Annotated in this window: 108 protein-coding genes, 1 other RNA gene and 1 pseudogene (1 of these 110 only partly in view); 46 read left to right on the plus strand and 64 right to left on the minus strand. The window is 57.2% G+C overall.

The annotated features are described in order from the left end of the window. Positions 1-4: 4 nt before the first annotated feature. From lpxC to rsmI, 18 genes are all read right to left on the minus strand, one after another. Positions 5-916 (minus strand): UDP-3-O-acyl-N-acetylglucosamine deacetylase, encoded by a 912-nt coding sequence (lpxC, locus tag AO726_RS04700; RefSeq protein ID WP_058066876.1) that lies wholly within the window; start codon positions 914-916, stop codon positions 5-7. A gap of 112 nt (positions 917-1,028) precedes the next feature. Continuing rightward, complete coding sequence (gene ftsZ / locus AO726_RS04705) at positions 1,029-2,216, minus strand: cell division protein FtsZ (protein ID WP_058066877.1); 1,188 nt, start codon at positions 2,214-2,216, stop codon at positions 1,029-1,031. Between the two features lie 46 nt (positions 2,217-2,262). Beyond that, positions 2,263-3,507 (minus strand): cell division protein FtsA, encoded by a 1,245-nt coding sequence (gene ftsA, locus AO726_RS04710; protein ID WP_058066878.1) that lies wholly within the window; start codon positions 3,505-3,507, stop codon positions 2,263-2,265. Positions 3,508-3,527: 20 nt separating this feature from the next. Further along, entirely contained in the window at positions 3,528-4,391 is an 864-nt protein-coding gene (locus AO726_RS04715) for a cell division protein FtsQ/DivIB (RefSeq protein ID WP_058066879.1), read from the minus strand. Between the two features lie 6 nt (positions 4,392-4,397). Next, positions 4,398-5,348, minus strand: coding sequence for a D-alanine--D-alanine ligase (locus AO726_RS04720; protein WP_058066880.1), 951 nt, complete (start codon positions 5,346-5,348; stop codon positions 4,398-4,400). After that, positions 5,345-6,754, minus strand: coding sequence for a UDP-N-acetylmuramate--L-alanine ligase (gene murC / locus AO726_RS04725; RefSeq protein WP_241492071.1), 1,410 nt, complete (start codon positions 6,752-6,754; stop codon positions 5,345-5,347). Before murC ends, AO726_RS04720 begins: the two co-directional genes overlap by 4 nt. Positions 6,755-6,788: 34 nt before the next feature. After that, positions 6,789-7,859, minus strand: a complete 1,071-nt coding sequence (murG, locus tag AO726_RS04730; protein ID WP_058066882.1) for an undecaprenyldiphospho-muramoylpentapeptide beta-N-acetylglucosaminyltransferase — start codon at positions 7,857-7,859, stop codon at positions 6,789-6,791. Beyond that, positions 7,849-9,075: a putative lipid II flippase FtsW gene (ftsW, locus tag AO726_RS04735; protein ID WP_058066883.1), complete on the minus strand. Its 1,227-nt coding sequence runs from the start codon at positions 9,073-9,075 to the stop codon at positions 7,849-7,851. The genes murG and ftsW overlap by 11 nt, the downstream gene beginning before the upstream one ends. Next, positions 9,075-10,421, minus strand: coding sequence for a UDP-N-acetylmuramoyl-L-alanine--D-glutamate ligase (gene murD, locus AO726_RS04740; RefSeq protein WP_058066884.1), 1,347 nt, complete (start codon positions 10,419-10,421; stop codon positions 9,075-9,077). The genes ftsW and murD overlap by 1 nt, the downstream gene beginning before the upstream one ends. A gap of 7 nt (positions 10,422-10,428) precedes the next feature. Beyond that, a complete protein-coding gene (gene mraY / locus AO726_RS04745) occupies positions 10,429-11,511 on the minus strand; it encodes a phospho-N-acetylmuramoyl-pentapeptide-transferase (RefSeq protein WP_058066885.1) in 1,083 nt (360 codons plus the stop codon). Next, complete coding sequence (locus tag AO726_RS04750; protein ID WP_058066886.1) at positions 11,511-12,884, minus strand: UDP-N-acetylmuramoyl-tripeptide--D-alanyl-D-alanine ligase; 1,374 nt, start codon at positions 12,882-12,884, stop codon at positions 11,511-11,513. The genes mraY and AO726_RS04750 overlap by 1 nt, the downstream gene beginning before the upstream one ends. Next, positions 12,877-14,340, minus strand: a complete 1,464-nt coding sequence (locus AO726_RS04755) for a UDP-N-acetylmuramoyl-L-alanyl-D-glutamate--2,6-diaminopimelate ligase (RefSeq protein ID WP_058066887.1) — start codon at positions 14,338-14,340, stop codon at positions 12,877-12,879. Before AO726_RS04755 ends, AO726_RS04750 begins: the two co-directional genes overlap by 8 nt. Continuing rightward, complete coding sequence (locus tag AO726_RS04760) at positions 14,340-16,061, minus strand: peptidoglycan D,D-transpeptidase FtsI family protein (protein ID WP_058066888.1); 1,722 nt, start codon at positions 16,059-16,061, stop codon at positions 14,340-14,342. The genes AO726_RS04755 and AO726_RS04760 overlap by 1 nt, the downstream gene beginning before the upstream one ends. Next, positions 16,061-16,354, minus strand: coding sequence for a cell division protein FtsL (ftsL, locus tag AO726_RS04765; protein ID WP_058066889.1), 294 nt, complete (start codon positions 16,352-16,354; stop codon positions 16,061-16,063). The genes AO726_RS04760 and ftsL overlap by 1 nt, the downstream gene beginning before the upstream one ends. Then, a complete protein-coding gene (gene rsmH / locus AO726_RS04770) occupies positions 16,351-17,292 on the minus strand; it encodes a 16S rRNA (cytosine(1402)-N(4))-methyltransferase RsmH (RefSeq protein ID WP_162491577.1) in 942 nt (313 codons plus the stop codon). Before rsmH ends, ftsL begins: the two co-directional genes overlap by 4 nt. A 2-nt stretch (positions 17,293-17,294) precedes the next feature. Further along, positions 17,295-17,750 carry a division/cell wall cluster transcriptional repressor MraZ gene (gene mraZ, locus AO726_RS04775; protein ID WP_058066891.1) on the minus strand — a complete coding sequence of 152 codons (456 nt, stop codon included), beginning with the start codon at positions 17,748-17,750 and terminating at the stop codon, positions 17,295-17,297. A gap of 290 nt (positions 17,751-18,040) precedes the next feature. Next, positions 18,041-18,399, minus strand: an RNA gene (gene rnpB, locus AO726_RS05600) — RNase P RNA component class A. A 41-nt stretch (positions 18,400-18,440) separates the two neighbouring features. Beyond that, complete coding sequence (gene rsmI, locus AO726_RS04780; protein WP_162491578.1) at positions 18,441-19,292, minus strand: 16S rRNA (cytidine(1402)-2'-O)-methyltransferase; 852 nt, start codon at positions 19,290-19,292, stop codon at positions 18,441-18,443. 141 nt (positions 19,293-19,433) lie between these two features. Here rsmI and AO726_RS04785 point away from each other — a divergent pair, with 141 nt between their 5' ends. The 4 genes from AO726_RS04785 to AO726_RS04800 are packed head-to-tail and all read left to right on the plus strand — an operon-like array spanning position 19,434 to position 22,768. Further along, the gene (locus AO726_RS04785; RefSeq protein ID WP_058066893.1) at positions 19,434-21,245 is read left to right on the plus strand and encodes a penicillin-binding protein activator; all 1,812 of its coding nucleotides are present in this window, start codon (positions 19,434-19,436) and stop codon (positions 21,243-21,245) included. After that, complete coding sequence (locus AO726_RS20880) at positions 21,245-21,616, plus strand: YraN family protein (RefSeq protein WP_082629050.1); 372 nt, start codon at positions 21,245-21,247, stop codon at positions 21,614-21,616. The genes AO726_RS04785 and AO726_RS20880 overlap by 1 nt, the downstream gene beginning before the upstream one ends. Positions 21,617-21,644: 28 nt before the next feature. Continuing rightward, entirely contained in the window at positions 21,645-22,238 is a 594-nt protein-coding gene (locus AO726_RS04795) for a phosphoheptose isomerase (RefSeq protein WP_058066895.1), read from the plus strand. Next, positions 22,235-22,768 (plus strand): BON domain-containing protein, encoded by a 534-nt coding sequence (locus AO726_RS04800; RefSeq protein WP_058066896.1) that lies wholly within the window; start codon positions 22,235-22,237, stop codon positions 22,766-22,768. The genes AO726_RS04795 and AO726_RS04800 overlap by 4 nt, the downstream gene beginning before the upstream one ends. Positions 22,769-22,816: 48 nt before the next feature. Here the strand turns inward: AO726_RS04800 and AO726_RS04805 are convergent, their stop codons facing one another. The 7 genes from AO726_RS04805 to rplM all read right to left on the minus strand — a co-directional run bounded on the left by AO726_RS04805 (position 22,817) and on the right by rplM (position 27,615). After that, complete coding sequence (locus tag AO726_RS04805; RefSeq protein ID WP_058066897.1) at positions 22,817-23,218, minus strand: ClpXP protease specificity-enhancing factor; 402 nt, start codon at positions 23,216-23,218, stop codon at positions 22,817-22,819. 15 nt (positions 23,219-23,233) lie between these two features. Beyond that, on the minus strand, positions 23,234-23,851 hold the full coding sequence (locus AO726_RS04810) for a glutathione S-transferase N-terminal domain-containing protein (protein WP_058066898.1): 618 nt from the start codon (positions 23,849-23,851) through the stop codon (positions 23,234-23,236). Positions 23,852-23,939: 88 nt separating this feature from the next. Continuing rightward, positions 23,940-24,719 carry a cytochrome c1 gene (locus tag AO726_RS04815; protein WP_058066899.1) on the minus strand — a complete coding sequence of 260 codons (780 nt, stop codon included), beginning with the start codon at positions 24,717-24,719 and terminating at the stop codon, positions 23,940-23,942. Continuing rightward, on the minus strand, positions 24,719-25,930 hold the full coding sequence (locus AO726_RS04820) for a cytochrome b (RefSeq protein ID WP_058066900.1): 1,212 nt from the start codon (positions 25,928-25,930) through the stop codon (positions 24,719-24,721). The genes AO726_RS04815 and AO726_RS04820 overlap by 1 nt, the downstream gene beginning before the upstream one ends. Continuing rightward, positions 25,930-26,523 (minus strand): ubiquinol-cytochrome c reductase iron-sulfur subunit, encoded by a 594-nt coding sequence (petA, locus tag AO726_RS04825; protein ID WP_058066901.1) that lies wholly within the window; start codon positions 26,521-26,523, stop codon positions 25,930-25,932. The genes AO726_RS04820 and petA overlap by 1 nt, the downstream gene beginning before the upstream one ends. Positions 26,524-26,779: 256 nt before the next feature. Beyond that, on the minus strand, positions 26,780-27,172 hold the full coding sequence (gene rpsI / locus AO726_RS04830) for a 30S ribosomal protein S9 (RefSeq protein WP_058066902.1): 393 nt from the start codon (positions 27,170-27,172) through the stop codon (positions 26,780-26,782). A gap of 14 nt (positions 27,173-27,186) precedes the next feature. Then, positions 27,187-27,615 (minus strand): 50S ribosomal protein L13, encoded by a 429-nt coding sequence (gene rplM, locus AO726_RS04835; protein ID WP_058066903.1) that lies wholly within the window; start codon positions 27,613-27,615, stop codon positions 27,187-27,189. Positions 27,616-27,861: 246 nt separating this feature from the next. Between rplM and AO726_RS04840 the strand changes: the two genes are divergently transcribed. Continuing rightward, positions 27,862-28,899 (plus strand): NADP(H)-dependent aldo-keto reductase, encoded by a 1,038-nt coding sequence (locus AO726_RS04840; protein WP_058066904.1) that lies wholly within the window; start codon positions 27,862-27,864, stop codon positions 28,897-28,899. A 53-nt stretch (positions 28,900-28,952) separates the two neighbouring features. Here the strand turns inward: AO726_RS04840 and AO726_RS04845 are convergent, their stop codons facing one another. Next, positions 28,953-30,089 (minus strand): acyl-CoA dehydrogenase family protein, encoded by a 1,137-nt coding sequence (locus AO726_RS04845; protein ID WP_058066905.1) that lies wholly within the window; start codon positions 30,087-30,089, stop codon positions 28,953-28,955. 218 nt (positions 30,090-30,307) lie between these two features. On the opposite strand from AO726_RS04845, the gene AO726_RS04850 reads away from it, so the two are divergent. Beyond that, a complete protein-coding gene (locus AO726_RS04850) occupies positions 30,308-31,237 on the plus strand; it encodes a GlxA family transcriptional regulator (RefSeq protein ID WP_177330540.1) in 930 nt (309 codons plus the stop codon). A 168-nt stretch (positions 31,238-31,405) separates the two neighbouring features. Then, positions 31,406-32,356 carry a hypothetical protein gene (locus AO726_RS04855; RefSeq protein WP_058066907.1) on the plus strand — a complete coding sequence of 317 codons (951 nt, stop codon included), beginning with the start codon at positions 31,406-31,408 and terminating at the stop codon, positions 32,354-32,356. Positions 32,357-32,416: 60 nt separating this feature from the next. Here the strand turns inward: AO726_RS04855 and AO726_RS04860 are convergent, their stop codons facing one another. Beyond that, complete coding sequence (locus tag AO726_RS04860) at positions 32,417-33,034, minus strand: 3'-5' exonuclease (RefSeq protein WP_082629059.1); 618 nt, start codon at positions 33,032-33,034, stop codon at positions 32,417-32,419. A gap of 5 nt (positions 33,035-33,039) precedes the next feature. Next, positions 33,040-33,543 (minus strand): LabA-like NYN domain-containing protein, encoded by a 504-nt coding sequence (locus AO726_RS04865; protein ID WP_177330533.1) that lies wholly within the window; start codon positions 33,541-33,543, stop codon positions 33,040-33,042. Positions 33,544-33,658: 115 nt separating this feature from the next. Here AO726_RS04865 and AO726_RS04870 point away from each other — a divergent pair, with 115 nt between their 5' ends. After that, on the plus strand, positions 33,659-34,324 hold the full coding sequence (locus AO726_RS04870; RefSeq protein WP_058066909.1) for a YciC family protein: 666 nt from the start codon (positions 33,659-33,661) through the stop codon (positions 34,322-34,324). 26 nt (positions 34,325-34,350) lie between these two features. Continuing rightward, positions 34,351-34,785: a VOC family protein gene (locus AO726_RS04875; RefSeq protein WP_058066910.1), complete on the plus strand. Its 435-nt coding sequence runs from the start codon at positions 34,351-34,353 to the stop codon at positions 34,783-34,785. 26 nt (positions 34,786-34,811) lie between these two features. Here AO726_RS04875 and AO726_RS04880 read toward each other — a convergent pair whose 3' ends face one another. Then, positions 34,812-35,657 carry an SDR family oxidoreductase gene (locus AO726_RS04880; protein WP_058066911.1) on the minus strand — a complete coding sequence of 282 codons (846 nt, stop codon included), beginning with the start codon at positions 35,655-35,657 and terminating at the stop codon, positions 34,812-34,814. 273 nt (positions 35,658-35,930) lie between these two features. Here AO726_RS04880 and AO726_RS04885 point away from each other — a divergent pair, with 273 nt between their 5' ends. Then, entirely contained in the window at positions 35,931-36,638 is a 708-nt protein-coding gene (locus AO726_RS04885; RefSeq protein ID WP_241492048.1) for a substrate-binding periplasmic protein, read from the plus strand. 1 nt (position 36,639) lies between these two features. On the opposite strand, the gene hrpB is transcribed toward AO726_RS04885, so the two are convergent. Next, positions 36,640-39,174, minus strand: a complete 2,535-nt coding sequence (hrpB, locus tag AO726_RS04890; RefSeq protein WP_058066913.1) for an ATP-dependent helicase HrpB — start codon at positions 39,172-39,174, stop codon at positions 36,640-36,642. A 142-nt stretch (positions 39,175-39,316) separates the two neighbouring features. Here hrpB and AO726_RS04895 point away from each other — a divergent pair, with 142 nt between their 5' ends. The 6 genes from AO726_RS04895 (at position 39,317) to AO726_RS04920 (ending at position 42,893) form a co-directional block, all read left to right on the plus strand. Continuing rightward, positions 39,317-39,736: a hypothetical protein gene (locus AO726_RS04895; RefSeq protein ID WP_058066914.1), complete on the plus strand. Its 420-nt coding sequence runs from the start codon at positions 39,317-39,319 to the stop codon at positions 39,734-39,736. Between the two features lie 101 nt (positions 39,737-39,837). Then, positions 39,838-40,698 (plus strand): cation diffusion facilitator family transporter, encoded by an 861-nt coding sequence (locus AO726_RS04900; RefSeq protein WP_152987242.1) that lies wholly within the window; start codon positions 39,838-39,840, stop codon positions 40,696-40,698. An 83-nt stretch (positions 40,699-40,781) separates the two neighbouring features. Then, on the plus strand, positions 40,782-41,198 hold the full coding sequence (locus AO726_RS04905) for an MAPEG family protein (RefSeq protein ID WP_058066916.1): 417 nt from the start codon (positions 40,782-40,784) through the stop codon (positions 41,196-41,198). Positions 41,199-41,521: 323 nt separating this feature from the next. Then, positions 41,522-42,001, plus strand: coding sequence for an Lrp/AsnC family transcriptional regulator (locus AO726_RS04910; protein WP_058066917.1), 480 nt, complete (start codon positions 41,522-41,524; stop codon positions 41,999-42,001). A gap of 222 nt (positions 42,002-42,223) precedes the next feature. Beyond that, on the plus strand, positions 42,224-42,427 hold the full coding sequence (locus AO726_RS04915) for a DUF2788 domain-containing protein (RefSeq protein ID WP_058066918.1): 204 nt from the start codon (positions 42,224-42,226) through the stop codon (positions 42,425-42,427). 73 nt (positions 42,428-42,500) lie between these two features. Further along, on the plus strand, positions 42,501-42,893 hold the full coding sequence (locus AO726_RS04920; protein ID WP_058066919.1) for a globin: 393 nt from the start codon (positions 42,501-42,503) through the stop codon (positions 42,891-42,893). Here the strand turns inward: AO726_RS04920 and AO726_RS04925 are convergent, their stop codons facing one another. Next, on the minus strand, positions 42,894-43,529 hold the full coding sequence (locus tag AO726_RS04925) for a pseudouridine synthase (protein WP_058066920.1): 636 nt from the start codon (positions 43,527-43,529) through the stop codon (positions 42,894-42,896). Positions 43,530-43,604: 75 nt separating this feature from the next. Between AO726_RS04925 and AO726_RS04930 the strand changes: the two genes are divergently transcribed. Next, positions 43,605-44,051, plus strand: a complete 447-nt coding sequence (locus tag AO726_RS04930) for a GNAT family N-acetyltransferase (protein WP_177330534.1) — start codon at positions 43,605-43,607, stop codon at positions 44,049-44,051. Here the strand turns inward: AO726_RS04930 and amn are convergent. Further along, on the minus strand, positions 44,048-45,577 hold the full coding sequence (gene amn / locus AO726_RS04935) for an AMP nucleosidase (RefSeq protein ID WP_241492049.1): 1,530 nt from the start codon (positions 45,575-45,577) through the stop codon (positions 44,048-44,050). The two genes, AO726_RS04930 and amn, sit on opposite strands and share 4 nt — an antisense overlap. A 296-nt stretch (positions 45,578-45,873) precedes the next feature. Between amn and AO726_RS04940 the strand changes: the two genes are divergently transcribed. Next, positions 45,874-47,034 carry an MFS transporter gene (locus tag AO726_RS04940; protein WP_058066923.1) on the plus strand — a complete coding sequence of 387 codons (1,161 nt, stop codon included), beginning with the start codon at positions 45,874-45,876 and terminating at the stop codon, positions 47,032-47,034. A gap of 35 nt (positions 47,035-47,069) precedes the next feature. On the opposite strand, the gene AO726_RS04945 is transcribed toward AO726_RS04940, so the two are convergent. The 3 genes from AO726_RS04945 to AO726_RS04955 form a co-directional block, all read right to left on the minus strand. After that, a complete protein-coding gene (locus tag AO726_RS04945) occupies positions 47,070-48,719 on the minus strand; it encodes an acyl-CoA dehydrogenase family protein (protein ID WP_058066924.1) in 1,650 nt (549 codons plus the stop codon). Continuing rightward, the gene (locus tag AO726_RS04950; protein WP_058066925.1) at positions 48,719-49,357 is read right to left on the minus strand and encodes a TetR/AcrR family transcriptional regulator; all 639 of its coding nucleotides are present in this window, start codon (positions 49,355-49,357) and stop codon (positions 48,719-48,721) included. Before AO726_RS04950 ends, AO726_RS04945 begins: the two co-directional genes overlap by 1 nt. A 112-nt stretch (positions 49,358-49,469) precedes the next feature. After that, positions 49,470-51,848, minus strand: a complete 2,379-nt coding sequence (locus AO726_RS04955; protein ID WP_058066926.1) for a hybrid sensor histidine kinase/response regulator — start codon at positions 51,846-51,848, stop codon at positions 49,470-49,472. 218 nt (positions 51,849-52,066) lie between these two features. On the opposite strand from AO726_RS04955, the gene AO726_RS04960 reads away from it, so the two are divergent. The 5 genes from AO726_RS04960 (at position 52,067) to AO726_RS04980 (ending at position 56,126) form a co-directional block, all read left to right on the plus strand. Further along, the gene (locus AO726_RS04960) at positions 52,067-52,861 is read left to right on the plus strand and encodes a bifunctional hydroxymethylpyrimidine kinase/phosphomethylpyrimidine kinase (RefSeq protein WP_058066927.1); all 795 of its coding nucleotides are present in this window, start codon (positions 52,067-52,069) and stop codon (positions 52,859-52,861) included. A gap of 14 nt (positions 52,862-52,875) precedes the next feature. Next, positions 52,876-53,502, plus strand: coding sequence for a thiamine phosphate synthase (gene thiE / locus AO726_RS04965; protein WP_058066928.1), 627 nt, complete (start codon positions 52,876-52,878; stop codon positions 53,500-53,502). A 44-nt stretch (positions 53,503-53,546) separates the two neighbouring features. Then, a complete protein-coding gene (hemL, locus tag AO726_RS04970) occupies positions 53,547-54,836 on the plus strand; it encodes a glutamate-1-semialdehyde 2,1-aminomutase (protein WP_058066929.1) in 1,290 nt (429 codons plus the stop codon). After that, positions 54,836-55,480: a DUF6962 family protein gene (locus AO726_RS04975; RefSeq protein ID WP_058066930.1), complete on the plus strand. Its 645-nt coding sequence runs from the start codon at positions 54,836-54,838 to the stop codon at positions 55,478-55,480. Before hemL ends, AO726_RS04975 begins: the two co-directional genes overlap by 1 nt. 94 nt (positions 55,481-55,574) lie before the next feature. Then, positions 55,575-56,126 (plus strand): tetratricopeptide repeat protein, encoded by a 552-nt coding sequence (locus AO726_RS04980; RefSeq protein WP_058066931.1) that lies wholly within the window; start codon positions 55,575-55,577, stop codon positions 56,124-56,126. Positions 56,127-56,147: 21 nt separating this feature from the next. Here AO726_RS04980 and AO726_RS04985 read toward each other — a convergent pair whose 3' ends face one another. Further along, positions 56,148-56,471: a DUF1820 family protein gene (locus AO726_RS04985; protein WP_058066932.1), complete on the minus strand. Its 324-nt coding sequence runs from the start codon at positions 56,469-56,471 to the stop codon at positions 56,148-56,150. A gap of 135 nt (positions 56,472-56,606) precedes the next feature. Between AO726_RS04985 and miaB the strand changes: the two genes are divergently transcribed. From miaB to lnt, 5 genes are all read left to right on the plus strand, one after another. Then, positions 56,607-57,950, plus strand: coding sequence for a tRNA (N6-isopentenyl adenosine(37)-C2)-methylthiotransferase MiaB (gene miaB, locus AO726_RS04990; RefSeq protein WP_058066933.1), 1,344 nt, complete (start codon positions 56,607-56,609; stop codon positions 57,948-57,950). A 125-nt stretch (positions 57,951-58,075) separates the two neighbouring features. Beyond that, the gene (locus AO726_RS04995; RefSeq protein WP_058066934.1) at positions 58,076-59,080 is read left to right on the plus strand and encodes a PhoH family protein; all 1,005 of its coding nucleotides are present in this window, start codon (positions 58,076-58,078) and stop codon (positions 59,078-59,080) included. Continuing rightward, positions 59,073-59,525: an rRNA maturation RNase YbeY gene (ybeY, locus tag AO726_RS05000; RefSeq protein ID WP_058066935.1), complete on the plus strand. Its 453-nt coding sequence runs from the start codon at positions 59,073-59,075 to the stop codon at positions 59,523-59,525. The genes AO726_RS04995 and ybeY overlap by 8 nt, the downstream gene beginning before the upstream one ends. A gap of 34 nt (positions 59,526-59,559) precedes the next feature. After that, on the plus strand, positions 59,560-60,399 hold the full coding sequence (locus AO726_RS05005; RefSeq protein ID WP_058066936.1) for an HlyC/CorC family transporter: 840 nt from the start codon (positions 59,560-59,562) through the stop codon (positions 60,397-60,399). Between the two features lie 105 nt (positions 60,400-60,504). Then, complete coding sequence (gene lnt, locus AO726_RS05010) at positions 60,505-62,025, plus strand: apolipoprotein N-acyltransferase (RefSeq protein ID WP_058066937.1); 1,521 nt, start codon at positions 60,505-60,507, stop codon at positions 62,023-62,025. Here the strand turns inward: lnt and AO726_RS05015 are convergent, their stop codons facing one another. The 3 genes from AO726_RS05015 to AO726_RS05025 are packed head-to-tail and all read right to left on the minus strand — an operon-like array spanning position 62,026 to position 64,360. Beyond that, a complete protein-coding gene (locus tag AO726_RS05015; protein ID WP_152987230.1) occupies positions 62,026-62,946 on the minus strand; it encodes a 5-oxoprolinase subunit C family protein in 921 nt (306 codons plus the stop codon). It abuts the gene before it with no gap. Then, on the minus strand, positions 62,943-63,620 hold the full coding sequence (gene pxpB / locus AO726_RS05020; RefSeq protein ID WP_058066938.1) for a 5-oxoprolinase subunit PxpB: 678 nt from the start codon (positions 63,618-63,620) through the stop codon (positions 62,943-62,945). The genes AO726_RS05015 and pxpB overlap by 4 nt, the downstream gene beginning before the upstream one ends. Beyond that, positions 63,617-64,360, minus strand: coding sequence for a 5-oxoprolinase subunit PxpA (locus AO726_RS05025; protein ID WP_058066939.1), 744 nt, complete (start codon positions 64,358-64,360; stop codon positions 63,617-63,619). Before AO726_RS05025 ends, pxpB begins: the two co-directional genes overlap by 4 nt. 249 nt (positions 64,361-64,609) lie before the next feature. Here AO726_RS05025 and AO726_RS05030 point away from each other — a divergent pair, with 249 nt between their 5' ends. From AO726_RS05030 to AO726_RS05050, 5 genes are all read left to right on the plus strand, one after another. Beyond that, positions 64,610-66,829, plus strand: coding sequence for a TonB-dependent receptor domain-containing protein (locus AO726_RS05030; RefSeq protein WP_058066940.1), 2,220 nt, complete (start codon positions 64,610-64,612; stop codon positions 66,827-66,829). A 154-nt stretch (positions 66,830-66,983) separates the two neighbouring features. Next, the gene (locus tag AO726_RS05035; RefSeq protein ID WP_058066941.1) at positions 66,984-67,583 is read left to right on the plus strand and encodes a PepSY-associated TM helix domain-containing protein; all 600 of its coding nucleotides are present in this window, start codon (positions 66,984-66,986) and stop codon (positions 67,581-67,583) included. A 9-nt stretch (positions 67,584-67,592) separates the two neighbouring features. Next, complete coding sequence (locus AO726_RS05040) at positions 67,593-68,102, plus strand: DUF2271 domain-containing protein (RefSeq protein WP_058066942.1); 510 nt, start codon at positions 67,593-67,595, stop codon at positions 68,100-68,102. 15 nt (positions 68,103-68,117) lie between these two features. After that, the gene (locus AO726_RS05045) at positions 68,118-68,993 is read left to right on the plus strand and encodes a DUF4198 domain-containing protein (protein WP_058066943.1); all 876 of its coding nucleotides are present in this window, start codon (positions 68,118-68,120) and stop codon (positions 68,991-68,993) included. 51 nt (positions 68,994-69,044) lie between these two features. Continuing rightward, a complete protein-coding gene (locus tag AO726_RS05050) occupies positions 69,045-70,580 on the plus strand; it encodes a sulfite reductase subunit alpha (RefSeq protein WP_152987231.1) in 1,536 nt (511 codons plus the stop codon). Positions 70,581-70,720: 140 nt separating this feature from the next. Here the strand turns inward: AO726_RS05050 and AO726_RS05055 are convergent, their stop codons facing one another. Further along, complete coding sequence (locus AO726_RS05055; protein WP_058066944.1) at positions 70,721-73,033, minus strand: TonB-dependent receptor; 2,313 nt, start codon at positions 73,031-73,033, stop codon at positions 70,721-70,723. A gap of 141 nt (positions 73,034-73,174) precedes the next feature. Here AO726_RS05055 and AO726_RS05060 point away from each other — a divergent pair, with 141 nt between their 5' ends. Next, positions 73,175-73,855, plus strand: a complete 681-nt coding sequence (locus AO726_RS05060) for a Fe2+-dependent dioxygenase (protein ID WP_058066945.1) — start codon at positions 73,175-73,177, stop codon at positions 73,853-73,855. 3 nt (positions 73,856-73,858) lie between these two features. Beyond that, entirely contained in the window at positions 73,859-74,656 is a 798-nt protein-coding gene (locus AO726_RS05065; RefSeq protein WP_058066946.1) for a tetratricopeptide repeat protein, read from the plus strand. Position 74,657: 1 nt separating this feature from the next. Here the strand turns inward: AO726_RS05065 and AO726_RS05070 are convergent, their stop codons facing one another. From AO726_RS05070 to AO726_RS05085, 4 genes are all read right to left on the minus strand, one after another. Further along, on the minus strand, positions 74,658-76,034 hold the full coding sequence (locus tag AO726_RS05070) for an efflux transporter outer membrane subunit (protein ID WP_160320958.1): 1,377 nt from the start codon (positions 76,032-76,034) through the stop codon (positions 74,658-74,660). 5 nt (positions 76,035-76,039) lie between these two features. After that, positions 76,040-77,983: a MacB family efflux pump subunit gene (locus AO726_RS05075; protein WP_206542500.1), complete on the minus strand. Its 1,944-nt coding sequence runs from the start codon at positions 77,981-77,983 to the stop codon at positions 76,040-76,042. A 7-nt stretch (positions 77,984-77,990) separates the two neighbouring features. Then, a complete protein-coding gene (locus AO726_RS05080) occupies positions 77,991-79,244 on the minus strand; it encodes an efflux RND transporter periplasmic adaptor subunit (RefSeq protein WP_241492050.1) in 1,254 nt (417 codons plus the stop codon). Between the two features lie 336 nt (positions 79,245-79,580). Continuing rightward, complete coding sequence (locus AO726_RS05085) at positions 79,581-80,744, minus strand: type III PLP-dependent enzyme (protein WP_058066948.1); 1,164 nt, start codon at positions 80,742-80,744, stop codon at positions 79,581-79,583. Between the two features lie 506 nt (positions 80,745-81,250). Between AO726_RS05085 and AO726_RS05090 the strand changes: the two genes are divergently transcribed. Continuing rightward, a complete protein-coding gene (locus AO726_RS05090) occupies positions 81,251-82,834 on the plus strand; it encodes a peptide chain release factor 3 (RefSeq protein ID WP_058066949.1) in 1,584 nt (527 codons plus the stop codon). Positions 82,835-82,944: 110 nt separating this feature from the next. Here AO726_RS05090 and AO726_RS05095 read toward each other — a convergent pair whose 3' ends face one another. Further along, a complete protein-coding gene (locus tag AO726_RS05095) occupies positions 82,945-85,128 on the minus strand; it encodes a hypothetical protein (protein WP_058066950.1) in 2,184 nt (727 codons plus the stop codon). A gap of 164 nt (positions 85,129-85,292) precedes the next feature. Here AO726_RS05095 and AO726_RS05100 point away from each other — a divergent pair, with 164 nt between their 5' ends. Then, positions 85,293-86,084 carry a TatD family hydrolase gene (locus AO726_RS05100; protein ID WP_058066951.1) on the plus strand — a complete coding sequence of 264 codons (792 nt, stop codon included), beginning with the start codon at positions 85,293-85,295 and terminating at the stop codon, positions 86,082-86,084. Positions 86,085-86,588: 504 nt separating this feature from the next. On the opposite strand, the gene AO726_RS05105 is transcribed toward AO726_RS05100, so the two are convergent. From AO726_RS05105 to urtA, 7 genes are all read right to left on the minus strand, one after another. Beyond that, positions 86,589-86,936, minus strand: coding sequence for an FmdB family zinc ribbon protein (locus tag AO726_RS05105; RefSeq protein WP_058067102.1), 348 nt, complete (start codon positions 86,934-86,936; stop codon positions 86,589-86,591). Between the two features lie 73 nt (positions 86,937-87,009). After that, positions 87,010-88,239 (minus strand): formamidase, encoded by a 1,230-nt coding sequence (gene fmdA, locus AO726_RS05110; protein ID WP_058066952.1) that lies wholly within the window; start codon positions 88,237-88,239, stop codon positions 87,010-87,012. Between the two features lie 534 nt (positions 88,240-88,773). Continuing rightward, positions 88,774-89,463, minus strand: a complete 690-nt coding sequence (urtE, locus tag AO726_RS05115; protein WP_058066953.1) for an urea ABC transporter ATP-binding subunit UrtE — start codon at positions 89,461-89,463, stop codon at positions 88,774-88,776. A 52-nt stretch (positions 89,464-89,515) separates the two neighbouring features. Next, positions 89,516-90,274, minus strand: coding sequence for an urea ABC transporter ATP-binding protein UrtD (gene urtD, locus AO726_RS05120; protein ID WP_058066954.1), 759 nt, complete (start codon positions 90,272-90,274; stop codon positions 89,516-89,518). Continuing rightward, complete coding sequence (urtC, locus tag AO726_RS05125) at positions 90,271-91,449, minus strand: urea ABC transporter permease subunit UrtC (RefSeq protein WP_058066955.1); 1,179 nt, start codon at positions 91,447-91,449, stop codon at positions 90,271-90,273. Before urtC ends, urtD begins: the two co-directional genes overlap by 4 nt. A gap of 12 nt (positions 91,450-91,461) precedes the next feature. After that, positions 91,462-92,379, minus strand: a complete 918-nt coding sequence (gene urtB, locus AO726_RS05130; protein WP_058066956.1) for an urea ABC transporter permease subunit UrtB — start codon at positions 92,377-92,379, stop codon at positions 91,462-91,464. Between the two features lie 114 nt (positions 92,380-92,493). Beyond that, entirely contained in the window at positions 92,494-93,726 is a 1,233-nt protein-coding gene (urtA, locus tag AO726_RS05135; RefSeq protein ID WP_058066957.1) for an urea ABC transporter substrate-binding protein, read from the minus strand. A gap of 278 nt (positions 93,727-94,004) precedes the next feature. On the opposite strand from urtA, the gene AO726_RS05140 reads away from it, so the two are divergent. Continuing rightward, entirely contained in the window at positions 94,005-97,400 is a 3,396-nt protein-coding gene (locus tag AO726_RS05140; protein ID WP_058066958.1) for an ATP-binding protein, read from the plus strand. After that, a complete protein-coding gene (locus AO726_RS05145; protein WP_058066959.1) occupies positions 97,375-98,076 on the plus strand; it encodes a response regulator in 702 nt (233 codons plus the stop codon). Before AO726_RS05140 ends, AO726_RS05145 begins: the two co-directional genes overlap by 26 nt. A gap of 196 nt (positions 98,077-98,272) precedes the next feature. Here AO726_RS05145 and AO726_RS21575 read toward each other — a convergent pair whose 3' ends face one another. The 5 genes and pseudogenes from AO726_RS21575 to AO726_RS05165 all read right to left on the minus strand — a co-directional run bounded on the left by AO726_RS21575 (position 98,273) and on the right by AO726_RS05165 (position 104,397). Next, the gene (locus tag AO726_RS21575; protein ID WP_446737410.1) at positions 98,273-98,986 is read right to left on the minus strand and encodes a methyl-accepting chemotaxis protein; all 714 of its coding nucleotides are present in this window, start codon (positions 98,984-98,986) and stop codon (positions 98,273-98,275) included. A gap of 141 nt (positions 98,987-99,127) precedes the next feature. After that, a pseudogene (locus AO726_RS21580) lies at positions 99,128-100,255 on the minus strand (HAMP domain-containing protein); the annotation flags it as partial. A 301-nt stretch (positions 100,256-100,556) separates the two neighbouring features. Beyond that, complete coding sequence (gene ampE / locus AO726_RS05155; protein ID WP_058066961.1) at positions 100,557-101,393, minus strand: regulatory signaling modulator protein AmpE; 837 nt, start codon at positions 101,391-101,393, stop codon at positions 100,557-100,559. 2 nt (positions 101,394-101,395) lie between these two features. Continuing rightward, entirely contained in the window at positions 101,396-101,953 is a 558-nt protein-coding gene (gene ampD, locus AO726_RS05160; RefSeq protein WP_058066962.1) for a 1,6-anhydro-N-acetylmuramyl-L-alanine amidase AmpD, read from the minus strand. A 164-nt stretch (positions 101,954-102,117) separates the two neighbouring features. Then, positions 102,118-104,397 carry a DUF1631 domain-containing protein gene (locus tag AO726_RS05165; protein ID WP_058066963.1) on the minus strand — a complete coding sequence of 760 codons (2,280 nt, stop codon included), beginning with the start codon at positions 104,395-104,397 and terminating at the stop codon, positions 102,118-102,120. A 445-nt stretch (positions 104,398-104,842) separates the two neighbouring features. Here AO726_RS05165 and nadC point away from each other — a divergent pair, with 445 nt between their 5' ends. Continuing rightward, entirely contained in the window at positions 104,843-105,691 is an 849-nt protein-coding gene (nadC, locus tag AO726_RS05170; protein WP_058066964.1) for a carboxylating nicotinate-nucleotide diphosphorylase, read from the plus strand. A gap of 70 nt (positions 105,692-105,761) precedes the next feature. On the opposite strand, the gene AO726_RS05175 is transcribed toward nadC, so the two are convergent. From AO726_RS05175 to AO726_RS21495, 5 genes are read right to left on the minus strand one after another with little or no spacing between them, the layout of a single operon-like run. Then, entirely contained in the window at positions 105,762-106,664 is a 903-nt protein-coding gene (locus tag AO726_RS05175; protein WP_058066965.1) for an ABC transporter ATP-binding protein, read from the minus strand. Further along, positions 106,664-107,506, minus strand: a complete 843-nt coding sequence (locus AO726_RS05180; protein ID WP_058066966.1) for a hypothetical protein — start codon at positions 107,504-107,506, stop codon at positions 106,664-106,666. Before AO726_RS05180 ends, AO726_RS05175 begins: the two co-directional genes overlap by 1 nt. Further along, entirely contained in the window at positions 107,506-108,276 is a 771-nt protein-coding gene (locus tag AO726_RS05185) for a hypothetical protein (RefSeq protein ID WP_152987233.1), read from the minus strand. The genes AO726_RS05180 and AO726_RS05185 overlap by 1 nt, the downstream gene beginning before the upstream one ends. Before the next feature lie 45 nt (positions 108,277-108,321). After that, positions 108,322-108,768, minus strand: a complete 447-nt coding sequence (locus tag AO726_RS05190; protein WP_058066968.1) for a hypothetical protein — start codon at positions 108,766-108,768, stop codon at positions 108,322-108,324. A gap of 12 nt (positions 108,769-108,780) precedes the next feature. After that, positions 108,781-108,966 carry a prepilin-type N-terminal cleavage/methylation domain-containing protein gene (locus AO726_RS21495; RefSeq protein WP_058066969.1) on the minus strand — a complete coding sequence of 62 codons (186 nt, stop codon included), beginning with the start codon at positions 108,964-108,966 and terminating at the stop codon, positions 108,781-108,783. 286 nt (positions 108,967-109,252) lie between these two features. Here AO726_RS21495 and pilB point away from each other — a divergent pair, with 286 nt between their 5' ends. The 5 genes from pilB to yacG all read left to right on the plus strand — a co-directional run bounded on the left by pilB (position 109,253) and on the right by yacG (position 113,987). Next, entirely contained in the window at positions 109,253-110,956 is a 1,704-nt protein-coding gene (gene pilB / locus AO726_RS05200) for a type IV-A pilus assembly ATPase PilB (RefSeq protein ID WP_058066970.1), read from the plus strand. Between the two features lie 3 nt (positions 110,957-110,959). Then, on the plus strand, positions 110,960-112,180 hold the full coding sequence (locus AO726_RS05205) for a type II secretion system F family protein (RefSeq protein WP_058066971.1): 1,221 nt from the start codon (positions 110,960-110,962) through the stop codon (positions 112,178-112,180). Between the two features lie 3 nt (positions 112,181-112,183). Further along, on the plus strand, positions 112,184-113,050 hold the full coding sequence (locus tag AO726_RS05210) for a prepilin peptidase (protein WP_058066972.1): 867 nt from the start codon (positions 112,184-112,186) through the stop codon (positions 113,048-113,050). 125 nt (positions 113,051-113,175) lie between these two features. Next, positions 113,176-113,787: a dephospho-CoA kinase gene (gene coaE / locus AO726_RS05215; protein WP_058067103.1), complete on the plus strand. Its 612-nt coding sequence runs from the start codon at positions 113,176-113,178 to the stop codon at positions 113,785-113,787. Continuing rightward, positions 113,784-113,987 (plus strand): DNA gyrase inhibitor YacG, encoded by a 204-nt coding sequence (gene yacG, locus AO726_RS05220; protein ID WP_058066973.1) that lies wholly within the window; start codon positions 113,784-113,786, stop codon positions 113,985-113,987. Before coaE ends, yacG begins: the two co-directional genes overlap by 4 nt. A gap of 42 nt (positions 113,988-114,029) precedes the next feature. Here the strand turns inward: yacG and AO726_RS05225 are convergent, their stop codons facing one another. Continuing rightward, positions 114,030-114,245 (minus strand): hypothetical protein, encoded by a 216-nt coding sequence (locus AO726_RS05225; RefSeq protein WP_058066974.1) that lies wholly within the window; start codon positions 114,243-114,245, stop codon positions 114,030-114,032. A gap of 105 nt (positions 114,246-114,350) precedes the next feature. After that, positions 114,351-115,037, minus strand: coding sequence for an energy-coupling factor ABC transporter permease (locus AO726_RS05230; RefSeq protein WP_058066975.1), 687 nt, complete (start codon positions 115,035-115,037; stop codon positions 114,351-114,353). A 156-nt stretch (positions 115,038-115,193) separates the two neighbouring features. On the opposite strand from AO726_RS05230, the gene AO726_RS05235 reads away from it, so the two are divergent. Further along, on the plus strand, positions 115,194-115,343 hold the 5' end (the start) of the coding sequence (locus tag AO726_RS05235; protein ID WP_058066976.1) for a DUF1780 domain-containing protein. 480 nt of this gene lie beyond the right edge of the window; 150 of the gene's 630 nt are visible here — the first part of the coding sequence; its start codon is at positions 115,194-115,196; the stop codon falls past the right edge of the window.

The raw sequence follows: 115,343 nt of genomic DNA on the forward strand, positions 1-115,343 counted from the left end.
TTCGTTACACGGCCGCAACCGGGCGCATGTAAGAGATTGGTGCGGTGTTCGGGTCATCAAATGTGACCACTTCCCACGCGTCAGGCTGATCCATCAAAGTACGCAGCAAGCGGTTGTTCAGCGCATGCCCCGACTTAAAGCCTTTAAACTCACCAATCAAGCTGTTACCCAGCAGGTAGAGGTCACCGATCGCGTCGAGAATCTTGTGCTTAACGAATTCGTCCTCGTAACGCAGGCCGTCTTCGTTCAGTACGCGGAATTCATCCACGACAATAGCGTTTTCTACACTGCCGCCGAGTGCCAGGTTGTGCGAACGCAGGTACTCGATATCACGCATAAAACCAAAAGTCCGCGCACGACTCACTTCCTTAACAAAGGATGTGCTTGAGAAGTCGACGCTTGCCGACTGGGTGCGATTGCGGAACACCGGGTGATCGAAATCGATCTCGAAGGTCACCTTAAACCCTTCAAAAGGCACGAAAGTGGCGCGCTTATCGCCCTCTTCCACTGTGACCTCACGAAGAATACGAATGAACTTCTTGTGGGCGTCCTGCTCCTGCAAACCAGCAGACTGAATCAGGAATACAAAGGGGCCGGCACTGCCATCCATAATCGGCACTTCGGAAGCTGAGAGCTCGACGTAGGCGTTATCGATTCCCAGACCTGCCATGGCCGAAAGCAAATGCTCTACCGTATCCACTTTGACATCACCATTGACCAACGTGGTCGACATGGTGGTTTCACCGACATTACCTGCACGCGCAGGAATTTCCACGACCGGGTCTAGGTCGGTGCGACGGAACACGATACCGGTGTCCACAGGTGCCGGCTTCAGGGTCAGGTATACCTTCTCCCCGGAATGCAGGCCGACGCCAGTGGCACGGATGATGTTCTTCAGGGTACGTTGTCTGATCATGGCTTGGGCCGCTATAGCACTAGTTGCGAATTGTTTTCAACAATGGCCGGGGATAATAGCAGAACCGACCTTTGCTGAACACCAATCACCCCAATACTCCTGATAAATTTCATCAATCAGCCTGACGACGCAGGAACGCTGGAATGTCCAGATAGTCCATGTCGTCCTGCGGATTCAGCTTCGCAGCAGTCGCTGCACCGCTATGGCTCTGGCGCTGAACGGTCGGGCGTTCATAGTCCTTGTAATTAACACCTGCCTCAGGACGAGCGACCGGAGCCTGCGCGACCGGAGCAGCGGTGCTGACCGGAACAGTGTTGTCGACCACTTTCACAGGTTTTTCCAGACGCGCGCCCAGACCGGTTGCAACTACAGTAACGTGAAGTTCATCACGCATATCCGGATCAATTACAGTACCGACCTTAACTGTTGCGTGCTCGGAAGCGAACTGCTCAATGATGTTACCCACATCGGAGTACTCACCCAGAGACAGGTCAGGACCTGCAGTGATATTAACCAGGATGCCGCGAGCGCCCTGCAGGTTTACGTCTTCCAGCAGTGGGTTGCGGATAGCTGCTTCAGTAGCTTCACGCGCACGGTTCGGGCCGCTGGCACAACCGGTGCCCATCATGGCCATACCCATTTCGCTCATGACAGTCTTCACGTCAGCAAAGTCGACGTTGATCATGCCTGGACGCTTGATAATGTCGGAGATGCCGCGCACAGCGCCGGAGAGAACATCATCAGCCTTGGCGAATGCAGACAGCAGGCTGGCATCTTTACCCAGGATGGTCAGCAGCTTCTCGTTCGGGATGGTGATCAGCGAATCGACGCTCTCGGACAGAGCACGGATGCCCTCGTCAGCGATCTGCATACGCTTGCGACCTTCGAACGGGAACGGACGCGTAACGACCGCTACAGTCAGAATGCCCATTTCTTTGGCAACCTGAGCAATAACAGGTGCTGCGCCGGTACCGGTACCGCCACCCATACCAGTGGTGATGAAGACCATATCAGTACCTGCCAATACTTCGGCGATACGCTCACGATCTTCCATTGCAGCCTGGCGGCCGACTTCCGGATTGGCACCCGCGCCCAGACCTTTGGTGACTGCAGTGCCTAGCTGCAGGATGGTGCGGGCACCGATATTTTTCAGTGCTTGCGCATCTGTGTTGGCGCAGATGAACTCAACGCCTTCCATGTTGTTCTTCGCCATGTGGTTTACGGCATTACCACCGCCACCACCGACGCCGATCACTTTGATTACTGCACTTTGCGGTGCGCTATCTACGAGTTCGAACATTTCCCTCTCCTTTTATTACTTTCTAGTTTTTTACGCCTACAACAAATCAGAAGTTGCCCTGAACCCAACGCTTCAAACGCTCCAGAACCGGAGCTTTGGGTTCATCGCTGTAATTGCCCACAGACATGGAAATTCCGTCAGTCTGCTTCTGCAGGCCGTACATCAGCAGGCCGACACCCGTCGAATAGATCGGGTTGCGTACAACGTCAGCCAGGCCTTTTACGCCCTGCGGTACCCCCAGGCGAACCGGCATATGGAAAATTTCCTCAGCCAGCTCTACAGCACCTTCCATCTTCGCGGTGCCTCCGGTCAGCACAATGCCGGCCGGAATCAAGTCTTCATAACCACTGCGACGCAGTTCCCCCTGGATCAGGGTGAACAGCTCGTCATAACGGGGTTCAACAACTTCTGCCAGAGACTGGCGAGACAAATCACGAGGCGGACGGTCCCCCACACTCGGCACTTTGATCGTCTCACCTGCACCGGCCAACTTCGCCAATGCACAGGCGTACCTAATCTTAATCTCTTCTGCGTACTGAGTAGGAGTCCGTAATGCCATTGCGATGTCATTTGTTACCTGATCACCTGCAATTGGGATGACGGCAGTGTGACGAATCGCCCCTTCAGTGAAGATGCAGATATCGGTCGTACCCCCGCCGATATCCACCAAACAGACACCCAGCTCCTTTTCGTCGTCAGTCAGAACGGAGTAAGCAGATGCCAGTTGCTCAAGGATGATGTCGTCCACTTCCAGACCACAGCGGCGCACACACTTTTCAATGTTCTGCGCAGCATTAACGGCACAGGTCACCACATGAACCTTGGCCTCCAGACGCACGCCCGACATACCCAGCGGCTCGCGGACACCCTCCTGATTGTCGATCACGTAATCCTGCGGCAAGGTGTGCAGCACCCGCTGATCAGACGGAATCGCCACGGCCTGCGCCGCATCAAGCACACGCTCAAGATCCGCACCGCTGACCTCACGGTCGCGAATGGCCACGATTCCATGGCTGTTCAGGCTGCGCACATGGTTACCGGCAATACCAACAAAGGCGGAGTGAATCCGGCAGCCCGCCATCAGCTGCGCCTCTTCAACAGCACGTTGAATCGACTGCACAGTGGACTCGATATTGACCACCACGCCCTTTTTCAGGCCGCGTGACGGGTGCGTGCCGATGCCAACCACTTCCAGTTGGCCATCAGCATTGACCTCACCGACCAAGGCCACAACCTTGGAAGTGCCGATATCAAGGCCTACGATCATCTTGCCGCTCTGCACGTTTGCCATGGCTTTCTATTTCTCCTAAATCACTGCATAGCAGCGGTTTCACCCGCTACAGGCGCCACCGGCTCTCGCCATGCCACAGCCAAGCCGTTGGCATAGCGCAAATCGATCCGCGCAATATTCTCTTGTTGGTCTTTAAGGACCTTGTTGTAGATGCTCGCAAAGCGGCGCATCTTCTCGACCACATGGTCACGCCCCAGTAACAGCTCAATGCCCTGCCCTGTGGACAAGAACCAGCTGCCACGTTCACGCAACTCCAGGCGCGCCACGGTAAAACCCATTGGCCGCAGCATCTGGCTCAGCACCTGATACTGCTGCATGACCCGCTGCTGGGCACGCTTAGGCCCGTAAAGCTGAGGCAAATGCTGATAGTTTTTCAGTTCCTGTGGAGCAAACGCCCCCCCCTGATTGTTTAGCAATGCTTCATCACCCCAGCGGGCAATTGGCAATTGCTCCTCCAACCTCACAACTAACTGATCTGGCCATACACGGCGTACTTGGGCATGCGCGATCCATGGCATGGCCTCCAGATCACGACGCAACCCCAGCAGATCGACGCTGAAGAAACTCGCACTGGCATACGGCGCAATCCGCTCCTGTACCGCCTGCTGGTTGATGTAACCCAGATCACCTTCAACACTGATCTTGGCTATCGGCTGGTCGGCATATGGCAGTGCACGCACAGACAACTCATACGTACCGAAGCCCAGCCCGAGCAGCAACAGCGGCCAGGTCAGACGACGCACCCAACCGAAACTCACCTTAGGTGCAGCCAGGCGCTTGCTGATCGGTTCTTTGGCCACCAGACGGCTTGCACCGCGCGGCGCAGGCTTGCCACGCAGTGGTGCGCGGGAAGGACCTGACTGATGACGCAAAGATAGGGTCATGGCGTATTAACCTCGTGCTTCCAAGCTGTCGGCCAAAATAGCCAACACCAGTTCCTGAAAGCTCAAACCAGCTGCTTTTGCTGCCATCGGCACCAAGCTGTGATCAGTCATTCCCGGAACGGTATTCACTTCCAGCAGCCAGAACTGGCCATCGGCATCCTGCATCACGTCAGCACGTGCCCAGCCTTGGGTACCTACAGCCTCACAGGCACGGGCGGTCAGGTCTTTCAACTCGGCTTCCTTCTCTGCGGACAGGCCGCAAGGAATCCGGTACTGGGTGTCATTGGCTAGGTACTTAGCGTCGTAGTCATAAAAGCTGTGGGATGTGCCCAGCGCAATCGGTGGCAGAACCTCTCCGCGCAGCATCGCGACGGTAAATTCAGGCCCGGCAATCCACTGTTCGACCAGAACCTGCGCGTCGTAACGGCTAGCAGCTTCCCAAGCGGTAATCAGCGCATCGACATCATCGACCTTGGCCATACCGATGCTGGAACCTTCGTGGGCTGGTTTCACGATCAACGGAAAACCGAGCTCAGCAGCAGCCTTATGGCAATCCTCCGGCGACGCCAGTACTGCATGATTAGGCGTTGGCAGCCCCAGGCTCAGCCAGACGCGCTTGGTACGCAGCTTGTCCATCGCCAGAGCCGAAGCCAGGATGCCGCTACCGGTATACGGGATACCCGCGCACTCCAGCAGACCTTGCATGGCTCCATCTTCACCACCACGGCCATGCAGCACGATAAAGGCACGGTCTATCTTCTCGCTGCTCAGTTGCTGCAACAGATCGTCACCGACATCAATGCCAAAAGCATCCACGCCAGCAGCCAACAGGGCTTCAAGCACCGCTGCACCGGACTTCAGCGAGACCGGGCGCTCGGCGCTTTTACCGCCGAACAGCACCGCCACTCGCCCGAAGGCGCTGGCTGGAACTTGGCTTTTCAACGAAACCGCTGTCATTTCGACTCACCTTCGCCCACCGCAAACAGCGGGCTTTTCAACAGTTGCGGGGCCAGACCGCCGATATCACCCGCGCCCTGACACAGCAGGATGTCGCCGGCACGCAGCAATGGTTTGACGATTGGGGCGATGTCTACACCGCGCTCGACGTAAATTGGATCAAGCTGACCGCGTTGACGGATGCTGTGGCAGAGGTTGCGGCTGTCGGCCCCCGGAATTGGCTCTTCACCGGCCGGATAAACTTCCATAAGCATCAGAACTTTGACGTCACCCAGCACTTGCACGAAGTCCTCGTACAAATCACGGGTACGACTGTAGCGGTGCGGCTGATAAACCATCACCAGACGGCGCTCCGGCCAACCACCTCGGACCGCCTTAATCACGGCTGCCACTTCACGCGGATGGTGACCATAGTCGTCCACCAGCATCACACTGCCGCCTTCAACCGGCAGCTCGCCATAGACCTGGAAGCGGCGGCCGACGCCCTGGAAGCCTGCCAGCCCTTGAATGATGGCCTCATCGCTGATGCCTTCATCAGTCGCGATGGCAATTGTCGCCAACGAGTTCAGTACGTTGTGGTTGCCCGGCATGTTGACGGAAACATCCAACGGCTCATGGTCAGGACGCAGTACGGTGAAGTAGGTGCGCATGCCTTCCTGACGGACATTGATCGCACGCACATCAGCGTCTTCGCTGAATCCGTAGGTCACGGTTGGGCGCGCCACTTGCGGCAGAATTTCGCGCACATACGGATCATCCACGCACATAACCGCCAGACCGTAGAACGGCAGGTTATGCAGGAAGTCGATGAAGGTTTTCTTCAGTTTGTTGAAGTCACCTTCATAGGTGCTCATGTGGTCCATGTCGATGTTGGTGACCACCGCAACCATCGGCTGCAGATGCAGGAAGCTGGCGTCACTTTCATCGGCTTCGGCAATCAGGTAGCGGCTGCTGCCAAGCTGGGCATTGGTTCCCGCAGCATTCAAACGCCCGCCGATCACGAAAGTCGGGTCCAAGCCACCAGCTGCAAAAACCGAGGCAAGCAGGCTGGTAGTCGTGGTCTTACCGTGCGTACCAGCGACAGCAATACCGTGGCGGTAGCGCATCAGTTCAGCCAGCATCTCGGCGCGCGGCACCACCGGAATACGGCGCTCCAGCGCCACAGCCACTTCAGGGTTGCTCGGATTGATTGCGCTGGACACCACCAGCACATCCGCCTGCTCGGCGTTTTCAGCGCGGTGGCCGATAAAAATCTTCGCGCCGAAGGATTCCAGACGTTCGGTGACTGCTGACTCTTTAAGGTCAGAACCAGAGACTTCGTAACCAAGGTTCATCAGTACTTCAGCAATGCCGCACATACCGGCACCACCGATGCCGACAAAGTGCACACGACGAATACGGCGCATACGGCGAATTTCCGAACGTGCAGCAGCGGGAGACTTAGCCACGGGCCACCTCCAGGCAGATATCAACAACGGTGCGGGTCGCATCGGGTTTGGACAGGCGACGTGCAATCTGCCCCATGTTTTCCAGTTGCTCGGGGTGCATCAGAACCTCAGTCAGCTGCGCGGCCAGTTTGCTCGCGTCAGTGGAATGTTGCGGCAGCAGGACTGCAGCGCCCTGGCTGGCCAAATAATCGGCATTGCGAGTCTGGTGGTCATCAATCGCATGCGGCAGCGGCACCAGAAACGCTGGCAGGCCAGCGGCTGCCAGCTCGCTTACGGTCAGCGCACCGGCACGGCAAACCACCAAATCAGCCCAGGCATACGCCCGCGCCATGTCTTTAATAAAGGGAGCGACCTGAGCCTCGACACCGGCTTCGCGATAGCGCTCGGAGGTAATGCCATCGTGCTGTTTACCCGCCTGATGCATGACCTCAGGACGCAGCTCAGCAGACACCTGCGCCAACGCCTGCGGTAGCAGTTTGTTCAGCGGTTCGGCACCAAGACTGCCGCCGACGATCAGTAAACGCGGCTTACGGTTACGTAGTGGATCACGCGGAGTTTCCAGGAACAGTTCTTCACGAACCGGATTACCGGTGCTGCGCAGCTTATTGCTGACACTGAACGTGCCCGGGAAGGCTTCGCAGATACGCGCCGCCATCGGTGCCAGAGCACGGTTAGCAGTTCCCGCCACAGCGTTCTGCTCGTGAATGATCAGTGGTACACCGCCCAGACGCGCAGCCAGACCACCCGGACCGGTGACATACCCGCCCATACCAAGAACACACACAGGCTGCAATTCACGAATCACTTTGCGTGCCTGGAACAGCGATTTGATCAGCTGGAACGGGGCCTTGAGCAGGGAAAGCTTGCTCTTGCCACGCAGACCGGAGACCTGAATCAGGTGCAGCGGAATATTGGCTGCAGGCACCAACTCATTTTCGATGCCACGCGGCGTACCCAGCCAGTGCACGGTGTAACCACGCGTTTGGAACTCACGGGCACAGGCCAGCGCCGGGAATACGTGACCGCCGGTACCGCCGGCCATAATCAGGACGTTACCGCGCATGGCGCACCTCCCTAGCCGGCTGTACATCAAAAAAGTCTTCTTCTTTAAATTCCACTTCTGCACTGCCCAACTGCGTACGACGCTCCCACTCAATGCGCAACAACATGGCCAGACAGACACAGCAGATCACCAAAGAACTACCGCCGTAGCTGAGGAACGGCAGGGTCAAGCCTTTGGTCGGCAAACGCCCGATGTTCACACCGATGTTGATGAGGATCTGACCGATCCACAAAAAGCTCAGGCCGTATGCGACATACGCCGAGAAGAATTGTTTCGCTTTTTCTGCCCACAGGCCGATATAAAGTGCACGCACGCTGACAAACACAAACAGTGCAACCGTCAGCAGCGCACCCACCATGCCTAATTCTTCAGCCAGAACCGAGAACACGAAGTCTGTGTGTGCCTCTGGCAAATAAAATTGCTTCTGTACGCTGTTACCCAAACCAACGCCCAGCCACTCACCACGGCCAAACGCAATGAGGGCCTGGCTCAGCTGATACCCGGCACCGTACTGGTCAGCCCAAGGGTCTACGAAGTTCGTCAGACGCTGCAGTCGGTAAGACTCTTTGGTCATCACCAAAATGCCAACCGCCAAAACGCCAATACCCAGTGGGATAAAGCGCACCAGGTTGATTCCACCCAGGAACAACATGGCGATGGAAGCACCAAACAGCACCACAGTCGCGCCAAAGTCCGGTTCTGCCAGCAACAACACAGCGATCGGCCCCAGGACCATCAGCGGCTTGATAAAGCCACTGAGTTTTTCCCGCACTTCAACCTGCCGGCGAACCATATAAGCCGCCAGGAAAAGTACCGTGAATACTTTGGCCAGCTCAGAGGGTTGCAAGTTGAAGATGCCGAAACCAATCCAGCGCTTGGCACCGTTAACTTCCCGGCCAATGCCCGGCAACAGAACCAAAATCAGAAAGACGACCGCAACTAGCAACAGCTTGGCGCTGTGCTTCTGCCAGAACGCCATTGGCACCATCAAGGTCGCCAATGCTGCACCCACGCCGATCACCACATAAATAATGTGGCGGATGAGGTAATACATCGGGTTGCCTGTCTGCGCTGCCGCCACCTCAGTTGAGGCAGAAGCAATCATCACCAGCCCGAGCCCAATCAGAGCAAGACAGCCAGCCAGCATCGGGAAGTCGATATCGACTCCTCGTGGGCTGCGCAATGGTGAAGGTGCGGCTAACAGGCGGGCCAGCATCAAATCAGCCCTCCCACAGCTTGGGCGAACAATTGTCCGCGCTGTTCGAAGTTTTTAAACATATCCAGGCTTGCGCATGCGGGTGACAGCAACACGGCGTCGCCAGGCTGAGCCAGCTCAGCGCAACGCTGAACTGCTTCTTCTAAAGTCTGCACGCGGACCAGTTCAGTCGCACCATCCAGCGCATCAGCCAACAGCGCAGCATCACGCCCCAGTAGAACCACTGCTCGGCAGAAACGGCTGACAGGAGTCTTGAGAGCGGAGAAATCGGCACCTTTGCCGTCGCCACCCGCGATCAGCACCAACTTGCCGCTGATATCAGCGCCCAGGCCTTCAATCGCAGCCAGAGCGGCACCGACATTGGTGGCCTTGGAGTCGTCGTAATAGTTCACGCCATTAAGCTCACGCACCCACTGACAACGGTGCGGCAAACCACCGAACTGACGGAGGGTAGCCAGCATAAGCTCGACCGGCAGGCCAACGGCCATGCCTAGCGCCAAAGCAGCCAGTGCGTTGGATTGGTTATGAGCGCCGCGGATTTTCAACTCGCGCACTGGCATCAATGTTTCGAACTGATAAGCCAGATACTTCTCGCCGTTTTCTTCCAGCAGACCGAAACGCTTGAAGTCAGGTTTACCCAGACCAAAAATCGTGCACGGCAACTGATCCGCCACCAACGGACGGGACAGTGCATCATCAGCATTCACGACAACCTGGCGCGCACCACGGAAAATGCGGTGTTTGGCTAAGTGATAGGCCTGCATATCGGCATAGCGATCCATGTGGTCTTCGCTGACATTCAGGCAGGTCGCTACTTCAGCATTAAGCTGGTGCGTGGTTTCCAGCTGGAAACTGGACAACTCCAGCACATACAGCTCAACGTCATCCGCCAGTAAATCCAGTGCTGGCGTACCGAGATTGCCGCCTACAGCCACCTTCTTACCGGCCGCCGCAGCCATTTCACCCACTAATGTGGTGACGGTGCTCTTGGCGTTGGAACCAGTGATGGCCACGATCGGTGCCTTGGCATAACGGGCAAACAGATCAATATCCCCCGAGAGCTTCACCCCTCGGGCAGCCGCAGCCTGAAGTTCAGGCGTAGCAATGGCCAGCCCGGGGCTGACCAGCAGTTCGTTGGCAGTGCAGAGGAAATCCACATCCAGCCCGCCACAGCGCACTTCAACCTGCGGAAACTGTTCACGCAAGGTGCTCAGCTCCGGCGGGTTGGCACGTGTATCCACCACAGCAAAGGGCAAGCCCTGGCGTGCGAGGAATCGCACCAGTGACATGCCGCTCTTGCCGAGGCCGACAACGATGCGCATATGGTCAGAAGCAATCAGGCTCATGCTGTCCTCAACGCAGTTTCAAAGTAGCCAGACCGATCAACACCAAAATCACGGTGATGATCCAGAAACGCACGATCACGCGCGGCTCAGGCCAGCCTTTCAATTCAAAATGGTGGTGAATCGGTGCCATGCGGAACACACGCTTGCCGGTTAGCTTGAACGACGCGACTTGGATGATCACCGACAGGGTTTCCACCACAAAGATGCCGCCCATAATGAACAGCACCACTTCCTGACGAACGATTACAGCGATGGTGCCCAGAGCCGCACCCAGTGCAAGCGCCCCCACATCACCCATGAATACCTGAGCCGGGTAAGTGTTGAACCAGAGGAAGCCGAGGCCAGCGCCGACCAGCGCGGCACAGAAAATGATCAACTCGCCTGCACCCGGCACATATGGGATCAGCAGATATTCAGCGAACTTCACGTGACCGGACAGGTAGCAGAAAATCCCCAAGGCACCACCAACCAGCACGGTTGGCAGAATCGCCAGACCATCCAGGCCATCAGTCAGATTGACCGCATTGCTTGAGCCGACGATGACGAAATAGGTCAGCACCACAAAACCAACGCCCAGCTCCAGAGCGAAGTCTTTAACCATCGGCATATAGAAGGTGGTTTCGACCGGACTTTGCGCAGTCATGAACAGGAAGATGGCAGCACCGAGGCCAAACACAGACTGCCAGAAGTATTTCCAGCGGCTCGGCAGCCCCCGGGAGTTCTTCTCGATGACTTTGCGGTAATCGTCAACCCAGCCAATCGCGCCGAACAGCAGGGTCACAGCCAGAACTACCCACACATAACGGTTACTCAGGTCAGCCCACAGCAGGGTGCTGACAGATATAGCAGTCAGAATCAGCGCACCGCCCATGGTTGGCGTGCCCTTTTTCGACAGGTGCGATTGCGGGCCATCGTTACGCACGGCCTGACCGATCTGACGGACCTGCAGAGTTCGAATCATCCACGGCCCCAGCCACAGAGCCAGCGCCAGCGCGGTCAGAACGCCAAGAATGCCGCGCAGTGTCAGGTACTGAAACACTGCGAAACCCTTGTAGAACTGTTGCAGGTATTCCGCCAACAGCAGCAGCATTAGTGTGTCTCCCCGGATATGCCACAAAGCGCCGCTACAACCTTTTCCATCGCAGCGCTACGTGAACCTTTAATTAGAATGGTGGAACCGCCCTGCTCAGTCCGCAGAGCCTCGATCAGGCTGGCCTGATCTGCAAAATGGCGACCGTTCTGACCAAATTCGCTGACGGCAAAAGCCATCAACGGGCCAACGGCATAAAGTGCATCAACCTTGCCTACCGCGTAGCTGCCAACCTGGCGATGGCCCTGCTCGGCCCATTCACCAAGCTCGCCGATATCACCCAACACCAACAGGGTACGACCGTTAAAGCCAGCCAGAATATCGATAGCTGCGCACACTGAGCTTGGGTTGGCGTTATAGGTGTCATCGATCACGCAAGCACCATTAGGAGCCAACTGCGCCACGGCACGGCCTTTGACCGGCTGCAAGTTCTCCAACCCGCTCTTAATCCCGTCTAGGCTCACACCCAGCGTGATGGCTGCTGCCGCTGCGGCCAGCGCATTGGTGACGTTGTGTTCACCCAGCAGGTTGAGCTGAACAGGAACCTGGCCATTAGCTCCCGCATTAAGTGTAAAACCAGGGCAGCCGCGCTCATCACGCAACAGATTAGTGGCATAAACACTCGCAGCAGGGTTCAACTGAGAAAAACTACGTACCTGACGGCCCTGTGCTCGTGTCTGCCAAGTCGAGAATGCCGCATCATCCAAATTAAGGATGGCCACACCCTCGCTGTTCAGGCCCTCAAGGATTTCCCCTTTGGCCTCAACAATTTTCTCCGGCCCACCGAACTCACCGACATGAGCTGTGCCAGCGTTATTAATCAAAGCCACCTGAGGCTTTGCTAAGGCAACGGTGTAAGCGATCTCGCCGACATGGTTGGCACCCAACTCAATTACGGCAGCCACATGCTCTGGCGCCAACTCCAGCAACGTCAGAGGTACGCCCAGATCGTTATTAAGGTTGCCACGGGTAGCCAGAACCGGCCCGCCCAGCCCTGCCCGGAGGATACTGGCGAGCATTTCCTTCACAGTGGTCTTGCCGCTGGAACCGGTAATGGCGACAACAGGAGCATTGAAGGCGGCACGATTCAGTGCCCCTAGCTGCCCCAAGGCCAGACGGGTATCCGCTACTAGAAGTTGTGGAATAGCTACGTTCGACACTTCCCGCTGCACCAACGCTGCTACTGCCCCCTTGGCAGCCACTTCATTGAGGTAATCGTGACCATCAAAACGCGGGCCGCTCAGGGCAACAAACAGCTGCCCGTGGCTAATCGCACGGCTGTCCGTGCTCACACCGGAGAATGCCACATCGGCACCAATAATCTGGGCATTGAGTGCAGACGCCACTTCAGTGAGACGCAGAGGTTTAAGCATTGCTCACCTCCCAGGCCTCAAGGGCATTTGCTGCTTCAACCAGGTCAGAGAACGGCTGGCGCACGCCATTGATCTCCTGATAATCCTCATGACCTTTACCAGCCAGCACCAACACATCATCAGCGCTCGCTGCTGCGATCAGCTGAGCAATGGCAGTAGCACGCCCGTGAACAAATTGCACCTTTTGCGGCTGGCTGAATCCGCCGCGAATATCGTCAAAAATCACTTCAGGTGCTTCAGTTCGTGGATTGTCATCAGTTACCAGCACCACATCTGCCAGACGCTCAACAACCGCCGCCATCAGCGGACGCTTGCCAGCGTCACGATCCCCACCACAGCCAAACAGGCACTGCAGTTGGCCCTTAGCATGTGGGCGCATAGCTTCAAGTACTTTTTCCAGCGCATCCGGTGTGTGGGCGTAGTCCACCACCACCAGCGGCTTGCCGGCACCACCCAAGCGCTGCATACGGCCAATCGCCCCCTGCAACTCGGGTAGCACCTTAAGAATTTCATCCAGCGGATAATCCATCCCTAGCAACGCGCCAACGACTGCCAACAAGTTGCTCAGGTTGAAACGCCCCAGCAGAGAACTGCGCAGGCTGCCTTCTCCTTGCGGCGTCACCAACGTGGCGCGGACACCATGGTCATCAAAAACTGCATCGCGGCAATACAGATAGGCGCTGCTGTCAGCCAGGCTGTAGCTGATCAGACGGGACTCGCACACCTCAGCCGCCAGCTGGCGACCAAACGCATCATCTATATTCAACACCCGGCAACGCAGGTTCGGCCAGGCGAACAGCATGGCCTTGGCCTCTGCGTATGCCTCCATCGAACCGTGGTAGTCCAGGTGATCGCGGGACAAGTTGGTCAGCACTGCAACATCAAATTCCAACGCCGCCACACGCCCCTGGTGCAGCCCATGGGACGACACCTCCATCGCCACAGCGCGAGCACCGTCTGCTTTTAACTGGGCCAGGGTGGCTTGAACACCAACCGGATCAGGGGTGGTATGACGGCCTTGCTCCAGCTCACCGTAGAAACCGTTGCCCAGCGTGCCGACAATCCCGCAACGCTCGCCAAGCCGGTCCAGAGCCTGCGCCAGCAACTGGCTGACACTGGTCTTACCGTTGGTCCCCGTCACACCAACCAGGTGCAATCCACGACTCGGCTCGCCATAAAACCGCCCGGCAATGGCAGACAGCTGGCTCACCAAGCCTTTAACCGGCAGTAACTCAGCAGCTTCTGCCTCCAGCGACTCTGCCCCCTCGGCTTCATAAGCAATGGCAGCGGCACCACGAGCCAGCGCATCGCCGATATGGGTGCGACCGTCCTGATGCAGGCCCGGCACAGCCAGGAACAGATCACCGGGCAGTACCTTGCGGCTATCCAGCGTAAGTTCACGGATCAGTGTGGCGCTGGTGGCCTGGGGCAGTAATTGATTCAGCGGCATTGGCATCAAATGCGCCCTCCTTTAACCGGAGTGGCAGTTGCAGTCTGCTGCTCAGGCAGATTGTCCGGCGCAATATTCATCAGACGCAGGGCACCGGCCATGACCTTGCCGAATACCGGCGCAGCAACCAGACCACCGTAATAGCCACCTTCGCTGGGCTCATCAATCATGACTACGGCAGCAATGCGCGGGTTATCAACTGGCGCTACACCCGCAAAGAAGGAGCGGTATGCCTTGTCCACATAGCCCTTTGTGCCGGTTGCAGCTTTACGCGCGGTACCACTCTTACCGCCAACGTGATAACCCGGGACCTTAGCCCGCGCGCCGCCACCGCCAGGCTCTTCGACCACAGCCTGCAGCATGCCGACGACTGTCTTGGCAATTTCCCCATCAATCACTTGGGTGGGGTCCGGCGTACGGTCCAAACGCACCATAGACAGCGGCACGTTCTGGCCATCATTCGCCAAAACTGAATAAGCATGAGCGAGCTGCACAGCCGTTACGGACAAGCCATAGCCGTATGCCAGTGTTGCGGTTTCAGCCTGCTTCCAAACGCGGTAGTTCGGCAGATTGCCGACTCGCTCCCCCGGGAAACCCAAGCCGGTATCTTGTCCCAGACCCACCTGCTGCATAACCGCGTAAATAGGATCGGCGCCAATATCAAAGGCAACCTTACTGATACCGACGTTACTCGACTTCATTAGAATTTGAGTCAGGTTGAGCACGCCGCCACGAGATACGTCGCGGATGGTATAACGGCCAATTTTCAGGCTGCCCGGATAGGTGTCCACGGTCATTTCCGGCTTCCAACGCCCGGTTCCCAAGGCCGCAGCAATTGAGAATGGCTTAACAGTGGAGCCTGGCTCGAACACATCAATCATCGCCCGGTTACGCATAGCTGCCGGCTGCAGATTGCGGCGGTTATTTGGGTTGTAGGTCGGCTGGTTAACCATCGCCAAGACCTCACCGGTCTTCACGTCGAGCATCACCAGACTACCGGCCTTGGCACCGAATTCTGTCACCGCGTTACGCAGCTCGCGGTGCGCCAGGTACTGCAGACGCAGATCAATGGAGAGCGCCAGAGCCTTACCAGCCTTGGCGTTCTGAGACACTTGCACATCCTTAATCAGACGACCGCGGCGATCCTTCAGCACCTGACGTTTGCCCGGCACTCCGGCTAGCCACTCGTCAAACGCCAGCTCCATGCCCTCCCGTCCACGATCATCGATATCGGTGAAACCCACGACATGAGCAGTCACCTCACCGGCTGGATAGAAACGGCGGAACTCCTCAATTCCGTAAACACCCGGCACCTTCAGATCAAGAATGCTCTGACCTTTTTCAGGGGTTAGGCCGCGTACCAAGTACATGAACTCACGATTAGCGCTCGCCTCGAGCCGTGCAGAGAATGATTTAGAGTCCTGCCCCAGCGCAGCAGCCAGCCCGGCCCACTTATCCCTGCCATTCTGTAGCTCTTTGCCATTAGCCCAGATGGTGGTAACAGGCGTACTGACCGCCAGTGGCTCGCCATTGCGATCGGTGATCAGACCACGGTGAGCTGGAATTGGGATGTGACGAACACTGCGGGCATCACCGTGCGCCTGCAGGAAGCTCTGGTCGAACACCTGCAAATCCACGATGCGCCAGACGATCGCACCGACCATCAAGGCAAGAGCAGCCAGCACCAGGCGGAAGCGCCAGGGATAGAGTGCGCCCTCAAGGCCCATCACGGCGCCACCATCCGCACTTCACCCGCATCAGGGACACGCATGCCCAGACGTTCGCTGGCCAACGTTTCAATGCGGTTGTGAGCGGTCCATGTGCTCTGTTCGAGGATTAGACGCCCCCACTCAGCCTGGGCTTTGTCACGCACGCTCATTTCCGCATACAGCTCATTGAGCAGCTGGCGATTCCAGTGCGCGCTATAAGAAACACCAACCGCCGACACCATGACAGCAATAAACAGCAGCAGCATGAAAAAGCTGCCGCGCGGAAGCGGTTTGGCGAACAGGGCACTCACCGCAGCTTCTCCGCGATGCGCATCACAGCACTACGTGAACGCGGGTTGGCCTGCAGTTCTGCTTCAGAAGCAAACACCGGCTTGCCGATGAGTTTCAGACGTGGCTCGAATGCCTTGGGAATAATAGGAAGGTCACGGGGCAGTTTGTCGGCCTCACCTTTGGCATGCTTACGCATAAAGAGCTTAACGATGCGATCTTCCAGAGAGTGGAAGCTGATGACCACGAGACGGCCACCAACTTCAAGATTCTCCAGAGCAGCATCAAGCCCACGCTCAAGATCACCCAACTCGTTATTAACGTGGATACGCAGCCCCTGAAATGCGCGGGTTGCCGGATTTTTGCCCTTTTCCCATGCAGGATTAGCGACAGTCAGAACCTGTGCCAGATCAGCAGTGCGCTCAAATGCCTTCTCACTGCGGCGCTGCACAACAGCACGGGCCATGCGCTTGGCAAAGCGCTCCTCACCGTACTCTTTGAACACACGGGCGATTTCATCTTCGTCAGCCGTCGCAATGAATTCGGCCGCACTCATACCGGCATCCGGGTTCATCCGCATGTCCAGAGGGCCATCATTCATAAAACTAAAGCCGCGCCCGGCATCATCCAGCTGCGGCGAAGATACGCCCAGATCCAGCAGAATACCGCTGATGCAACCTGTCAGACCGCGCAGAGAAAACTCATCTGCCATCTCGGCAAAGCTGCGTTGCACAACGACAAAGCGGCCGTCCTCGGCCGCCAGTGCATTTCCTGTTGCGATTGCCAGTGGGTCCTTATCGAACCCGATCAGCCTTCCATCACTACCAAGGCTCTGCAAGATAAGCCGGCTATGGCCCCCTCTACCGAAGGTGCCATCCACATAGCACCCGTTGGCGCGCACCGCCAGCCCCTCGACAGCCTCTTCGAGCAGCACAGTAATGTGGCGGAAACTATTGGTCATAGTCACAGGATCAAATCCCGCAGGTCATCGGACAAGGCACCCGGTTGCTTAATCGCGGCCATATCAGCCTCACTCACAGCATTCCAGGCATCTTCATCCCACAGTTGAAATTTATTGATTTGCCCCACCAGCATCGCGCGCTTATCGAGCTTGGCGTACTCACGGAGACGTGGCGGCACCAGAAAACGCCCACTGGCATCCAGCTCAATATCCACGGCATTACCAATCAGCAAACGCTGGAGGCGGCGGTTTTCTTCACGGAAGGAGGCGAGTTCGCGGAGCTTGGCTTCAATCAGCTCCCATTCAGGGAGTGGATAGACACACAGGCATGGATCAATTGCATCGATCGTCACGATGAGCTGGCCGGCGCAACGCGAAACGAGCTGATCACGATACCGGCTTGGCATCGCGAGTCGCCCTTTGGCGTCGAGACTGATGGCATTTGCTCCGCGAAACACGATCGCGATCCCCTTTTATGTTAGCTATCCGTGCCCCAAATACCCACTTTGCGCCACTTCTTACCACTTCTGCACACTATAGGAACGCAACAGCCCCACCGTCAAGGCACGCTCAACAGGAAAACTCCTTATAGATCGGCGATTTAGGTCACTTTGGAGAGGGAAAACAGAGGGGCAACGCGATTGCGAAATATGAAAACTCAGGCAGCACAAAAGCCTTAACGACAAACTTAAAGTAGTTTGTTAAGTGAAAGAATTTTTTGGTATTTAAAAGGATCTTTTAAGAAGGGATGGAGAGTCGATCTATAAGCCGGGTTCTGTCGAGGACAGCCATTCCTCTACGACGTACATCACTGCACGTCTTTAGCAACCTACCCGGTTCCAGCGCGGGCCACGCCAATGGAACCCTATTTGGTCTTGCTCCGAGTGGGGTTTACCTAGCCACGGACTGTTACCAGCCGTGCGGTGCGCTCTTACCGCACCTTTTCACCCTTACCGGCACCGAAGCGCTTAGGCGGTTATTTTCTGTGGCACTTTCCGTAGGCTCACGCCCCCCAGGCATTACCTGGCACTCCGCCCTATGGAGCCCGGACTTTCCTCCCCCAAATTTCGTTGAACGAAACTCAGCAGCGACTGTCCGATCGACTCTCCATTCGTAAGAATACCGCCTCACCGCTTCCGGAACAAGGTTTAAACGCCCTTCTGCCGCTCCAAAGCCGCCTGATAAAGCAGGTTCTTGCGAACCCCAGTTATCTCTGCAGCCAGCGCAGCTGCCCGCTTGAGCGGCATTTCCGCAAGCAACAAATCCAACACCCGTAAAGCATCAGCACTAATCGCATCCTCACCTTCAGGGGCCTGCCATCCCGCGACCAGGACAACACACTCACCGCGCTGCTGGTTAGGATCCGCAGCCACCCACTGCACCAACTCACACAGCGGCATCCCCTGCAAAGTCTCAAATGTTTTGGTTAGCTCCCTTGCCAGCAAGGCAGGCCGATCATCTCCAAACACAGCCTGCATGTCCTGCAAACACTCAAGAATACGATGGGGAGCCTCATAGAAAATAAGCGTGCGCGGCTCCTCCCTAACCTGCTCCAGCCGGGCTTTACGCCCAGCCATCTTGGCAGGCAAGAAACCTTCAAAAACGAAGCGATCAGATGGCAACCCTGCAGCCGATAGCGCCGCAATCAACGCGCAAGCACCAGGCACCGGCACAATCTTGATGCCAGCCTCACGCGCCTGACGCACTAAGTGATAGCCCGGATCAGAAATCAGCGGTGTCCCCGCATCCGAGATAAGCGCCACATCCTCACCAGCCTGCAACCGCGCCAGAAATCGCCCACCCTGCTCACGCTCGTTGTGCTCATGACAGGGAGCAGCCGGAGTTGTTATCCCGAAATGCCTAAGCAACTGAGCAGAATGGCGCGTATCCTCCGCCGCAATTAGCGAAACACTTTTCAAGATGCTCAACGCCCTTGCAGTAATGTCATCCAGATTACCGATGGGCGTGGCCACTACATAAAGGCAGCCCGGTTTGGAAATGAGATTATCGGTCACGGTCACAGGGCATTTCTCGGATAGCAAAAAGGCTATTGTATCGCTTATCAGCCCAGCAAGATCGCGAGATGGGACAGGCTTGGGTACAATTACCTATTCAACCGGATCAAGTAACAGGACCCTTACATGATCGCACGCCTGCGCCCTCTTTCATTTATCTGCTTTGCAGGCCTGCTGGCCGCCTGCTCCAGCTCTCCGTCATCCAGTCTTGGCGAGCTGCCACGCACACCACAAGCCAGCATCGACCAACTGCTGCAACAAGCTGCAAACAGCCCCGCAGAGCAGGCCGCTCTTCTGCGTCTTTCCGCTGCTGACGCAGCTTATAAACAGAATGACTTCAGCCGCGCCTACAGCATTCTTGAGCAAGTTGCACTGGAGGGACTCAAGCCCGCCCAGCAGATATTTGCCAGCACACTGCGTGCAGAACTGGAACTGAAGCGCAACAAACCCCAAGCAGCACTTCGCGCACTCAGCCACCCTAGCCTAGACCGCTTGGGCGAGCTCCCTATTGATCAGCAGATTCGCACCCAGCAAGCCCGCGCAAATGCCCTTCAGGCAGACGGACGCATATTGGCTGCCGCCAAAGAGCGCGTTTTCATCGCACCACTGCTTAATGGCAGTGCAGCACATGACAATCACAACAGTATTTGGTCGCTTGTATCCAGCCTGCCACTGGCACAGCTGGAGCCTACCGGGGATACAGACCTGGACGGCTGGCTGGCTCTGGCCAAAACCTTTAAAAAAAGCAGCACGCTTGAGCAGCAACAGTCGGCAATCGACCAGTGGGTGGCAGCCAACGCTCAACACCCGGCAGCCGTAATGTTGCCGCAGGCGCTGGTGGACCTGAAGAAGATCTCAGCTCAGCAAATCAATCAGATTGCCCTTCTGCTACCGCAGGATGGCCAACTGGCCAGCGTCGCTCGAGCACTGCGTGACGGCTTCATGGCCGCCCATTTCCAAGCCCAGCAAAGCACTCAGAACACCCCCGAGATCCGGGTATATGACAGCACCCGAATCGGCTCAATGGACAACTTCTACAACCAAGCTAAAGCGGATGGCGTGCAATTGGTCATTGGCCCGCTTGAAAAGAACCTGGTCAGCCAGCTCAATAACCGCGAGCAGCTGCCAATCACCACACTTGCCCTTAACTACAGCGAGTCAGCCCACGAAGGCCCAGCCCAACTGTTCCAGTTTGGTCTGGCGGCAGAAGATGAAGCCCGCGAAGTCTCACGCCGTGCCTGGTCTGACGGTATGCGCCGCGCGGTCGCTCTAGTCCCCAGTGGTGATTGGGGCAACCGCGTACTGGCCGCTTTCCGCCAACACTGGGAAGCCCAAGGCGGCACTCTGATTGCTGCTGAGCACGTGGATCAGCCCGTTGAACTGGCCCGCCAAATTGCCGACCTGTTCCAGCTGCGCGAAAGCGAGAGCCGCGGCCAGGCCATTCAGGAGACCTTGGGCAAATCCGTAGCCGCTGCCCCGTCACGCCGCAATGATATTGATTTCATCTTCCTCGCTGCCACACCGCAGCAAGCGCAACAGATCAAGCCAACGTTAGCATTCCAATATGCTGGCGATGTTCCGGTATATGCCACCTCGCACCTGTACAGCGGAATCTACAACCAAGCCCAGTACCTGGACATGAACGGCATAATGTTCTGCGAAACACCATGGCTACTTAACGTGAACGACCCACTGCGCCAGCAAGCCAGCAGCCAGTGGCCTCAAGCCAATGGCAGCCTGGGACGCCTGTACGCCATGGGCGCAGATGCCTACCAACTGGCTCCACGCCTCAGTCAGCTGAAGGCTATCCCGGATACCCATCTGCAAGGCCTCAGCGGAACCCTAAGACTAGGCCATGGACAGCGCATTGAACGCCAGCTGCCCTGGGCTGAGTTCCGCGATGGTCAGGTACAAGCCCTGCCTGACCGCCTGAACTAATGCCCTCGGTAAGCTCTCAAAGAAGTGGCGCGGCTGCCGAGGCACTGGCCCGGCAGCACCTGGAGCAACACGGCCTCCGCCTGATTGCCCAAAACTGGCGCTGCCGCCTCGGGGAGCTCGATCTGGTCATGCTTCACGCCGATACAGTAGTATTCGTAGAAGTTCGCTATCGACGCCATAGAGCATGGGGCGGAGCAGTAGAGAGCGTAGACGCCCGGAAACGTGAGAAACTTTGCCGAGCCGCTCAGTACTTTCTGCAACAAGAAAGCCGCTGGTCGAAGTACCCATGCCGATTTGATGTGATTGCCGTAAACGCCGACAGCCACACCCCTGCGCGCCTGGACTGGATTCAAAACGCTTTTGACACCTGACAGACGCACCACTGAAGGTTATTCCACAATGGACATGCAAGCCCGTATCCGCCAATTATTCCAAGCCAGTATCGAAACCAAAATGCAGGCCATGGAAGTGCTGATTCCCCATATCGAGCAAGGCAGCAATGTCATGGTTCAGGCACTGCTCAGCGAAGGCAAGATTCTTTCCTGCGGCAACGGCGGCTCAGCAGGTGATGCTCAGCATTTTTCCTCGGAACTGCTCAATCGCTTTGAACGTGAACGTCCGAGCCTGCCAGCTATCGCCCTGACGACAGACAGCTCAACAATCACTTCGATTGCTAACGACTACAGCTACAACGAAGTCTTCTCCAAGCAGATTCGTGCATTAGGCCAACCAGGCGACGTACTACTGGCAATCTCCACCAGCGGCAATTCCGCCAACGTCATCCAGGCTATTCAGGCCGCCCACGACCGCGAAATGACAGTCGTTGCACTCACTGGCCGTGACGGCGGCGGCATGGCTTCTCTGCTACTACCTGAGGACGTGGAAATTCGCGTTCCATCCAAAATCACTGCACGGATCCAGGAAGTCCACCTTCTGGCCATCCACTGCCTGTGCGACTTGATCGACAACCAACTGTTCGGGAGTGAAGAATGATCCGGTCATCTCTGATCCTTGCCACCCTAGCCTTTACCCTTGCCCTAGCTGGCTGTGGTAACCGCAGCATCGGCAACAAGATTGACGACCAGTTCATAGCACCTGAAGTTAGCTCACGCGTTTCAGAAGCTCACAAAGACTTGAGCAGCCCGACCTCACACATCGTTGTGACAAGCTATAACGGCGTCGTGCTACTTGCTGGGCAAACACCGCGCAGTGATCTGAAAGGCATAGCGGAGCAAGCTGCAAGCCGCGTAAACAACGTACGCAAAGTACATAACGAGCTACAGGTGATGCCCCCAACCTCACTGCTTGCACGCAGCAATGACTCATTACTGACCAGCCGGATCAAAACCTCGATGCTTGCTGACAGCACTGTGCCCGGTTCACGGATCAAAGTGGTAACTGAAAACGGTATTGTCTACTTGCTCGGACTAGTCTCGCAGGCTGAGGGCGCCCAGGCCGTACGAGTAACTCAAAGCGTTTCCGGTGTTCAGAAAATCGTCAAACTGTTCGAGTACACCAACTGATTTTTGTCCCACTTAATAAAAAAGGCGATCAGTTGATCGCCTTTTTTATTACTTGACCACTTTAAGACTGGGCCTACCAGCAGGTCGTGGCGGCTCATTGTCTGGTGGATCAATATCGCCCTCCTCACTGTCGAGGATTGATGGATCTGCATCAAACACCATGCCCTGACCATTCTCACGCGCATAGACAGCCATCACCGCAGCAGCTGGAATATAAAGGCTCTGAGGCACACCTGAAAACCGCCCCTCAAAGCTAATAGCCTGGTTATCCATATGCAGATGGCGCACTGCATTGGGCGAAATATTCAGGACAATCTGACCGTCTTTAGCAAAGCCAGCCGGAACCCGAACGCCCTCAAAATTCACATCCACCAACAGGTGCGGCGTGCAGTCGTTATCCACGATCCACTCATAAAGAGCCCGCACCAGATAAGGACGACTCGAATTCATTACGACCTCCATGCGTTAACGCATCTCGCGCTCAACAGACGACAAACTCGCCTTAAATGCCTCTCTTGCAAACTGGCGCTCCATGTAATCAAGAAGCGGTTTCGCCTGCTTGGGCAACTCAATCCCCAATACGGGCAAACGCCACAGAATAGGCAGGAGACAGCAATCCACAAGGCTCATCTCATCACTCAGGAAGAAAGGCTTATCAGCAAACAGTGGCGAAACCCCTGTTAGGCTTTCCCTCAACTCTTTACGCGCCTGCACCTTGATTGAATCCTTGCTGCGCGAATCCAGGATCTGGTCAACCAACACACACCAGTCCCGCTGAATACGGTGGATCAACAGGCGACTATTGCCTCGCGCCACAGGATAAACCGGCAGCAATGGAGGATGCGGATAGCGCTCATCCAAATATTCCATGACAACAGTCGATTCGTACAGCGCCAAATCTCGATCAACCAGTGTTGGCAGACTCGCGTAAGGATTCACCTCAAGCAGCTTTGCAGGGTACTGGTTTTTGTCCACACTGATAACCTCAGCGGCAACCCCTTTCTCAGCCAGTACAATACGAACGCGATGGGAATAGTGATCGGCGGGATCGGAGTAACAGGCCAACCGGTTGGTCACGCCCATGGTGATCCTCCTCGCTTTTAGGTTTATTTACAGCAGAATGAACTGCGCGCCCAAAAGGGCGCGCAGTCCAACGACGAATCAGGAAGGATTAATGAACGTCCTTCCAGTACTCACGCTTGAGCAGATAGGCGAACACGAAGAAGAACGCCAGATACAGCAGAACATAGGTACCGATGCGCTGGCTTTCCAGTTTTACCGGGTTAGCCGAGTAAGCCAAGAAGGTCACAAGGTTCTGGATCTTCTCATCGAACTCTTCAGGCGTCAGAGCACCAGTGTTCGGTTCAATGGTCAGCTGATCGCAGGCTTCATGAGTAATCGGGGTCCCCGTCAGCGGATCGAACTGCTTCTTGCCGTTCTCAACCACCTGAACTTGCTTGCAGCCGATGTACTGACGGCCCTGCAGGCCTACCAACACGTTAGGCATACCCACGTTCGGGAACACCTTGTTGTTGGCACCCAGCGGACGAGCCGGATCCTCGTAGAACGTACGCAGGTAGGTATACAGCCAGTCATTACCACGTACACGAGCAACCAGCGTCAGATCAGGCGGTGCAGCACCAAACCAGACCTTGGCATCGTTCGGACGCATACCAATCTTCATGTGATCGCCGATTTTGGCACCGGTGAACGCAATATTCTTCAGCATGATTTCATGCGGAATACCCAAGTCATCAGCAACACGCTCATAACGCTGGTACTGCGCAGAGTGGCAACCCATGCAGTAGTTAGCAAACGTGCGAGCACCGTCCTGCATAGCTGCCTTATCGGTCAGGTCGATATCAACCTTGTCCAGCGGGATCGTGCTAGCAGCACCCAACGCAAAGGCTGGCAGCGCAGCGATAACAAATGCAGCAAAGAGCTTTTTCATCAGCCAGTCACCCTTTCCGGAACGGGTTTGGTCTTCTCGAGTTTGGTGTAGAACGGCATCAGGATGAAGTACGCGAAGTACAGGAAGGTACATACCTGAGACAGCAGCGTACGACCCGGAGTTGGCGCCAGAACACCCAACACACCCAGAATCACGAAGGACACGCAGAAGATCAGCAACCAGATCTTGCTCAGCCAGCCTTTGTAGCGCATGGATTTAACCGGGCTACGATCCAACCATGGCAGAACAAACAGCACTGCAATCGCTGCACCCATGGCAATTACACCCAACAGCTTGTCCGGCACGGCGCGCAGGATTGCGTAGAACGGGGTGAAGTACCAAACCGGAGCAATGTGCTCTGGAGTTTTAAATGGGTTGGCCGCTTCGAAGTTCGGCTTCTCGAGGAAATAGCCCCCCATCTCTGGGAAGAAGAAGATCACGAAGCAGAATACGAACAGGAAGACCACCACGCCGACAATATCTTTGACGGTGTAGTACGGGTGGAAAGGAATACCGTCAAGCGGCACGCCATTCGCATCCTTGTTTTTCTTAATCTCAACGCCATCCGGGTTGTTCGAGCCGACTTCATGCAGAGCAAGGATGTGCATAACAACCAAGCCCAGGATGACGATAGGCAGCGCAACCACATGCAGCGCGAAGAATCGGTTCAGGGTGATACCGGAGATCAGATAGTCACCACGGATCCACTGTGTCAGGTCATCACCGATTACCGGAATTGCACCAAACAGGGAAATGATTACCTGAGCGCCCCAATACGACATCTGACCCCATGGCAGCAGGTAGCCCATGAAGGCTTCAGCCATCAGCGCCAGATAGATCAGCATACCGAAGATCCATACCAACTCACGTGGCTTCTGGTAAGAGCCATACAGCAGACCACGGAACATGTGCAGGTACACCACCACAAAGAATGCTGAAGCCCCAGTGGAGTGCAGATAGCGCAGAATCCAGCCGTATTCGACGTCACGCATGATGTACTCGACCGAAGCAAATGCCTCTTCAGCCGACGGGGTGTAACTCATGGTCAACCAGACACCAGTTACGATCTGGTTAACCAGAACGAGCAGTGCGAGGGAGCCAAAGAAATAGAAGAAGTTGAAGTTCTTCGGGGCGTAGTACTTGGAGAGATGGTCTTCCCACATTTTGGTCGCGGGAAAGCGCGCATCGACCCATTCCATGAATTTACTCATCATGCTTGCTCCTGATCCACACCGATGACGATTACATCGTCACTCTCGTACATGTGCGGCGGCACTGGCAGGTTCAGTGGCGCAGGCTGGGCCTTGTAGACACGGCCAGCGAGGTCGTAACGCGAACCATGACATGGGCAGAAGTAGCCACCGACCCAGTCAGCCCCCAGATCAGCAGGAGCCACTTCCGGACGGAAAGAAGGCGCACAACCCAGGTGAGTACACAAACCAACGAGCAGCAGGATTTCCGGCTTGATCGAACGGGTTTTTGGATCGACATAAGTAGGCTGAACGGATGACTTGGAGTCAAAGTCCGCCAACTGCCCTTCGATCTTCACCAGATTACCGAGGATTTCCTCAGTACGGCGCACAACAAACACTGGTTGCCCACGCCACTCAGCAACCATCTGCTGGCCTGGCTCAACCTTGCTGACGTTCACCTTAACGGGTGCCCCAGCAGCTTTAGCCTTGGCGCTCGGGAACCAGGACCCTACGAACGGGACCGCGGCACCCACCGCTCCTGCAGCGCCCACCACGGAGGTGGCCGCTACTAGAAAGCGACGCCGGCCTGCATTCACGCCGTCATTGCTCATTCAGTCGTCTCCCATCAGCTCTTATGGCCTGTACACAGGCCTATACTTGGTAAAAATCTATTCACGCAAAAAAATTTGCCAAATGGTAAAGAAAAGCCCCTGTACTGACAAGGTAATTACCCCGCCATAACAGTCGTAAACCCTTACAAATCAGGCCTTACAAGTATGCGGCATGATGCCGCAGAAGCAATTATCGACCATAAAAAACGCCCAGATCCAAAAGGAGTCTGGGCGTTTTTGCGAACGAAGAAGCGAATTAACGCTTGGAGTACTGCGGACGCTTACGCGCTTTACGCAGACCAACCTTCTTACGTTCAACTTCACGAGCATCGCGAGTCACATAACCTGCTTTACGCAGAGCAGGACGCAGAGCCTCGTCGTAATCCATCAGAGCGCGAGTGATACCGTGGCGGATTGCGCCAGCCTGACCACTTACACCGCCACCGATAACGGTAACGTAGATGTCAAACTTCTCGGTCATCTCAACCAGTTCCAGCGGCTGACGAACTACCATGCGGGCAGTTTCACGACCGAAGAAGTTGTCGAGAGAACGATTGTTGATGGAGATTTTGCCAGTACCAGCACGCAGGAAAACGCGAGCGGTTGCAGTCTTGCGACGGCCAGTGCCGTAATTTTGAGTCGCCGACATAGTCAACTATTCCGTTAAAACTTCAGTTCTTGGGGCTGCTGAGCAGTATGAGGATGTGCAGCACCCGCATAGACTTTCAGCTTACGATACATGTCGCGACCCAGCGGGTTCTTCGGCAGCATGCCTTTAACCGCAGTCTCGATCACGCGCTCAGGAGCTTTAGCGATCAGCTTTTCGAAGTTGATCGACTTGATGCCGCCCGGGAAACCAGAGTGGGAGTAGTACATCTTGTCGGAGGTTTTAGCACCGGTAACGCGAACTTTCTCAGCATTGATAACAACGATGTAATCACCGGTATCAACGTGCGGAGTGTACTCAGGCTTGTGCTTGCCACGCAGACGGCTTGCGATCTCAGTAGCCAGACGACCCAGGGTCTGACCTTCAGCGTCGACGACATACCAGTCGCGCTTAACTGTTTCCGGTTTAGCAGTAAAAGTTTTCATTCTTTATAGCCTCAGGGGCCGCCCAGATAAATAAGACGGCGGATCTTACTGATTAGTGCGTACTTTGACAAGGTCAAAGGCAGCCGAAAACAGGCGCTATCGGGGGCTCGGGTCAGCGCGTCCGTCTTTCGGCAAGATTCTTCGGCAGGCGGGGCATCACTTCCACTGCAGAAAGAGGTGCGCAATTATGCAGATTATGCGGAGAATAGCAACCCGATTATCCAAAGCTTTTCGAGGAGTCATGTAATGGACTACCGCCAGTTAGGCCGTACCGACATCAAAGTCAGCAGTTTGTGCCTGGGCACCATGACCTGGGGACAGCAGAACACGGCCAGTGAGGGCATTGCTCAGATTGAGCGAGCCAAGGCGTATGGCATCAATATCATCGACACAGCCGAAATGTATCCGGTACCGCCCCGCCCCGAAACATACGGCAAGACCGAAGAGGTTATTGGCGAATACTTTCAGAAGAATGGAGACCGTGCCGACTGGGTGCTAGCGAGCAAAATTGCAGGCCCCGGCAATGGCATCGCCCACATTCGTGACGGCAACCTGAAGCACAACCGTGCACATATTGTTGCGGCTCTGGACGCCAGCCTTAAACGACTGAAAACCGACTGGATTGATGTCTACCAGCTACATTGGCCAGAGCGGCCGACCAACTTCTTTGGTCAACTGGGCTATCGCCACAATGAGACAGACTTCACGCCTTTGGAAGAAGTGCTTGAGGCGCTCGACGAGCAGGTGAAAGCCGGAAAAATCCGCTATATCGGTCTGTCCAACGAAACACCATGGGGCACCATGAAACTCCTGCAACTTGCCGAGCAGCATGGCTGGCCACGTGCGGTGTCGATTCAGAACCCATACAGCCTGCTCAATCGCACCTTTGAGGTGGGGCTGGCGGAAGTTGCCATCCGCGAGCAATGCGGACTACTGGCTTACTCCCCCCTGGCCTTCGGCATGCTGTCCGGCAAATACGCCAACGGTGCACGCCCAGATAATGCTCGCATCACATTGTTCAGCCGTTTTACTCGCTATACCAATCCCGAATCAGAGGCTGCATGCCAGCGCTACGTAGACCTGGCACACGAGCACGGACTGGATCCCGCACAAATGGCGCTGGCGTTTGTCACAGCCCAGCCATTCGTGACCAGCAATATCATCGGTGCCACCAGCCTGGAACAACTCGAAAGCAACCTGAAAAGCAGTGAGCTGACGCTCAGCGAAGAGGTGCTGACAGCAATCGAGGCCATCCATCGCTGTCAGCCGAACCCCGCGCCTTAAGTGTTAAAAACACAAAGCCCCGCTACGGCGGGGCTTTGTGCTAGCACCTGTTATTACAGCGAACGGGCAATGATTTCCTTCATGATCTCGTTGGTCCCGGCATAGATGCGCTGGACACGGGCATCAGCCCAGGCTCGGGCAATTGGGTATTCCCACATATAGCCGTAGCCGCCATGCAACTGCACGCACTCGTCGAGAACCTTACATTGCAGATCAGTGCCCCAGTACTTGAGCATCGCCGCAGTGGGGACATCTAGCTTGCGTTGCAGGTGCAGCTCAAGGCAGCGATCTACAAAAACGCGCCCCACCTGCACTTCCGTGGCAATCTCAGCCAGTTTGAAACGAGTGTTCTGGAAATCTGCTACGGCCTTACCGAACGCCTTGCGCTCACGGGTGTAATCCAGCGTCCACTTCAGCGCCGCTTCCGCCGAGGCGATTGCCCCGATACCAACGGTTAAACGCTCCTGAGGCAATTCCTGCATCAGGTAGGCAAAGCCCATACCGGCCTGGCCGAGCAGGTTTTCTTTCGGCACACGAACATCCTGAAAGAACAACTCGGAGGTGTCCTGAGCCTTCATGCCTACCTTTTCCAGGCGCTTGCCTTTGGAGAAACCCGGCGTTCCCGCCTCAACCAGGAACAGGCTAGTGCCCTTGGCGCCAGCTTTCGGATCGGTTTTAGCCACAACCACCACGAGATCAGCCAGCCAGCCATTGGTGATAAAGGTTTTGGAGCCGTTAATGACGTATTCATCGCCATCCAGGATCGCAGTGGTTTTGACACCTTGCAGATCCGAGCCTGCGCCCGGCTCGGTCATGGCAATAGCAGAAACCATTTCACCGCTGACCAACTTAGGCAGGTAGTGTTTTTTCTGCGCCTCGCTGCCGTAATGCAGGATGTACGGAGCAACGATGTCGGAGTGCAGAGAAAATCCGATCCCGGTCAGACCGAGGCGCGCGACCTCCTCAATCACAACAGCGCTGTAGAGGAAGTCAGCTGACATACCCCCGTATTCTTCCGGGATATGCGAGCACAGCATGCCCGCCTCACCTGCCTTGTTCCATAGCGCCCGGTCAATGTGCCCGTCCTTTTCCCACTGGTGATGATGTGGCACAGCGTCCTGTTCAAGGAACTTCCGTACACTGTCGCGGAATTGTTCATGTTCAGAGCTGTAGATTGTTCTTGGAATCATGGCATTACCTGCTGACTTAGGCGGTTTAGAATGGATTCGACTTTAGCCAAGCGCTTGCTTGGCAGCACTGGACACAAGCGACAAAAAATAAGACGATCCAGCCAGCGCATGACCACATAGCCTTAATTAAAAGAACAATATCCATGTCTACACAGTCTGCTAACCCGACTCCACGCGTGAGTATCCTGGCCACAGAAGGCGTTTTCGCTTCAACCCTGATGCAGGCCAAAGACTTTTTCCACCTAGCCAGCCTGCGGTACGGCAAGCAGTTGGGCAAAGGCCTTACCCCAACCTTTGACATCCGCCTGGTGAGCCCAGACGGACGGCCTGTACGAAGCTTCAGCGAAGTAATGATCCCTATCGACAGCGCACTGGACGAGGCTGATGTAATTATCCTGCCTGCGTTTTGGGACGACTTTGACTCACTCTTCCAACGCTACCCTAACGTGCTGGATTGGCTGAAACGCCGCCATGCTGCCGGTGCAGCCATTTGCGGCGAAGCCTCCGGGGTGTTCTGGATGGCTCAGGCGGGCCTGCTTGACGGCAAAGAAGCCACCACGTATTGGCGTTTTTTCAGCGAGTTCACTGCACGTTTTCCAAAAGTTCTGCTGAATCAGGAAAAACATCTGTCTGACGCCGATAACCTTTATTGCGCGGGCGGGGTCACTTCATCCTGCGACCTTTATATCTACCTGATTGAGCGTTTCTGCGGCCCGAGCGTGGCCCAGGGCGTAGCCCGCGACATCCTCTACGAAGTGCAGCGCAACTATGCGCCCGGGCGGATTGGTTTCGGCGGGCAGAAACTGCATCAGGACACCACCATCCTACAAATCCAGCAGTGGCTGGAAGATCACTTCGCCGACAAATTCCGCTTTGAAGATGTAGCCCGCGATCACGGCATGAGCATCCGCAACTTTATGCGCCGTTTTCAGAGCGCCACCGGCGACAAACCGCTGCATTACCTACAGCGCTTACGGATAGAAACTGCTAAAGGCTTGCTCAGCACCACACGCAAGAGCATCAAAACTATCAGCTACGAAGTGGGTTACGACGACGCCAGCTTCTTTGCGCGCCTGTTCCGTCACCACACAGAACTCTCCCCCAATCAATACCGGCGGCAGTTCCAGCATAAGGACAACCATTCTTAAGGTAGGCATCCTGCAGCACCGGACACAGCCTGCGTTGTGCGACTGACCATTGGATGGGTAGGCGGTCAGCGCAAGCACTCTATGATCGTGAAATCCCCCGGCGGGCACCTTGGCACCAGCGCCAAGACACTCGCCGGGGCAACACAACAATAACGATCAGGTACCTCCATGCGCCGCACGCTTATCGCCTTACTTGCCGCCTGCAGCTTCAGCGCTGTAGCCGCAGACAACTGGAAGCCCTTCCCATACGACCAGAGCAGCTTTGACTACAGCGGAGAAAAGCTGCAGCAGAATTGGCCAAAGCTCACGCGTGGCTTCGGCTCTGACTATCCGTTCCCGGATGCTCAGTGGGTGCTGGAAGCTGCCAGCCGTCACCCGCAACTGGTCAAAAACAGCGGTTTCAGTGGCAAGCCTGAGGATGCCGAAGTCTTCGCAGGAAAACTTCAGGACACCTGGCGCTTACTGTTCAAAGGCGAATTCTCCCAGGCCAAGCAACAGGGGATGGCTCTGGGTGAGGCCGGCCAAGTGCCAGCCATGTTTGCCCAAGTGATTTACGCCATGTATCTGGAGCCGAATAAGGAAACCAAGCACCGCCTGCTGGACGAAGTTATCGATGCAACGGACAAAGCCGGTGAATTGATCAATGAAGACAGCGTGGCTCTGTTCGGACGCACCTACGCCAAAGCCCGGATCGGCGAAGAAATCTCCGTAGCGGCCACCCTCGCCCGTGGCTACACCACTCAAATCCCGGCTGAACTGAAAGTCTTACTGGGCAAAAACCCACAGCATCCGTTTGCTCTGGCCCTGTACGGTGGTTATGACGCAGGCGTTATCCGCAAGGTGGGCAAGCTGGTTGGACGTATGACTTATGGGGCCACCCCGGACAACATGGAAAGCTACTTCAAGCGTAGCTTCCAGGCCCAAAGTGACCTGCCGATCAACCATTACGAATATGCCAACGCTCTGCACTATGTGTATGGCGACGACCAACAAGATAAAGCTATTGAGCACCTGAAGAAGGCCGTGGCGATCAAACCGATTACCGCCATGGAGGCGCTGGAAATCGCCCACGCGCAGAAGTTGCTCTATCAGCACGAGCAAAAGCTGGCCAAGCGCTGAGTTTCATTCGGCATGAGACAAAGGCTGCTTCGGCAGCCTTTGTCGCTTCTGAGCTAGCGCCTAACTGCGCTCACGAATCGCTTGCAGGGTCTGCGCCATTTTGGCAGCCGGAACCCGCTGCAAATCACACAGCAAACGGTGCGAGATATGGGCGATTCCGTGCCGCTCGCGCAACAAGGCCGCCATAAAGCAGGTCAGATTGGCGGCCATTTCCGCATCAGCCATAGCCCGGTGCGCCCGACCGGTATCCGGCAGGCCGATCCAACGGTTGAGCACTTCCAGCTTGTGGCTCGGGGCCTGAGGCAACAGGCGTCGCGCCAAGAGCAGAGAACACGCAAAGGCTTGTTCACGACGGCGACGTACCAGGGCCAGCTCAGCATCCCAGAACTTCTGATCAAAGCTGGCGTTATGGGCCATCAGCGGACGAGTTCCGACAAACTCGGCCACTTCTTGCATCACCTGAGCCGCTGGCGGGGCTGTGCGCAACATGGCATTGCTGATGCCGGTCAACTGCTCGATAAATGGCGGAACATAAGCCCCACTGTTCATCAGGCTTTGATAGCGATCGACAATTCTGCCGTCTTCAACAATGACCACCGCTATCTCAGTGGCCCGCGCCTGCTGAGCCGGCGACATGCCGGTGGTTTCAAAATCCAGAACCGCAATGGAGTCTGCAATCACCCTCAACTCCTCAGCAGCAGATGATCATCGATGGCCACATAGCGACTCGCCGCACGCACCAATGATTGTGCCGTCAGGCCCGGCACGCCATAGGCAACCGCCTCAACGCCAAAGCCATGACGCACCCGCTCCAGCAGCAGATCGAAGTCGCCATCGCCCGAAGCCAGCACGACCTCATCCACCCGCTGCGCAGCGTCCAGCACATCAATGGTGATGCCAACATCCCAGTCGCCTTTGGCCGAGCCATCACTGCGCTGAATGTAAGGTTTGAGCTTCACGGTAAAGCCCAAATTGCGCAGGATCTGCTGGAACTGCTGTTGTTTCTGATCACCACGGTCGATTGCATAGGCATAAGCCTCAACAATCTGCCCATGCTGGCTGATTTGCGCCCAGAACGCGGAGTAATTGAAATGACAGCCATACGCCTGGCGCACGGTGTAATAGAGGTTCTGCACATCGGCGAATACGGCAATCTTCTTCACCGCTACTCCTCTCAGGTGGGCCATACGAAGCAGAGAGTATGACAGATACACCCCGGTGAGCGGCGCACACTGCCTGGCAATTGGAGACCGGCCGAGGATCGGCTAGAGTTAGCGCTGTTTTTTATCCCTGCGATCCTCCATGAACCTGATTTCTATCTTGCGTGATGGCTGGTACTTCTACAGCCGCAACCTGCTCACCCTTGCCCTGCTCTGCCTGCCACTGATTACGCTGGAGGCCGCTCTCAGCCACCAAATGGCCGAGCTGGTAAGCGACAACACCCTGATACTGGCTCGCCTGGCGGTCAGCCTGGTGATCTACCCGCTGTACAGCGCACCGCTTATTCTGTTTCTGCAAGCACGCAGCCAGGGCCAACAGCCACGCATTCCCGATTTGCTTGCCGCAGGCTTGCGCTTCTGGCCCAGCTTTGCCCTGCTGACCGGCCTGTCCACCACCGCCATCATGCTCGGTGCGTCACTGTTTGTGCTGCCTGGACTGTGGCTGATGGTCAAACTGGCATTTGCCGAATACCTGCTAGTGGCTGAACGCCAGACACCGCTTCAGGCGCTGCACGAGAGTTTCAAACTCACCAACGGTTATTTCTGGCCGACACTGGGCTGTGTGCTGATCGTGATGCTGCCGCTGTGGCTTATGGACATGTGGAGTCAGAGTGATCCGGCAATCAGTGCAAATGCCGTCAAAAGCATCCTGATCGATAGCCTTAGCCGTTTCCTGCAACTATTCTCCAGCATTGTGCTGTTTCGCATGTTTATGCTGCTGTCGACACGGAAACCTACCGACTCATAACGACCGGTATCAAACAGGAATACCCAATGGCTGATCTCAACCCCTGCATCCTGTCTCACATTTCCATTGGCACTAACCAGTTTGAAAAAGCAGCGGCCTTTTATGATCAGGTGCTGGCCACTTTAGACTGCACACGCATCATGAGCCATCCAGGTGCCATTGCTTACGGCAAACTCTATCCAGAGTTTTGGTTGCAGATACCTGCTGACGGAAAACCTGCCAGCATCGGCAACGGCTACCATGTGGCATTCCAGGCCGACAGTCGCGAGGCTGTTGATCGCTTCTATGCAGCAGCCTTAGCCGCCGGTGCGCAAGATGATGGTCCGCCCGGCCCTCGCCCTGATTATGGCGCCCCCTACTACGGCTGCTTTGTACGGGATCTGGACGGCCACAAGATCGAAGCCACGTACTGGGACATGGCGCTGGGCGACACACTCGCCAACGAACCTCACCAACACTGACTCAAAGGCACAACAGAGCGACACGCTCAATTACCGTCGCCCTGTTGTAATTTCATCCCGGACAATCGCGGTAACAACGCCCGCTCAAACAAGCGCGGGAAAAATCGCGCCAGCAAACGCGCGCGCCAATCCACATTGGACAGCACCAGCAAGCGCCGCCGACGCACAGCCCCTCGATAGATGGCTTCAGCTACATCCTGTGCTGAGGCCACCTTGCCCATGGCCAGCGGTGGCTGCACGCTGACTGAGCCATCCCCCACCAACGCGTTTTTGCGTAAATCCGTGGCGGTAAAGCCCGGACACACCAGCATGACGTTGACCCCGGAGTCTTTAAGCTCAAATCGCAATGTCTCAAACAATCCATGCAAGGCATGCTTGCTGGCGTTATAGGCACTGCGATACAGCAGCGGAGCGAACCCAGACAGTGAACTGAGCACAATGACTTGGCCTTTGCGGTTGATCAGGCTTTCAAGTGCCGCCTTGGTGCAGTGCAGCGCGCCAAAATAGTTAACTGCCATGATGCGCTCAAAGACGGACAAATCCGTATCGGCAAAGCCGCTGCGATGGGTGATGCCGGCGTTGTTGACCAATACATCAATGCCGCCAAAGCGCTCAACTGTCATCGCCACGACACGCTGCACGGCCGCTGCGTCCGCCACGTCGCACACCAAGCCGATGGCCTCCGCGTTATGGTGATCAGCCAAATGCTGCACCAGGCTGTCGAGCTCGCTCTGATGCAAATCGATAATCACCAAACGCGCTCCGGCTTGCGCCAGCCTTACCGCCAGCGCACGACCAATGCCAGCACAACCACCCGTTATCAGCACCACCTTGCGATCGAACACCTTGCTCGCGAAGACTTTGCGGTACATAGCCCATCCCCCTGACAGCCACGCGCTGACGGTAATGCGTACCGCTCAGCCCGAGCAGCCGCTCACAAGACCATAGACCGCCAACACCTGCTCTAGCAAACCCACAAAGGTAAGCCCCCATTACGACCAAAGAGGGAGACGCAGTAAGCAACTAGGACTGGACAACCAAGATAGCTCTTAGCCATCCTTGATTAAAAAGTCCGACACACCTTACGGACAACAATAAAAGCCCTAAGAATGCGACTAATCACCTGCCTGACATGTGTTGCTGTATTGCATAGCAGCAATGGCGTTGCCGACGTTATTCATACGCCAAGGCCGCACGTGCATGTCGGTTTTTATGAGTTTGCCCCCTACAGCTATACCGACCAATCCAACCGCCCGCAGGGCAGCATCCTCGAGCTGACCGGCCGCCTGCTCAAGCGCGCAGGCTATGAGGCTGAATTTCGCTCCTACCCCAGCGCCCGCCTTTATCACGGTCTACAGGATGGCAGCATTCACATTTGGCCAGGTGCACCGGGTAAACCGGATCTGGTTGATTACACTCTGGAGAGCCAGAGCCTGATCGGGGAGATCCCGCTGAACCTGTATTTTCGCAGCGACATGCCCGCGCCAACGCTGCCCGGCGACCTCAAAAATCAACGGCTGATCCTGCTAAACGGCTACACCTACTGGCCGCCCATCAGCCAATGGCTAAATGATTCGGCACTAAACATTCAACAGTTGCGCACCAATACCCATGCTTCAGCGCTGGCCATGCTGCAACATCGCCGCGGGGATTACCTTCTCGACTATCAGGCACCGATCGAACTGGAGCGCAAACGCCAGAAAATAACCGAGCTCTCATATATCGAGCTGCAGCGCATCCCGTCGAAACTGGTGATTTCAAAAAAAGCGCCTGCTGCCGAAGAGCTGCGCAAGGCCTTGGATCAGGCCTACGAAATACTCCGAGCGGAAGGCGCTGACCTAAGTTTACGCTGACCTACTTTCGGGGTTTGGCCCGTGCTGTGGGCTCGGCAATCATCGGATCATCAGGCCAGTAGTGCTTGGGGTAGCGCCCCTTAAGGTCCTTCTTCACCTCAAGATAGGTATTGGCCCAGAAGCTGGCCAAATCCTGCGTCACCTGCACAGGGCGACGTGCCGGAGACAACAGGTGCAACTTGACGATCTGCCGGCCATTGGCAATGCGCGGCGTGTCCGCCAGACCAAACAGCTCCTGCAAGCGCACCGCCAGCACCGGCGGTTGCTCGGCATAATCAATCTGGATACGCGAGCCGGACGGCACCTGAAGCGTTCGAGGTGCCAGTTCATCGAGTTTCTGCGGCAGCGGCCAGGGCAACAGATTAAGCAGCAGGCCCGGCAAATCGAGATTGGCGAAGTGACTTAAACGCATGACCTTCCCCAGATACGGCTGCAGCCATTCTTCCAGGCTTGCCCTCAAAGCCGCATCGCTGACGTCCGGCCACTGGCTTTCACCACCACTGTCCAGATCAAGCTGGCGCAGCAGCGCCACCCGCGCCTGCCACTGACGCAGCTCCGGCGTCCATGGCAGCAACTCCAGTCCCTTGCGTCGCACCAGCCCGACCAGGGCCTGACTGCGCGACTGTTCATCCAGACCTTTGAGCTCTTCCCTAGCCAGCACCAGCTCGCCGACCTTACGCTGGCGCTCCGCGCGCAGTACGCCTTCGCGCTCATCCCAGTCTAAAACGTCCTGAGTAGTAAGCTGTTCTGCCAGCACCGTCTCGAACAGCTGCGGCTCCAGTTCAGCGGCCAGATAAATGCGCTCTTCACGTTGCCCCTGGCGACTGCCGAGGTCGGCCACCACTAGCCAGCGGTGTTTCATCAGCCCGTCCACATCCGCAAACTGAGCAGCACGGCCGTTGGCTAGTCGGTATTCCGCGCCGCCGTCACGACGCTGCTGTGCAACACGATCTGGATAGGCAAACGCCAGCAGTGCGCCCAGCCAGCGCGGGTGATCGGTATCGGTAACCGGTTTATCCACAGGTCGGTTTCTCAACAATCCTTGGAACTGTCGGGACAGTTGCCGCGCACGCTGCACGCCCCCTTGCGCACCACGCTCAGCCCGCGACTCACCGCTCAACACGGCAATCCGCGTATGCAGATCAGCGCCAGCGCCACGCAGAATGTCGCGTTCACTCAACAGCGCGGCCAGATCACAAGCCAGAGCCCCTAGCCCCAGCGCCTGTCCGCGCAGTAGCAGGTGGGCAATTCGAGGATGGGCAGGAAGCTCCGCCATGGCCTGACCATGGGCGGTAATCAGCCCCTGATCATCAACCGCGCCGAGGCGCTTGAGCAGCTCAAGGGCTTGGGCATAAGCGGCGGCAGGCGGGGGATCAAGCCAGACCAGCTCATTCGGCTGCACGCCCCAACGCACCAGCTGCAGCGCCAGCCCGGCCAGATCAGCCTGAACAATCTCCGCACTGTCGTAGGCATTCAGCTGCTCATGCTGACTCTGCGACCACAGTCGGTAGCAGGCGCCCGGCTCCATACGACCGGCGCGCCCCGCACGCTGCGTCGCAGAAGCGCGGGAAATGCGCTGGGTATCCAGGCGGGTCATACCGCTGTTCGGATCAAAACGCGGCACCCGCGCCAGCCCGGCGTCCACCACCACCCGCACGCCTTCAATGGTCAGACTGGTTTCGGCGATATTGGTGGCCAACACCACTTTGCGCTTGCCCGCCGGAGCCGGATCAATAGCGGCACGCTGGGCACTGAATTCCAGCTCGCCATGCAGCGGGCAGAGCAACACGTCTTCACGGCCAGCCAGCACCTGCTCAAGCTGCTCATTCACACGGCGAATCTCAGCCTGCCCCGGCAAAAACACCAGCACACTGCCCGGCTCATCCGCCAGCGCCTGCTGAACCGTCTGCACGACTTTGGGTTCGATCCACTCGCCACTCTGCCAGGGTGCGCCCCACCGGATATCCACCGGGAACATACGACCTTCGCTGCGCAACACCGGTGCATCGTTGAGCAGACCCGCCAGGCGTTCGCCCTCAAGGGTGGCGGACATCAGCAAGACCTTCAGCGGCGGCTCGCCGGAGTCGGCATCGCGGAACATGGCGCGGCCATTCAGGCACAGCGCCAGGGCCAGATCGGCATCCAGACTGCGTTCGTGAAATTCGTCAAAGATGACCAGTCCGACGCCTTCTAATGCCGGGTCATCCTGCAGACGACGGGCCAGAATACCCTCAGTGACGACCTCTATGCGGGTATCCGGGCCAACCTTGCTCTCCAGACGAATGCGATAGCCCACCGTCTGCCCAACCTTTTCGCCCAGTTCACTGGCCAGTCGCTCTGCGGCGGCCCGTGCAGCCAGACGCCTCGGTTCCAGCATGATGATCTGCTGCCCGGCCAGCCACGGCTGATCCAGCAATGCCAATGGCACGCGCGTGGTTTTACCGGCTCCGGGCGGGGCTTCAAGCACCACCTCATCACGTTGGGCGAGGGCCTGACGCAAATCAGGTAAGAGGACATCGATAGGCAGAGTGTTCATTCAGGCTCCATTCAAGGGGCACGATTATAACGATGAAACCTGAGGCCAATCGCGTAGTCCAGATACTGCTTTTTCACTAGTAAAAATGTCGTAGCAACAGCGGCATTGTTATAGTTCGCACTTCTGCAATCGGAGATGTTCAATGCGCACCAGATCCCGTGTTGTCGGTGGCTTTCTCGTCGCCACACTCGTTACCCAACTCACAGCTTGCGGCACCCTTTTCTACCCTGACCGACGTGGCCAGATCGACGGCAAGGTCGATCCACTGATTGTCGGCCTGAATGCTGTAGGCATTCTGTTTTATGTCATTCCGGGGCTAATCGCCTTCGGCGTGGACTTCGCCACTGGCGCCATCTACCTGCCGGATAACAAGGTCTCCCAGGTTGACCCCGAGCAACTGAATAAACTGGTAGATGCCAGCGGCAAGGTAGACCTGGACGGGCTTAAGGCCCTGATTCTCACCGAGACTGGCCACAATCTACCGCTGGATGATCCGCGGCTGATCCAGCACAGCGGCAGCGTTGAGCAACTGGCGGCTTACGCTGTACGCCCACTAAGCTGACTACGACACCCACGTGGGTCAGACCAATACGGCTGACCCACTCCAACAAGCGTCCCGAGCAGGTGCCTCTCTTGAGCACAACGTCTAACCTTGCACGACTCATGCGCCTGGCCTCGCTGGCTGCCCTGATTACAGCCCTGACGTTGGCCTTAGCCAAAGGTGTGGCGTGGTGGCTGAGCGGTTCGGTCAGTCTGCTGGCGGGGCTTACCGACTCACTGCTCGACGGCGCAGCCTCGCTGCTCAACCTGCTGGCCGTGCATTACGCCCTGCGCCCGGCTGACGACGATCACCGTTACGGCCATGGCAAAGCAGAAGCGCTGGCCGGTCTTGGCCAGGCCCTGTTTATTGGTGCCAGTGCGGTGCTGGTGGGTAGCCACGCGGTTGACCGGCTGCTTAACCCCGAGCCGGTAACAGCCTCAACCCTCGGTATTGCAGTGATGGTGTTGTCGCTGCTGATGACCGTTGCTTTGCTGACGTTCCAACGCTATGTGGTCAAGCAGACCGGCTCCACAGCCATCCGCGCCGACTCTTTGCATTACCGCTCTGATCTGCTGCTCAACAGCAGCATTCTGGTAGCGCTGCTGCTGGCCAGCTTCGGCTGGCCCCAAGTGGATGCGCTGTTTGCAATCGGCATTGCCCTCTACATTTTCTGGAGTGCGCTGACGATTGTGCGCGAAGCGGCCAAAGTACTGATGGATCAGGAACTGTCCACAGAAGTTACCGCGCAGATGCAAACCATTGCCTGCGCCGTACCCGGTGTGATCGGTATACACGATCTGCGCACCCGTCTTTCAGGCACTCACTGGTTCGTACAAATGCACGTTGAGCTTCCCGGCAACTTGCCACTGATCCAAGCCCATGACATCTGTGAACAAGTGGAGAAAGCCATCGTCGATCAATATCCACGAGCGGAAGTATTGATCCATGCTGACCCTCACAGCGTGGTGAAACACCACCCTTAAACGCATTTATAGAGTATTTACTCTAATCGCCCTACACTCGCTCCTGTCGATTGCCTTAAAACAACAACAAAAGGAGCAACACCATGACGTTAAGCGCCGTAGCCCTACTTGGGTTGATTGCCTGGACTCTGCTGTTGGTTGTCCTGCTGGTGAGTCAGCGCGGCCTTTGGGTGCTGAGCGGCAAGATGGCCGTCAATGCCTTCCGCGCAGACGGCAGCAATGCCCCGAGCGCGTTCGGCCAGCGCCTGGTCCGGGCCCATGCCAACTGTCTGGAAAACTTGCCTCTGCAGGCAGGCGTGCTGCTGTATGCGATGGTCACGGCCCAGACCGCACTGACCGATCCACTGGCATTAACCCTGCTGGCGGCCCGCTTGATACAGTCCTTCATGCACTTGCTCAGCACCCACCCACTGTTTGTCTGGCTGCGCTTTGTCGCCTTTTTCGCGCAGGTGCTGATTCTTATCTGGTGGTTGCTGCAACTAAGTGGCCTGGCTGGCTAAATCGCAGGCACAAAAAAGGGAGACCTTAAAAAGTCTCCCTTTTTTGCAAGTCCGTCATTATGGCGTTGGTAACACCTTTTCTTCGCCTGCCTGATTGGGCAGTGCGGACCCGGGTGCCGTGACGATCCGGTGGGATCGGCGGCTACCGCTCACCTGATTGGGCGATACGGCTGGACGCATCGTCCGGGCCTTGAAACTGAGGTAAAGCTTACGCCTGCTGCGCTAAAGAAAGATTGCTAATATTGCTCACCTGCCATAACGATTAGCAATTTTAATCCAATTAATGGAGAATTTACGCAATATCTACAAAGGAGCCAAATAGAATGGACAAACTGGACCGCTACGACCTCAACATCCTTGCTGAATTACAGCGAGATGCGACCCTTTCCAATCAGGAACTGGCAGAGCGTATCGGCCTGTCTCCTTCGCCCTGCTCGCGCCGGGTCAAGCAGCTGGAAGATGACGGCTACATCCTCAAGCAGGTCGCACTGCTAGACCGCAAACGCTTGGGGCTGAGCCTGACGGCTTATGTTCTGATCGGTATGGATCGCCATACACCCGAGCGTTTCGAGCACTTCCAGGAAGAAATCCGCAAATGCCCCGAGGTCCTGGAGTGCAGCCTTATTACCGGGATGGATGCGGACTACCAGCTCAAGGTTGTGGTGCCCGACATGGATCACTATCAGAAACTGCTGCTGGGCACGCTGACGCGTATCGAAGGCGTTTCCAGCGTGCGTTCAAGCTTCGTTTTGCAGCAGGTACTGTCCTCAACGCAGCTGCCGCTGGGGCATTTGCGTACCTGACACACATCGTCGCATAGGTCCTGATAAGGCCCATTACTCTGCTTTTATGAGGTATATGGTCTGCAACGTCGCGATTATTGCCCTGCTAAGCGTATAATCGCCGACTTCTTGCTGTGCCTTGCGTGGTGCCCATAAGAGTTCCGAACTCATTACTAATACCAGCAACTGCCACCTCTGCCGCTTCCGGCAACACAGCCTGTCACTCTGGCAAACGAGGTTGCGATGGAACCCGAGCTGTTTGAAGAACTGATGATGACCGGCCTGATCGGCGGTCTGGTCCTGTTTATGGCCTTTATCGTCTGGGATCTGGCGAAGAAGTCCAAAGCTGGACGCTTCGGCACCATGATCCTGTTTTTAGCGTTAGGGCTCGGTGTCCTCGGTTTCCTGATCAAAACTTTCGTTATTGCCGGGCTGGAAGGCGTCTAGCCCCGTCTGTAGTCCCAATTTCACCGTCCTGGTTGCCCTGTGCGACCTAGAATCGTATTGCTTTGGAGAGACCATGAAAGCCACTGACCGCGTCATGCAGAGCTATGGCCGCTGCTGTGCGAGCCCTGATTTTTTTGATGCTTTTTACCGTCACTTCCTCGCATCATCGCCACAGATCCGTGAGAAGTTCACCAGCACCGACATGACTGCCCAAAAGCAGCTACTGCGTCAGGGCATTCTCAACCTGGTCATGTACGCACGTGGCATGCCGGATACCAAGCTGCGCGCGCTGGGCGAATCCCACTCGCGTTTCAAACTCGACATCCGCCCGGAAATGTATGACCTGTGGATTGATGCCCTGCTGGCGGCCATCAGCGAGCACGATAAAGAGTTTTGCAGTGAATCACGCCATGCCTGGCTGGAAGTGCTGAACAAGGGCGTTAACGTGATCAAGGCTGGTTACTGATCAACCGAGCCGGGCCGGCACTTCCCGCCATTGTCCCGGCTCCAGCCCATCCAGCGCGAAAGGCCCGATCCGCACCCGCACCAAACGCAGCGTCGGTAAGCCAACTGCCGCGGTCATGCGTCTTACCTGACGATTGCGCCCCTCACGTATCACCAGCTCTAGCCAGCTTGTGGGAATACTCTTGCGAAAGCGCACCGGCGGGTTGCGCGGCCACAGCTGCGGCTCATCCAGCGGCCTCGCCTCAGCGGGCAATGTCTGCCCGTCATTCAGCTGCACACCGTCGCGCAGTTGCTGTAATTGCGCTTCAGTTGGCTCCCCCTCGACCTGCACCCAGTAGGTTTTCGGCAGTTTGTGTTTGGGGTCTGCAATCTGTGCCTGCAAGCGGCCGTCATTGGTCAACAGCAGCAAGCCTTCACTGTCGCGGTCTAGTCGGCCGGCCGGGTAAACCCCTTTTACGTCGACATAGTCCTTGAGCGTGGCGCGGCCCTGATCATCGTTAAACTGGGTCAGCACATCGAAGGGCTTGTTCAGCAACAATAAACGCGGCTCAACCGGCGCAGCCTTGGCGACACGACGCGGCGCAGCAGTGCGTGAAGCAGAACGGGGTTTGCTGGCAGGACGTGATGGACGCGACATGATTACTCTGTACGGATGTGAAAGGTCGCCAGTTTAACCGAGACTAACCACCCTCGCAGATACAGGATTATCGCCATGCGCATTGAAACTCCCACCGCTGCGGAGCTGCCCCGCCTTGTGGATATCTGGGAAGCGGCCGTTCGGGCCACCCACGACTTTCTCCCGGAGGCCGATCTGCAGTTAATCAAACCCTTACTGATCAGCCAGTATTTCCCTAACGTGCAACTGATCTGCATCCGGGATGAGCAGGGCGAGATTGCAGGCTTTGGCGGATATGCAGATGGCAAGGTGGAAATGCTCTTTGTCGCCCCAGAGGCCCACGGCAAAGGCTTGGGCAAAGCGCTGCTACATGATGCCATCAACCGCCTTGGCGCGACTGAGGTTGACGTTAATGAACAGAACCCGAAAGCCGTGGCTTTCTACCTCAACCAAGGCTTTGAAGTGACCGGCCGCTCACCGCTGGATGGCGGCGGCCGGCCCTTCCCGATTCTGCATCTGAAGCTCGCTGCACACCGCGATTAACGGAACGGCGGCTCGTCAAAGCTGCGCAGTTTGCGTGAGTGCAGTGACGTCACCTGCCCGCGCAGCAGTTCCAGCGCAGTAATGCCGATGTGCAGGTGCTGAGTCACCGCCCTCTCGTAGAACGCACCAGCGGCACCGGGCAGTTTGATCTCGCTGTGCAGAGGCTTATCTGACACACACAGCAAGGTCCCGTACGGAACACGCAAGCGATACCCCTGAGCGGCGATGGTGCCGCTTTCCATATCCACCGCCACCGCGCGAGACAAGTTGATCAACGGCCGTTCCTGCGCCCAACGCAGCTCCCAGTTGCGGTCGTCATAAGTCAGTACAGTGCCGGTACGCAGGCGTTTCTTCAGCTCATCGCCTTCTTCACCAGTGACCTGCTTGGCCGCCTCCTGCAAGGCCTGCTGCACTTCGGCCAGCGCTGGCAACGGAATATTCGGCGGCAGCACACGATCGAGAATGCCGTCGCGACGCATGTAAGCGTGGGCCAATACGTAGTCGCCGATGGTCTGCGACTGACGCAGACCGCCGCAGTGGCCAATCATCAGCCAGCAATGCGGGCGCAGCACGGCCAGGTGATCGGTGATGTTTTTGGCGTTGGACGGGCCGACGCCGATATTGACCAGGGTTATGCCGTGGCCATCATCGCTTTTCAGGTGATAGGCCGGCATCTGATAGCGGTGCCAGACCACTGTCTCGATAATCGCCTGCATCTCGTCTTCGGGCATGCCACGCTTCACCACCACGTTGCCCGGAAGCACCATCTGACTGAAGCGCGAGTCGCTCTGAAGCACATCCAGACCATGACGGATGAACTGATCCACGTAGCGGTGATAGTTGGTCAGCAGAATCCAAGGCTGTACATGACGCCAGTCGCTGCCGGTGTAATGCACCAGACGGCGCAGAGAGAAATCCGTGCGGGCCGCGTCGAACAGCGCCAGCGGTAAGGTTTCACGGCTTTCCCAATCTTCCAGTCCATCTGCGATGCCGTCGGTCGCGGCGGACAGATCCGTGCTTGGAAACACCCGCGCCAACTCAGCAGCAGTCACGCCCTTTCCACCCAGCTCGTCACCCTGCTCAACCACATACGGATACGGGATGTTTTGCTCGCTCAAGCCTACTTCCAGCTGCACGCTGAACTCCGCCAGCAACGGGCGCAGTTGCTCCAGCAAATATTTGCGGAAGGCCTCGGGCTGGGTCACGGTGACCCGGTACATCCCCGGCACCTGGACCTTAGCGAACGCCCGCACACTGGCCGGAACTTCTTCCAGGCAGGCATAGTGCAGACGCAACTCGGGATAGCGGAACAGCCGCTGCTGATCCGCTGTTGGACGCTCCCGATTCGCCAGATAAGCCTTCAACGCCTGACGCAACGCCTGACTGGCCTGTTGATAAAGTGCGATAAGCCGGTCGACAGCCTCTTCGGCACTGCTGACCGCTACAAAGTCCGAATCTGACGACATACATTGCTCCCTTTCTAATGAGTGCTGGCAATCTCTCACAGACCAGAATGCCCCAGCCATGTTCAATCGTCAGTCAGTAATTGACCCTAGGTACGTATGTGCCTAGACTGCCGGCCTTTTCCGCCGTATCCCCGCAAGATGTTGCCTTTCATATCCCCGACCTGTGCGACTCACCCGAGTCCCGCCTGGCTATGCCGCACCTGGCCCCGCGATGCTCTGCAACGCCGGCGCCGTAGCGTGCTCTTTGCGTTTACCTTCTCGCCTCACTGCTAAACAGCCTGAGTTGTTATCTCCCTAGTCATCGCACCAGTGCGATGTCGGTCTGTTTTTGTCTTGCCCAAAAGGCTGAGTCGGTTATGAATCGCTGGTTGTTATCGCTGTTAATTTTTTCTGCATCGGTTGTGGGTCTGAGTATGGGCTCCACTTTGCCGCTCGTTTCGCTGCGCCTGCATGAAGCCGGAGCGAGCACTCTGCTGATTGGTCTGATCAGTGCCATTCCTGCTGCTGGGATGATTCTCGCCGCACTTCTGACAAAGCCTCTGACTCAACGCTTCAGTGGCCGTCATCTTTATATAGCCTGCTTTGCGGTGTGCGCGGTCAGCGTCGCTGCGCTGGAGTTGTTCCACGAATCCCTGGTATGGCTCGCTGTTTCACGCTTGTTGCTGGGCGTGGCGATGGGCATAGCTGTGATTCTGGGCGAATCCTGGGTCAATGAGCTGTGTGAAGAAAACCGCCGGGGCCAGATTGTTGCGCTGTATGCGGCCAGCTTTACCGGCTTTCAGTTGGCTGGTCCGGCACTGATCAGCCTGTTCGGCGCTCAAAGTCCGCTACTGGTGACTCTGGTCACATTGGCCAACCTTATTGCACTGATCCTAATTGCCCGTTACCTGCCCGCCCAATCGGGCGCGGAGAATGAAAGCGAACAGCGCAGTTTCTCCCTCATCGGCTTTATAAAGATCGCCCCGGCGTTGTGTATCGGTGTGCTGTTCTTTGCCTTCTTCGATGCCGTCGTGCTTTCGCTGTTTCCGGTTTACGCCAGCAGCCACGGCTATGCCCTTGGCGTTGCTGCGTTGATGGCGAGCATTATTCTGGCTGGCGACATGGTGTTTCAGGTGCCGCTGGGTTGGCTCAGCGACCGCCTCGACCGGCGCAGTTTGCATTTGCTGTGCGGAGTGGTGACGTTGAGCATCGGCGCGGCGCTGCCGTGGCTCATCGGCCAGAGCCATTTGCTCTGGCCTGCACTGGTACTGATAGGTGCAGCAGCCGGCGGCATTTACACACTGGCGCTGGTGTTGATCGGACAGGATTTTCGCGGCAGCGATCTGGTCACCGCCAATGCCTGCGTCGGCATGCTTTGGGGTATCGGCAGCCTGAGCGGCCCGTTGCTCAGCGGTGTCCTGATGAATAGCGGTTCCCACGGCCTGCCACTGGCACTGAGTCTGGCTGCCAGCGTGTTCGTCGTGGCAGCCATATTGAGTTTGGGCGGGGCTCGAAGGATTCGCGCCAGCGCCCAATAAAACTCAGGCCAGCCGCACTGGCCTGAGTGCCTGCGTTACAGCACAGCCGGTGTGCTACGGGCCAGAAGCGCTTCAACATCCACACCACGCTCAAGCGTGCCGTAAACCCGTGACTGGCGGGCAATGCGGCTGCCAATAAAGGCGTCAGAGACGGTGCTGTTGCCCGCCTCCAGCAGCAGCTTGGCCTGCAGCCCAACGGCCATGTCCTCGGTCAGTTGACGGGCACGGTACTGGATGTCCGAGGTATCGCTGAAGGCCTTTTTCAGTTGCTGAATGTGCCCAGCCAGGGCGCGATCGCCGTGACCATCGCCCAGCTCGTGGAACAGCGCATCGAGCACGCCCGGCTCCTTCGACAGTGCACGCAGCACATCCAGACACTGCACGTTGCCGGAGCCTTCCCAGATCGAGTTGACCGGCGCTTCACGGTACAGGCGCGGCATGATGGTTTCTTCCACATAACCGGCCCCGCCCATGCACTCGCTGGCTTCGGCGACCATTTCCGGTGCGCGCTTGCAGATCCAGTATTTACCAACCGCCGTCACCAGACGGGCGAACTTGGCTTCCTGTTCGTCATGTGGGTTATCCAGTGCCTTGCCCATGCGCAGGGTCAGCGCCAGTGCGGCTTCGCTTTCCAATGCCAGATCAGCCAACACGTTCTGCATCAGCGGCTGCTCAGCCAGAACACGTCCGCCGACTTTGCGGTTGGCGCAGTGATGACTGGCCTGAGTCAGAGCCTGACGCATCAGCGAGCTGGAACCCATCATGCAATCGAAACGGGTCATGGCGACCATTTCGATAATGGTCGGCACGCCACGCCCTTCTTCACCCAGCATCCAGGCCAGCGCACCACGGTATTCGATCTCACTGGAAGCGTTAGCCCAGTTACCCAGCTTGTTTTTCAGGCGCTGGATATAGAACTGATTGCGCGTTCCATCCGGACGATGGCGCGGCACGAGGAAGCACGTCAGGCCTTTTTCAGTTTGCGCCAAGGTCAGGAAGGCATCGCACATGGGCGCGGAACAGAACCACTTGTGCCCGACCAGCTCATACAGCTGCCCCGGCCCACCAACACCAACCGGATAGGCGCGCGTAGTGTTAGCACGCACGTCGGTGCCGCCCTGCTTCTCGGTCATGGCCATGCCGATAGTCACGCCGGCTTTCTGCTCCATCGGCACGTTACGCGGGTCGTATTCGGTCGCCAGAATCTTTGGCAGCCACTTTTCTGCCACATCCGGCTGCAGCTTGATTGCAGGCACAGCTGCAAAGGTCATGGTCAGCGGGCAGCCCGAAGCGGCTTCAGCTTGGCTGTGCAGGTAACCCAAACCGGCCCGAACCACGTTCGCCCCCTGAATCGGCTGAGTCCAGGGCAGCGACGGTAAACCGTGTTCAATCGCTGCCTTCATCAGCTCGTGGTAGGCCGGATGAAAATCCACCTGATCAATGCGATTACCGTAGCGGTCATGAGTACGCAAAGTCGGTTTGTGCTCATTGGCGAGAAAACCGGCCGCCATCAGCGGACCGCCGGCCAAGGCACCGTAAGCATTCAGACGCTCCTCGCCCCAGGCACCGCCAAAGCGGGCAATCCACTCCTGCAAGGGCAAGTCGATGCGATACAGGTTGGCACCGTCCAGAGAAGGCACCTGATTGAACACTTCATGGGTTTCAGCGTATTGGCTGGCATTCATCACTGAGCTTCCTTGGCGCCGACGGCGCGCAGACAAAAGGTGACAAGGGCCTGGCTGACCTCCTCCAGGCTTGGGGTGGGATAACCGGCCTCACGTACCGCACGGGCCTGAGGCGACAACGGCCCGACCAATGCTTCAGCAATGGCACCGACCAGACAGGCCGAAACAAGGTTGACCGGTTGGGCGCAGAATGCGCCTTGCTCCAGTCCTTCTTGCAGCAGCTGAGCAAACAGACCGGCGTAGGCTTCACGAAAACGCAGGCGCTGCTCATCTACCTCCGGCTCAACCGGTTCGGCAATCAGAGCAAAGGCCAATTGGCGACTGTTCCAAGCCCGCGCAGCAAAGCGCTCCACGCCCTGGCGCAGACGCAGGGACGGGTCGCCCGATGCAGCGATTACTGATTTAAGGGCATCCACCTCTCTCTGACTGGCCACCGCAAAGACGGTCGCGGCCAGGCTGCCCTTACCGGCAAAGTGGCGATACAGGCTGCCGGTGGCGATCCCCACCTCTTCAGCCAACGCCTGCATGGTCAACGCCGCAAATCCATCTTCAGCAACGCGCTCCAGCGCACAGGCGATGATGCGCTCACGAAGAGCCTGATCGCGGTCGATACGGACAGCTGTGGTGCGGTACGCCATAGTCTGAACCCTGATTCATTCTTTAATCAGTGAATCAGGATTCATATCTTGCTAAAAGGGTGATTCCGGGCAGAAATAGCGTCGTTTCGGCCAGCTGACGATGGGGCGACACTCAACCAGATCGGCTCAAAACCCAGTCATTCAAGCTGCTACGCAACTGTTCAAAACGCACGGGTTTGATCAGATAGTCGCTCATCCCTGCTGCCACATAGCGCGCGCGACTATCGCGGCTTTCATGGCTAGTCAGGGCCAACACCGGCAGCATTTCACAGCCGGGTATCTGGCGCAGCATACGGCAGGTGGCAAAGCCGTCCATACTGGGCATCTGCACGTCCAGTAATACCGCGTCGATCCGCCCACTGCTTAACATCTGCAGGGCCTGCTCACCACTCTCTGCGCAGAGCACCTGGTAACCAAGACGCAGCAACATCCCCCGCAACAGCAGGCGGTTCACAGGATTAGCCTTCACCAGCAAGACGGTGCAATCTTGCGGTTGCCTCAGCACCGGCCCGCTATTTTTCGAAGCCGCAACTGCCTCAACCTTCTTGGGCACCACAAGATTGGGCAGGGTGATGACAAAACGACTACCCTGCCCCGGTCTCGAGTCATGGCTCAACTTGCCCCCGATCAGCATGACCAGTTGCCTGCAGATAGCCAGACCGATTCCCAGGCCTCCGTATGCTCTGGAGTTGGAACCATCCAGTTGCTGAAAGCGCTGATACAGCTTGTCTTGCCCATCGACCTCAAAGCCGACGCCACTGTCAGTCACTTCAATCAACAGCGGTACTGCCGCAGCATCGCCGGGCCCTGCCCCGAAGCTCAGATGGACCCAGCCGCTGTGGGTGAATTTCAGGGCGTTATCCAGCAGGCAATTGACGCTTTGCACAATCATGCTGGCATCACCTTCGAACAGATCAGGCAAGTCTTCATCCACGCTCACCGTGAAATCCAATCCCTTCTCGCTGGCCCGCTGCTGATAGTTCAGCCTAAGCCCCTCAGCCAAACCGCGCAGACTAAATGGCTCATGGCGGGGGTAACGGCGACCTGCCTGTAGTTCTGTCAGGTGAAGAATGTCATTCACCATCCCCATCATGCTCTTGGCCGAGGTAGAAGCGGTTCGGTGGTACTGAGCCAGCTCTGGTTCCATTGGCTCGGTCTGCATCAGCTCGAGCGATCCCAGAACGCCGACCATAGGCGTGCGCAGTTCGTGAGTGACGGTAGACAGAAACTGGTCCTTGAGAATGTTGTTATCAGCCAGCTCGCGGTTCAGCGCTTCGAGCTTGATGCTGGTCTCCTGAAGAATGCGCGCCCGCTCTTCCTTCATCCCGTTAATGCGGTCAGCCAGCGCCAGCGACAGCAGACTGACCTCCAGAACACAACCAATCTGACTGGAGTTCATCGTCAATATATTGGAGGGAACCACACCGATCCCCATCAGAGCACTGACCAGCGAGCCAATCAGCATCGCCGTCCAGGCAATGATGAAATAGCGCGCAACACGCATGCCCTTGAGCCAGGCCATAACACCGCAGATAAACCCTGTGATCGTGCAGATAAGTGTCAGGTAAGTGGCCAGCAGCATCGGCAAACGATAGTCCGCCACCAAGCTCATCAGCATGATGATGGCTGATACCGTCATCATGAAAATCAGAAAGCGGTCCATCCATATGCTGTGCTCAGACATATGCAGGAATTTGCGCACGAACTGAGCCCCGAACAGACAGGAAGAGGCGATCCAGAACGGCATGGACATATTGACCCAGGCCGGGCTTTCCGGCCACAACAGCTCTGTGGAAAGCCCCTTCAGCGTCATCAGATACAAACCGAAAGACGAAATATAAAGGATGTAATAGAGGTAGCTGATGTCCCGCACACTGATAAAGATGAACAGGTTGTATACCGTCATCACCACCAATATTCCAAAGAACCCACCCAGCAGATAGTGCCAGACTGGCAGTTCCTCCAGATATGCCTTGGGCGACCATAGATTAAGCGGAACTAACAAAACCCCTTGGGTTTGAATGCGCAGGTAAACGGTCTGAGTGCGGCCGGGCTCCAGCTGCAATTCAAAGACATAGTTGCCACGTTTTATGTTCCGGCTGGAGTACGGCAGCGTATCGCCGGTTTGCTCCCTGAGACGGAAATGTCCGTCAGCATCCGCCATATAAAGGCGCACATCATCCAGTGGCGGATAACTCAGCACCAACCACCAGGGGTGAGTTTGCCCAGCCCCAGTCGGCTGATATTCCAAATCAACCCTGACCCAAAAAACCGATGATGACAGGCCCGCATTCAAGGTCTGTACGGGATGTCGGCGAAACTGCCTCTGCATCGTACTGGACGTTACATCCTCGATCGTGGTGTCACCCCGCACATCTTCGAACACCATCATCTTCTGCCCCAGAGGCAATACACGCGTGGTCTCGTCAAAGACCACGGCCTGCGCCCAGACTGGCAACATCAAAAGAAGGCAAAGGACGATATAAGGCATACAACGCATTCTGTTCTTGTAGTCGTACGGAAGTAATAAGTTCCGAGTTCAAAGGACTCTAGCACAGGCTGAAACAGGAACCATGCAGTCACGTAAACAGGTCCTCAATGCTGATTTGTTTTATAGTGCCGAGCCGTCCGCTGCCACATTTTTGATACGTTCGTTTTAGTCCCAGTCAGCGGCCAGTTCCACACGGTTTGGTGGTAAGCTCGCCTCCCATGAAAACACCTACTTCTCGCCCTGTAGTTCTCTGCTTGTCCGGTCACGACCCCATTGGCGGTGCTGGCCTGCAGGCAGATATCGAAGCCCTTCTGGCTCAAGGCTGTCATGCCGCACCGGCTGTAACTGCCCTGACCGTTCAGGACACCGTCAACGTCTCCGACTTCCGCGTACTCGACCGCGACTGGGTGCTGGCCCAGGCCAACGCGATCATCGATGACGTCCAGGTTGAGGCGGTCAAACTCGGCATGCTGGGTTCGGTCGAGATGGTCGACACCGTCCTTGAGATCATGCAGCGCTTGCCCGGTGTGCCGCTGGTATGCGATCCGGTCCTGCGCGCAGGCGGCGGTGGTGCACTGGGTAAAGATGAGGTCGGCTTCGCGATGCGTGAGCGGCTGTTCGCAGCCTCGACGATAGCCACCCCTAATCTGCCCGAAGCCCGCATCCTGGCAGATCTGCCCGATGGCAGCGCCGATGAGTGTGCAGAAAAACTGCTGCCCTACATTCGTCACCTGCTGATAACCGGCGGCCATGGCGATGAGCAAGAAGTGCACAACCGCTTATACAGCCGTGACGGCAGCCTGCACACCTTCATTTGTCAGCGCCTGCCCGGCAGTTATCACGGTTCAGGCTGCACACTGGCCAGTACACTCGCCGGTCGGCTGGCCCTTGGGCAGGAGTTGGTCAGTGCTGTCGAGTTCGCCCTGGACTACACTTGGCGCACATTGCGCGATGCCGAACAACCCGGACACGGCCAGTACATCCCTCGCCGTTTGCCTCTGGACTTCAGCTAAAAGGAATCGCTGCAATGAAATTGCGTGGCCTTTACGCCATCACCGATACCCAGCTCCTGAGCGGCCGCCTGATCCCCTACGTTGAAGCTGCCCTGAAAGGCGGCGCGCGCCTGCTGCAGTACCGTGACAAGAGCAGCGAAGATGCCCGCCGCCTGCGCGAGGCCGAAACTTTGCGCGAATTGTGCGAGCGGTACGGTGCCAAACTGATCATCAATGACGACGCCGAACTGGCTGCGCGTCTTGGCGTCGGCCTGCATCTGGGCCAGGGCGACGGCTCGCTCTCGGTCGCCCGCGCCCTGCTCGGCCGCCAAGCGATTATCGGCAGTACTTGCCACAGCCAGATGGAGCTGGCCGATGCAGCCGTACAGGAAGGTGCAAACTACGTCGCCTTCGGCCGCTTCTTTAACTCCAACACCAAACCCGGCGCACCTTCAGCCAGCCTTGAGTTGCTGGATGAGGCCCGCGCCCGCCTGTCACTGCCCATTGTGGCCATTGGCGGCGTAACCCTGGAGAACGCACCACAGCTGATCGCCCACGGCGCCAGCATGCTGGCAGTGGTCCAGGGCCTGTTTGCGGCCGACACAGCGGCCGAGGTGGAACGCCGCGCCGAAGCGTTCAGCCAACTATTTGCCACCCATTAATATTTTCCGGGCCAATGCCCAACCTGATAGTGCGAGGCTCTGCCATGTCCCGTTCCGAAATGCTTTTCAACAACGCCCAGATGCACATTCCAGGCGGTGTTAACTCGCCAGTCCGCGCCTTCCGCAGCGTGGGCGGCACCCCACTGTTCCTCAAGCACGCCGAAGGCGCTTATGTGATCGACGAAGACAACAAGCGCTACGTTGACTACGTCGGCTCCTGGGGCCCAATGATTCTCGGCCACAGCCACCCGGACGTATTGGAAGCGGTGCGCCAGCAACTGCAGCACGGCCTGTCCTACGGTGCGCCTACGGCCATGGAGACTGAGATGGCTGACTTGGTCTGCAGCCTCGTACCCTCCATGGAAATGGTACGCATGGTCAGCTCCGGTACCGAAGCCACCATGAGCGCCATCCGCCTGGCCCGTGGCTACACCGGCCGCGACAACATCATCAAGTTTGAAGGCTGCTACCACGGTCACTCCGACAGCCTGCTGGTTAAAGCCGGCTCCGGCCTTCTGACCCAAGGCGTGCCAAGCTCTGCCGGTGTTCCGGCAAGCTTCGCCCAGCACACCCTGACCCTGCCGTTCAACGATCTGGCAGCCGTTGAAAAGATGCTCAGCGAAGTGGGCAGCACCGTCGCCTGTATCATCGTTGAACCGGTCGCCGGCAACATGAACTGCGTACCGCCAGCTCCGGGCTTCCTACAAGGTCTGCGCGAACAGTGCGACAAACACGGCGTGGTGCTGATCTTTGACGAAGTCATGACCGGCTTCCGTGTTGCCCTGGGTGGCGCTCAGGCGCACTACGGCGTCGTCCCGGATCTGAGCACTTTCGGCAAGATCATCGGCGGCGGCATGCCGGTGGGCTGCTTTGGCGGCAAGCGCAAGATCATGGAATGCATCGCCCCGCTGGGCACTGTTTACCAAGCCGGTACGCTTTCAGGTAACCCGCTGGCTATGGCCGCTGGCCTGACCACCTTGAACCTGATCAAACGCCCGGGCTTCCACGCTGCTCTGACCGACTACACCGAGCGCATGCTCAAAGGCCTCCAAGAGCGCGCCGACGCCGCAGGCATCCCGTTCGTAACCACCCAGGCCGGTGGCATGTTCGGCCTTTACTTCAGCGCGGCAGATGACATCGTCACCTTCGACGACGTAATGGCCAGCGACGTAGAACGCTTCAAACGCTTCTTCCACCTGATGCTGGACGGCGGCGTTTACCTGGCACCGAGCGCATTCGAGGCGGGCTTCACCTCCATCGCCCACGGCGACGAAGAACTGAAGATCACCTTAGACGCCGCTGAGCGTGCCTTCGCCGAGCTGAAGAAAGCCTGATGCAATACAGCACCGCGCTGACTGACGCGATCCTCGCCCTCGCCTGCTTCGCCTGCACCTTTGCCATCAGCAAGGTGCGCAAGAGCCAGAGCGAGGCGCTTCAGGCTGCGCTGTTCTGCGCCCTGCTCGGTTTCCTGCTGCCCGCAGTAGCCGCCAGTGCCGGGGTCATCCATTTTGGCTTTGACCCCGCCGCCCAGGCAGCCCACGCCTGGCTGACCCAGGCCAGCACCTTCCTCGGTTTTCCTTTGCTGGGAGCCGCGGCGCTCTCCATCAGCATGGGCTGGAACTGGAGCCGAGCCAATTGGGGCCGCCTATTGCTGGGCTTATGCGCGTTTTTCGAGCTGTTCCGGCAGATGGATCACCTCGACGACTACCGTCTGGCCATCAGCCTCGGTACCTTGCTGATGATTCTTGTGGCGGGGCTGAGACAGTGGCCAAACCGGCAGAGCCTGATTCCCGCAGTTGCGGCAGTCGCCCTGTTTGCTATTGCAGGACTGGCAGTGGGCACTCACGGACTGATGGGCGCGGTACACCGCGTCGACCTGTTCCACATCCTCCTGAGCATTGCCTATCCACTGCTACTCTGGCTACTAACGAGTCTGACAGGCAGACTGGCCAAGCACAGATCAGAAGAAAACCGGTAAAGGCTTTGAAAGAACAACAAGGCTTATTTCATAATGCGTCAGACCCGCTCGCCGGGTCTTTCGCCTGTACTGCTCCAGAGGTAAACGGATTTTCATGAAACGCACCGGCTGCACCCTCTCTCTGGGCTGCCTGTTGCTCCTGCTGCCACTGCTCGCCAATGCGGGCGGCAACTCTTTGCTGATCCCCGCAACCAGCAGCTGCGCCTTGAACGCCGGACCGGAAGATTTTCCAGCGGCACTCGAAGCCTGTGAGAAAGCAGCCAACAGTGGCGACCTGCAAGCGGTGTATGAACTGGGCGAACTCTATTACTCGGGCGAACACACCGAACGCGATCTCGACAAAGCCCTGCACTGGTTCGAACAAGCCTCACTGCAAGGTCATGCGCAAGCTCAATACCGCCTGGGCATGATGTTCTTTCACGGCGAAGGTGTGCCGGCCAATGCCATGCAGGCTTACATTGTCTTGAAAATGGCAGCGGTCAATGGCTCCGACGAAGCCATGGATGACGCTGACGTGATTGCCGCGCAAATGCCTAACAGCGAATTGGAAGTGGCGACTCAAGTGCTGGGGCAGATCTTCCGCAACTACCTGCTGGAACTACAGAACACCGATCTGCTGCGTTCACCCTTCGCGCCACTTCCCTAAGGCAGCCTAACGCCCTGAGCGTTACTTTTCCGGCATTGGCATCGGGAACGGCATGACATTACCGCCACCCTTAGCTTCACTGATCTTGGCCGTGCCCAAGCGCTCGACCTCATCAATGCGAATCACTGCCTGCATCGGGATAAAGCTGCGCAATACGCCATCAAACTGCGCCTTCAGCTTTTCCTCACTGGGATCTACAACCAGCTGACTACGCTCACCAAAGACGAATTCTTCAACCTCCAGAAAACCCCACAGGTCACTCTGGAACACCTGCTTGGCGTACACCTCGTACACCTGCCCCTGATTGAGAAAGATCACCTTATAGATAGGATCGCGACTACTCATAACTCTACAGATCGTGTGGATAAGTTGATGGAACGGTAGCGGATCATAGCATACGCACCAGACAGGCAACGCTAGGAACCTGGCCCCGGCAAGCCTATAATGCGCGGTTCTTCGAATTCTCATTTCTGAGCAAGCATGACCAAGAAGCTTTACATCGAAACCCACGGTTGCCAGATGAACGAGTATGACAGCTCGCGCATGATCGACCTGCTGGGCGAGCATCAGGCCGTTGAAGTCACCGAGCACGCAGCGGATGCCGACATCATCCTGCTCAACACCTGCTCGATCCGGGAAAAAGCCCAGGACAAGGTGTTCTCGCAGCTTGGCCGTTGGCGTGAGCTCAAACAAGCCAACCCGGATCTGGTGATCGGCGTGGGCGGTTGCGTGGCCAGCCAGGAAGGCGCGGCCATCCGTGACCGCGCTCCTTATGTGGACGTGGTATTCGGCCCGCAGACCCTGCACCGCCTGCCCGAGATGATCGACGCTGCGCGCGTGACCAAAACCGCCCAGGTCGATATCAGCTTCCCGGAAATCGAGAAATTCGACCGCTTACCTGAACCGCGCGTCGAAGGCCCCAGCGCCTACGTATCGGTCATGGAAGGTTGCAGCAAGTACTGCACTTTCTGCGTTGTGCCCTACACCCGTGGCGAAGAAGTCAGCCGCCCGATGGAAGACGTACTGGCTGAAATCATCCACCTGGCTGAACACGGCGTGCGCGAAGTCACCCTGCTGGGCCAGAACGTGAACGGCTACCGCGGCACCACCCGTGACGGCAAGATTGCCGATTTCGCCGAGCTGCTTTACGCCGTGGCCGCCATCGACGGCATCGACCGCATCCGCTACACCACCAGCCATCCGCTGGAGTTCTCCGATGCGATCATCCAGGCCCACGCTGATATTCCTGAACTGGTGAAGTATCTGCACCTGCCGGTACAGTCCGGTTCAGATCGCATTCTCGCGGCGATGAAGCGCAATCACATGGCCCTTGAATACAAGTCCCGTATTCGCAAGCTACGCGCTGCTGTGCCGGACATTCTGATCAGCTCGGACTTTATTGTCGGCTTCCCCGGCGAAACCGAAAAAGACTTCGAGCAGACCATGAAGCTGATCGAGGAAGTCGGCTTCGACTTCAGCTACTCGTTCATCTACAGCGCTCGCCCCGGCACACCGGCAGCCGACCTGGTTGACGACACGCCGATGGAAGTGAAGAAGCAGCGTCTGGCGATTCTGCAGCAACGCATCAACCAGCAAGGCTTTGAGAACAGCCGCCGCATGGCGGGCACTGTGCAACGCATTCTGGTCAGCGACTACTCAAAGAAAGACCCGGGCATGCTGCAAGGCCGGACCGAGACCAATCGCGTGGTCAACTTCCGCAGCGACAACCCGCGCCTGATCGGCCAGTTCGTCGACATCTATATCGACGAAGCCCTACCCAACTCCCTGCGCGGCACCCTGGTGAGCCCTGCGACCAACCATTAAGAGCGCGCCCGACGCCTTCCCGAATACCGTCCGGGAAGGCGTCCGCCGTCATGCTTCCAACTGCGGACTGCTAGCGCTATGCTTTCAACTTATTTTTTCTGCCGACTGGCGGCCATTTAACGACCTTGAACGCACCTATAGAACCTCGTCGTTTCATCCTCGAACCCTTTGAAGCTCGCCGCTTTGCCAACCTGTGCGGCCAATTTGACGAGCACCTGCGCCTGATCGAACAGCGCATCGGCATCGAAATCCGCAACCGCGGCAACCAGTTCGAACTGGTGGGCGCTGCCGAAAAAACCAACTCCGCCGAGCAACTGCTGCGCCGCCTCTATCGCGAAGCGCAAAACGCCGAGTTATCACCGGAGATGGTTCACCTGTTCCTGCAGGAGTCTGGGGTTGAGGAGCTGGTCAACCCGACCACTGACCTGAATATCGCCCTGCGCACCCGTAAAGGCATGATTCGCCCGCGCGGCGCTAACCAGCAGCGCTACGTCAAATCTATCCTTGATCACGACATCAACTTTGGCATTGGCCCGGCCGGTACCGGCAAGACCTATCTGGCCGTTGCCTGCGCCGTTGATGCCTTGGAGCGCGAGCAGATCCGCCGCATCCTGCTGGTCCGTCCGGCAGTTGAAGCCGGCGAAAAGCTCGGTTTCCTGCCCGGCGACCTGAGCCAAAAGATCGACCCGTATCTGCGCCCGTTGTATGACGCGCTGTACGAAATGCTCGGCTTCGAACAAGTCGCCAAGCTGATCGAGAAACAGGTGATCGAAGTTGCGCCGCTGGCCTACATGCGCGGCCGCACACTGAACAACAGTTTCATCATCCTCGACGAAAGCCAGAACACCACCGTGGAACAAATGAAAATGTTCCTGACCCGTATTGGCTTCGGCTCCACAGCAGTGATCACCGGTGACATAACTCAGGTCGACCTGCCCCGCGGCACCAAGAGCGGCCTGACCCACGTGATTGACGTGCTGCGTGATGTACCTGGCATCAGCTTCACCCACTTCAAGCCGAAGGACGTGGTGCGCCATCCGCTGGTACAGCGCATCGTTGAAGCCTACGACCGTTTTGATGAGCGCACAGGCGGCAAGCCTGCTCCAGCTCAGAGCCAGCAGCATGATTGAACTGGACCTGCAAATTGCCAGTAAGGGCACTAACCTGCCCGCTGAAGCAGACTTCCGCGCCTGGTGTGAAATCGCCCTGCGCCAACGCACAGGCGACTCCGAGCTGACCATCCGGCTGGTTGATGAAGCCGAAGGTCGGGAGCTGAATCACACCTGGCGTCATAAAGATTACGCAACCAATGTCCTATCCTTCCCTGCTGATGTGCCGGACGAGCTGCTGGATATCCCGCTGCTCGGCGATCTGGTTATCTGCGTCCCCGTTGTGGAGCGCGAAGCACAGGAACAAGGCAAACAACTGGAAGCCCACTGGGCGCATCTGGTTATTCACGGATGCTTGCATTTGCTCGGCTACGACCACATTGAAGACGATGAAGCCGAAGAAATGGAAGCGCTGGAACGAGAATTGCTGGCTGAACTGGGTCACCCCGACCCATACGATGATTAACCCAAACTGATAGAAGGTTCCTGAGTACCCCATCATGAGCGAAGACCGATCGAGCAACGAGCATAAGTCCTGGTTCAACAAACTGACCCAAGCTTTTGCTCATGAGCCGAAAAACCGCAAGGAACTGCTGGAAGTTCTGCGTGAAGCACACCAGAACAACCTGCTCGACAGCGAAGCACTGGCCATCGTAGAAGGCGCCATTCAAGTCGCCGACCTGCAAGTTCGCGACATTATGGTTCCGCGATCCCAGATGATCAGCATCAAATCCGACCAGACTCCTAAAGAGTTCCTGCCTTCGATCATTGAATCCGCCCACTCGCGTTTCCCGGTTTTCGGCGAAAACCTGGATGACGTACAGGGCATTCTTCTGGCCAAGGACCTGCTGCCCCTGATCCTTCAGGAGGATCACAGCACCTTTAACATCACGGACCTGCTGCGCCCGGTGACTTTCGTCCCCGAGTCCAAGCGCCTGAACGTGCTGCTGCGCGAGTTCCGCGCCAATCACAACCACATGGCGGTGGTGATTGATGAGTACGGCGGTGTTGCCGGCCTGGTCACCATTGAAGACGTTCTCGAGCAGATCGTCGGTGATATTGAAGACGAGCACGATATCGAGGAAAACAGCTACATCAAGCCGCTGCCCTCCGGTGATTTCCTGATCAAAGCCCTGACACCGATTGAGCACTTTAACGAAGCGTTTGACAGCGAGTTCTCCGACGACGAATTCGACACCGTCGGCGGCTTGGTTATGGGCGCATTTGGTCGCCTGCCCAAGCGCAATGAGGTCACTGAGATTGGCGACTACCGCTTCCGTATCGTCAACGCAGATAGCCGCCGCATTCACTTGCTGCGCCTGACCCCGATCAGCCAATGATCCTCACAGGCCACCCGCAACGGGTGGCCTGTCTGTTTTAGCCTCTTCCACGCACCCAAAATCCGCTCTACCCTTGCGCCACTTCAATCCAAGGAACTGCACCTGATGCAATGGATAACCCGAGCCGGTTGGCCCGGCCATCTGATCGCCCTGCTCGCGGGCTCTGTCACCCCCCTAACTCTGGCACCTTATGACTTATGGCCGCTGGCCCTGCTGTCGATTGGCCTGCTGTTTCTTGGTTTACGTGAGCTGGCACCTGGTCAGGCAGCGTTACGCGGCTGGGCTTACGGCTTCGGCATGTTCCTCGCCGGAACCAGTTGGGTGTACGTCAGCATCCATGATTACGGGGCCGCGTCGCCGGCACTGGCGGGCTTTCTGACCCTACTGTTTGTCGCCGGACTGGGCTCGTTCCTGGCACTGGCTGGCTGGGTCTGGGCTCGCTGGCTGCGTCAGAGCAACGCGCCGCTGGCCAACGCACTGACGTTTGCAGCCCTGTGGCTGGCCCTGGAAGGCTTGCGCAGTTGGATTTTCACAGGTTTCCCCTGGCTGCTGGCAGGCTACAGCCAGCTCGACGGCCCGCTGGCAGGCCTTGCACCGTTAGGCGGCGTCTGGCTGATCTCCTTCGTCCTAGCACTGAGCGCGGCCCTGCTGGTCAACCTCAAACAGTTACTCGCTTCACCACTGGCTCTCGGCTGCAGTGTGGGGTTGATAGCGATTGTGTGGGGCGGCGGTGTAGCGTTTAAAGATCACGCTTGGACCGAAAGCAAAGGCCCAGCGCTGAGCGTAACGGCGGTGCAGGGCAATATCGAACAGAACCTCAAATGGGACCCGCGCCAGCTCAATGCCCAATTAGCGCTGTACCGTGATCTGACTTTCAGCGCCAAACAGTCTGACCTGATCATCTGGCCGGAGACAGCCGTGCCAGTGTTCAAAGACACTGCAGATGGATACCTGAGCATGCTCGACAGGTTTGCTGCTGATCGTGATTCGGCATTGATTACCGGCGTGCCGATTCGCAAGAACAACGAGAATGGCGATCTGCGCTACTACAACGGCATCAGCGTGGTCGGTAATGGCAGTGGCGACTACCTCAAGCAAAAGCTGGTGCCTTTCGGTGAATACGTGCCTCTGCAGGAATTGCTGCGCGGCCTGATCGCCTTCTTCGACCTGCCCATGTCCGACTTTGCCCGCGGCCCGGCCAATCAAAACCCGCTGTCAGCCAAAGGCAACAACGTCGCCGCGCTGATCTGTTACGAAGTGGTCTACCCGGAGTTTGCCGCCGAACAGGCAGCACGCAGCGACCTGTTGCTGACCATCAGCAACGACACTTGGTTCGGTCGCTCAATTGGCCCGCTACAGCATCTGCAAATGGCGCAGATGCGGGCACTGGAAGCCGGTCGCTGGATGATCCGTGCAACCAACAATGGTGTAACGGCCCTGATCGACCCATACGGCAGAATCACCGAGCGCCTGCCACAGTTCGAGCAAGCCATACTCTACGGTGAGGTCCAACCCATGCAGGGCCTGACGCCGTACCTGAAGTGGCGTGGCTGGCCGGTGTTTGGCTTGGCGATGGTGCTACTGAGCGTTGCGCTGCTGCGTCAGCGGCGCAGCCAGCGGGACTGATCAGCGCCTGAAGAAACGATAGAAAGCCCGCAGATCGACCTGAGCCTGATCCAGGTCGATCTGGCTAAAGCGTACTGCGTGATGCGCCGGACACTGTGCAAGGCGACACAAATCCAGCGGATGCAGCCAACCCAGCAGCGGGTAACCGCCCATGGTCTGATGATCCGCCTGCAAAATGATCGGCTGCCCGTCCGGCGGCACCTGAATCACACCGCGCCCGACACCGGTTGACCACTGCCGCTTCGGTGCCTGAATGGGCAGGCCCGACAGGCGTGCGCCCATGCGATCAGACTGCGGGCTCAGTTGCCAGTCCTGATTGAAGAACAGCTCGATCTGCTCAGGCGCAAAGTCCGCCGCATCCATCCCCAACATCACCCGCAGCTGTGCCATTTGCCGGTAATCCGGCCGATAGGCCGCTGGCACGCTGGCGCGTCCGCTCAATTCGACGGATGCACACGGCAGGCAATAGCCTGCCTGCAACGGTGAACCGTCACCTGCCAAGCCGCCCAAGCCCTCCCGGAGCTGCACGCTCACGCTGCCCAACACCGGTTCCAGCTGAAAGCCACCGGCCACCGCCAGGTAGATACGTTGTCCGGATCGGGCAAAGCCTAAGCGCAGACGCTGCCCCCGACGCACGGCAAAGCGCGTCCACACGGCGAGCGGCTGATCATCCAGATGCACATCCAACTCGGCACCAGCCAAACTGACCCACGTGTCGACGTCAGCCTCAAGCTCAACACCACCCAAAGCGATTTCAAGCAGCGCGGTGCCCCACGGATTATTCACCAGGCGATTGGCCCAGGCAGCGGCCTGCACATCCATCGGCCCTGCGGGCGAAACGCCGAGGTGCTGCCAACCACGTCGTCCCGCATCCTGCAGCAAACTCTGCGGCCCAGCCCTGACCACCCGCAAGCCACTCACAGCTCACCGCCTTCGCTGATAAAACGGCGCTCATCAATCGGGATAAAACGCACACGATCACCCAGAACTAACGGACAAGGCGGCGCTTTTGATGAATCAAACAACGGCCACGGACAGCGCCCAAGCAAGTGCCAGCCACCCGGCGAACGCTGTGGATAAATCGCCGTCTGCCGCTCGGCAATGGCCAGACTGCCAGCCGGTACAGAGACCCTCGGCGTGCTGCGACGCGGCAGAGCCAGCCGGGCATCCAAGGTACCGAGATAGGCAAAGCCCGGCGCAAAGCCAATCGCGCCAACGCTGTAGTCCTGCCCGCTGTGCAGTGCAATAACGTCATCGACCTCGATCTGACACAAACGCGCCACTTCATGCAGGTCTTCGCCGTTGTAACAAATTGGCAACTCGTGCAGCCGGGACTGATGTGCGGCGAACGGTTCGTCCTGCCAGCGCTCGATAATCGGTTTAAGAGCGGCACTGAGCTGCCGGTGATCCGTACGCAGCAGATCGTAATGAAGCAATAAGCTGGTCCAGCCCGGAACCAGGTCTGTCAGCACCTCGCCCAATTCCCCGCGGATACGTTCAGCCAGGCGGGCAATGCGCAGCGGCAGCAACTCATCCGGCTGCTCCGCCAACACCAGCATGAGCGCCTCTGCGCCTGCAGGCTCGATACGAATCACAGGCTGTCCAGGCTGGCCCGTAAGCGCCGCAGCACCGCCAGCGACTCAGCGTTATCGCCATGCACACATAGGCTGTCAGCCTGTAAGCGCAGCGGTTTGCCATCGATATCTGAAAACGCCTGTCCCTGCGCAATCGCCAGAGCCTGCTCCAGAATGCGTTGCGGGTCCTTGTGTACAGCTCCCTCCAGCCGACGCGGGGCAAGCTGGCCATCAGCCAGATAGGCGCGATCAGCAAAGGCCTCGAAGAGCAACGGTACACCGGCAGCCTCGGCCAGACGCTGTTCACGCTGATTATCCGCCAGCGCCAGCACCATCAGCGGCATCCCTTTACGAAAGGCTGCGCAGGCCGCCAGCACGGCGTTGAACAGCGCATCATCCCGCACTAAATCGTTGTACAGCGCGCCGTGGGGTTTGACATACGCGACCTGAGTGCCCGCAGCCCGGCAGAACGCATCCAGTGCGCCCAACTGATACAGCACCAGCGCGGTGACTTCATCAGGTGAACAGCTGATGTGACGGCGGCCAAACCCTTGTAGGTCAGGATACGCCGGGTGCGCCCCAATGCTGACACCATGCCTGAGCGCCAGCGCTACCGAACGCTGCATAGTCAGTGGATCGCCAGCGTGATAACCGCAAGCCAGGTTGGCCTGATCTACCAGTGGCATGGCAAGAGCGTCATCGCCCATTTTCCAGGCACCGAAGCTTTCGCCCATATCGCAATTAAGCAGAATTCTCTTCATGACAGCATGCTTAAGGATGTGCAGCGGATGCGCAAGCCGAAATGCACACCAGTGATTAAAAATGATGACACAGGCCACCGATGAAATAATTAATTACAAATTCAAAAAATCCGGAAACTCCTTGAAGACACTGGTGTGCCAATAAAGTTTCACCAACAATAAACCAGATCATTCCCATTAATCATTGAACATCATTTGCTAATCATTATCATCCACGCACAAATCTAATACCTCTGCTAGGGATAAATGATGTCAACCGCCTACTCTCGCTCATTGCTGGCTAGTGCAATTGCATTAGCAAGTACGCTCTCCGTTAGTGCACATGCCGATGAAACACTGACCCTCAACAAGGTTGTAGTCAGTGCTTCGGGCTTCGAACAAAAAGTAACCGAAGCCCCTGCAAGCATCAGCGTGATCAGCCAGCAAGACCTGCAGCAAAAGCGCTACAGCAACCTGGCTCAGGCGCTGGGTGATGTGGAAGGCATCGACATTGGCCAAGGCACCGGCAAAACCGGCGGCCTCAACATCAGCATTCGCGGCATGCCCAGTGAATACACACTGATTCTTATCGATGGGCGCCGCCAGAATGCGGCGGGCAACGTAACGCCTAATGGCTTTAATGAAACCCGCACCAGCTTTATGCCGCCTCTGAGCGCAATTGAGCGCATTGAAATCATTCGCGGCCCAATGTCGACCCTGTACGGTTCTGACGCCATGGGTGGTGTAATCAACATTATCACCAAGAAGGTAGCCAGTGAATGGAGCGGCTCGCTGACGCTGGATCACACCTTCCAGGAAGAGCGCGACTTCGGTGACACCAGCAACACCAGTTTCTACGCCAGCGGCCCGCTGATTGATAACCTGCTCGGCTTGCAGGTACGTGGCAGCCTGTTCAAACGTGAAGAGTCCACTCTTGAATATGGCAATGGCGTCGAAGTAAGCCAGCGCGGCCCATCTCCTGTAGAAGGCGACAACAACACTCTCGGTGCACGTCTGACTCTGACCCCGAATCAAGACCATGACCTCGCACTGGACTTTGAACGTGGACGCCAGCGTTACAACAACGATGACTGCCAGTTGGGAACACTCGACGGTTTCAACAGCACGTGCAGCGACATCAACACTACTGCGGCGGGATACGAGGATGAATTACGGTTTGAGCGTGAGCAGGTAGCTCTTACCCACACTGCACGCTTTGCTGCAGGTACACTCGAATCGAGCCTGATGCATAACACCACAGAAACCAAAGGACGCACCATACCTGGAACTATCGGTCGCCCGACGGCTGTACCTGGCGCAATTGCTGGTGACAAACGCGAACTGGAAACCACTAACCTAGTTCTGGACAGCAAATTCATCGCTCCTATCGGTGACAACCACACCGCGACCATCGGTGGACAGTGGTGGAAAGCTGAAATGACCGATGGCATCGCTCAAACAGACTTTGAGCAAAAGACTTGGGCGGCTTTCGCTGAAGATGAGTGGACTTTGCGGGATGACCTGACCCTGACGCTGGGCGCCCGTTACGATGATCACGAATCATTCGGTGGCCATGTCAGCCCACGCGCTTATCTGGTTTGGAATACCACTGAGAACTGGACGCTTAAGGGCGGTATAAGCCGAGGCTACAAAACACCAGACTTGAATGACCTGCACGCAGGGATTAATGGTGCGACTAGTCAGGGCCGAGTGATCACCATCGGCAGCCCGGATCTCGAGCCGGAAACCACCACCAGCACAGAATTCGGGGTTTACTTCGACAACCTCGACGGCTTTAACGCTAACGCCACGCTGTTCCATAACAAGTTCAAGGACAAGATTGCTTCGGGAGATCCGATCTTCATCTCTGGTGATCCGATCATTCCTGACGGTGAATACTCACAACAAATCAACATTGACGAGGCCGTCACTCAAGGCCTTGAACTAGCAGCAAGCTGGAACTTCGCACCGGCCTGGACGCTGAGTGGCAACTACACCTATACCGACAGCGAGCAGAAGAGTGGTGAGAATAAAGGCCAGCCACTGACAAATACCCCGGAACATCTGGCCAACCTGAAACTGGCTTGGCAAGCCAACGACCGGCTTAACCTGTGGCTGAAATCCGAATACCGCGGTGAGCGCGCACGGTTCACCTCCAAGTATGAAAATCTCGCAGACGACAACGGGCGCTACACCACCAACCAGTCGATCTACGACACCTTGGGCAAAAACACCAAGGACTACACCCTGTTCCATTTGGGCGGTTCTTATCGGGCTACAGAAAATCTGACGTTCAATGCAACGATTTACAATCTGTTCGACAAGGACTTCACCAGAGGCAAGGCCTACGAAACTTACACCTACAACAACTCAGGGCGCCTGACTAAAGACATTGCCTACGGGACTGACTATATCCAGAGCACTCAATCCACTACCGGAGTGATGGAAGAAGGCCGCCGCCTGTGGCTGTCAGCTAACATCACATTCTAATGTGACATAGCAGCAAACCAAGCAACCCGGACATTCACCTGTCCGGGTTGTTTTTTTGGCACAAACACTGCGAACGTATAGTGTTTGTAAATTAATCCCAACAACACCTCTCAACTTATAGAATTACCCCCAATTTTCTCCTGCCGGAATTCACATGCGCTCATTTCCCTGGCTCGGCACTCTGCGCCAATGGCACTGGATCAGCTCTGCACTGTGTCTGGTAGGCATGTTGTTGTTTGCAGTTACGGGCATCACCCTCAACCATGCCGGGCAAATCGAAGCCAAACCGCAGGTCAGCAGCCAACAGTCGCAGCTGCCTGCTGAACTGCAAACCAGCCTGCAGGAAAAGACACCGACTCAAGGACTGCCGCTACAACTGCGCCAGTGGTTGGAAAGCGAACTGAACATTCGCCTGGATGGTCGCGCAGCTGAGTGGTCTGACGGCGAGCTGTATATCGGCATGCCCCGCCCCGGCGGCGATGCCTGGTTAAGTCTTGACCTCGAGTCCGGCGAGCTGGAATACGAAAGCACAGACCGTGGCTGGATCGCCTACCTCAACGACCTGCACAAAGGCCGTAACACCGGCACTGCCTGGAGCTGGTTTATCGATCTGTTCGCCGTAGCTTGTGTGGTCTTTAGCCTCAGTGGCCTGTTGCTGCTGCAGCGTTATGCCCCTAACCGCCCGAGCACCTGGCCGCTGATTGGTCTGGGGCTGGTCATCCCTGCCCTGCTCGCGATTCTGTTTATTCATTAAGGATGTCCCATGCGTAAATGCCTGCTTCCCTTACTGGCGGCGCTTTCCACACCAGCACTGGCCGCTGAAGTAGAACTGTCCGTCGAGATTCCACAGCTGGACGTTGCCGAATATCACCGCCCGTATGTCGCCATCTGGCTGGAGCAACCTAACCAGAGTCACGTCGCTAATCTGGCCGTGTGGTACGACGGCAAGATGGCCGACCGTGAAGGCGAAAAATGGCTGAAAGACCTGCGCCAATGGTGGCGCCGTAGCGGCCGTGCCCTTGAGATGCCGATTGATGGCGTCAGCGGTGCGACCCGCAAAGTCGGCACGCATACCCTGAGCTTCAGCGACAAGGATGCCGCGTTCAAAGACCTTCCGGCCGGTGAGTATCGCGTTGTGGTTGAAGCCGCCCGGGAAGTCGGTGGCCGCGAACTGCTACGTGTGCCGTTCCAGTGGCCGGTTGATAAAGCCGCCAGCAGCAGTGCTCAAGGCTCCAGCGAGCTGGGCGCAATTCACCTGACACTCAAACCTTAATCTGAGGACACTGCCATGAATCCGCTTATCAAATGGACGGCCCTGACCCTGGCCGTGTGCCTGCCACTCACCGCCAATGCACACCGTGCCTGGATGCTGCCCTCCGCCACCGTTCTCTCCGGTGATGATGCCTGGGTCACCGTCGACGCCGCCGTCTCCAATGACCTGTTCTACTTCGAACACTTCCCGCTGCGCATTCAGGGCATCGGCCAAGTCGACAACACGCCAGCAGGCGGCCCACCGGGCATGCGTCCGCGTCCGGCCGCGGTGCTGCAACTAATCGCTCCGGACGGCAGCGCCGCCAAAGCCGAAAACGGCAGCATTGGCCGTTACCGCAGCACCTTCGACCTGCATCTTGAGCAGAAAGGCACCTACAAATTGGCTATTGCCAACCATGGCCTGTTTGCCAGCTACAAAGAGAACGGTGAAACCCGCCGCTGGATGGGCAAAGCTGAAGACTTCGCCAAAGAAATCCCGGCCAAGGCTGAAGACCTGAAAGTCACTCAGAACAGCAGCCGCATGGAAGTGTTCGTCACCTCCGGTAACCCGACTGAAACAGCGCTGAAGACAACCGGCAAAGGCCTGGAACTGGCACCGATCACTCACCCGAACGACCTGTTCGAAGGTGAAGCGGCTGAATTCCAGCTGCTGCTGGATGGCAAGCCAGCCAAAGGTGTCGAAGTCAGTGTGATTCCCGGTGGCAACCGTTATCGCTCCGAGCTGGGCGAGATCAAAACCACCAGCGATGCCGACGGCAAAATCAGCATCACCTGGCCGAACGCAGGCATGTACTGGCTGGAAGCTGAATACAGCGCCAAAGAAGGTGCAGTAAAACCGGCCACCGAAGTGCGCGCCAGCTACAGCGCTACGCTCGAAGTTCTGCCGCAATAAGCGCAATCCGGCCGGGCGAAAGCCCGGCCATTTTCTTAACGAATCCAATCCATGCAGTCATCCCGCCTGTTGCAACACCTTATTCTTCTGCTCACCACAGGCGCGCTACTGCTCCTGCTGAGTCTGCAACCAGCTCGGGAAATCAGCGCTGGGCTGGTCGTCCTCAGCTATCTGCTGTTTTGCTTATGGATATGGCTGCGCCACCGTCGCCCGCTTTTATCTGTTTCCTCTGGCAGCATCACCGTTGCCTACGCCAGCCAAAGTGGACAAGCCCAACAACTGGCAGAAAAAAGTGCTGAGCAACTGATTGCCGCTGGCTGCCCCGCACAAGCCGTCTCGGTGGACCAACTACAACCCGCGCACTTGCAAGGCCAGATACTGTTTATCGCCAGCACCTACGGCGAAGGCGAAGCCCCCGACAGCGGCGCTCGCTTCGAACAACTGCTGGCCAATCAAACCGACCTCAGCAACCTGAGTTATGCCGTACTCGCTTTGGGCGATCGCCAGTACACACACTTTTGCGCGTATGGCCTGCACCTTGATGAAGCCCTCAGTAAGCGCCACGCCCAACGCCTTTTCCCACCGCTGACAGCCGACCAATGCGATGCCGCCACCTTAAGTCAGTGGCAGCAGCAACTGGGGCACATCAGTGGCGACTTCAATTTTGCCGACTGGCAAGCCGAGCCGTTCCAACAGCTCGCTTTGCTGGAGCGCATCTGCCTGAATCCGTCGAGCAGCGCCGACAAAGTGTACGAACTGACCTTGAGCAGTACCGGCGAACACCCCGAGTGGCAAGCCGGCGACCTGCTTGAAATCAGCCCGCGCCAAGGTCGCGAAACCCTGTTTAAGCGTCTGGCCGAACTGAACCTCAATCCAGAACAGTCAGTGAGTGACGGCCGCACGCTGCTTGAGGCGCTGGCCTCCCGCCAACTGCCTGAAAACCACCATCGAGGTCTGAGCGCCGATGAATTACTGAGTGCACTCAAGCCATTGCCACAGCGTCAATATTCGATTGCCTCCGTACCGGCTGACGGTTCGATACAGTTGCTGGTCAGGCAGATGTATTACCCAGATGGCCGACCAGGCATCGGTTCTGGCTGGCTGTGTGAATTCGCACCGCTCGGCGCTGCAATCGACCTGCGCATCCGCGTCAATCCGTCATTCCACAGCCCTGCTGCCAGCACACCGATGATCTTAATCGGTAGTGGCACCGGCCTTGCTGGTTTGCGCGCGCATCTGCGGGCACGGCCACACGGCAGCCGCAACTGGCTGCTGTTCGGTGAGCGCAGTGAGTCGGCGGACTTCTTTTGCCGCGACGAACTTATGAACTGGAAAGCCAGCGGCCACCTCGCCCGTCTTGATCTGGCCTTCTCCCGTGATCAGGCGCAGAAAATCTACGTGCAACATCTGCTGCGTGACGCGGCGGATGAACTGCGCGAATGGATCAATCAAGGTGCAGCCATCTACCTCTGCGGCAGCCTGCAGGGCATGGGGCAGGACGTGCATTCAATGCTGCAAGGCCTGCTAGGTGAGGACGCGCTTCTGAGGTTGCAGCAGCAAGACCTTTACCGCAGGGACCTGTATTAATTAATCCCCAAGCAGTGTGGTGGATGGATAAAGCACCATCTGCCCTACCCAACAGCCCGCGACAATGACTCCTACAGCCAGCGCACAATAAAAAGCCGCCCGGTTTCCCGGACGGCTTTTTCATTTCAGCTGCCACTGACTCAGAAGTGGAAGTTGGTGCTCAGCAGTGCAGTACGACCAGCCGCCTGGTTGGCGAAGTGGGTACCGTATGCCTTGTCGTAATAAACCTCATCGGTGAGATTCTGCACGTTCAGCTGCAGGTCGACGTTCTTGTTCAGCTTGTAGCTGGCCATAGCGTCATAACGGATGTAGGAATCGACGTAGGTGCTGTTATTGGTGCTGCCCCATACCTCATCCACATAGAAAGCACCGCCACCGACGGTGATCTTGTCGGTGATGTTGTAGGTCGTCCACAGGGACAGGCTGTGCTCCGGTGTGTTGCCCAGCTCATTGCCGTTGTTGACGTTATCCACCCAGATCGGTGCTGTTGCGGTGCCGATGTTCTGCTTACCACCATCCACCAGCTCGCTGTCCAGATAGCTGTAGCCCGCAAACACTTGCCACTTGTCTGTCAGCTTGCCGCTTGCAGACAGTTCGATACCATCCACGCGGGTTTTGCCGGCGTTTTCATAGGTATCGATATCCACCAGAACGCGGGCGTTTTTCTTCTCGGTGCGGAAGATGGCGGCAGTCAGGGACAGACGCTCATCCAGCAAATCCCACTTGGTGCCCAGCTCATAGTTGACGGTATCTTCCGGCTCCAGATCGTTGGTGATGTTATCTGCAGTCAGAGGGTTACCGTCTGTACCTTCACTCAGCATGGCACCGGGCGGGGTCGCGGAAGTGGCGTAGGAGACATAGAAACTGCCATTTTCAACCGGTTTCCAGACCAGGCCCAACTGACCGTTCCAGAAGTGGCTGTCATTTTCCAGTTTGGCCGTAGTAGTCCCCTCTGCATCGTAGGTTTTGGCCTTGGTGCTGAAGCTGTCATAACGCAGGCCCATGTTCACCAACCACTCTGGTGTCAGTTCCAGGGTGTCGAAGGCATAGACCGAGCGAGTCGTGCCACTGGTATGCGTACCGGCACGGTTGCGCTCAATACTGCCGCTCCACGGATCATCCGGAGTCGGATTACTCAATGAGGTGCAGTTGTACGGTGCGCCTAGATCGGTACAAATAGTCTTACGGCCAGCAGCTTTGGTACCCGACTTGGTATCTACCGTGTAGCTTTCCTTGTCTGAGACCTCTCGGCTCAGCTCGATGCCGGTGGAGAAGTTGTTCTTGAAGCCCCCCAGATAGAACTCACCAAACAGATCAGTCTGGTTGGTGGTAGTTGCGGTGTTACCCACTCGGGAGTTGATCCGGCGCCAGACTTTGTCGTTGATCACGTTGCCCTGGCTGTCATCCGGCTGAGTCAGGATGTAGTCCTGCATACTGTTGCCGTGACGCAGAGTGTTCTTGATGGTCAGTGAATCACTCAGATCATGCTCAAAAGAGATGGTCGCAATGTCCGCCCGGGTTTTGCGGAAGTCGCGCTTGGTCAAACCGTAGAAGTTGCTGCTATCACCGCCATCGTTGGGTTTATCCGGGCTTTCAGCGGTATGGGTATTACCCACCGAATAGCCGTAGGGAATCCCCGAATCAGGCAGGTCATCACTTTCCATGTGGTAGAAGTCGAGCTTCAGGCGGGTATCAGTCCCCAGACCAAATGCCACAGACGGAGCGATCCCCCAACGGTCGTAGTTAACCTTGTCACGGCCAGCCACGTTGCTTTCATGGGCCATCAGGTTCAAACGACCGGCAATGTTCTCAGTGAACTCATAGTTGCCATCCAAGGTGTAACGGTGAGTCTGATCTGAACCCCAAATGAAGCCGCCATCCAGCGAGTTACCCAGATGAGCCTGCTTGGTCACCAGATTAAGGCTACCGCCTGCACCACCACGCCCCCCCATGGATGAGTTAGGGCCTTTACTGACTTCGACAGACTCGATGGCGAAGATTTCACGGGTTTGCGCGCCCGTGTCACGTACACCGTCCAGATAAGTGTCGCTCTGGGCATCAAAGCCACGAATGAACGGGCGATCGCCCTGCGGGTTACCGCCTTCACCTGCGCCCATGGTGATGCCCGGCACGGTACGCAGTGCATCCTGCAAGGTCATGGCGTTGGTGTCTTTCAGCACCTGTTGCGGCACAACGGTCACGGAGCGTGGCGTGTCACGCAGCGGTGCGGTGTATTTGGGCGACTGAGCAGTGGTCGCCTGATAGCTATCGTCTTCCTGACTCTGGCCCTGGATATAAGTTACATCCAGGTCAACTGGGCCTTCCTTGGCCGTTGTGTCTGCAACAACGGGGGCAGACAGTGCAGTAACAGCCATGCCCACGGCAGTGGCCAAACGGGTTGAATTGCTTATTGGAAGTTCAGTTTCCAGAGTCACAACAAGATGCCTCCACATAGATGATGTTGCGAAAAGTAGAGTAAATGATAATTAGTATCAACATATTTCAGAAAAATAATGATACATTTGTGCCGGTTAACGGAGCTTGATAAGGCCACGGATGGGCCGCTATGAATCCTCTTGATCGGACCCATTCCCATGCTGTTGCACATCCCCAATGTTCTCTCTGCTGATGAAGCTGAACGCGTTCGCGTGGCGCTGGAAAAATCGGAATGGGCAGACGGGAAGATCACTGCGGGCTATCAGTCCGCTCAAGCCAAGCACAATCTGCAATTGCCTGAAGGCCACCCGTTGGGCCGCGAAATTGCCGAGCTGATGGTGCAGCGCCTGTGGCAGAACCCGCTGTTCATGTCGGCGGCGTTGCCAGAGAAGCTCTACCCGCCGCTGTTCAACTGCTACACCGGTGGAGGCCATTTCGGCTTCCATATCGATAACGCAGTGCGCCAAGTACCGGGCGGTAGCGAGCGGGTACGTACCGATCTTTCCGCCACACTGTTCTTCAGTGACCCGGACAGTTATGACGGCGGCGAGCTGGTGATTCAGGACACCTACGGCACTCAGCGGGTCAAGTTTGCCGCTGGCGACATGGTCCTCTACCCCGGCACCAGTCTGCATAAGGTTGAGCCGGTAACGCGGGGAGCCCGTATCGCTTCGTTCTTCTGGATACAGAGCCTGATCCGCGATGACGGCCAACGCACCCTGTTGTTCAACATGGATCAGGCCATTCAGCAACTGACCCGGGACGTACCCGATCACCCGTCACTGCTGCAACTGACTGGCACCTATCACAACCTGCTGCGCCAGTGGGCAGAGCTCTGAGCCATGGGCACGCTGACCACCATCGAAACAGCAGACGCCGAACAGTTCGCCGAAAGCCTGCAGGGTTCACCGCAACAGCGCGCCAAAGCCATTCTGGCGGCAGCGCGCACCGGCCTGCCGTTGGCGCAAACCATGCTCGGGCAGATTCTGCTGGAGGGCCATGGCATCGAGCAGGACCGCACGCTGGCCATTACCTGGTTCAATATCGCGGCCAGCCAAGGCGACACCATGGCCCTTAACATGCTCGGACGCTGTCATGAACATGGCTGGGGCGTGGAAAAGAATGAGCCCATGGCAGCGGCCTATTACCAGAAGGCAGCCGATCTCAAACTGGACTGGGCGCAGTACAACCTGGCCAACCTGCTGGCCACCGGGCGCGGCACTACCCGTGATCCACAACAGGCTTTTGCTCTGTACCTGCAAGCGGCCAATCAGGGCCACGCCAAATCCATGAATCTGGTGGGGCGCTGTTACGAAGACGGCACCGGCGTGGAGGCCAATCCGGCAATCGCCTTTGACTGGTATCGCCGCTCAGCCGAGGCCGGAGACTTTCGCGGGCAGTACAGCTGGGCCACCGTATTACTCGGCCAGGGAGAAATTGAGCACGCCTGCGAATGGCTGCAACGGGCGTTGCAGGGCGGCAACCTGAATTTCCTGCGTGCAACTCGCTCTGCCTTGTTGCACGCTGAGGAAACAGAAGTCCGGGAGATTGCCCTGGCCTTCCATACCCGTGCAGCCGAGTTGGGCGATGCCAGCGACCAAGCTGCTTACGAGCAGGTGGCCGCAGCACAACGCGCCTGAATCAACCTCCGTAACCGCCCCCCAGCACCTTGTACAGCTGCACCTGATTTTGCAGCTGCGAAGACTGGTTCTGCAGCAGGCTGTCGCGAGCCGAGAAGAAGCTCTGCTGGGCACTGAGCACGGTGAGGATATCCGCCGAGCCGGTGCGGTATTGCAGCTCAGCCAGGCGGAAAGCTTTCTCGGCGTAGGCCAATACTTGCTGCTGGCTCTCGTACTGACGCTGGCCTTCACGCACGGCAATCAACGCATCCTCCACTTCCTGCAAAGCGCTGATCACCGTCTTGCGGTAGCTGTCCGTCAGCTCCACATAGCGTTCCTCAGACAGCTCCACCGCACCGCGCAGAGCACCGCCACGGAAGATCGGCTGCACCAGCGAAGCGCCCAAGCTGCTGGCCAGGTTGGCGCTGTTAAACAGGTTGCTGAACACATCCGCGCTGTAGCCGCTGGAGCCGGTCAGGCTGATGCTGGGGAACAGTGCAGCGCGGGCTGCACCGATGTCCGCATTGGCGGCCCGCAGGCGCGCCTCCTGCGCTTGAATATCCGGGCGGCGCAGCAGCAGTTCGGAGGGCAGCCCCGCCACTTTTTCCTGCGGCAGCATCAGCTTGCCGAGGCTGTCGGCCTTAATCTGTGCAGCAAAGCCTTGCGGGACTTCACCGAGCAGAATGGCCAGTGCATTTTCCGCCGTCTGGCGCTGCTGACGAATCCCCGGAATGGACGCACGGCGCTGCTCGACCATGGTTTGTTGCTGTACCAAATCCAACTCACTGCTGGCACCTAAGCGCGTTTGGGCTTCGGCCACTTTCAGAACTTCTTCGGCGTTGGCCAGATTCTCCAGCGCAATGCGCTCGCGCTCGCGCAGCTCCAGCACTTTGAGGTAGCTGGTTGCAGTAGATGCGGCCACCGTCAGGGCCACCGTATCGCGCTCGAATGCGGTCGCCCGTGCCCCTTGCAGAGTGCCTTCCAGGTTGTTGCGGTTCTTACCCCAAACATCCAGCTCATAGCTGATCGACAAGCCCGAAGAGAAAGACTCACGTACCCCGCCACCGGCGTTGTCCGAGGCGAAGTTGCGGTTGCCGCCAAGATTACCGCTCACGGTTGGCAGCAACGGCGCACCGGCAACACGGGCCTGAATATCAGCCTGACGCACGCGGCTCATGGCGGTGGATAAGTCCAGGTTGCCGTTGGCTGCGCGCTCGATCATCGCGGTCAGCTCATCGCTGCCAAATGCCTGCCACCACGCGGGATCAACCACCGCACCAGCGCCCTGCTCGTATTGCTCAGGCAGCGGCAGCTCGGGCGTTTCATACACCGGCGCAAGGTTGCAGCCAGCCAAAATCAGGGCACATACCAGAGGCAGCGGTTTAAACATCGCTTTCATAACCATTAATCCGAGGCCAGAGCTTGAACAGGGTCGAGATGGGCTGCTTTACGGGCAGGCATCAGACCGAAAATGAGTCCGGTGGCAAACGCACAACCGAAGGCCAACAACACCGGAGCCAGAGTGAACTCCACCGAAGTGCCGAACATCCGCAGCAGCCACGCCACTGCCAAGCCCAGCACCACACCGAGCACACCGCCGATGGCAGAGACCACCAGTGCTTCGGTGATGAACTGCTGGAGGATGTTGCCGGTGCGCGCACCGGTGGCCATGCGGATACCAATTTCGCGGGTCCGCTCGGTGACGTTGACCAGCATGATGTTCATCACGCCAATACCACCCACCAGCAGCGAGATCGCCGCAATCGAGCCAAGCAAAATGGTCAGGGTGTCCTGTGTCGCGGTCACCGCCTCAAGCAGCGAGGCGGTGTTACGAATCTGGAAGTCCTCCACGCCGTTGTGGCGCTTGAGCAGTTCCTGACGAATCACTTCTTCGGTATCAGCAATCGCGTCGATGTTGTCGATATAGGCGGTAATGCTCTGCACATAACGCTGGCCAAACAGACGCAAGCTGCCGGTTGAAAACGGCACCAGCGCCACGTCGTCCTGATCTTGCCCCCACGGTGTCGCGCCCTTGGCGCTCATCACCCCGATCACCTGGAACGGCACGTTCTGTATCAACAGGTACTTGCCCACCGGGTTCTGATCCGGGAACAGGTTTTGCGCTACGGTCTGGCCGATTACGGTGACGGTTGCATAGGAGCGCTCATCGTCCTCACTGAAGAACGCGCCTTGCGCCATCGGCCACTCACGCACCACTGGCATGCTGGCATTGGTCGCGGTGATGCTGGTCTTGTAGTCGATATTGCCAGCGCGCAGCGTGGCATTGCCTTGCAGTTCGCCCAGCGCGTCGCGCACGTTAGGCAATTGCGCCACCGCTTTTGCATCTTCGGCGGTCAGGGTTGCGGTTACGCCATCAGCAGAGCGCGGCATATTCGGCGCGCCGGGGCGGATCGACAGCAAGTTAGTGCCCATCGCACTGATGCGATCGACCACACTTTGTCGTGCGCCGTTACCCACCGCCAGCATGGCCACAACCGAAGCCACACCAATGACGATGCCGAGCAGCGTCAGCACAGTACGGAACAGATTGGCCCGCAGCGCCCGCCCCGCCATACGCACCGCCTCGCCCACATCCGCAGTACCAGCGCCTGCCGGCGTGGTGTTAAGCGCAAACTCGACCGGCGCAGCTTCAACACGCTCTTTGGGGCCGCTGTCCGCCACGATCAAACCATCGCGGATTTCGATCTGGCGATCTGCGTGGGCAGCGACTTCGCGGTCGTGGGTGATGATGATTACTGTCTTGCCCTGAGCCGACAGCTCCTTAAGCAGCGCCAGCACTTCCTGGCCGGACTTGCTGTCCAGCGCTCCGGTCGGCTCATCCGCCAGAATCACCTCAGCGTCGTTCATCAACGCACGGGCAATCGACACCCGCTGCTGCTGCCCACCAGAGAGCTGGCTCGGACGGTTGCGCAGGCGCTCGCCCAAGCCCAGACGCTTAAGCAAATCAGTCGCCCGTATATGCCGTTCTGCTGCTGGCTTGCCGGCATAAATCGCAGGAATTTCAACGTTCTCCAGCGCATTGGCGGTGGAGATCAGGTTGTAGCTCTGGAATACAAAACCAAAGGCTTCGCGACGCAGCGCAGCCAGCCCGTCTGTATCCAGCTCAGCCACCGGACGCCCGGCAAACAGATACTCTCCGCCGCTGGGTTTATCCAGACAGCCGAGGATGTTCATCAGGGTACTTTTGCCGGAGCCGGACGCTCCCATGATGGCGACAAACTCGCCCCGTGCGATCTCAAGGTCGATGCCGTGTAGCACCTTCACTTCGATCTCGCCGGTATTGAAACTGCGGGTAATGTTCCGCAGGGATATCAGAGCGCTCATCAGTTCCCCCTTAGAAACGTGGACCGCCGCCCGGAGGGCCCATACGACGACCGCCGCCCTGACCTTCCGCACCAGCTGGACGCGGTGCCATTGCAGACTGCATAGCCGCCAGTTGCTCGCCTTCAGCAAGGCCTTCCAGCACCTGCGCATTGACCCGGTCACGCAGGCCGATCTTGACCATGCGCTCGACCGGCTTGCCCTTTTCCATCACCTGCAAGCGGTAGCCCGTAGCGCCATCCGGCAGTGGACGGCCAGGACGGTTTTGCAGCACCGAAACCGGAATGGTCAGCACATCGTCAGCCTTGGCGTTGATGAAAAACACCTGAGCGCTCATCTGCGTCATCAGCTTGCGGTCCGGGTTATCCACATCGAACTGGGCGTTATAGAGCACCACGTTATTGGTCACCGTCGGTGTCGGCAGAATCTGTCGTAGCGTGGCCTCCCAGCGTTGCTCGCTGCCCAGCGTGGTGAAGTACACCGGCATGCCTTCTTTAAGCTTGCTGATGTCGGCTTCGGAGACCTGTGTATCGACGGTCATGCGCGACAGGTTGGCGATTTGCACAATCACCGGTGCCTGCTGGTTGGCGTTGAGGGTCTGCCCCTGCTTGGCCGACTGCGACACCACCGTGCCGTCCATGGGCGCGAAGATTTTGGTGTATTCGAGATTGGTGCGGTCTTCTTCCAGCCCGGCTTCGGTCTGGGCGATCTGCGCTTGCAACGCTTCAATCTGCGCCGACTTAACCTTCACATCCGCCTGCGCGGTTTGCAGCAGCTCCTGACTCGTAGCCTTCTCGGCAAACAGCGCCTGCTGGCGCTTGAGCTGAATCTGCGCCAGTTCGAGCTGGGCCTGAGTTTGCTTGAGCTGAGCACGCTGATTGGTCAACTGAGCCTGAGTGGCAACCACTTTGGCCTCCATCAGGCGCGGATCGATTTCTGCCAGCAGCTGGCCTTGCTTCACCTCATCCCCTAAGGCCACATGCAGCTTCATCAACTGTCCGGAAACCTGAGCACCGACATCCACATAATCCAGCGGCTGCAAGGTGCCCAGCGCGGTAGTGGTGTCTTCGATATTGCCTTTGCTGACCGTGATTAACGGCGCCTTGGCGGTGCCATTGCTGTCATCCTTCATGTACCACCAGCCGGCACCTGTGGCAGCAATCAGCGCGGCTGCGATCAGCAAACTGCGGGGAGAAAAGAGGCTTGAGCGTAACGACATGGCGACTGCATCCAATTGATTAAGCGGTATTTCCACAATGGTGGCCATGCTAGCCAACGCACCCGACCAACGGAACGCAGCAGAAGGTAAAGGATGGGTAAAGCTGGGCTTACAAAGGTGCTTGGTGGCGCTCTTGGACTGTGCGAGTCGCCGAGACTCTTGTGCATGAATGCCCAATCCAACGGTGGGTAAACTGCTTCGCAGTCTTACACCACCCTACAAAAGCAGACGATCCGTAGGGTGGTGTAAGGCCGCAGGCTTACCCACCATGCGCCAGTTGCTTCAATGCAGTTTCTGCATTCATCGCGTCCCGTTGTGCCTCACGTCTTATCCACAAAAACAAAAAACCCCGCCGAAGCGGGGTCTTTGTGGTCACGGCATGCCTTACAGGTAGTAAGACTTCAGCGGCGGGAAGCCGTTGAACTCAACCGCGCTGTAGCTGGTCGTGTAAGCACCGGTAGACAGCCAGTAGAGGCGATCACCTTCAGCCAGATTCAGAGGCAGGCCGTACTTGTAGTTTTCGTACATGATGTCGGCGCTGTCACAGGTCGGGCCGGCGATGACCACTTCTTCCACTTCGCCTTTCTTCTCGGTCCAGATCGGGAACTTGATCGACTCATCGGTGGTTTCCACCAGACCGCTGAACTTGCCCACATCCACATACACCCAGCGCTCAACGGCAGTGCGGGATTTACGCGCAACCAGCACCACTTCGCTGACCAGAATACCGGCGTTGGCAATCAGCGAACGGCCTGGCTCCAGAATGATCTCCGGCAGGTCTTCACCGAAGTCTTCCTTCAGGAAGCGGATGATTTCTTCCGCGTAGGTTTCCAGGCTGTTGGTGCGGGTGATGTAGTTGGCCGGGAAGCCGCCGCCCATATTGATCAGTTTCAGGTGGATGCCATCTTCTTCTTTCAGACGCTCGAAGATCACCTTCACCTTGGCAATCGCCGCATCCCACACGGAGATGTCGCGCTGCTGCGAGCCCACGTGGAAGGACACACCGTAAGGTACCAGGCCCAGGTCACGGGCAAGGATCAGCAGGTCCATGGCCATGTCAGTCTGGCAGCCAAATTTACGGCTCAGCGGCCAGTCAGCAGTGGTCGAGCCTTCAGTCAGAATGCGCACATACACCTTGGAGCCCGGAGCAGCCTTGGCAATGTTACGCAGATCGGCTTCTGAGTCGGTTGCGAACAGACGCACGCCCTTCTCATAGAAGTAACGGATGTCCTTGGCCTTCTTGATGGTGTTGCCGTAGCTGATGCGGTCTGCGCTGATACCGCGGCTCATCACCTTGTCCAGCTCATAGATGGAGGCGATGTCGAAGTTCGAGCCTTTGTCCTTGAGCAGGTCAATGATCTCAACAGCCGGGTTGGCTTTAACCGCGTAATACACCTTGGCGAACTCGAAACCTGCACGCAGGTCATCGTAAGCCTTGCTGATGATGGCGGTATCGATCAACACAAAGGGGGTTTCCTTGGTATCGGCAAACGCCTTCATGCGCTGAAAAGTTTCGGGTGCGTAATAGTCTTCGACCTTAATCGACATGCGAGGGAACTCCATGTGGCAAAACAAAGAAAATTGTTGAGGGGTGGTTCTTCTCAGAACCGCGAACGCCTAATCCGTTTCCCCACTTTGGTTCGCCTACTTCCCAAGGCATGTCGCCGAGAATTACCCAGCCTGTGGATAACCTCTCGTCGTCAGTACTTGAGCCGGATGGATCGTTTCCAGCATGGACGTTCGGGCGCGAACTTTAGGGCCATGTTCCCTGTATATCAATCAAAAAATTCAAATGCGTGACAGCCAGCAGCCATAAGGGTTTCAAGCGTTTTTGATACTTAACAAAACGTCCGAAATGCTGAACAAAAAGCGATAAATATCGCCCTATTAAATGTGGTTATTTAACGCCGGGGTTCGCTACGCAGTGACACACATCTGACAGTCCATCAATAACCGCGCAGCAGCTTCTCGGCTAGATGTGCCGTTTGCCGTTATAATCCCGCGCTTTTCGGGCAGATTCCGCCCCGCAACCGATTCCAGCCAGGCATACAACCATGACCATTCAGGCCGCCGAAGTCGCCAAGCGCCGCACATTCGCGATCATCTCTCACCCCGACGCCGGTAAAACCACCATTACCGAAAAGCTCCTGCTGATGGGCAAGGCCATTGCCGTCGCCGGTACGGTGAAGTCGCGTAAGTCCGACCGCCACGCCACCTCCGACTGGATGGAGATGGAAAAGCAGCGCGGTATCTCCATCACTACGTCTGTGATGCAGTTCCCCTACCGCGATCATATGGTCAACCTGCTCGACACCCCCGGCCACGAAGACTTCTCAGAAGATACCTACCGCACCCTGACGGCGGTGGACAGCGCCCTGATGGTGCTCGACGGCGGTAAAGGTGTTGAGCCGCGTACCATCGCCCTGATGGAAGTCTGCCGCCTGCGCGACACGCCTATCGTCAGCTTCGTCAACAAACTCGACCGTGACATCCGCGACCCGATCGAGCTGCTCGACGAGATTGAGGCGGTCCTCAAGATCAAAGCCGCACCGATCACCTGGCCGATTGGCTGCTACAAAGATTTCAAAGGCGTTTATCACCTTTCCGGCGACTACATCGTCGTGTACACACCGGGCCACGGCCATGAGCGCATCGAGAACCGCGTGATCCAGGGCCTGGACTCCGATGAAGCCCGCGCTCACCTGGGCGATCAGTACGACAACTTTGTCGAGCAGCTGGAACTGGTTCAAGGTGCCTGCCACGAGTTCAACCAGCAGGAGTTCCTCGACGGCCAGCTCACTCCGGTGTTCTTCGGTACCGCCCTGGGCAACTTCGGTGTGGATCAGGTACTCGACGCTGTAGTCGACTGGGCACCACAGCCGCTGCCACGCGAAGCCCGCGAGCGCAGCGTGGCACCGCAGGAAGAGAAGTTCTCCGGCTTTATCTTCAAGATTCAGGCAAACATGGACCCGAAACACCGGGACCGCGTGGCCTTTATGCGTATCTGCTCCGGCAAGTACGAAAAAGGCATGAAGATGCGCCACGTGCGTCTGGGCAAAGACCTGCGCATCGGCGACGCCCTGACCTTCTTCTCCAGTGAGCGTGAAATGCTGGAAGAGGCTTACGCCGGCGACATCATCGGCCTGCACAACCACGGCACCATCCAGATCGGCGACACCTTTACCGAAGGCGAAAACCTCGGCTTTACCGGTATCCCGCACTTCGCCCCGGAACTGTTCCGCCGTGTGCGCCTGAAAGACCCGCTCAAGTCCAAGCAACTGCGCCAGGGTCTGCAGCAATTGGCTGAAGAAGGCGCGACTCAGGTGTTCTTCCCTGAGCGCAGCAACGACATCATCTTGGGTGCCGTCGGTGTCCTGCAGTTCGATGTGGTCGCCAGCCGCCTGAAAGAAGAATACAAAGTTGAGTGCAGCTACGAGCCGATCACCGTCTGGTCGGCCCGCTGGATCGAATGCGACGACAAGAAAAAGCTCGAGGAATTCTCCAACAAGGCTGTGGAAAACCTCGCCATCGACGGCGGTGGTCACCTCACCTACCTGGCACCGACCCGCGTCAACCTGAGTCTGATGGAAGAACGCTGGCCGGACGTAAAATTCCGCGCCACCCGCGAACACCACTAAGTTTCAGCGCAATAAAAAACCGGCCTTTATGGCCGGTTTTTTATTGCAGGTCCGATATTTTCAGCTGTCTGGTGGATGGCTACGTCCATCCACCCTACTTTGGACCGTACTTACTCCGTGGCTGGCGCTGGTGCCGCAGTCTCGGCAACCGCCGGCTCAGGCACCACATGCAGTCGCTCGAAGCAACCGTAATACCAGGCACCGGCCAGCAGACCAATTGCCACGATCAGCGCCAGCAGCCACGGCCACAGTGGCTTGTTCGCAGCATACGGATCACGCAGCGAGCGCGCGCATCCGCCCGGCAGCGCCGCCAGTTGAGTCAACGCAGCACCAAAACCGATGCTGATGCTAGCGCGGGCGTTCACTGCCCAGCCGTTGGCATCCAGAATCGGGCCAAGGCTGCGGCGGCGCAGTTTGAACCAGGCCATCAGCATGGACGGACCGGAGATCGCCAGGATGATGCCGATAAACAGCAGCGGCATCTGCCACCAACGCAGCGACAGCACGCCCGTCACCATGGCAGCCAGTGCAGTACCCAGCGCGCCTACGGCCAAACCTGCTGCGGCGAAGATACCGGCGAACTTGGCAATGTCGAAGCCTTGCGGAGCAGCTGCCGGTGCAGCCGGTGTGGCGGCCACTTTTGTGGCAGTGTTATTGACCATTTCCGCATCGCGGCTGGCCGCAAACTTCTGGATCTGCTCGGAAACCATCTTCGAGACACGGCGATACGGCGACCAGAACGCTTCACGGATGCTGATAGGGTTCTGAATCACCTTCACCACGGCTGCATCCCAGTCATTGCCTTCACGGTCATAGAACAGACCATGGCGGCCGACCATCAGATCGCCCTCAGTACCCGCAGTTACCGCTGCAACGATGTTGATGGTTTCTTTGCCATGCACCGGCTCACCGCGGCGGGTGCAGCTGCAGTACAGCAGGAAGCTGTCACTGGCGGCGGCGACTTTGGCGTGGGCTTCGATGTCGGTAACTTCCACCACCAGATCGCAGCTCTTGCCGTCGATAAACAATGTACCGGCCTGGAACACCGCCTTGTCGCGGCGGGCATAGAAATCCTGGAAGGACACAAAGTTGCGCAGCAACGTGACCAAACCACCTTTCAGACGAATCAGTTTGTCCAATTCGACCAGACCATCCGACGCCTCAGCCACTTCCAGATCGCGGGCCACCAGTGCCATCAACTGCGCCTGCACGCCCTGCTCGACCAGCTCGAGAATGCGCGGCAGCTCCAGCACTTTGGCAATCGCGACCTGCGGTTTAGCCGCCAGCCAGTTCAGGTACTCGCCACACAGGCCGACCAGACGCTGCCACTGTTCACGGCTCAGGCTTTCCTGATCACCCAGAATCGGCTTAACCACACGTTCACGCAGCTCAGCCATGGCATCAGCCCAAGCGGGGTTCAGCTCCTTGCTCAGCGGCAGGCTGTCACCATGCTTGATGCTTGCCAGTGGCAAAGCACCGACTTGGCTGCTGTCGGCCAGAGACAGACCAGCCAGACGGATCAGTTCTTCTTCCTGACCATCCATCAACGCAGCGGCGCGGGTATCAAACGAAGCCATGGCAACGCGGGTGAAGTAGTCATCGACCTTCTCGCGCACGGCGCTCAGGGCATCAACCGCTGCGGCAGTGTCATCACCAAACGCATCCAGCCCCAATGCGGCGGCGCTGGCGTGCCAGGCGCTGAGTTCTTCAGCCTGGGTAAAGAATGCAGTGATTTGTTCTTCACCAATGGCCTGCTCGCCACTGCGATCCACCACGGAGCCCTGACAGGCAATGATGTCGGCGATGGCGGCTTGCAGAGCGGCATCGTCCGTCAACGTAGCAGGCACCAGGCCGTCGCCGTTGGACTCCTGAGGCGGGAACAGCAGCGCCAGATCATCCGTATCGGCGCTGGTCAGTTGCTGATCACTGCGGCCCAATACGCCGAGCAAGCGGTGAGCGGCCAAACGCAGGCGTGTACCCTCTTCGTTCTGGCTCAGGGAGTCCAGTTGCAGCGGCTCGTTATTAAACAGCACAGCTGGATCGGCCAGGCGGGCCAATGTCCAGTCCACGATATCCAGCAGCTCAGGTGCACGGATACGGCCATCATTATTGCTGTCGATATACCCCAGCATGCGCCGGTCCAGCGCCAGATTGGCAACAGGGCAAGCCAGGCTGGCCCAGAGTTTCTGATCCAGACCACGCAAGGCAGCAAGGTCGGCGGGGGTTTCTATTGATACTTGGTCAAAGCCGCCGGCACGGAAAAACCGCCAGCGTTGAGGTGAATCGGAGGTCATCTAAACAATTCCTTACTTCTGATAGCCGCTGCCCGCACATGGGCGCTGTAGAGATGGAGTAACAGTTTGCCAGCTTAACAACTGAGTATGAAAAAATGCCAACTGTGTACACTTCTGCACAGCTACAGCCACAACCTGTCTGACAACCCAGCAGGACGCAGACGATGCAGTTGATTGATACCCACACCCACCTGGACTTTCCCGACTTTGATGCCGACCGCGATCAACTGCTCGCCCGCAGCCGTACGCTGGGCGTGGAGCGGTTGGTGGTGCTTGGCGTGTACGAGGCCAACAGGCAACGGGTGTGGGATTTAGTTCAACAGCACGACGGTTTATATGCAGCTTTTGGTCTGCATCCGGTTTATTTGCATGAACACACTCAGGCGCACCTTGAGCAATTGCATGGGTGGCTGACACAGCTCGCAGGCCAGCCGAAGTTGTGTGCTGTGGGTGAGATCGGGCTGGATTATTTTCTCGAAGAGTTGGACCGCGAACAGCAGCAGGCGCTGTTTGAAGCGCAGTTAAAGATGGCGGTTGAATTTGAGTTACCGGCGTTGATCCATGTGCGCCGCGCCCATGCCGCAACGATTGCTACGCTCAAGCGCTACAAACTTAAACGCGGCGGCATTATCCATGCCTTCGCCGGCAGCGTTGAGGAAGCGCGGGAGTACATCAAGCTCGGTTTTAAACTCGGCATCGGTGGTGCTCCGACCTGGCCGCAGGCACTGCGTCTGCGCAAAGTTGTTGTGCAGTTGCCAATCGAGGCGATTGTGCTGGAAACCGACTCGCCGGATATGGCTCCGGCTATGTATCCGAACCAGCGCAACAGCCCGGAGCATCTGGCGGATATTTGTGTGGCGCTCGCGGAGCTTCGTGGCATCAGCCCGGATGAGCTGGCCAGCGCCAGCAGTCGCAATGCGTGTGAGTTGTTTGGGTGGGATTCATCTCCCCTCTGACGTGTCAGTCTCGCAGTATCGAGGAACTGTTTCGTTTCGGTTGCGCCTGATGTATCTACGCAAACCGTAGGGTGCGATAAGACCGCGCAGCGGTTTATCCACCATTGGCCATAACTGGCCACGCATCTCCTGCGCCTGTACGCACGCTCGGTGGGTAACCGGCTTTGCCGGCTTACCGCACCCTACAGGTGACGGTGCACACACGGCCTATGCAAACCGTAGGGTGCGATAAGACCGCGTAGCGGTTTATCCACCATTGGCTGTAACTGGCTACACATCTCCTGCGCCCGTACGCCCGCTTGATGGGTAACCGGCTTTGCCGGCTTACCACACCCTACAGGTGACGGTGCACACACGGCCTATGCAAACCGTAGGCTGCGATAAGACCGCGCAGCGGTTTATCCACCAATGGCCATGAATGACCACACACCTACTGCGTCTGTACGCACGCTCGGTGGGTAACCGGCTTTGCCGGCTTACCTCACCCTACAAAATCGCGGTAACTCAGTGACTGATCATCCACGGTCTGCCGCCGGCTTTGGCTTTCATCGCGTGCGGGTTTTCTTTGGTTGGGGCTAGGGGTTTGCTTGGCCCGCAGCAGCCGCAGCCTTTGGGGTGTTTGCGGCTTTGGGCGAATTCTTCGACGGTTTTCGGTGCGTGTGAACTGGTTTCGTTGGCGGCCATGGCGCGGCGCTGGTTGCTGGACATGGTGGCCAGTTGCGGTGCAGTCAATATCACCCGCAGGCTGTCGCCGCCGCATTCCGGGCAGGCGCAGGGCTTGTCACGTTCGGCCATCGGACGCAAGGCGGTGAAGTCACCACAGGCGACGCAATCGTATTCATAAATCGGCATGGTGCTGTTCTCCCATTCGCGGCACATTCGTCAGCCGGGCGCTGCGGATAAACACAGCGCCCGGCTTGTGGGTTTACTTGTCCGGCGCAATCGGCAGATCGATGCTGCCGTCGAGGAACTTGGTCGGGCCGGATGCGCTCGGGTTGATATCGAAGTCGAAAATCTCCGTCGGCAACCACAAGGTGGCGCAGGCGTTGGGGATGTCGACGACGCCGCTGATATGCCCCTGCACCGGCGCAGAGCCGAGCAACGCATAGCCTTGCGCCGGTGAGTAACCGAATTTGGTCAGGTAGTTGATGGCGTTGAGGCACGCTTGCTTGTAGGCGATGTTCACGTCCAGGTAATGCTGGGTGCCCGCTTCGTCTACCGAGATGCCTTCAAATATCAGGTAGTTTTTGTAGTTCGGGGTGATCGGGCTGGGTTTGAACACCGGGTTCTTGATCCCGTATTTGGCCATGCCGCCTTTGATCAGCTCGACCTTCATGTGCACCCAACCGGCCATTTCGATGGCACCGCAGAAGGTGATTTCGCCATCGCCCTGGCTGAAGTGCAGGTCGCCTACCGACAGACCTGCGCCGTTCACATACACCGGGAAGAAGATTTTCGAGCCACGGGACAAATCTTTGATATCGCAGTTACCGCCATGCTCACGCGGCGGGACGGTGCGTGCGCCGGTAGCAGCCGCCAGGTCGCGGGCCTCGCCTTTGAGCTTGCCCATGTGCGCGGTAGAGGCGAACGGCGGGTTGGCCAGCGGCGGGACGCGGGTTGGGTTGGTGTCGATCAACGCCTGCTCACGCTTGTTCCAGTCAGCGAGCATTTTGTGATCCGGCAGACAGCCGATCAGGCCGGGGTGAATCAGGCCCGCAAAGTTCACGCCCGGAATGTGCCGGCTGCTGGTGAACATGCCTTTGAAATCCCAGATGGCTTTTTGTGCCGACGGGAAGTGATCAGTCAGGAAGCCACCGCCATTCTGGCGTGAGAAGAAGCCGTTAAAGCCCCACATCGAATCAGCCTTGGCACCGATGTCGAGCAGGTCAACCACCAGCAAATCGCCCGGTTCAGCGCCGTGCACACCGACAGGACCGGAGAGGTAGTGCACGGTGGACAAGTCCACGTCGCGCACGTCGCTGGCGTCATCGTTGTTCTCGATCGCCCCGGCGGTCCAGTCATAGGTTTCGAGGATGAAGTCATCGCCCGGCTTCACCCAGCACGCCATGGGAATATCCGGGTGCCAGCGGTTGTGGATTTGCTCGTTCTCAGTCGCAGGCTGATTGAGGTCAACCTTGATCAGTGTTTCGGTCATGACAAAACTCCTGGGATCGTGGTGGATTCCGGCAGGAACACGCCGGGGGACAGGAGCAGTCTTAAACGGGACGAAAAATCGGGAAATACGTTGGATGACGTATGCGTTCAGGCAGAAGAAACAGACGTTGAATGCCTAACCGTAGGGCGGAACCGCGCAGCGTTTCCGCCGGGCCGATGTAAAGACCAATCAGAACTCAGGGCCGTACGCGTAAGCCCTTCACGGCGTTCCCCGGATTACGCCTTCGGCTAATCCAGGCTACGGGCGGCTTTTGTAGGGTGTGGTAAGCCTGCGTAGCAGGTTACCCACCATCGTTTTTGCCGGTTTAACGAGGGGGGCGATCTGTGCGGGCGCTTGGTGGATAAACCGCTGCGCGGTCTTATCGCACCCTACGGTTGATCGGTGATCGCTAATCCAGGCTACGGGTTGGGCGGCGCCAATAAAAACGGCTGGCGAGGGAGACTGCGCCAGCCGTGAGTACACACCGCTCCGGCCTTTCAAACAGCCCAGGCGGTAGCGGGGTGTAAACCTGTGTCAGACCGAGAGGTAGCGGCTGATGGCGGCCTCATCCACGTTCTCCCGCGTCTCCTCCACCACAAATTTGCCCTTTTCGATAACCAGAAAACGGTCGGCAATTTCCATGGTGAATGACAGCACCTGCTCCGACACCACGATGGTCAGATCGCGCATGTTGCGGATCTCCTTCAGGGTGCGGGCGATGTCTTTGATGATCGACGGCTGAATGCCCTCTGTAGGCTCATCCAGCAGCAGCACTTTGGGGTTGGTCGCCAGGGCGCGGGCAATCGCCAGTTGCTGTTGCTGACCGCCAGAGAGGTTGCCGCCTTTGCGTGAGCGCATCTCGTGCAGCACTGGGAACAGCGCGTAGAGATCGTCCGGCACTTTTCCACCTGCCGAGGAAGGCAAGCCAGTCTGAATATTCTCCAGCACGGTCATGCTGGGGAAAATCATCCGCCCTTGCGGCACATAAGCGATGCCGTTGGCGACGCGCTCGTGGGTTTCCATTTTCGACACGTCGCGGCCATCCACTTCGATCTGCCCGCCCCACTGCGGCAGCACGCCCATCAGGCTTTTGAAGAAGGTGGTTTTGCCCATGCCGTTGCGGCCCATCACCGCCACAATCTCGCGTTTGTTCACGTTGAGGGTGAGGTCATGCAGGATCTGGCTCTGACCGTACCCCGACGCTAGGTTAGTGATATTGAACATCTGAAAACTCCTTGTGCCAGGGCAACGTCACACGCTGCCCACCGCTGATTCATTAGTGCCCCAGATACACTTCAACCACCTTCGGATTGCTCTGCACCGCATCCATGCTGCCTTCGGCCAGCACTTTGCCCTGATGCAGCACCGTGACCTTGTGGGCGATGCTCTTCACAAACTCCATGTCGTGCTCAATCACCAGTACCGAACGGCCTTTGCTGATGCGGTTGAGCAGCTCGGCGGTCTGCACCCGCTCGTTCACACTCATGCCTGCTACCGGCTCATCCAGCATCAACAGCGCTGGGTCTTGCATCAGCAACATGCCGATTTCCAGCCACTGTTTTTGCCCGTGGGAGAGCAAATCGGCCTGCATATGCAGTTGCTCGCTTAAGAGGATTTCCCCGGCCACTTCTTCGACCCGCGCCACCACCTCTGCCGTGCGCTTAAACAGCAGCGCACCAAACACATTGCGGCCCTTGGGATAGGACATTTCCAGGTTCTCAAACACCGTCAGGTTCTCGTAGATCGACGGGTTCTGGAACTTGCGCCCGACGCCTGCGCGGACGATGTCGTACTCGCGCATTTTGGTCAGCTCGCGGTTCTCGAACTGGATGCTGCCGGAGGTGGCTTTGGTTTTGCCGCAGATCAAATCCAGCACCGTGGTTTTGCCTGCGCCGTTAGGGCCGATCACCACCCGTACTTCGTTACGGTCGATGTACAGGTTGAGGTCGTCCACCGCCTTAAAGCCATCGAAGGACACGGTCAGGCCTTCAATCGCCAGCACCGGTTTGGGCATTTGGAAGCCAGTCGCACTCATAGTGATTTCTCCAGTTCCGGGGTGGACGCAGCGGTCGGTGCAGCAGCAGGCGCGGCCACTTTCACCGCCATCGGCTTAGCCTCAACCGGCTTGCGCTTGAGCTTGCCCAGCCACTTGCGACCATGGCTTTCCCACAGACCAGCCAGGCCATTGGGGAAATACATCACCACCGCGATAAACAGGCCGCCCATCAGGAACAGCCACAGCTCAGGGAAGGTTTCGGAGAAGTAGGTTTTGCCGTAGTTCACCAGCAACGCACCGTACACCGCACCGAGCAGCGACATACGTCCGCCCACCGCAGCGAATATGACCATTTCAATCGACGGCACGATGCCGACGAAGCTCGGCGACATAAAGCCCACCTGCAGGGCAAACATCGCCCCGCCGATGGCCGAGAAGGCCGCCGCGATGCAGTACACAAAGATCTTGAAGCTGGCCACGTCGTAACCGGAGAAGCGCACGCGCTCTTCCTTGTCACGCATCGCCACCAGCAGACGGCCCAGCTTGGAGGTGAGGATATAGCGCCCCAGCAGGATGCAGCCGAACAGCAGCAAGGCGTTGACGAAGTACAGGATCAGCTTGGCTTCGTCAGTGCGGATATCCCAGCCCAGCATGGTGCGCAAGTCAGTGATGCCGTTAACCCCGCCAGTCAGGCCCTGTTGGCCGATAATCAGCACGGTCAGGATCAGCGCAATAGCCTGAGTCACGATGGAGAAGTACACGTCCCCTACCCGACGTTTGAACATCGCCATACCGATCACAAAAGCCAGCACCACCGGCACCGCAATCACCGCGAACAGGGTGAAGCCGAAGCTGTGGAAGGGTTCCCACATCAGCGGCAGTTCGGTGATCTGGTTCCAGTCCATAAAGTCCGGGATGCCCGGTGTGGACTGAATTTTGGTGCTCTCAGGATCAGACGCCTCCAGTTTGAGGAACATCGCCATGCAGTAACCGCCCAGGCCGAAAAACACGCCCTGCCCCAAACTCAGAATGCCGCCGTAACCCCAGCACAGCACCAGCCCTACAGCGACAAAGGCGTAGGTCAGGTATTTACCCACCATGTTCAGGCGGAAGGCATCCAGCGCCAGCGGGAATACCACCAGAATCAGCGCGGCCAGCACCAGCAGGCCAATGGCCCCTTGTTTGCCGCCGATAACGTTATTCATCGCGTTCATTGGCTTGGCTCCTTACTTACGCAACTTGATGGAGAACAGCCCTTGCGGACGCATCAGCAGAATCAGGATCACCGCAGACAGGGTGAACACCTTGGCCATCGAACCGCTCATAAAGAACTCCATCAGCGACTGCGCCTGAGCGATGCTGAACGCCGAAGCGATGGTGCCGAGCAAGCTGGATGCGCCGCCGAAGACCACCACCAGGAAGGTGTCGACGATGTACAGCGAGCCAGCAGTCGGGCCGGTCGAACCGATGGTGGTGAACGCAGCGCCAGCCACACCGGCCACGCCGCAGCCGAGGGCGAAGGTCATGCGGTCGACCTTCTTGGTGTTGATGCCCACTGCACGGCTCATCACCCGGTTTTGCATGGTGGCGCGCACATGCAGGCCCCAGCGTGAGCGGTAAAGCATCAGGAAGATGGTTGCAGTCAGCAGGATGGTCAGGCCCATCACAAACAGGCCGTTACGGGGAATGTCGATGGCCTCGGTCGGTGCCCAGGACCCCATCAGCCACTCCGGCAAGGTCGCCGTCACTTCACGGGCACCGAAGATGGAACGGAACGCCTGCTGCATCACCAGCGATAAGCCCCAAGTCGCCAGCAGCGTGTCCAACGGGCGGTGATACAACTTGCTGATCATCGCCCATTCCACCAGCCAGCCGATGGCACCAGCAATGAAGAAGGACAGGACGATGGCCACAAAGAAATAGTAAGGGCCGAAAAACGGCGCGTATTGCTCGGTTAACACCGACACCACGTAGGTGGTGTAAGCACCAATGGTCAGAAACTCACCATGGGCCATATTGATGACGCCCATCTGGCCAAAAATGATGGCCAGCCCAAGAGCCATCAACAACAGCACGCAGAACACGGACAATCCGTTAAAGCCCTGCATGGCGGCGATGGCACCAAACTCTGAGAGCCATTCCATGATGATCTCCTCACGTCATGAACCCACCCCGCTGCCGGGGTGGGAAGTTGGATCAGGTCGAAAACTGCACTTCAATCAAACAGCCCCCGCAGCGTGGCGCGGGGGCGGTGGCTATTACTGGTAGCCTTCCGGGAATGGGTTTGGCTCGATCAGGTCAGACTCGTACACCACCTTGAACTGGCCATCGGCTTGCACCTGACCAATGCGGGTTTTGCTCCACAGGTGATGGTTTTCGTGGACTTTCACGTAGCCTTCCGGCGCAGTGGTCAGCTCGATGCCTGGAGAAGCTGCGGCAACTTTATCCACATCGAAGCTGCCGGCTTTTTCCACGGCGGCTTTCCACAGCCATGGGCCAAGGTAGGCGGCCTGAGTCACGTCACCGATCACCGCGTCTTTGCCGTATTTAGCTTTGAAGGCTTCTACGAAAGCCGCGTTGTTCGGGTTATCCAGGCTCTGGAAGTACTTCATGGAAGCGTAGAAACCGTCCATGTTTTCACCGCCGATGCCCAGCAGTTCGTCTTCAGTTACGGAAAGGGTCAGCAGGTTCTGTTTGGCGCTGGTAACGCCTGCGGCTTTCATCTGTTTGTAGAAGGCCACGTTGGAGCCCCCCACAACAGCAGCGAAGACCACATCAGGCTTCTTCAGTTTGACTTTGTTGATCAGCGAGCCGAACTGGGTGTTGCCCAGCGGGTAGTACTCTTCGCCCACTACGCTGCCACCGAGCACGTTTTCGATGTGCTTACGGGCGATCTTCATCGAGGTGCGCGGCCAGATGTAATCCGAACCGATCAGGTAGAAGCTCTTGGCGCCCTTCTCTTTGGCGATCCAATCGAGGCTGGCGATGATCTGCTGGGTCGCTTCCTGACCGGTGTAGATCACGTTTTTGGACTGCTCAAGGCCTTCATAGAAGGTCGGGTAGTAGAGCAGGCCATTTTCTTTTTCGAAGATCGGCAGTACCGCTTTACGGGAGGCGGAGGTCCAGCAGCCGAACACGGCAGCTACCTTGTCGCCGACCAGCAGCTTCTTGGCTTTTTCAGCGAAGGTCGGCCAGTCGGAGGCTCCATCTTCCTGAATCACTTTGATCTGGCGACCGAGGATGCCGCCGCTGGCGTTGATCTGCTCGATGGCCAGACGCTCGGCCTGAATCGAACCAGTTTCAGAAATGGCCATGGTGCCGGTTGCCGAGTGCAGCTGGCCGACGGTTACTTCAGTGTCAGTCACGGCCAGGCCGGTGGTGTTTACATCCGCCAGCACAGACTGGCTGAACACACTACTGGCCAACAGCGTGAGTGCCGCAGCCCCCAGGGCGAGCCGTCGGGGGAGAAAGCGAGTCGCTCGTAAATCCATGGTCATGCTCCTGTGTTGGTTGTCTCCCGGCTCGTGGTTGTCATTGCCGGAAGGTTCGCCAACAGCATGCGGCGGCACAGGACGCAGCCGGTATACGCAGCTTGACGTAATGGCATACGTCAAATGACGTACTGCAATACGCACCAAAAGAGCGCACGCGGGCACGACCCGACGGGTACCACTTATCCACAGGAGGCTCTAGCCCGCCACTTTGAAATTTGGGGCATGTTTGTTGCTTTGCTTCGTCACAAATAGGGAGAAGCGTCAGGAGCACACCTGTGCAGCAAACTGGTACGCAACGCATCATCAAGATTCGCCGCGACTACAACAGCTGGGTCGCCGACGAAACCATGGAAGACTACGCACTGCGCTACACACCCCGCGCATTCCGCAAGTGGTCAGAGCTGCGCATTGCCAACACGGCCTTCAGCACCGTGTCATTTCTCGCCCTGGAAGCCATCGGCGCAACGCTGGCCCTGAGCTACGGCTTCACCAACACGCTGTGGGCGATCATTGCCGTAAGTCTGGTGATCTTCCTCACTGCCATGCCGATCAGCTATTACGCCGCCCGCTACGGCGTAGACATGGACCTGCTCACCCGTGGCGCTGGTTTCGGCTACATCGGCTCGACCATCACCTCCCTGATCTACGCCAGCTTCACCTTCCTGTTCTTCGCCCTTGAGGCGGCGATCATGGCCTTGGCGCTGGAGTTGTATTTCGACATTCCGTTGGCCTTTGCCTACGTCATCTGTTCAGTGCTGGTGATTCCCTTAGTGGCGTATGGCATCACCCTGATCAACCGGCTGCAGATGTGGACGCAACCGCTGTGGCTGTTTCTGCTGCTGTTGCCCTACGTCTTCGTGATCAGCAAAAACCCGGACGCGCTGTCTGACTGGACCACCTTCGCCGGGCGCTCGGGCGAGTCAGGTGCCTTCAACCTCCTGCACTTCGGCGCGGCCTGCACCGTTGGCTTGGCGTTGATCACACAGATTGGCGAACAAGTGGATTACCTGCGTTTTCTGCCGCAAAAGACGGCGCAAAACCGCAAGCGCTGGTGGGCTGCGCTGCTGATTGCCGGGCCTGGCTGGATCATCCCCGGCGCGCTGAAAATGCTCGCCGGCGCCTTCCTCGCCTTCCTTGCCCTGCAACATGAAATCCCCATGGAGCGCGCCGCCGAGCCGACGCAGATGTATCTGGTGGCGTTCAACTACGTGTTCAGCTCGCCGGAGTGGGCGCTGGCGGCGATGGTGCTGTTCGTTATCGTCTCGCAGATCAAGATCAACCTGACCAACGCTTACGCCGGTTCACTGGCCTGGTCGAACTTCTTCGCCCGCGTGACCCACAGCCATCCGGGCCGCGTGGTGTGGCTGGTGTTTAACGTCGCCATCGCCCTGCTGTTGATGGAGCTGGGCGTGTTTCAGGCGATTGAACAGGTGCTGGGGCTGTACGCCAACATCGCCATCGCCTGGATTGGCGCGGTGGTCGCTGACCTGCTGATCAACAAACCGCTGGGCCTGTCGCCCAAGCACATCGAATTCAAGCGGGCGCACCTGTACGACATTAACCCGGTGGGCGTCGGTGCCATGCTAGTCGCCTCGCTGATGTCGATCCTCGCCCACGGCGGCCACTTCGGTGAGCTGGCGCAATCCGCCTCGCCGTTTGTGGCGCTGCTGTGCGCCATGCTGGTCGCACCACTGATTGCCTGGTTTACCAAAGGTCGCTACTACCTCGCCCGCAGCAGCGACGCGGAGCTAATCCATTGCAGCGGGCACGCCCACACCGTCGAATGTGGCCTGTGCAGCAATGCGTTTGAGCGGGAAGACATGGCCTTTTGTCCTGCCTACAGCACGCCGATCTGCTCTCTATGCTGCTCGCTGGAAGCCCGTTGCGCCGATGCCTGCAAACCCCGCGCGCGCATCAGCCAGCAATGGGACGACCTGCTGCACTGGCTGTTCCCGGCTGGTTCCGTGCCGCGCTTACACAATCGACTGGCGCAGTACCTGACGCTGCTGAGCACGATGATGGCGCTGCTGTATGGCGCCCTCGCACTGATCTACAACCAGGTCGCCATCGGCCTGATCGAACCGACTGATGTCGCTCGGGAAGCGCTGTATCTGGCCTTCCTCAAAGCCTTTATCACCTTACTGGTGTTTGCCGCCGTGCTTTGCTGGTGGATCGTTCTGACCCGCGAAAGCCGCCGCGTGGCGCAGGAGGAATCCGACCGGCAAACCCAATTGCTGATGCAGGAAATCGAAGCCCACCGCAAAACCGACGAAGCCCTGCAAAAGGCCAAGGAGGCCAGCGAAGCCGCCAACGCCGCCAAGAGCCGCTACGTCACCGGCCTGTCCCACGAGCTGCGCACACCGCTCAACAGCATCCTCGGCTACACCCAGATTCTCCAGCGCGACGGTGCGTTGCCGCGCCAGCATCAGGACGCCCTGGCCACCATCTACCGCAGCGGCTCGCACCTGCTGGCGCTGATCGACGGCCTGCTCGACGTCGCCAAGATCGAAGCAGGCAAGCTGCAATTGCAGCTGAGCGAAATCCCCTTCCCGGAATTCCTCCACCAACTTGAGCGTATGTTCACCCCGCAGGCGGCAGAGAAAGGCCTGGGCTTTCGCCTCGAAACTCAGGGGCGCATGCCAGCCGTGGTGCGCGGGGATGAAAAGCGCGTGCAGCAGATTCTGATCAACCTGCTCGGCAACGCCGTGCGCTTTACCGACAGCGGCGAAGTCTGCCTGCGCATCAGCTACCGGCGGCAAACCGCCTGCTTCGAAATCATCGACACCGGCATCGGTATTGATGCCGAGCAGATCGAGCGCCTGTTCCAGCCCTTCGAGCGCGGCGACCTGATGCGCCAGGACAACGGGGTCGGCCTCGGCCTGACCATCACCCGCATGCTCACCTCACTGATGGGTGGCGAGCTGTCCGTCACCAGTACGGTCGGCAAAGGCACCTGCTTTCAGGTGCGCCTGTTCCTCTCCGAGGTGCGCGTGCCGCAAACGGTGATCCACGTCGCCCACAAAATCACCGGTTACACCGGCCCGCGCAAACGCATCCTGCTGGTGGACGATCACAGCGAACACCGCAACGTCCTGCAAGGCATGCTCAGCCCACTGGGCTTTGATATTGCGCAGGCGGCCAACGGGCAGGAAGCGATTCGCCAGACCGCCCTGCTGCTGCCTGACCTGATCCTCATGGACCTGTCCATGCCCGGCATGGATGGTTGGGAAACCAGCCGCCTGATCCGCCGCAATGTGCAGTCCACCGCGCCGATTATCGTCGTCTCGGCCAACGCCTTCGACGATGACCGCGTGCGCAGCGTGGCCGCAGCCTGTGACGACTACCTGGCCAAGCCAGTACACGCCCCGGCCCTGCTCGACCTGATTCAGAAGCACCTCAAGCTGGAGTGGATCAAACCCCAAACCAGCGAAGCACCCGCACCTCAGCAAACCGTACTCCCTGACAAAGCCGACCTGGACGAACTGCGCGAGCTGAGCGCCATCGGCTACCTACGCGGCATACAAGAAAAACTCGACGCCATCGAACGGAATAACCCGGCCAGCGCTGGCTTCACCACGCCCCTGCGCGCACTGGTGAAGAGCTTCCGCCTCGATGAGCTCAACCGACAATTAAAGGAGGCAGACCATGCACACGCTGACCCATCCTGCTGAAACCCGGCAAAGCGCCGCCGAACGCGGCGTCATCCTCATCGTCGACGATACACCGGACAATCTCGCCCTTCTCTCCGATGCACTGGATGACGAAGGCTATATGGTGCTGGTGGCACTGGATGGCAGCAGCGCCCTGAGCCGCATCCAACGTCGCCGGCCGGACCTGATTCTGCTCGACGCGATGATGCCGGGGCTGGATGGGTTTGAAACCTGCGAACGGATCAAGGCCGACCCGACAACGGCGGATATCCCTGTGCTGTTTATGACCGCGCTGGTGGAAACCGAGCATGTAGTGCGCGGCTTTGAAGCAGGCGGCATTGACTACGTGACCAAGCCGATCAACACCAGCGAAGTCCTCGCCCGCGTCGCCTCCCACCTGCGTACTGCACGCATCCTGCAAAAGGCCAAAGCAGGCAGTCAGGTGCAGACGCCTACGCTGGATGACGATCAGGCCTGCAGCCTGCTATCGCAGCGTTTTCACCTGACCGAAAGGGAAGTAGAAGTGCTGCGCTGGGTCGCCTGCGGCAAGACCAACCGCGACATCGGCCTGATCCTCGACCTCAGCCCACGCACCGTGAACAAACACCTGGAACACGTTTACGTAAAACTTGGCGTAGAAACCCGCACCGCGGCTGCGTCAGTGGCGTTGGCCGCAATCAGCCATGAACAACGCTGAATCCCATGGTGGATAACCTGCTGCGCAGGCTTATCTCACCCTACAAAAGCACTTACGGAGAAACTGCATCACTGTAGGGTGGACAAGACCGCTGTGCGGTTTGTCCACCATGGCCCAAAAGAACAACCATTTCTGAGCGCCGTGCGCCTAAGGTGGATAACCTGCTTCGCAGGCTTATCGCACCCTGCAAAGCGGGTTAAACCCTGAATGCCCCAATCAGCTGCTTCAACCGCGCAACCAACACCGACAACTCGCGGCTGGCCTGTTCGGTCTGCCCGGCACCTTCGGCGGTCAACTCACCGGCTTGGCTGATCTGGACGATGTTCTGGTCAATATCGTGGGCCACCGCCGTCTGCTCTTCAGCGGCTGTAGCGATCTGCTGGTTCTGGTCAACGATCATGCCGACTGCACTGAGGATATTCTCCAGCGCCTGCTGCACCTGCCCCGACTCGCTGACAGTGCTATCGGCCATCTGATGGCTGGTGTTCATGGTCTTAACCGCAGCACCCACGCCATTTTGCAGCCTGGCAATCATTGCCTCGATTTCCGCCGTGGACTGCTGAGTGCGCTTGGCCAGGTTGCGTACTTCATCGGCAACCACAGCAAAACCACGCCCTTGTTCGCCGGCACGGGCGGCTTCAATCGCAGCGTTCAGCGCCAGCAGGTTGGTCTGCTCGGCAATGCCTTTAATCACATCCAGCACTTGGCTGATCGACTGGCTGTCGCTGGCCAGTTGATTAATCACCACCACCGACTGATCAATCTCCCCAGCCAAGCGCTGAATACTGCCGACCTGAGATTCCACCAGCGCACGGCCAGTCACCGTTTCATCATTCACACTCTGCGCACTGCCCACCGCAGCAGCCGCACTGCTGGCGACCTCCTGCGCGGTGGCTGACAACTCGTTCATTGCCGTGGCGATCAGGTCAATCTGGCTGCGCTGCCCGGTAACGGCCTTGTTGCTCTCTGCCGAGACATGCTCAACCCGCTCAGCCTGGCGTTCCACTTCGCTCACAGTCTGACCGACACGCTCAATCAGCTCGCGAATCTTGCGCACCGTTTGGTTAAACAGCGTGCTCAGCTCACCCAGCTCATCCTGGCTGTGCGCCTTAATGCTGACGGTCATGTCACCGCCAGCAACCTGATTCATCACCTGCCCCAGACGCTTGAGCGTGGAGCGGATCGACACATAAAAGCCGCTGTACAGATAAACGATCAGTAGGAATACCGCCACCAGCGCCACCACCAGCAACACCATCTGCATGCGGTTGTCGGCCAGACGCTCCTGCAGCTGCTCATCCAGCAGAGACAAGATGCCGTCCTGCAATGCCGTAGTTTTATCGATATTGGCGCTGACTTCATCGAAGTACTGCATCCACGGTGTTTCCAGCGTGTCAGCCACTACGACCTGATCTTCAAAAATCACCGCAGAGGCTTTCAGGCTTTCCAGGCTCTGCTCAGCCAATCCCGGCAAAGATGAATGCTCAGGCACATTACGCAGGTGCACGGCGTACTCGCCTTGGAGGCGTTCCACGTCCAGCAAAATGGTGTCAAAGGTGGTGCTGGCCGATGAGTTGAGATAGCCCTGCGACAACGAGCTGGAGCCCACTGCCCGCCCCTTGCTAAGCAGCGCAGTGATTTTCGGGGTTTCTACAGTGATCAGCTCCACCAACTGGCGCACAGTACTGTCGAGATCCTGAATCAGCCCTGCCTGGCTGGCGATCAGGCGCACAAACACCTGATTCCCCGCCTGCACCCGCTCTGCCAGACCGATCTTGCCTTGTAGCGAGGTTTCCGCCTTAACTGCGGCCAACCCAGCCAACAGCTGATCACGCTCGGCATCGAACGCGCTGACCAATTCCTCATCCCGGCTCGGAGAGGCCATGCCTTGCAGCAACGTAGTGATCTGCGTGTGCAGCGCATCCAAGCGCTTATCCACCTCACCGCCCTGTCCGGATTGGCCGACCACCGAATTCACGTCGGTGTAGGCGGAATAATCTTCCAGCATACGACGCAACTTCAGACTGTCCGACAGCAAGCTCAAGCTCTGCTGTGCGGTCTGAGTACTCACAGTCTGCTGATAGGATTCTTGTACAAGAAAGAAGTTAGTGACCAGCATCGGCAAGAAGAACAGCACACTGATCAGGCTGAACTTCATTCCAAAGCTGAGGCGATTCATAAGCGCGATAGCCGGATAGAGAACGGACTTCACGATAGATCTCCACGTTCTAATTATTTTTGTGGACGCTTATTGCGCAGACGCTCTAGCGGCATCGTGCACGAACTTGTCTGTAGGCCTGCAGCTTAGCGCCGCTGCTGTACAGCAGTTTTGAGACGGATGTCACAAACACAGCAGCCACACGACTCGACATATATACCCTGTATCGACTACGCGGTGTGTAACTTAAGGTTAATTGTCCCCGCCCGCTGAATCACTGCATTTGCCCCGCAACTGGCGGCTAGAGCCGCCAGTTTCAGCGTCAGATCAGCAAAATCCACACCGCAATCAAGGCGTACCAAAGCATTGCCGTACGCACCAGCAGCTGCCAGAGACTATCCAGCGTGGTGACGCCCTCTTCACCCAAGCTTGGTTCCGGCAGCTCAGCCGCGGCCCGCGCAGTCATGTTGGCCAACTGAGCCGCACTGATATCCCAGCTCAGCAGTTCATGCAGCAAGCTGCGGCTGACGGCAGCGAAGTTGCCCACCAGGGCAAAGCTTAAGGCCAGAATCCGCACCGGCAGCCAATCGAAACCATGACGTACCTGCAGGGCAATGTCCTTCAGCGTCGGCTGTTGGCTGTGCTCAGCCAGCAGCGCAACCAAACGGTAAGCCAGCGCCGCCAGCGGCCCCAGTAAGGCATACCAGAAGATCACCGCAAAAAAGCTCTGAAACGCCTGCCAGACCATGTACTTCTGCACACATGCCAGCAGCGTCGAAGCCTCTTCAGCCTCAATATTCAGGTCACGCTGTGCCACCAAATACGCAGCCTCGGCATCACCGCGCCGCCAGCTATCACGAAACGGCCCAAGCGCCGCCTGCAAATCACCCCGGCCTAAGCTGTAGATCACCACCAGCAGGTGCACCGGCAACGCCAGCAAACCGTACAGCACAGACTCCAGCGCCAACAGAATCAGGCCCAGCGCCAACACCGGCAGTAATACCACTAACAACAGGCTCAGCCATGGCTGAGCACTGTCTTCTTTATTGCCCTCGACTGCACGCAGCAGGCGCAGAAAAGGACCGTCGTTTTGAATAGGCAACCGCCAGGACGAAAACTTCTCGACCCACAGCACCAGCAACAGCACCAGAAAATTCATTGCTACTCCTCGTCTTGCTCAAGCGCACTGCGGTAGCGCTGCCAATCGAAAGCGGGTCCCGGATCAGTCTTGCGTCCGGGAGCAATGTCGCTGTGGCCGCAAATGCGCGACAGCGTGATTGCAGGATACGCCGCGCGGATAGTTCGGGTCAGCCGCACCAAAGCCGCATATTGTCGCTCAGTGAACGGCAGATCGTCCGTTCCCTCAAGCTCAATACCTATCGAGAAGTCGTTGCAGTTTTCCCGTCCCTCGAAGCTAGAAACACCGGCATGCCAAGCACGCCCATGACAGGACACGAACTGGGTGACGGCCCCATCGCGCTCAATCAGAAAATGTGCCGCCACTTGCAGGCTGGCGATCCCGGCAAAGTATTCGTGAGCGTCTGGCTCAAGGCGGTTCTGGAACAGCTGATGCACATAGCCGCCACCGAACTGGCCGGGGGGCAGACTGATGTTATGAATCACCAGCAGCGACACCTCAGCCTGCGGGCGTTCATTAAAATTGGGGGATGGACAGTGCTGTATGCCAGCGCACCAGCCACTGATTGGGTCCAGCTGCATAGAGACTCCTCTGAAGAGCCGCCACTCTAGTGCAGCAATCCGCTACGGCCAAGCCCTGAAAGTTTTAGTCCGGCCGCCACGTTGCAGCCCCATGGCTTCGCGACCGGAGTCGCTCCTACTCCACCAGAGTAAGAGCGACTTAAAGCGCAAACAGCCAGGCCCCGTCACTCGCCCTTGAGCTTGCGCAGATTGCCGATGACCGACTCCAACGCCCGGTCAAACAACAGCGCATCATTCAACAGACGGATGGACTGACGACGAAACTCGACCGCCAGGCCCATTCGGGTTTTCTCCAGCACCTTCATGCCATTGCGGTTCACGAAGATGTACTTGCCGGTTGGCTTGATAAAAGCAGCCAGCTTGCAACGCAGTTTGCGCTCGTCTTCCTGCTGAAACTCCAACCAACTGCCGACGCGCAAGGCATCCACCTGTTGCACGGCCTCATCGTTGTCATCCAGCTCAACCTCTTGCACAGGCTGCGCCGACTCACCCGGCGCCAGCAGGACGATTTCCTCAACCACTTCAACCATCGCCGGAGCCGGTTCCGGCTCAGCAGCCTCAGCCACCCCCACCGGTTCCACCAGCAATGGCAGCTCTAGGCCACCGTCATCCACCACAATGGCGGGCTCGCTGCGCACCTCGGCTACAGGCTTGTCGAAACGTTGCAGCGCCTGCCAATGCAGGGCTTCCAACTGACTGAAGAGCGCCTCGGCAGCGAACGGATCGAAAGCACTGTCTTCAACGCCCTTACGCAGGGCTTTGACCACCTCCGGCAATACAGCCAGCAGACGCTCACGGTCACCCGGATGATCATGCGGTTCCACGCTCCAGATCAGCTCATCCATGGTGCTCAGGACGGCTTGCCACTCCGGCGAGGAATCGCCATGTTTGAGGCAAGTCAGCATCAACGTCTTGCTCCAGGCGTCCTGCAGCAAACGCACCACCACTTCTGGCAAGGTCCGCCCCAACAAACGCTCATTGAGCGCCTGCTCCACGGTCTGACGTGCCAACGCCGCTTTGGCGCTGCCTTCTTCGGCATCCCGGGTGCGCTGCTCCAGTAGCTCACTGCGACGGCGCTCGTCGCCCATAAAGGCGGTGAAGTCAGCTAACAGATCGGCAAAGATTTGCGGATCATCGGTGAAGTCATTGAGCAGGCGTTGCACCACCTGCTCGATCTTTTGATACAGATTGTCCCGCTGCGCCTCGCCCTGCTCACTCCAGCCCAGCGCCGCTGCGGCAATTTCATTGAGCAGGCGTCGTGCCGGATGGCTGCCGCGACTGAAAAAGCTCTTATCGATCACCGCTACTTTCAACATCGGAATCTGCAGGCGTCCAATCAGCGCTTTGAGCGAGTCCGGCAGCGTGCGGTCGTCGAGAATGAACTCGAACAACATCGACACCAGGTTGATGACGTCCTCGTCCATCTCCCCCACCACCCGCGTCTTGCCCGATTTAGCACTGGCGCGGGCCAGCAGGTTTTCCAGCTGCTCACGCAGATCGCCGTCTGCCTCAGCCTGCACAGGAGCACGCTGCTGCATGTGCGAAAGCAGGCGCATCAGGTCATTGCTGGTAATCGGCAATGCATCGGCCGGACGCGGGCGCTGCGGGATGACCGAGCCTCGCGCCTGAGACAGTAAGCCCTGGAGCATGCCAAACACTTCCTGCACGCTCTCACCGCTGACCGCAGCGCTGTCAGACTCGCCCGCAGCCATCGCAACATTCACCGGTGCAGCCTGCGGTCGGCGCGGCGGTACCGACTTGATCTCCGGCAGCACACCAGCCGCCACCAGCAACTCATTGGCCTCGGCGTACAGCTGGCCCAGCTCGCTGAGCACGTATTTGTCGAACAGCTTGAGTACGATCAGCTTGACCCGAATTTCCACGCCCAGGCTGCCACAGCAGTCCATAAAGGCCGCACACAGGCTAGCCGGGCCAACCGGGTTATTCTTCTCATCCAGCTTTTTGCTAACCAATGCATTCAGGCGAGCGGTCAGATGGCCAAGCGCCTGGCCATCGCGACTGATGACCTTAGCCACCATCGACTCGACCGCCACCGCCTCCTCCAGTGCATCGTTCTGCACCAGAGAAAGGCTCTCAAAAGACACATTTTCCAGAACCGGGCGACCGATTTCGTACTGATTCAGCGTGGCAAATTCATCCGCCACCTTGTCCAGAAAAGCGCGCTCGATCTGCTTACGTCGCAGGCGCAGGTCACGCATGGCCTCGAAGAAGGCATTTTGCTCAGCATTAGAAGTCGCCCGATCCGCCATCTCAAACAGCGTATCGTCAGCGTTGTCGAACAAAGCCTGTTGAGCCAGCCTCAGCTGCTCGGCGACCTTGTCTCGGACCTCGACCAGCACGGCTGGCAGCCTTGCAGTCGGGTGATTGGATTTTTGCTCTGGGTTGACCGTCTTCAGGTGAACCACATTCGCATCAGTTTTCATGGTGCATCTCCGCAGAGAGCCCCTCTTGGGCTACATGCTCTGCACGGTGATCAACTGAGCGTCGTCCCTAACGTCAACTTTTCGGCGTCAATAATCAGAAATTTCTCAGCATTATAGAGAGCCTTTTCACCAAGCCAAGTTAACTTTTAGCGCGTATTTGATACACATCACAGATAGCAGCAAAGTACCGTGCTTGAGCTGCGGCGCCGACAAATGGTACGACTGTTCAGCTCCGTACAACCTCGCAAGACGCGCGGAGGCCGCACAGCGGTTTATCCACCAAGCGCCCGCACAGGCCACCACCATTGTGAAACCGGCAAATATCCATGGTGGGTGGCCTGCTGCGCAGGCTTACCGCCCCCTACAAAGCCCGTTCCCCTACGCAGCGCTGCGCAAACCCCTCCCAGCCCCTATAATCCGCAGATTCTTTGAGCCGGAGCCCACCATGCCAAACCTCACCCTTGCCGATCTCACCACAGAAATCGAGGCCAACGTGCGCCGTGCACTGGCTGAGGACATCGGCAGCGGCGACATCACAGCCCAACTGATCCCAGCTGAGCGCCTGGCCCGCGCCACCATCATCACCCGCGACAACGCTGTGATCTGCGGCACCGCATGGGTCGATGCCGTGTTTCGTCAGCTCGACCCACGCGTCGCTGTGCACTGGAATGTTCAGGATGGCCAACGTGCCGAAGCCAACCAGCCACTGTTCCATCTGGAAGGCCCGGCCCGCGCTCTGCTCAGCGGCGAGCGCGCCGCGCTGAACTTCCTGCAAACCCTGTCTGCCGTATCCACCCGCTGCCAGCACTATGCAGACCTGGTTAAAGACACCAACGTCAAACTGCTCGACACCCGCAAAACCCTGCCCGGCCTGCGCCTGGCGCAAAAATATGCGGTGACCCAAGGTGGCTGCCACAACCACCGAATTGGCCTGTACGACGCCTTCCTTATTAAGGAAAACCACATCGCCGCCTGCGGTGGCATTGCCCAAGCCGTCGCCGCCGCACACAAAATTGCTCCCGGCAAACCGGTAGAAGTTGAAGTGGAAAGTCTCGACGAGCTGCAGCAAGCGCTAGAAGCAGGCGCCGACATCATCATGCTGGATGAATTGAATCTGGATGAAATGCGTCAGGCCGTCGCCATCACCCAAGGCCGCGCCAAGCTCGAAGCCTCTGGCGGCGTAAACGAAACTACATTGCGCAGCATCGCTGAAACCGGGGTGGATTACATTTCGATTGGCACATTGACCAAGGATATAAAAGCCGTGGACTTGTCCATGCGCTTAAGCCTGTAACCCGCTACATCAAAGCCGCTCCTAGCCACCATCGTGCGCAGGAGCGGCTTCAGCAGCAAAGACTCAAGACTTAAGCAGTCTGCGCCTCTTCAAGAATTTTGAAGAACACGGTTTCCAACGACACCGCAGGCTTGATGCTCAACAGATGCCCGCCAACCTGATTGAGCTGAGCTATAAAGGCCGGTAAATCTACCTGCATCACTTCACACTCATACTCTGCCTCACGCAGCGTGCGCCCACCTTCAACCAGCGGTTGCGCGGCGGAGTAGCGCACCAACATATGGTCCACGCGCTCTGCCGCCAACTCGCGGGGCGAACGCACAGTGAGCAGTTGGCCTTTATTGATAAAGCCAAAACGGTCGGCAATACGCTCTACGTCGTGCAACACGTGAGAAGTGAAGAAGATCGCCCCACCCTGCTGTTTGAACTCGGTGAGAATCTCCACCACATCCTTACGCCCAACCGGATCAAGGCCAGACAACGGCTCATCCAGCACCAGCAACTTAGGCTGAACGACCATCGCATGTGCCAGCGCCACACGCTGCACGTTGCCCTTGGATAACTCGCGAATCTTGCGCTTAGCGTTCTGCGCAATGGAGAAACGCTCCATCCAATGCATGCACCACGCATCAGCGTCTTTGCGTTTGATGCCGTACATAGACAGCCCCATACGCAGAATTTCCAAGGGCGTGAACTGCTCATAAAGCGCCGGCGCTTCCGGCACATAGGCAAGCGGCTTACGCGCCTCCGCCTTATGCGCATCTACACCGTAGATGCTGACTGAGCCTTGATAGTCATTGATGATGTCCAGCATCACCTTAATCGTAGTGGACTTACCCGCACCGTTTGGACCGACAAAACCGAAAACCTCACCTTCGGACATAGTGAGGTTTACATCCTTCAGGGCCTGGAGGGTTTTGCCTTTGGTGTGGAAGGTGTGGTTTACCCCCCTAAACTCCATAACTGCGGACACTATTCCTCCTCTGCCCCAGAAAACTTAATCTGTCTGAGTACAAAACGATGATCAATAAACTCGTACCCCAACCGCAAAGGATCATCGGGCAGCGTATCAATCAAACCTGCCTCCAATAACTCCTCTGGACTTTCAAGTTTTTTACCGCGCAATAATTCAAAACGGCGCTGTGCATCACGAAGCAGCACTAGCCCCTTCAAGCGCATAACACGCTTGTTTAGCATGTCTTTTAGCTTCGCGTCTGCAGACTTATCCCGCTCTGATTCGACAAACTTAATTGCCAGCTCAGCATCCTCAATCTGCTCAGCCCTAATCATGATTGCGAACTTTCTAAAGCTTGCTGCATTTTGGCTTGATCGCCGGGCTGCCATTTCGAGATAGAGAGAGGCTTGCTCAAGATTCTTTTCAAAAAAGAACTGATTAAACCCATAAAAGAAAGCTGGGTATTCGTCCCAAAATCTGCAGCTAGCGGCACGCTTCAAAATAGAGCTGCCGACTTGATCCGCCCCCCCCCATGTCAAAAAACCGTTTGCCAGATAGTAATTATCTTCATGACATGGATTGAGTTCAGAAACTACTGCTTGAGCTCGCACAAGGTAATCCATGTCCGCTTGTCCGAAATCAACTCCAGTTGCGGCCAACCTTGCTGTTTCCATGTTCGCGGCAAAAAAACGATCGCCCCCGTACAGAAACAACAAAATTGGAGCTGGTATAACTACACGCCCCCCTGAATCCAGAGAACTTCCTTTGTAATCGCTCGACTGCATTAAAACAGCATATAAAAACAGCAGAAGGCCCGAAAGCGCAATCGACGCGGTCGGAATGTTGAAGTTACGCAACATCAGCTGAAACGCTTATTTTGCAATGCCATAACTGCAAACGCCAAAAATAACACTGCATACCCTAGGGTACCGGCTATCAATAGTGCCCATTGATCTGGTAGAAATTCAATTTTCCCATAGAGAGCCACGCCCCTAATATCCAAACTACCTAAATCTGGAACTAACCATTTCAACATTGAAATCCCAGACTCTAATGGGGCACCGTCCGCAAGCAATTGAATAACGGAATAATATGTTCTTGACACAATCGAAAATCCGATAATTGTAAAAAACAAAAACCCCGTCGAGGAAGTAATCATCGATACAAAGACCGAAACAGAGAGAATCACAAAAACATCAAGCAAAAAAAACGCAATAAATATCGCAAAGCCGCTCATTGAAATAGCTGTGGCCTGCTGATACCCCAGAGAGACAAAGTAAGCCATCCCACCCAATAGAGCCGCCCCAAGGACCACAAGGAAAACCATATATAAGAAAACAGCAAAAAACTTGCCAAACAAAATATTAGCCCTATTAATGGGCATTGCAAAAGTGCGCAAATAGTACTTTCGAGAGAACTCCCTCGACATAACCTCATGAACAAGAAGAAATAACAGAAGAGGTGTAAAAAGGCGAAGAGTCGAAATACCAACATCTAAAGCAACTGTAGCAGGTTGCCTACCACTAAATAGCCCCGCACAAAATGCCGATATCGCAACAAGGGCAACCAGCAGCCCACCCAAAGCAATCAAGTGGCTGCGCCAAATGAGCAAAATTGATTCTTTAAACATTGCCATCCTGAAAGGCAGGAGAGTACCTCCTGCCTTAACACTATCTTAAGGTGCGGCGTTCAAGTTAGGGATTTTGCCGTTGACTGTTGCTTGAACACAACGGTCAGTGTTGTTGAATGGAGCTGGCTGCAGACGGCCACCATTGGAGCGAGCAACATAAATATTCGCACTAGAGGTTACCTGAGTAGCTGGCGGAGTTGTGCACTCCGGAGCTGGTGTAGCTGGATCGTTGTCGCATGGCGTAAGTTCAGTACGCTCTTTGGTTCGACCTGCAGTATGGCAAGCCGCAACCTGGATAACGTTTGCAGTACCTTCACAGTTGAATGCCATCAATACGTTGTTCGATGCAGTCAGCTGCACATCATCAGCCAATAAACCACATGTCAAAACAGTAACACGACCGTCTGCAGGAAGTTCAGTTGGCGCCGCGGAAATACCGGCAGTCAACGCCAGGGATGCAATTGCTACTGCAGCTTTAAATGTAGTTTTCATAGCAACCTCCAATTAACGTTGAGCAGAAGTCAGAGCAGTAATAGCGTTCTTGGCATCAGCCAGAGCAGTCGAATCATTCGCTTTAGCGCGATAATCATTGAACTGCGGAATAGCAATTGCAGCCAAAATACCAATGATCGCAATAACGATCATCAGCTCGATCAGGGTAAAACCTTTTTGCTTCTTGAGAGACTTCATCGTCTAGCTCCTGTTGTGGTTAGTCACAGACAGATACTTACCTGCACAGCCTGTGCCAATCCATCAGAAACCCCATATAAAGCCCCAAACTATGCTCAGAACGCAGTATCTATAAATGCCGAAGCAATACCCGACTGTTTTAGTCATGCTTCACTGAACTCATCCCATCCATTTTCAAACTGGTCATGAAGTGACAATTTGCGTCACCCCACATAACAGCTCTTGGGCAAATGCATGAATTACGCTATAAGGCACGCATAACTATTAGCCACAGCACTACACAATCATGAGCGAAGCCCCCAACCTCACCGGCTTGGCCCGGCAACTGGTCAACGCTGAACTGTTGACTGAAAGTGTCGCGGCGCAGGCTCAAGCCCAGGCATTGCGTAACAAAATTCCCCTTGTTACCTATCTGGTGCAAAACAAGATCACCACCGGTAAGGCCGTTGCAGATATCGCCTCCGAACAGTTCGGCGTGCCTTATTGCGACCTCAGCGCCATTGATAAAGAGGCGCAGCCAAAGGAGCTGGTCAGCGAAAAGCTGGTGCGACAGCACCGCATTATTCCGCTGTTCCGTCGTGGTAATAAGCTGTTTATCGGCGTCTCCGACCCCACCAACCACCAAGCAGTAACCGATGTTCAGTTCTCCACCGGACTGACCACCGAAGCGTTGCTGGTTGAAGATGACAAACTGAATGACGCTATCGAGCGTTTCTTCGACTCCGCCAACAGCGGAATGGAAGACCTAGCTGATGTTGACCTTGATGGCATTGATGTCGAGGCCATGGATGAAGACAGCTCTGACAACAACGAAGGCAATGCCGCCGACGACGCCCCAGTGGTGCGCTTTGTTAACAAGATGCTCTTGGACGCCATTAAGAAAGGCTCATCTGACCTGCACTTTGAGCCCTACGAAAAGAACTACCGCGTCCGCTTCCGTACTGACGGCATTCTGCAAGAAATCGCCCGTCCGCCAATTCAGTTGGCACCTCGAATTTCCGCCCGCTTGAAGGTAATGGCAGGCTTGGATATCTCTGAGCGTCGTAAGCCACAGGATGGGCGGATCAAGATGCGCCTATCTAAAAGCAAGTCCATCGACTTTCGCGTAAGCACCTGCCCAACCTTGTGGGGCGAGAAAATCGTAATGCGGATTCTGGACTCCGCCAGTGCACAAATGGGTATTGATGCGCTGGGTTATGAAGAGGATCAGAAAGAGCTGTACCTCACCGCACTGAAGCAACCACAAGGCATGATCTTGGTTACCGGCCCAACGGGCTCCGGCAAAACCGTTTCGCTGTACACCGGCCTGAATATCCTCAATACAGTCGACGTCAATATTTCCACCGCGGAAGACCCGGTAGAAATTAACCTTGAAGGGATTAACCAGGTCAACGTCAACCCGAAACAGGGCATGGACTTTACCGCAGCGCTCAAGGCCTTCCTGCGCCAAGATCCGGACATCATCATGGTCGGCGAGATCCGCGACTTAGATACCGCGTCGATTGCAGTTAAAGCGGCCCAGACCGGCCACATGGTGATGTCGACCCTGCACACCAATAGTGCGGCGGAAACACTCACCCGCTTGCGTAATATGGGCGTGCCCTCGTTCAATATCGCCACCTCGGTGAACCTGATCATCGCCCAGCGTTTGGCGCGCAAGCTGTGCAGCCACTGCAAGAAAGAAGTAACCGTACCACGCGAGACCCTGCTGGAAGAGGGCTTCCCAGCGGACAAAGTAGACAGCATCAAACTCTACGGCCCTGTGGGTTGCGAGAACTGCAACCACGGCTATAAAGGCCGGGTGGGTATTTACGAGGTGGTGAAAAACACCCCTGCCTTGCAACGCATCATTATGGAGGAAGGCAACTCCATCGATATCTCCATCCAGATGCGTAAAGACGGCTTTAACGATCTACGTACTTCCGCGTTACTGAAAGCAATGCAAGGCATTACCAGCCTTGAAGAAGTCAACCGAGTAACCAAGGATTAACCCATGGCGGACAAGGCGTTAAAACTCAGTGTTTTCACGTGGGAAGGTATCGACAAGAAGGGCGGCAAGATCAAGGGGGAGATGTCGGGACAATCCCCAGCTCTTATCAAAGCCCAGCTACGCAAGCAGGGCATTAACCCACTTAAGGTAAAGAAAAAGCCTGGCTCACTGTTTAGTACTGGCAAGAAAATCAAACCGATGGACATTGCCCTGTTTACCCGGCAAATGGCCACTATGATGAAGGCTGGCGTACCGCTGCTGCAGGCCTTTGACATTATTGGTGAAGGTTTTGAGAACCCCAATATGCGCAACCTGATTAACGACATAAAACAGGAAGTCGCTGCCGGTAACAGCTTCGCCGCATCCCTGCGTACCAAACCTCAGTACTTTGATGACCTGTACTGCAACCTGGTGGATTCAGGTGAGCAATCCGGTGCCTTGGAAACCCTGTTGGACCGGATCGCAACCTATAAAGAAAAGACCGAGGCACTGAAAGCCAAGATCAAAAAAGCCATGACCTACCCGATGGCGGTCATTGTAGTGGCAATTATTGTGACAGCTATTTTGCTGATCAAAGTAGTGCCACAGTTCGAGGCGGTGTTCCAAGGCTTTGGCGCAGAATTACCTGCGTTTACTCAGGTGGTTGTGGATATGTCCCGCAGCCTGCAAGATCAATGGTACATCTACCTAGGCGTGATCATCGCAGTAGTAGTTGGATTCAAGGAAAGCCATAAACGCTCTCAACGATTTAGAGACTTTATGGACCGAACCTTGCTTAAGGCCCCTATTTTTGGCGACATCCTCTACAAATCGGTAGTTGCGCGTTTCGCTCGCACCCTATCCACCACATTCTCAGCAGGCGTACCACTAGTCGATGGCTTGCAGTCAGTGGAGGGAGCAGCCGGTAACGTGGTGTTCCGCGAGGCGGTTGCGAAAATCCGCAATGATGTATCCTCCGGCACACAGCTCAACTTCTCCATGCGCACCACTGGCGTATTTCCCTCCATGGCCGTACAGATGACAGCTATTGGTGAGGAGTCCGGCTCCCTGGATGAGATGCTGGATAAGACCGCCGAATATTACGAAGCGGAAGTTGATAACGCCGTGGATAACCTGACAGCCCTAATGGAGCCGATGATTATGGCGGTGCTGGGCGTGCTGGTCGGTGGCCTGATCATTGCCATGTACCTGCCGATCTTCCAGCTTGGCTCGGTGGTTGGTTAATTCATGATTGTTGATCTTCTGGCCAGCGAACCGCTGGCCTTTATTTTGTGTGCGCTCGTTCTCGGCCTGCTCATCGGCAGTTTTCTTAATGTGCTGGTCTACCGCTTGCCCAAAATGATGGAGCGAGAATGGCGAGCCCAAGCCCGCGAAGCTCTGGAGTTGCCGGAAGAGTCCGCAGGCGAAACCTTTAACTTAGTCCTGCCCAACTCCCGCTGCCCTCATTGCGCCCACGAAATCAAACCGTGGGAAAACATTCCGCTGATCAGCTATCTGTTCTTACGTGGCAAATGCTCCAGTTGCAAAACCCATATCAGCCTGCGCTATCCGCTGGTGGAGCTGACTTGCGGCCTGCTGTCTGCCTACGTCGCCTGGCATTTCGGCTTCAGCTGGCAGACCGGTGCTTTCCTGCTACTGACCTGGGGCCTGCTGGCGATGAGCCTGATCGATGTGGATCACCATCTGCTGCCAGACTCGCTGGTGTTGCCGCTGTTGTGGCTGGGGCTCATCGTCAATTACTTGGGCTTGTTCACCAGTCTTGAAAGTGCGTTGTGGGGTGCAATTGCCGGCTATCTCAGCCTGTGGTCAGTGTACTGGCTGTTCAAACTGGTGACCGGAAAAGAAGGCATGGGCTACGGCGACTTCAAACTGCTTGCCATGCTCGGTGCCTGGGGCGGCTGGCAGGTATTACCACTGACGATTTTGCTGTCGTCGTTGGTCGGCGCTGTATTGGGTATGATCATGCTCAAACTGCGCAACCAGGACAGCAGCACGCCAATTCCCTTCGGCCCCTATCTGGCCATTGCCGGATTTATCGCCTTGCTCTGGGGCGAGCAGATTACCTCCGGCTATCTGCAACTAATCCGATTCTGACTTGCGCCCTTTGGCGGCCTGCATCGGCCGCCCTGCCCTATCAACACCAAGCCTTAGTGTTCCGCTCGGCGCAGTGGCTGAACTACAATCGCGTCTTTGTGATTAAGCTGGAGCATCGTGCTCGCATGAAACCCTGGATTCTTGGCCTGACTGGCGGAATAGGCAGCGGCAAAAGTGCCGTGGCTCAGCAATTTATCGAACTGGGTGTACATGCTGTAGATGCCGACCATGCGGCACGCTGGGTGGTTGAGCCTGGCAAACCTGCACTGACAAAAATTGTCGAGCACTTTGGCGAAGCAATCCTACTTCCCGACGGTTATCTGAACCGCCCCGCCCTGCGAGCCCGCATCTTCAGTAACCCCGAAGAGCGCCGCTGGCTTGAAGCTCTGCTGCATCCGCTTATCAATCAGGAAATTCAGCAGTCACTGGCCAGCGCCCAGTCGCCCTATGCCATTCTCGTTTCACCACTGCTGGTTGAATCCGGACAGCGACTGATGACCCAGCGCCTGCTGGTCGTGGATGCACCGGAAGCCCTGCAGATTGAGCGCACGGTGGCCCGCGATCAAACTAGCAGCGAGCAAGTAGAGGCTATCCTCAAAGCCCAAGCAAAGCGGGAAGAGCGCCTGCGCCATGCCCATGATGTTCTGGTCAACGACCGCGACCTGAGCTGGCTGAACGACGAAGTGCAGCGCCTGCACGCCTTTTATCTGACTCTCCGCGGAGGCAAAGAAGCATGAGCAACCCAACCCTCGTCACCTGTCCGACCTGTGGCGCACCGGTTGAATGGGGCCCACAAAGCCCTAGCCGCCCGTTTTGCAGCGAGCGTTGCAAGCTGATTGATCTGGGAGCCTGGGCCGCAGAGGAGCACGCAATTCCCGGAAACCCGCTGGAAGATGACGTCTTCTCAGAAGAGCAGCCTCCACGCCAAACACATTAACCGGAAACAGCGGGTAGGCGACCCTTCAGCCGCCACCCGCGCTTAAGGCCGCATAAAACTGTAGTCGCGGTCATCGTCCAGATTGTCCGCCATAAACCTCAGCTCTGAGGCCAAGTCTGCAATTTCTCTGTGTGTTTTGCTGCACTCAACCGCGGCACTTAGCAATGCACGTAACGCCATACCCTCATCCAGTCCCTGCATCTGAGCCGCGCGAAGGCTCTGCTCAAGTTCCTGCCGCGCCCATGTATACACACCCATAGCTTTCTCCCTGTTAAACACAGGCCGAGCATGTATCGCCCAAGGCTAAGTGGCTTGATCTGTATCAAAGCGTACGACGCTATCGCCCTGATGAAGCACAGGCCATCAGCCCGGATGATCGTCTTTCCAGGGCGCTGCGAGATACCGGGGTTTGTTAAAGGTCTCCAGCCAATCCGGGTAGAAGACCACCAGCGCGGTAACAATCATGCCGTTGATAAAGGCTTCCGGGAAAATTACCAGCCACAGGTAGCCGATAAAATCCTCAAGCCAGGGCGGCATAGGAAATAATCCATCTGCCAGCAAGATGCCCAAAGCAACAAAAATGCAGATCAGCGTCGCCAGCGCAGAAGCAAAAAAACCGCTGCAAAAGATGTAGACGAATAGATTACGCGGCTGCTTCTTCTCAACCCAAAGTGCACACGCCTCGGTTACCAGCACAGGGATCGCCACCAGCAGCAGCCCATTAATCCCAAGCGCAGCCAGGTCCTGTTTGCCAAGCAGGGTCAGCCCAAGCTGAGTCACCAGTCCCACCAGAATGGCCAGCGGCCAGTCCAGCAACAGCGTCACCGCGGTCATCCCGACAAAGTGAAATGACAACCCGGAATCAAAATCTCGCCGCACCAGCCACAACACAAACAGCGCCAGCGCCGTGCCACCCAGCAAGTGCTGACGCCGGATATCCGTGCATAACTCAACCCACGGTGCCCGCCAGATTGCCCAGCCGACTAACGGCAGATACAGCATCCAGCCGAGCATTTGCGAAGTTCCGGACAGTACGTTGGCGGCAATCATCAGACACTTCCAGAAGCTAAACAGTCATCACGACTGACCAAGATGGGTTAGCAGGCACGGCAGTTTACGAGTGCGCGCCTCGCTTGGCGATTGGCATATTGTCACTCAGCCAGGGCACACTACACAGCGCTGCGCCATGCAGGTAGTCTGCGCCTCATGAACGAATCCGAATATCTGAGCCTACTCACAGCACAGGCAGAGCAAGCCAACGACTTTCTCTCCAACGCGCGCAAATGGGAGCGCGAGCGTTGGGTGTGCCTGCACCTGCTGCAAGCGTTGAATGTGTCATTCAGCTTGGATGAGTTC

Origin of the sequence: Pseudomonas sp. TTU2014-080ASC (assembly GCF_001446935.1) — a bacterium.
GTDB lineage: Bacteria > Pseudomonadota > Gammaproteobacteria > Pseudomonadales > Pseudomonadaceae > Aquipseudomonas.

Coding starts and splice junctions, on each gene's coding strand:
- AO726_RS05210 (WP_058066972.1), top strand. CDS start 112,184: ATGATTGTTGATCTTCTGGCCAGCGAACCGCTGGCCTTTATTTTGTGT.
- AO726_RS04840 (WP_058066904.1), top strand. CDS start 27,862: ATGGACTACCGCCAGTTAGGCCGTACCGACATCAAAGTCAGCAGTTTG.
- AO726_RS05085 (WP_058066948.1), bottom strand. CDS start 80,744: ATGTCGATTAAGGTCGAAGACTATTACGCACCCGAAACTTTTCAGCGC.
- urtB (WP_058066956.1), bottom strand. CDS start 92,379: ATGGAATGGCTCTCAGAGTTTGGTGCCATCGCCGCCATGCAGGGCTTT.
- AO726_RS04915 (WP_058066918.1), top strand. CDS start 42,224: ATGGAACCCGAGCTGTTTGAAGAACTGATGATGACCGGCCTGATCGGC.
- AO726_RS04815 (WP_058066899.1), bottom strand. CDS start 24,719: ATGAAAAAGCTCTTTGCTGCATTTGTTATCGCTGCGCTGCCAGCCTTT.
- ampE (WP_058066961.1), bottom strand. CDS start 101,393: ATGAATTTTCTGGTGCTGTTGCTGGTGCTGTGGGTCGAGAAGTTTTCG.
- AO726_RS05180 (WP_058066966.1), bottom strand. CDS start 107,506: ATGTTGCGTAACTTCAACATTCCGACCGCGTCGATTGCGCTTTCGGGC.
- AO726_RS04850 (WP_177330540.1), top strand. CDS start 30,308: ATGCAGGCCAAAGACTTTTTCCACCTAGCCAGCCTGCGGTACGGCAAG.
- AO726_RS04925 (WP_058066920.1), bottom strand. CDS start 43,529: ATGTCGCGTCCATCACGTCCTGCCAGCAAACCCCGTTCTGCTTCACGC.
- urtE (WP_058066953.1), bottom strand. CDS start 89,463: ATGTTCAATATCACTAACCTAGCGTCGGGGTACGGTCAGAGCCAGATC.
- AO726_RS21495 (WP_058066969.1), bottom strand. CDS start 108,966: ATGAAGTCTCTCAAGAAGCAAAAAGGTTTTACCCTGATCGAGCTGATG.
- AO726_RS04855 (WP_058066907.1), top strand. CDS start 31,406: ATGCGCCGCACGCTTATCGCCTTACTTGCCGCCTGCAGCTTCAGCGCT.
- AO726_RS04875 (WP_058066910.1), top strand. CDS start 34,351: ATGGCTGATCTCAACCCCTGCATCCTGTCTCACATTTCCATTGGCACT.
- murC (WP_241492071.1), bottom strand. CDS start 6,754: ATGCGCCGTATTCGTCGTGTGCACTTTGTCGGCATCGGTGGTGCCGGT.
- AO726_RS05095 (WP_058066950.1), bottom strand. CDS start 85,128: ATGACCTCCGATTCACCTCAACGCTGGCGGTTTTTCCGTGCCGGCGGC.
- AO726_RS05225 (WP_058066974.1), bottom strand. CDS start 114,245: ATGGGTGTGTATACATGGGCGCGGCAGGAACTTGAGCAGAGCCTTCGC.
- AO726_RS04880 (WP_058066911.1), bottom strand. CDS start 35,657: ATGTACCGCAAAGTCTTCGCGAGCAAGGTGTTCGATCGCAAGGTGGTG.
- ftsZ (WP_058066877.1), bottom strand. CDS start 2,216: ATGTTCGAACTCGTAGATAGCGCACCGCAAAGTGCAGTAATCAAAGTG.
- AO726_RS04795 (WP_058066895.1), top strand. CDS start 21,645: ATGGACATGCAAGCCCGTATCCGCCAATTATTCCAAGCCAGTATCGAA.
- murD (WP_058066884.1), bottom strand. CDS start 10,421: ATGAGCCTGATTGCTTCTGACCATATGCGCATCGTTGTCGGCCTCGGC.
- AO726_RS04865 (WP_177330533.1), bottom strand. CDS start 33,543: ATGGCCCACCTGAGAGGAGTAGCGGTGAAGAAGATTGCCGTATTCGCC.
- fmdA (WP_058066952.1), bottom strand. CDS start 88,239: ATGACCGAAACACTGATCAAGGTTGACCTCAATCAGCCTGCGACTGAG.
- murG (WP_058066882.1), bottom strand. CDS start 7,859: ATGCGCGGTAACGTCCTGATTATGGCCGGCGGTACCGGCGGTCACGTA.
- AO726_RS05145 (WP_058066959.1), top strand. CDS start 97,375: ATGCACACGCTGACCCATCCTGCTGAAACCCGGCAAAGCGCCGCCGAA.
- ftsA (WP_058066878.1), bottom strand. CDS start 3,507: ATGGCAAACGTGCAGAGCGGCAAGATGATCGTAGGCCTTGATATCGGC.
- AO726_RS04870 (WP_058066909.1), top strand. CDS start 33,659: ATGAACCTGATTTCTATCTTGCGTGATGGCTGGTACTTCTACAGCCGC.
- urtC (WP_058066955.1), bottom strand. CDS start 91,449: ATGAACGCGATGAATAACGTTATCGGCGGCAAACAAGGGGCCATTGGC.
- AO726_RS04810 (WP_058066898.1), bottom strand. CDS start 23,851: ATGGGCGTGACCAACCGGTTGGCCTGTTACTCCGATCCCGCCGATCAC.
- AO726_RS05100 (WP_058066951.1), top strand. CDS start 85,293: ATGCAGTTGATTGATACCCACACCCACCTGGACTTTCCCGACTTTGAT.
- AO726_RS04980 (WP_058066931.1), top strand. CDS start 55,575: ATGAAACGCACCGGCTGCACCCTCTCTCTGGGCTGCCTGTTGCTCCTG.
- AO726_RS05185 (WP_152987233.1), bottom strand. CDS start 108,276: ATGTTTAAAGAATCAATTTTGCTCATTTGGCGCAGCCACTTGATTGCT.
- AO726_RS05105 (WP_058067102.1), bottom strand. CDS start 86,936: ATGCCGATTTATGAATACGATTGCGTCGCCTGTGGTGACTTCACCGCC.
- AO726_RS21575 (WP_446737410.1), bottom strand. CDS start 98,986: ATGAACGAGTTGTCAGCCACCGCGCAGGAGGTCGCCAGCAGTGCGGCT.
- AO726_RS04785 (WP_058066893.1), top strand. CDS start 19,434: ATGATCGCACGCCTGCGCCCTCTTTCATTTATCTGCTTTGCAGGCCTG.
- AO726_RS04895 (WP_058066914.1), top strand. CDS start 39,317: ATGCGCACCAGATCCCGTGTTGTCGGTGGCTTTCTCGTCGCCACACTC.
- pilB (WP_058066970.1), top strand. CDS start 109,253: ATGAGCGAAGCCCCCAACCTCACCGGCTTGGCCCGGCAACTGGTCAAC.
- rsmH (WP_162491577.1), bottom strand. CDS start 17,292: ATGACCAATAGTTTCCGCCACATTACTGTGCTGCTCGAAGAGGCTGTC.
- ampD (WP_058066962.1), bottom strand. CDS start 101,953: ATGCAGCTGGACCCAATCAGTGGCTGGTGCGCTGGCATACAGCACTGT.
- AO726_RS04950 (WP_058066925.1), bottom strand. CDS start 49,357: ATGGCGTACCGCACCACAGCTGTCCGTATCGACCGCGATCAGGCTCTT.
- lpxC (WP_058066876.1), bottom strand. CDS start 916: ATGATCAGACAACGTACCCTGAAGAACATCATCCGTGCCACTGGCGTC.
- AO726_RS05045 (WP_058066943.1), top strand. CDS start 68,118: ATGAATCCGCTTATCAAATGGACGGCCCTGACCCTGGCCGTGTGCCTG.
- AO726_RS04750 (WP_058066886.1), bottom strand. CDS start 12,884: ATGCTTAAACCTCTGCGTCTCACTGAAGTGGCGTCTGCACTCAATGCC.
- yacG (WP_058066973.1), top strand. CDS start 113,784: ATGAGCAACCCAACCCTCGTCACCTGTCCGACCTGTGGCGCACCGGTT.
- AO726_RS05065 (WP_058066946.1), top strand. CDS start 73,859: ATGGGCACGCTGACCACCATCGAAACAGCAGACGCCGAACAGTTCGCC.
- AO726_RS04720 (WP_058066880.1), bottom strand. CDS start 5,348: ATGACAGCGGTTTCGTTGAAAAGCCAAGTTCCAGCCAGCGCCTTCGGG.
- AO726_RS04920 (WP_058066919.1), top strand. CDS start 42,501: ATGAAAGCCACTGACCGCGTCATGCAGAGCTATGGCCGCTGCTGTGCG.
- AO726_RS04905 (WP_058066916.1), top strand. CDS start 40,782: ATGACGTTAAGCGCCGTAGCCCTACTTGGGTTGATTGCCTGGACTCTG.
- AO726_RS04900 (WP_152987242.1), top strand. CDS start 39,838: ATGCGCCTGGCCTCGCTGGCTGCCCTGATTACAGCCCTGACGTTGGCC.
- thiE (WP_058066928.1), top strand. CDS start 52,876: ATGAAATTGCGTGGCCTTTACGCCATCACCGATACCCAGCTCCTGAGC.
- AO726_RS04755 (WP_058066887.1), bottom strand. CDS start 14,340: ATGCCAATGCCGCTGAATCAATTACTGCCCCAGGCCACCAGCGCCACA.
- AO726_RS05190 (WP_058066968.1), bottom strand. CDS start 108,768: ATGAAAACTACATTTAAAGCTGCAGTAGCAATTGCATCCCTGGCGTTG.
- urtD (WP_058066954.1), bottom strand. CDS start 90,274: ATGAGTGCGACTGGCTTCCAAATGCCCAAACCGGTGCTGGCGATTGAA.
- AO726_RS04800 (WP_058066896.1), top strand. CDS start 22,235: ATGATCCGGTCATCTCTGATCCTTGCCACCCTAGCCTTTACCCTTGCC.
- AO726_RS05090 (WP_058066949.1), top strand. CDS start 81,251: ATGACCATTCAGGCCGCCGAAGTCGCCAAGCGCCGCACATTCGCGATC.
- rplM (WP_058066903.1), bottom strand. CDS start 27,615: ATGAAAACTTTTACTGCTAAACCGGAAACAGTTAAGCGCGACTGGTAT.
- AO726_RS05055 (WP_058066944.1), bottom strand. CDS start 73,033: ATGTGGAGGCATCTTGTTGTGACTCTGGAAACTGAACTTCCAATAAGC.
- miaB (WP_058066933.1), top strand. CDS start 56,607: ATGACCAAGAAGCTTTACATCGAAACCCACGGTTGCCAGATGAACGAG.
- AO726_RS05230 (WP_058066975.1), bottom strand. CDS start 115,037: ATGATTGCCGCCAACGTACTGTCCGGAACTTCGCAAATGCTCGGCTGG.
- petA (WP_058066901.1), bottom strand. CDS start 26,523: ATGAGCAATGACGGCGTGAATGCAGGCCGGCGTCGCTTTCTAGTAGCG.
- coaE (WP_058067103.1), top strand. CDS start 113,176: ATGAAACCCTGGATTCTTGGCCTGACTGGCGGAATAGGCAGCGGCAAA.
- AO726_RS05005 (WP_058066936.1), top strand. CDS start 59,560: ATGAGCGAAGACCGATCGAGCAACGAGCATAAGTCCTGGTTCAACAAA.
- AO726_RS04975 (WP_058066930.1), top strand. CDS start 54,836: ATGCAATACAGCACCGCGCTGACTGACGCGATCCTCGCCCTCGCCTGC.
- AO726_RS04805 (WP_058066897.1), bottom strand. CDS start 23,218: ATGAATTCGAGTCGTCCTTATCTGGTGCGGGCTCTTTATGAGTGGATC.
- lnt (WP_058066937.1), top strand. CDS start 60,505: ATGCAATGGATAACCCGAGCCGGTTGGCCCGGCCATCTGATCGCCCTG.
- AO726_RS04715 (WP_058066879.1), bottom strand. CDS start 4,391: ATGACCCTATCTTTGCGTCATCAGTCAGGTCCTTCCCGCGCACCACTG.
- AO726_RS05025 (WP_058066939.1), bottom strand. CDS start 64,360: ATGAAGAGAATTCTGCTTAATTGCGATATGGGCGAAAGCTTCGGTGCC.
- AO726_RS05060 (WP_058066945.1), top strand. CDS start 73,175: ATGCTGTTGCACATCCCCAATGTTCTCTCTGCTGATGAAGCTGAACGC.
- AO726_RS04945 (WP_058066924.1), bottom strand. CDS start 48,719: ATGAATGCCAGCCAATACGCTGAAACCCATGAAGTGTTCAATCAGGTG.
- urtA (WP_058066957.1), bottom strand. CDS start 93,726: ATGGATTTACGAGCGACTCGCTTTCTCCCCCGACGGCTCGCCCTGGGG.
- AO726_RS05035 (WP_058066941.1), top strand. CDS start 66,984: ATGCGCTCATTTCCCTGGCTCGGCACTCTGCGCCAATGGCACTGGATC.
- AO726_RS04910 (WP_058066917.1), top strand. CDS start 41,522: ATGGACAAACTGGACCGCTACGACCTCAACATCCTTGCTGAATTACAG.
- AO726_RS04955 (WP_058066926.1), bottom strand. CDS start 51,848: ATGCCTTATATCGTCCTTTGCCTTCTTTTGATGTTGCCAGTCTGGGCG.
- AO726_RS04960 (WP_058066927.1), top strand. CDS start 52,067: ATGAAAACACCTACTTCTCGCCCTGTAGTTCTCTGCTTGTCCGGTCAC.
- AO726_RS05030 (WP_058066940.1), top strand. CDS start 64,610: ATGTCAACCGCCTACTCTCGCTCATTGCTGGCTAGTGCAATTGCATTA.
- AO726_RS20880 (WP_082629050.1), top strand. CDS start 21,245: ATGCCCTCGGTAAGCTCTCAAAGAAGTGGCGCGGCTGCCGAGGCACTG.
- AO726_RS04930 (WP_177330534.1), top strand. CDS start 43,605: ATGCGCATTGAAACTCCCACCGCTGCGGAGCTGCCCCGCCTTGTGGAT.
- ybeY (WP_058066935.1), top strand. CDS start 59,073: ATGATTGAACTGGACCTGCAAATTGCCAGTAAGGGCACTAACCTGCCC.
- AO726_RS04760 (WP_058066888.1), bottom strand. CDS start 16,061: ATGGGCCTTGAGGGCGCACTCTATCCCTGGCGCTTCCGCCTGGTGCTG.
- ftsW (WP_058066883.1), bottom strand. CDS start 9,075: ATGCTGGCCCGCCTGTTAGCCGCACCTTCACCATTGCGCAGCCCACGA.
- hemL (WP_058066929.1), top strand. CDS start 53,547: ATGTCCCGTTCCGAAATGCTTTTCAACAACGCCCAGATGCACATTCCA.
- AO726_RS04820 (WP_058066900.1), bottom strand. CDS start 25,930: ATGAGTAAATTCATGGAATGGGTCGATGCGCGCTTTCCCGCGACCAAA.
- AO726_RS05205 (WP_058066971.1), top strand. CDS start 110,960: ATGGCGGACAAGGCGTTAAAACTCAGTGTTTTCACGTGGGAAGGTATC.
- AO726_RS04845 (WP_058066905.1), bottom strand. CDS start 30,089: ATGATTCCAAGAACAATCTACAGCTCTGAACATGAACAATTCCGCGAC.
- AO726_RS05040 (WP_058066942.1), top strand. CDS start 67,593: ATGCGTAAATGCCTGCTTCCCTTACTGGCGGCGCTTTCCACACCAGCA.
- hrpB (WP_058066913.1), bottom strand. CDS start 39,174: ATGAACACTCTGCCTATCGATGTCCTCTTACCTGATTTGCGTCAGGCC.
- AO726_RS04940 (WP_058066923.1), top strand. CDS start 45,874: ATGAATCGCTGGTTGTTATCGCTGTTAATTTTTTCTGCATCGGTTGTG.
- rpsI (WP_058066902.1), bottom strand. CDS start 27,172: ATGTCGGCGACTCAAAATTACGGCACTGGCCGTCGCAAGACTGCAACC.
- AO726_RS05070 (WP_160320958.1), bottom strand. CDS start 76,034: ATGAAAGCGATGTTTAAACCGCTGCCTCTGGTATGTGCCCTGATTTTG.
- AO726_RS05165 (WP_058066963.1), bottom strand. CDS start 104,397: ATGAAAACTGATGCGAATGTGGTTCACCTGAAGACGGTCAACCCAGAG.
- mraY (WP_058066885.1), bottom strand. CDS start 11,511: ATGCTGCTGCTGTTGGCGGAATACCTGCAACAGTTCTACAAGGGTTTC.
- AO726_RS05050 (WP_152987231.1), top strand. CDS start 69,045: ATGCAGTCATCCCGCCTGTTGCAACACCTTATTCTTCTGCTCACCACA.
- amn (WP_241492049.1), bottom strand. CDS start 45,577: ATGGCTGGGGCATTCTGGTCTGTGAGAGATTGCCAGCACTCATTAGAA.
- AO726_RS04985 (WP_058066932.1), bottom strand. CDS start 56,471: ATGAGTAGTCGCGATCCTATCTATAAGGTGATCTTTCTCAATCAGGGG.
- nadC (WP_058066964.1), top strand. CDS start 104,843: ATGCCAAACCTCACCCTTGCCGATCTCACCACAGAAATCGAGGCCAAC.
- AO726_RS05080 (WP_241492050.1), bottom strand. CDS start 79,244: ATGGCCACCATTGTGGAAATACCGCTTAATCAATTGGATGCAGTCGCC.